This window comes from Thermus antranikianii DSM 12462, from assembly GCF_000423905.1.
Taxonomy (GTDB): domain Bacteria; phylum Deinococcota; class Deinococci; order Deinococcales; family Thermaceae; genus Thermus; species Thermus antranikianii.
The window spans coordinates 54,356-162,095 of record NZ_AUIW01000003.1; the positions used below are offsets into that span (position 1 = coordinate 54,356).

Annotated in this window: 116 protein-coding genes and 3 tRNA genes (3 of these 119 running past the window's edge); 61 read left to right on the forward strand and 58 right to left on the reverse strand. The window is 64.5% G+C overall.

Annotated features, from left to right (window positions below; genetic code table 11):
* Nucleotides 1-570, reverse strand: partial view of a transglycosylase SLT domain-containing protein gene (locus tag G584_RS0103620; protein WP_028493391.1) — the 5' portion only. It extends 1,071 nt beyond the left edge of the window; only the first 570 of its 1,641 coding nucleotides appear in the window; its start codon is at nt 568-570; the stop codon falls past the left edge of the window.
* A gap of 138 nt (nt 571-708) precedes the next feature.
* Here G584_RS0103620 and dnaB point away from each other — a divergent pair, with 138 nt between their 5' ends.
* Nucleotides 709-2,043 carry a replicative DNA helicase gene (dnaB, locus tag G584_RS0103625; protein WP_028493392.1) on the forward strand — a complete coding sequence of 445 codons (1,335 nt, stop codon included), beginning with the start codon at nt 709-711 and terminating at the stop codon, nt 2,041-2,043.
* On the opposite strand, the gene G584_RS0103630 is transcribed toward dnaB, so the two are convergent.
* Entirely contained in the window at nt 2,040-2,597 is a 558-nt protein-coding gene (locus G584_RS0103630; protein WP_028493393.1) for a protoglobin domain-containing protein, read from the reverse strand. The two genes, dnaB and G584_RS0103630, sit on opposite strands and share 4 nt — an antisense overlap.
* Before the next feature lie 132 nt (nt 2,598-2,729).
* Nucleotides 2,730-7,208 (reverse strand): glutamate synthase-related protein, encoded by a 4,479-nt coding sequence (locus G584_RS0103635; protein ID WP_028493394.1) that lies wholly within the window; start codon nt 7,206-7,208, stop codon nt 2,730-2,732.
* Nucleotides 7,209-7,369: 161 nt separating this feature from the next.
* Here G584_RS0103635 and G584_RS0103640 point away from each other — a divergent pair, with 161 nt between their 5' ends.
* The 3 genes from G584_RS0103640 to G584_RS0103650 are packed head-to-tail and all read left to right on the forward strand — an operon-like array spanning nt 7,370 to nt 10,029.
* Entirely contained in the window at nt 7,370-8,080 is a 711-nt protein-coding gene (locus G584_RS0103640) for a (Fe-S)-binding protein (protein ID WP_028493395.1), read from the forward strand.
* Nucleotides 8,070-9,455 (forward strand): LutB/LldF family L-lactate oxidation iron-sulfur protein, encoded by a 1,386-nt coding sequence (locus tag G584_RS0103645; protein ID WP_028493396.1) that lies wholly within the window; start codon nt 8,070-8,072, stop codon nt 9,453-9,455. The genes G584_RS0103640 and G584_RS0103645 overlap by 11 nt, the downstream gene beginning before the upstream one ends.
* Nucleotides 9,456-9,459: 4 nt before the next feature.
* The gene (locus tag G584_RS0103650) at nt 9,460-10,029 is read left to right on the forward strand and encodes a LutC/YkgG family protein (protein ID WP_028493397.1); all 570 of its coding nucleotides are present in this window, start codon (nt 9,460-9,462) and stop codon (nt 10,027-10,029) included.
* Here G584_RS0103650 and lepB read toward each other — a convergent pair.
* Nucleotides 10,014-10,820 (reverse strand): signal peptidase I, encoded by an 807-nt coding sequence (gene lepB / locus G584_RS0103655; RefSeq protein ID WP_028493398.1) that lies wholly within the window; start codon nt 10,818-10,820, stop codon nt 10,014-10,016. The genes G584_RS0103650 and lepB overlap by 16 nt on opposite strands.
* Complete coding sequence (locus G584_RS0103660; RefSeq protein ID WP_028493399.1) at nt 10,817-11,572, reverse strand: patatin-like phospholipase family protein; 756 nt, start codon at nt 11,570-11,572, stop codon at nt 10,817-10,819. The genes lepB and G584_RS0103660 overlap by 4 nt, the downstream gene beginning before the upstream one ends.
* A gap of 50 nt (nt 11,573-11,622) precedes the next feature.
* Between G584_RS0103660 and G584_RS0103665 the strand changes: the two genes are divergently transcribed.
* Together G584_RS0103665 and G584_RS0103670 are read left to right on the forward strand one after the other, a co-directional pair.
* A complete protein-coding gene (locus G584_RS0103665) occupies nt 11,623-12,399 on the forward strand; it encodes a serine/threonine-protein kinase (RefSeq protein WP_028493400.1) in 777 nt (258 codons plus the stop codon).
* 1 nt (nt 12,400) lies between these two features.
* Complete coding sequence (locus G584_RS0103670; protein WP_028493401.1) at nt 12,401-13,465, forward strand: hypothetical protein; 1,065 nt, start codon at nt 12,401-12,403, stop codon at nt 13,463-13,465.
* A gap of 25 nt (nt 13,466-13,490) precedes the next feature.
* Here the strand turns inward: G584_RS0103670 and G584_RS0103675 are convergent, their stop codons facing one another.
* Nucleotides 13,491-14,588: an N-acetylmuramoyl-L-alanine amidase gene (locus tag G584_RS0103675; protein WP_028493402.1), complete on the reverse strand. Its 1,098-nt coding sequence runs from the start codon at nt 14,586-14,588 to the stop codon at nt 13,491-13,493.
* A 48-nt stretch (nt 14,589-14,636) separates the two neighbouring features.
* Between G584_RS0103675 and G584_RS0103680 the strand changes: the two genes are divergently transcribed.
* Both G584_RS0103680 and G584_RS0103685 read left to right on the forward strand, forming a co-directional pair.
* On the forward strand, nt 14,637-15,065 hold the full coding sequence (locus G584_RS0103680) for an OsmC family protein (RefSeq protein WP_028493403.1): 429 nt from the start codon (nt 14,637-14,639) through the stop codon (nt 15,063-15,065).
* 5 nt (nt 15,066-15,070) lie between these two features.
* Nucleotides 15,071-15,829 carry a type III pantothenate kinase gene (locus G584_RS0103685; protein WP_015717929.1) on the forward strand — a complete coding sequence of 253 codons (759 nt, stop codon included), beginning with the start codon at nt 15,071-15,073 and terminating at the stop codon, nt 15,827-15,829.
* Here G584_RS0103685 and G584_RS0103690 read toward each other — a convergent pair.
* Complete coding sequence (locus tag G584_RS0103690; protein ID WP_028493404.1) at nt 15,792-16,157, reverse strand: SRA domain-containing endonuclease; 366 nt, start codon at nt 16,155-16,157, stop codon at nt 15,792-15,794. The genes G584_RS0103685 and G584_RS0103690 overlap by 38 nt on opposite strands.
* 65 nt (nt 16,158-16,222) lie before the next feature.
* Here G584_RS0103690 and G584_RS0103695 point away from each other — a divergent pair.
* From G584_RS0103695 to G584_RS0103770, 15 genes are all read left to right on the forward strand, one after another.
* A tRNA-Asp gene (locus tag G584_RS0103695) sits at nt 16,223-16,299 on the forward strand.
* A 1-nt stretch (nt 16,300) separates the two neighbouring features.
* Nucleotides 16,301-16,376 (forward strand) — tRNA-Phe (locus G584_RS0103700).
* A 681-nt stretch (nt 16,377-17,057) separates the two neighbouring features.
* On the forward strand, nt 17,058-18,464 hold the full coding sequence (locus G584_RS0103710; RefSeq protein ID WP_028493405.1) for an HD-GYP domain-containing protein: 1,407 nt from the start codon (nt 17,058-17,060) through the stop codon (nt 18,462-18,464).
* Nucleotides 18,465-18,514: 50 nt separating this feature from the next.
* Nucleotides 18,515-19,009, forward strand: coding sequence for a DUF5317 domain-containing protein (locus tag G584_RS0103715; RefSeq protein ID WP_028493406.1), 495 nt, complete (start codon nt 18,515-18,517; stop codon nt 19,007-19,009).
* A 69-nt stretch (nt 19,010-19,078) separates the two neighbouring features.
* A complete protein-coding gene (locus G584_RS0103720; RefSeq protein WP_028493407.1) occupies nt 19,079-20,083 on the forward strand; it encodes a homoisocitrate dehydrogenase in 1,005 nt (334 codons plus the stop codon).
* A gap of 191 nt (nt 20,084-20,274) precedes the next feature.
* A complete protein-coding gene (gene pilM, locus G584_RS0103725; RefSeq protein ID WP_028493408.1) occupies nt 20,275-21,408 on the forward strand; it encodes a type IV pilus assembly protein PilM in 1,134 nt (377 codons plus the stop codon).
* A complete protein-coding gene (locus G584_RS0103730) occupies nt 21,401-22,024 on the forward strand; it encodes a competence protein (RefSeq protein ID WP_028493409.1) in 624 nt (207 codons plus the stop codon). Before pilM ends, G584_RS0103730 begins: the two co-directional genes overlap by 8 nt.
* Nucleotides 22,014-22,640 carry a type IV pilus inner membrane component PilO gene (locus tag G584_RS0103735; protein ID WP_028493410.1) on the forward strand — a complete coding sequence of 209 codons (627 nt, stop codon included), beginning with the start codon at nt 22,014-22,016 and terminating at the stop codon, nt 22,638-22,640. Before G584_RS0103730 ends, G584_RS0103735 begins: the two co-directional genes overlap by 11 nt.
* Before the next feature lie 791 nt (nt 22,641-23,431).
* A complete protein-coding gene (locus G584_RS12915) occupies nt 23,432-23,608 on the forward strand; it encodes a hypothetical protein (RefSeq protein WP_245563304.1) in 177 nt (58 codons plus the stop codon).
* An 11-nt stretch (nt 23,609-23,619) separates the two neighbouring features.
* The gene (locus tag G584_RS0103745; RefSeq protein ID WP_418954023.1) at nt 23,620-25,884 is read left to right on the forward strand and encodes a secretin N-terminal domain-containing protein; all 2,265 of its coding nucleotides are present in this window, start codon (nt 23,620-23,622) and stop codon (nt 25,882-25,884) included.
* A gap of 102 nt (nt 25,885-25,986) precedes the next feature.
* Complete coding sequence (gene aroC / locus G584_RS0103750; RefSeq protein ID WP_028493413.1) at nt 25,987-27,138, forward strand: chorismate synthase; 1,152 nt, start codon at nt 25,987-25,989, stop codon at nt 27,136-27,138.
* Between the two features lie 17 nt (nt 27,139-27,155).
* Complete coding sequence (locus G584_RS0103755; RefSeq protein ID WP_028493414.1) at nt 27,156-27,710, forward strand: shikimate kinase; 555 nt, start codon at nt 27,156-27,158, stop codon at nt 27,708-27,710.
* Nucleotides 27,688-28,743, forward strand: a complete 1,056-nt coding sequence (locus G584_RS0103760; protein WP_028493415.1) for a 3-dehydroquinate synthase — start codon at nt 27,688-27,690, stop codon at nt 28,741-28,743. The genes G584_RS0103755 and G584_RS0103760 overlap by 23 nt, the downstream gene beginning before the upstream one ends.
* Before the next feature lie 11 nt (nt 28,744-28,754).
* Entirely contained in the window at nt 28,755-28,982 is a 228-nt protein-coding gene (locus G584_RS0103765) for a type II toxin-antitoxin system Phd/YefM family antitoxin (RefSeq protein ID WP_028493416.1), read from the forward strand.
* A complete protein-coding gene (locus G584_RS0103770) occupies nt 28,970-29,365 on the forward strand; it encodes a type II toxin-antitoxin system VapC family toxin (RefSeq protein ID WP_038050666.1) in 396 nt (131 codons plus the stop codon). The genes G584_RS0103765 and G584_RS0103770 overlap by 13 nt, the downstream gene beginning before the upstream one ends.
* Nucleotides 29,366-29,370: 5 nt before the next feature.
* Here G584_RS0103770 and rsmF read toward each other — a convergent pair whose 3' ends face one another.
* Nucleotides 29,371-30,738: a 16S rRNA (cytosine(1407)-C(5))-methyltransferase RsmF gene (rsmF, locus tag G584_RS0103775; RefSeq protein WP_028493418.1), complete on the reverse strand. Its 1,368-nt coding sequence runs from the start codon at nt 30,736-30,738 to the stop codon at nt 29,371-29,373.
* Nucleotides 30,739-30,795: 57 nt separating this feature from the next.
* Here rsmF and G584_RS13060 point away from each other — a divergent pair, with 57 nt between their 5' ends.
* Together G584_RS13060 and acpS are read left to right on the forward strand one after the other, a co-directional pair.
* Nucleotides 30,796-30,924, forward strand: coding sequence for a hypothetical protein (locus G584_RS13060; protein ID WP_272595913.1), 129 nt, complete (start codon nt 30,796-30,798; stop codon nt 30,922-30,924).
* Nucleotides 30,921-31,298, forward strand: coding sequence for a holo-ACP synthase (gene acpS / locus G584_RS0103785; RefSeq protein WP_028493419.1), 378 nt, complete (start codon nt 30,921-30,923; stop codon nt 31,296-31,298). The genes G584_RS13060 and acpS overlap by 4 nt, the downstream gene beginning before the upstream one ends.
* On the opposite strand, the gene G584_RS0103790 is transcribed toward acpS, so the two are convergent.
* On the reverse strand, nt 31,276-31,641 hold the full coding sequence (locus G584_RS0103790; RefSeq protein WP_028493420.1) for a DUF4870 domain-containing protein: 366 nt from the start codon (nt 31,639-31,641) through the stop codon (nt 31,276-31,278). The two genes, acpS and G584_RS0103790, sit on opposite strands and share 23 nt — an antisense overlap.
* A gap of 43 nt (nt 31,642-31,684) precedes the next feature.
* Nucleotides 31,685-32,257, reverse strand: coding sequence for a lysophospholipid acyltransferase family protein (locus G584_RS0103795; protein WP_028493421.1), 573 nt, complete (start codon nt 32,255-32,257; stop codon nt 31,685-31,687).
* Nucleotides 32,258-32,336: 79 nt separating this feature from the next.
* Between G584_RS0103795 and der the strand changes: the two genes are divergently transcribed.
* The gene (gene der / locus G584_RS0103800) at nt 32,337-33,635 is read left to right on the forward strand and encodes a ribosome biogenesis GTPase Der (RefSeq protein ID WP_028493422.1); all 1,299 of its coding nucleotides are present in this window, start codon (nt 32,337-32,339) and stop codon (nt 33,633-33,635) included.
* On the opposite strand, the gene G584_RS12825 is transcribed toward der, so the two are convergent.
* On the reverse strand, nt 33,632-34,168 hold the full coding sequence (locus G584_RS12825; protein WP_418954022.1) for a hypothetical protein: 537 nt from the start codon (nt 34,166-34,168) through the stop codon (nt 33,632-33,634). The genes der and G584_RS12825 overlap by 4 nt on opposite strands.
* Nucleotides 34,140-34,898: an SIR2 family NAD-dependent protein deacylase gene (locus G584_RS0103815; protein ID WP_028493423.1), complete on the reverse strand. Its 759-nt coding sequence runs from the start codon at nt 34,896-34,898 to the stop codon at nt 34,140-34,142. Before G584_RS0103815 ends, G584_RS12825 begins: the two co-directional genes overlap by 29 nt.
* Nucleotides 34,899-34,942: 44 nt before the next feature.
* On the opposite strand from G584_RS0103815, the gene G584_RS0103820 reads away from it, so the two are divergent.
* From G584_RS0103820 to G584_RS0103830, 3 genes are all read left to right on the forward strand, one after another.
* A complete protein-coding gene (locus G584_RS0103820) occupies nt 34,943-36,388 on the forward strand; it encodes a bifunctional ADP-dependent NAD(P)H-hydrate dehydratase/NAD(P)H-hydrate epimerase (RefSeq protein ID WP_028493424.1) in 1,446 nt (481 codons plus the stop codon).
* A gap of 135 nt (nt 36,389-36,523) precedes the next feature.
* A complete protein-coding gene (gene thrB / locus G584_RS0103825; RefSeq protein ID WP_028493425.1) occupies nt 36,524-37,402 on the forward strand; it encodes a homoserine kinase in 879 nt (292 codons plus the stop codon).
* A complete protein-coding gene (locus tag G584_RS0103830; protein ID WP_028493426.1) occupies nt 37,387-38,136 on the forward strand; it encodes a DUF4388 domain-containing protein in 750 nt (249 codons plus the stop codon). Before thrB ends, G584_RS0103830 begins: the two co-directional genes overlap by 16 nt.
* Nucleotides 38,137-38,201: 65 nt before the next feature.
* Here G584_RS0103830 and G584_RS12445 read toward each other — a convergent pair whose 3' ends face one another.
* Genes G584_RS12445 through G584_RS0103840 form a run of 3 tightly spaced genes read right to left on the reverse strand, consistent with a single transcriptional unit; the run spans nt 38,202 to nt 39,024 of the window.
* Nucleotides 38,202-38,285, reverse strand: a complete 84-nt coding sequence (locus G584_RS12445; protein ID WP_008632889.1) for a 30S ribosomal protein THX — start codon at nt 38,283-38,285, stop codon at nt 38,202-38,204.
* A gap of 10 nt (nt 38,286-38,295) precedes the next feature.
* A complete protein-coding gene (gene rpsT / locus G584_RS0103835) occupies nt 38,296-38,589 on the reverse strand; it encodes a 30S ribosomal protein S20 (protein WP_028493427.1) in 294 nt (97 codons plus the stop codon).
* Nucleotides 38,590-38,646: 57 nt separating this feature from the next.
* On the reverse strand, nt 38,647-39,024 hold the full coding sequence (locus G584_RS0103840) for a hypothetical protein (protein WP_028493428.1): 378 nt from the start codon (nt 39,022-39,024) through the stop codon (nt 38,647-38,649).
* A gap of 22 nt (nt 39,025-39,046) precedes the next feature.
* Here G584_RS0103840 and tyrS point away from each other — a divergent pair, with 22 nt between their 5' ends.
* Complete coding sequence (gene tyrS, locus G584_RS0103845) at nt 39,047-40,351, forward strand: tyrosine--tRNA ligase (RefSeq protein WP_028493429.1); 1,305 nt, start codon at nt 39,047-39,049, stop codon at nt 40,349-40,351.
* Here the strand turns inward: tyrS and G584_RS0103850 are convergent.
* The 23 genes from G584_RS0103850 to G584_RS0103965 all read right to left on the reverse strand — a co-directional run bounded on the left by G584_RS0103850 (nt 40,348) and on the right by G584_RS0103965 (nt 58,304).
* On the reverse strand, nt 40,348-40,902 hold the full coding sequence (locus G584_RS0103850) for a QcrA and Rieske domain-containing protein (RefSeq protein WP_028493430.1): 555 nt from the start codon (nt 40,900-40,902) through the stop codon (nt 40,348-40,350). The genes tyrS and G584_RS0103850 overlap by 4 nt on opposite strands.
* Nucleotides 40,899-41,879 carry a c-type cytochrome gene (locus G584_RS0103855; protein ID WP_028493431.1) on the reverse strand — a complete coding sequence of 327 codons (981 nt, stop codon included), beginning with the start codon at nt 41,877-41,879 and terminating at the stop codon, nt 40,899-40,901. The genes G584_RS0103850 and G584_RS0103855 overlap by 4 nt, the downstream gene beginning before the upstream one ends.
* The gene (locus G584_RS0103860) at nt 41,876-42,307 is read right to left on the reverse strand and encodes a cytochrome c-type biogenesis protein (protein ID WP_028493432.1); all 432 of its coding nucleotides are present in this window, start codon (nt 42,305-42,307) and stop codon (nt 41,876-41,878) included. Before G584_RS0103860 ends, G584_RS0103855 begins: the two co-directional genes overlap by 4 nt.
* On the reverse strand, nt 42,304-42,837 hold the full coding sequence (locus tag G584_RS0103865) for a TlpA family protein disulfide reductase (protein WP_028493433.1): 534 nt from the start codon (nt 42,835-42,837) through the stop codon (nt 42,304-42,306). The genes G584_RS0103860 and G584_RS0103865 overlap by 4 nt, the downstream gene beginning before the upstream one ends.
* 20 nt (nt 42,838-42,857) lie before the next feature.
* Nucleotides 42,858-44,789 carry a heme lyase CcmF/NrfE family subunit gene (locus G584_RS0103870; RefSeq protein WP_028493434.1) on the reverse strand — a complete coding sequence of 644 codons (1,932 nt, stop codon included), beginning with the start codon at nt 44,787-44,789 and terminating at the stop codon, nt 42,858-42,860.
* The gene (ccmE, locus tag G584_RS0103875; protein ID WP_028493435.1) at nt 44,786-45,214 is read right to left on the reverse strand and encodes a cytochrome c maturation protein CcmE; all 429 of its coding nucleotides are present in this window, start codon (nt 45,212-45,214) and stop codon (nt 44,786-44,788) included. The genes G584_RS0103870 and ccmE overlap by 4 nt, the downstream gene beginning before the upstream one ends.
* Nucleotides 45,215-45,305: 91 nt before the next feature.
* Complete coding sequence (gene ccsA, locus G584_RS0103885) at nt 45,306-45,992, reverse strand: cytochrome c biogenesis protein CcsA (protein WP_028493436.1); 687 nt, start codon at nt 45,990-45,992, stop codon at nt 45,306-45,308.
* 71 nt (nt 45,993-46,063) lie between these two features.
* Nucleotides 46,064-46,786, reverse strand: coding sequence for a heme exporter protein CcmB (locus tag G584_RS0103890; RefSeq protein ID WP_051209160.1), 723 nt, complete (start codon nt 46,784-46,786; stop codon nt 46,064-46,066).
* On the reverse strand, nt 46,783-47,352 hold the full coding sequence (locus G584_RS0103895) for an ABC transporter ATP-binding protein (RefSeq protein ID WP_028493438.1): 570 nt from the start codon (nt 47,350-47,352) through the stop codon (nt 46,783-46,785). Before G584_RS0103895 ends, G584_RS0103890 begins: the two co-directional genes overlap by 4 nt.
* A gap of 50 nt (nt 47,353-47,402) precedes the next feature.
* Nucleotides 47,403-48,071 (reverse strand): cytochrome c biogenesis protein CcdA, encoded by a 669-nt coding sequence (ccdA, locus tag G584_RS0103900; protein ID WP_028493439.1) that lies wholly within the window; start codon nt 48,069-48,071, stop codon nt 47,403-47,405.
* A 9-nt stretch (nt 48,072-48,080) separates the two neighbouring features.
* Entirely contained in the window at nt 48,081-48,629 is a 549-nt protein-coding gene (locus G584_RS0103905) for a c-type cytochrome (protein ID WP_028493440.1), read from the reverse strand.
* A complete protein-coding gene (soxC, locus tag G584_RS0103910; RefSeq protein WP_028493441.1) occupies nt 48,622-49,905 on the reverse strand; it encodes a sulfite dehydrogenase in 1,284 nt (427 codons plus the stop codon). Before soxC ends, G584_RS0103905 begins: the two co-directional genes overlap by 8 nt.
* Nucleotides 49,906-49,970: 65 nt before the next feature.
* The gene (locus G584_RS0103915; RefSeq protein ID WP_028493442.1) at nt 49,971-51,260 is read right to left on the reverse strand and encodes an FAD-dependent oxidoreductase; all 1,290 of its coding nucleotides are present in this window, start codon (nt 51,258-51,260) and stop codon (nt 49,971-49,973) included.
* Nucleotides 51,261-51,287: 27 nt separating this feature from the next.
* Nucleotides 51,288-52,139: a translation initiation factor 2 gene (locus G584_RS0103920; protein ID WP_028493443.1), complete on the reverse strand. Its 852-nt coding sequence runs from the start codon at nt 52,137-52,139 to the stop codon at nt 51,288-51,290.
* Nucleotides 52,139-52,573, reverse strand: coding sequence for a rhodanese-like domain-containing protein (locus tag G584_RS0103925; RefSeq protein WP_028493444.1), 435 nt, complete (start codon nt 52,571-52,573; stop codon nt 52,139-52,141). Before G584_RS0103925 ends, G584_RS0103920 begins: the two co-directional genes overlap by 1 nt.
* Before the next feature lie 2 nt (nt 52,574-52,575).
* Nucleotides 52,576-53,379, reverse strand: a complete 804-nt coding sequence (soxA, locus tag G584_RS0103930; protein ID WP_028493445.1) for a sulfur oxidation c-type cytochrome SoxA — start codon at nt 53,377-53,379, stop codon at nt 52,576-52,578.
* Nucleotides 53,380-53,382: 3 nt separating this feature from the next.
* On the reverse strand, nt 53,383-53,946 hold the full coding sequence (gene soxX / locus G584_RS0103935) for a sulfur oxidation c-type cytochrome SoxX (protein ID WP_038050668.1): 564 nt from the start codon (nt 53,944-53,946) through the stop codon (nt 53,383-53,385).
* Complete coding sequence (soxB, locus tag G584_RS0103940) at nt 53,943-55,664, reverse strand: thiosulfohydrolase SoxB (RefSeq protein ID WP_028493447.1); 1,722 nt, start codon at nt 55,662-55,664, stop codon at nt 53,943-53,945. Before soxB ends, soxX (G584_RS0103935) begins: the two co-directional genes overlap by 4 nt.
* Nucleotides 55,661-56,239, reverse strand: coding sequence for a sulfur oxidation c-type cytochrome SoxX (soxX, locus tag G584_RS0103945; protein WP_028493448.1), 579 nt, complete (start codon nt 56,237-56,239; stop codon nt 55,661-55,663). Before soxX (G584_RS0103945) ends, soxB begins: the two co-directional genes overlap by 4 nt.
* A gap of 10 nt (nt 56,240-56,249) precedes the next feature.
* Nucleotides 56,250-57,032, reverse strand: coding sequence for a sulfur oxidation c-type cytochrome SoxA (gene soxA, locus G584_RS0103950; protein WP_051209162.1), 783 nt, complete (start codon nt 57,030-57,032; stop codon nt 56,250-56,252).
* A gap of 54 nt (nt 57,033-57,086) precedes the next feature.
* The gene (gene soxZ / locus G584_RS0103955) at nt 57,087-57,413 is read right to left on the reverse strand and encodes a thiosulfate oxidation carrier complex protein SoxZ (RefSeq protein ID WP_028493450.1); all 327 of its coding nucleotides are present in this window, start codon (nt 57,411-57,413) and stop codon (nt 57,087-57,089) included.
* A gap of 11 nt (nt 57,414-57,424) precedes the next feature.
* Complete coding sequence (soxY, locus tag G584_RS0103960; protein WP_028493451.1) at nt 57,425-57,877, reverse strand: thiosulfate oxidation carrier protein SoxY; 453 nt, start codon at nt 57,875-57,877, stop codon at nt 57,425-57,427.
* Nucleotides 57,870-58,304 (reverse strand): SoxW family protein, encoded by a 435-nt coding sequence (locus tag G584_RS0103965; protein WP_028493452.1) that lies wholly within the window; start codon nt 58,302-58,304, stop codon nt 57,870-57,872. Before G584_RS0103965 ends, soxY begins: the two co-directional genes overlap by 8 nt.
* A gap of 229 nt (nt 58,305-58,533) precedes the next feature.
* Between G584_RS0103965 and cycA the strand changes: the two genes are divergently transcribed.
* The 5 genes from cycA to G584_RS0103990 all read left to right on the forward strand — a co-directional run bounded on the left by cycA (nt 58,534) and on the right by G584_RS0103990 (nt 61,812).
* The gene (gene cycA / locus G584_RS0103970; protein WP_028493453.1) at nt 58,534-58,980 is read left to right on the forward strand and encodes a cytochrome C-552; all 447 of its coding nucleotides are present in this window, start codon (nt 58,534-58,536) and stop codon (nt 58,978-58,980) included.
* Nucleotides 58,981-59,034: 54 nt separating this feature from the next.
* The gene (locus G584_RS0103975) at nt 59,035-59,985 is read left to right on the forward strand and encodes an ABC transporter ATP-binding protein (protein WP_028493454.1); all 951 of its coding nucleotides are present in this window, start codon (nt 59,035-59,037) and stop codon (nt 59,983-59,985) included.
* Nucleotides 59,982-60,593, forward strand: coding sequence for a thiamine diphosphokinase (locus G584_RS0103980; protein WP_028493455.1), 612 nt, complete (start codon nt 59,982-59,984; stop codon nt 60,591-60,593). The genes G584_RS0103975 and G584_RS0103980 overlap by 4 nt, the downstream gene beginning before the upstream one ends.
* A gap of 70 nt (nt 60,594-60,663) precedes the next feature.
* A tRNA-Lys gene (locus G584_RS0103985) sits at nt 60,664-60,739 on the forward strand.
* Nucleotides 60,740-60,786: 47 nt separating this feature from the next.
* Entirely contained in the window at nt 60,787-61,812 is a 1,026-nt protein-coding gene (locus tag G584_RS0103990) for a DUF815 domain-containing protein (RefSeq protein WP_169378076.1), read from the forward strand.
* Here the strand turns inward: G584_RS0103990 and G584_RS0103995 are convergent.
* Nucleotides 61,809-63,458 (reverse strand): CTP synthase, encoded by a 1,650-nt coding sequence (locus G584_RS0103995; protein ID WP_028493457.1) that lies wholly within the window; start codon nt 63,456-63,458, stop codon nt 61,809-61,811. The genes G584_RS0103990 and G584_RS0103995 overlap by 4 nt on opposite strands.
* Nucleotides 63,459-63,594: 136 nt before the next feature.
* On the opposite strand from G584_RS0103995, the gene rplM reads away from it, so the two are divergent.
* Both rplM and rpsI read left to right on the forward strand, forming a co-directional pair.
* Nucleotides 63,595-64,026, forward strand: coding sequence for a 50S ribosomal protein L13 (rplM, locus tag G584_RS0104000; protein ID WP_015717986.1), 432 nt, complete (start codon nt 63,595-63,597; stop codon nt 64,024-64,026).
* Nucleotides 64,026-64,412, forward strand: coding sequence for a 30S ribosomal protein S9 (gene rpsI, locus G584_RS0104005; protein WP_028493458.1), 387 nt, complete (start codon nt 64,026-64,028; stop codon nt 64,410-64,412). Before rplM ends, rpsI begins: the two co-directional genes overlap by 1 nt.
* On the opposite strand, the gene G584_RS0104010 is transcribed toward rpsI, so the two are convergent.
* From G584_RS0104010 to G584_RS0104045, 8 genes are all read right to left on the reverse strand, one after another.
* Nucleotides 64,409-67,033, reverse strand: coding sequence for a UvrD-helicase domain-containing protein (locus G584_RS0104010; protein ID WP_028493459.1), 2,625 nt, complete (start codon nt 67,031-67,033; stop codon nt 64,409-64,411). The two genes, rpsI and G584_RS0104010, sit on opposite strands and share 4 nt — an antisense overlap.
* Nucleotides 67,030-69,228 carry a PD-(D/E)XK nuclease family protein gene (locus G584_RS0104015; protein WP_028493460.1) on the reverse strand — a complete coding sequence of 733 codons (2,199 nt, stop codon included), beginning with the start codon at nt 69,226-69,228 and terminating at the stop codon, nt 67,030-67,032. The genes G584_RS0104010 and G584_RS0104015 overlap by 4 nt, the downstream gene beginning before the upstream one ends.
* A gap of 139 nt (nt 69,229-69,367) precedes the next feature.
* A complete protein-coding gene (locus G584_RS12830) occupies nt 69,368-69,805 on the reverse strand; it encodes a hypothetical protein (RefSeq protein ID WP_028493461.1) in 438 nt (145 codons plus the stop codon).
* Between the two features lie 106 nt (nt 69,806-69,911).
* The gene (locus G584_RS0104025; RefSeq protein ID WP_028493462.1) at nt 69,912-70,484 is read right to left on the reverse strand and encodes a hypothetical protein; all 573 of its coding nucleotides are present in this window, start codon (nt 70,482-70,484) and stop codon (nt 69,912-69,914) included.
* 24 nt (nt 70,485-70,508) lie between these two features.
* Nucleotides 70,509-71,813: a sensor histidine kinase gene (locus G584_RS0104030; RefSeq protein ID WP_028493463.1), complete on the reverse strand. Its 1,305-nt coding sequence runs from the start codon at nt 71,811-71,813 to the stop codon at nt 70,509-70,511.
* Nucleotides 71,788-72,441, reverse strand: a complete 654-nt coding sequence (locus tag G584_RS0104035; protein WP_028493464.1) for a response regulator transcription factor — start codon at nt 72,439-72,441, stop codon at nt 71,788-71,790. The genes G584_RS0104030 and G584_RS0104035 overlap by 26 nt, the downstream gene beginning before the upstream one ends.
* Nucleotides 72,438-74,393, reverse strand: a complete 1,956-nt coding sequence (locus G584_RS0104040) for a protein kinase domain-containing protein (protein WP_028493465.1) — start codon at nt 74,391-74,393, stop codon at nt 72,438-72,440. The genes G584_RS0104035 and G584_RS0104040 overlap by 4 nt, the downstream gene beginning before the upstream one ends.
* Nucleotides 74,393-75,148, reverse strand: a complete 756-nt coding sequence (locus tag G584_RS0104045) for a PP2C family protein-serine/threonine phosphatase (protein WP_028493466.1) — start codon at nt 75,146-75,148, stop codon at nt 74,393-74,395. The genes G584_RS0104040 and G584_RS0104045 overlap by 1 nt, the downstream gene beginning before the upstream one ends.
* Before the next feature lie 23 nt (nt 75,149-75,171).
* Here G584_RS0104045 and G584_RS0104050 point away from each other — a divergent pair, with 23 nt between their 5' ends.
* Together G584_RS0104050 and G584_RS0104055 are read left to right on the forward strand one after the other, a co-directional pair.
* Complete coding sequence (locus tag G584_RS0104050) at nt 75,172-76,923, forward strand: hypothetical protein (protein ID WP_028493467.1); 1,752 nt, start codon at nt 75,172-75,174, stop codon at nt 76,921-76,923.
* Between the two features lie 45 nt (nt 76,924-76,968).
* Nucleotides 76,969-78,174: an MFS transporter gene (locus G584_RS0104055; RefSeq protein ID WP_028493468.1), complete on the forward strand. Its 1,206-nt coding sequence runs from the start codon at nt 76,969-76,971 to the stop codon at nt 78,172-78,174.
* A 1-nt stretch (nt 78,175) separates the two neighbouring features.
* Here G584_RS0104055 and hemB read toward each other — a convergent pair whose 3' ends face one another.
* Nucleotides 78,176-79,156: a porphobilinogen synthase gene (gene hemB / locus G584_RS0104060; RefSeq protein ID WP_028493469.1), complete on the reverse strand. Its 981-nt coding sequence runs from the start codon at nt 79,154-79,156 to the stop codon at nt 78,176-78,178.
* 30 nt (nt 79,157-79,186) lie between these two features.
* Here hemB and G584_RS0104065 point away from each other — a divergent pair, with 30 nt between their 5' ends.
* Genes G584_RS0104065 through G584_RS0104090 form a run of 6 tightly spaced genes read left to right on the forward strand, consistent with a single transcriptional unit; the run spans nt 79,187 to nt 81,461 of the window.
* A complete protein-coding gene (locus G584_RS0104065) occupies nt 79,187-79,504 on the forward strand; it encodes a YbaB/EbfC family nucleoid-associated protein (RefSeq protein WP_028493470.1) in 318 nt (105 codons plus the stop codon).
* 1 nt (nt 79,505) lies between these two features.
* On the forward strand, nt 79,506-80,090 hold the full coding sequence (gene recR, locus G584_RS0104070; RefSeq protein WP_028493471.1) for a recombination mediator RecR: 585 nt from the start codon (nt 79,506-79,508) through the stop codon (nt 80,088-80,090).
* Between the two features lie 16 nt (nt 80,091-80,106).
* Nucleotides 80,107-80,517 (forward strand): roadblock/LC7 domain-containing protein, encoded by a 411-nt coding sequence (locus G584_RS0104075; protein WP_028493472.1) that lies wholly within the window; start codon nt 80,107-80,109, stop codon nt 80,515-80,517.
* Nucleotides 80,505-80,834, forward strand: a complete 330-nt coding sequence (locus G584_RS0104080) for a roadblock/LC7 domain-containing protein (RefSeq protein ID WP_028493473.1) — start codon at nt 80,505-80,507, stop codon at nt 80,832-80,834. Before G584_RS0104075 ends, G584_RS0104080 begins: the two co-directional genes overlap by 13 nt.
* Nucleotides 80,835-80,847: 13 nt before the next feature.
* The gene (locus G584_RS0104085) at nt 80,848-81,198 is read left to right on the forward strand and encodes a roadblock/LC7 domain-containing protein (RefSeq protein ID WP_418954021.1); all 351 of its coding nucleotides are present in this window, start codon (nt 80,848-80,850) and stop codon (nt 81,196-81,198) included.
* Nucleotides 81,195-81,461 (forward strand): DUF3467 domain-containing protein, encoded by a 267-nt coding sequence (locus tag G584_RS0104090; RefSeq protein ID WP_015718004.1) that lies wholly within the window; start codon nt 81,195-81,197, stop codon nt 81,459-81,461. The genes G584_RS0104085 and G584_RS0104090 overlap by 4 nt, the downstream gene beginning before the upstream one ends.
* Before the next feature lie 135 nt (nt 81,462-81,596).
* Here the strand turns inward: G584_RS0104090 and G584_RS0104095 are convergent, their stop codons facing one another.
* Entirely contained in the window at nt 81,597-83,405 is a 1,809-nt protein-coding gene (locus G584_RS0104095; RefSeq protein WP_028493475.1) for a S9 family peptidase, read from the reverse strand.
* A 65-nt stretch (nt 83,406-83,470) separates the two neighbouring features.
* Here G584_RS0104095 and G584_RS0104100 point away from each other — a divergent pair, with 65 nt between their 5' ends.
* From G584_RS0104100 to G584_RS0104115, 4 genes are read left to right on the forward strand one after another with little or no spacing between them, the layout of a single operon-like run.
* Nucleotides 83,471-84,199: a Nif3-like dinuclear metal center hexameric protein gene (locus G584_RS0104100; protein WP_028493476.1), complete on the forward strand. Its 729-nt coding sequence runs from the start codon at nt 83,471-83,473 to the stop codon at nt 84,197-84,199.
* Nucleotides 84,196-84,795 carry a dTMP kinase gene (gene tmk / locus G584_RS0104105; RefSeq protein WP_028493477.1) on the forward strand — a complete coding sequence of 200 codons (600 nt, stop codon included), beginning with the start codon at nt 84,196-84,198 and terminating at the stop codon, nt 84,793-84,795. The genes G584_RS0104100 and tmk overlap by 4 nt, the downstream gene beginning before the upstream one ends.
* 7 nt (nt 84,796-84,802) lie before the next feature.
* Nucleotides 84,803-85,288 carry a DUF192 domain-containing protein gene (locus G584_RS0104110; protein WP_051209164.1) on the forward strand — a complete coding sequence of 162 codons (486 nt, stop codon included), beginning with the start codon at nt 84,803-84,805 and terminating at the stop codon, nt 85,286-85,288.
* Between the two features lies 1 nt (nt 85,289).
* A complete protein-coding gene (locus tag G584_RS0104115) occupies nt 85,290-85,739 on the forward strand; it encodes a DUF192 domain-containing protein (RefSeq protein ID WP_028493479.1) in 450 nt (149 codons plus the stop codon).
* Nucleotides 85,740-85,805: 66 nt separating this feature from the next.
* Here the strand turns inward: G584_RS0104115 and G584_RS0104120 are convergent, their stop codons facing one another.
* Complete coding sequence (locus G584_RS0104120) at nt 85,806-86,039, reverse strand: FmdB family zinc ribbon protein (protein WP_028493480.1); 234 nt, start codon at nt 86,037-86,039, stop codon at nt 85,806-85,808.
* Nucleotides 86,040-86,114: 75 nt separating this feature from the next.
* Between G584_RS0104120 and G584_RS0104125 the strand changes: the two genes are divergently transcribed.
* Nucleotides 86,115-86,636 (forward strand): 5-formyltetrahydrofolate cyclo-ligase, encoded by a 522-nt coding sequence (locus G584_RS0104125; RefSeq protein ID WP_245563306.1) that lies wholly within the window; start codon nt 86,115-86,117, stop codon nt 86,634-86,636.
* Nucleotides 86,637-86,673: 37 nt separating this feature from the next.
* Nucleotides 86,674-87,303, forward strand: coding sequence for an HAD family hydrolase (locus G584_RS0104130; protein WP_028493482.1), 630 nt, complete (start codon nt 86,674-86,676; stop codon nt 87,301-87,303).
* On the opposite strand, the gene G584_RS0104135 is transcribed toward G584_RS0104130, so the two are convergent.
* The 3 genes from G584_RS0104135 to G584_RS0104145 form a co-directional block, all read right to left on the reverse strand.
* Nucleotides 87,279-88,700 carry an S-layer homology domain-containing protein gene (locus G584_RS0104135; RefSeq protein ID WP_028493483.1) on the reverse strand — a complete coding sequence of 474 codons (1,422 nt, stop codon included), beginning with the start codon at nt 88,698-88,700 and terminating at the stop codon, nt 87,279-87,281. The two genes, G584_RS0104130 and G584_RS0104135, sit on opposite strands and share 25 nt — an antisense overlap.
* 75 nt (nt 88,701-88,775) lie before the next feature.
* Nucleotides 88,776-89,303: a type I phosphoribosyltransferase gene (locus tag G584_RS0104140; RefSeq protein ID WP_015718014.1), complete on the reverse strand. Its 528-nt coding sequence runs from the start codon at nt 89,301-89,303 to the stop codon at nt 88,776-88,778.
* 8 nt (nt 89,304-89,311) lie between these two features.
* Complete coding sequence (locus tag G584_RS0104145) at nt 89,312-89,848, reverse strand: phosphoribosyltransferase family protein (RefSeq protein WP_028493484.1); 537 nt, start codon at nt 89,846-89,848, stop codon at nt 89,312-89,314.
* A 22-nt stretch (nt 89,849-89,870) separates the two neighbouring features.
* On the opposite strand from G584_RS0104145, the gene G584_RS0104150 reads away from it, so the two are divergent.
* Nucleotides 89,871-90,299 (forward strand): bifunctional nuclease family protein, encoded by a 429-nt coding sequence (locus tag G584_RS0104150; protein ID WP_015718016.1) that lies wholly within the window; start codon nt 89,871-89,873, stop codon nt 90,297-90,299.
* A complete protein-coding gene (locus G584_RS0104155; RefSeq protein ID WP_028493485.1) occupies nt 90,299-91,066 on the forward strand; it encodes a metallophosphoesterase in 768 nt (255 codons plus the stop codon). Before G584_RS0104150 ends, G584_RS0104155 begins: the two co-directional genes overlap by 1 nt.
* Here G584_RS0104155 and G584_RS0104160 read toward each other — a convergent pair.
* Nucleotides 91,047-91,370 carry a histidine triad nucleotide-binding protein gene (locus G584_RS0104160; RefSeq protein ID WP_028493486.1) on the reverse strand — a complete coding sequence of 108 codons (324 nt, stop codon included), beginning with the start codon at nt 91,368-91,370 and terminating at the stop codon, nt 91,047-91,049. The genes G584_RS0104155 and G584_RS0104160 overlap by 20 nt on opposite strands.
* A gap of 10 nt (nt 91,371-91,380) precedes the next feature.
* Nucleotides 91,381-92,688, reverse strand: coding sequence for a MiaB/RimO family radical SAM methylthiotransferase (locus tag G584_RS0104165; RefSeq protein ID WP_028493487.1), 1,308 nt, complete (start codon nt 92,686-92,688; stop codon nt 91,381-91,383).
* 150 nt (nt 92,689-92,838) lie between these two features.
* Here G584_RS0104165 and G584_RS0104170 point away from each other — a divergent pair, with 150 nt between their 5' ends.
* The 5 genes from G584_RS0104170 (at nt 92,839) to G584_RS0104190 (ending at nt 100,835) form a co-directional block, all read left to right on the forward strand.
* Complete coding sequence (locus G584_RS0104170) at nt 92,839-98,316, forward strand: intein-containing adenosylcobalamin-dependent ribonucleoside-diphosphate reductase (protein ID WP_028493488.1); 5,478 nt, start codon at nt 92,839-92,841, stop codon at nt 98,314-98,316.
* A gap of 61 nt (nt 98,317-98,377) precedes the next feature.
* Nucleotides 98,378-98,929: a Uma2 family endonuclease gene (locus tag G584_RS0104175; RefSeq protein WP_028493489.1), complete on the forward strand. Its 552-nt coding sequence runs from the start codon at nt 98,378-98,380 to the stop codon at nt 98,927-98,929.
* Nucleotides 98,929-99,540 carry a phosphoribosylanthranilate isomerase gene (locus tag G584_RS0104180; RefSeq protein WP_028493490.1) on the forward strand — a complete coding sequence of 204 codons (612 nt, stop codon included), beginning with the start codon at nt 98,929-98,931 and terminating at the stop codon, nt 99,538-99,540. Before G584_RS0104175 ends, G584_RS0104180 begins: the two co-directional genes overlap by 1 nt.
* A 7-nt stretch (nt 99,541-99,547) precedes the next feature.
* A complete protein-coding gene (locus tag G584_RS0104185; protein WP_028493491.1) occupies nt 99,548-100,342 on the forward strand; it encodes an inositol monophosphatase family protein in 795 nt (264 codons plus the stop codon).
* A gap of 13 nt (nt 100,343-100,355) precedes the next feature.
* The gene (locus G584_RS0104190; RefSeq protein WP_028493492.1) at nt 100,356-100,835 is read left to right on the forward strand and encodes a flavin reductase family protein; all 480 of its coding nucleotides are present in this window, start codon (nt 100,356-100,358) and stop codon (nt 100,833-100,835) included.
* Here the strand turns inward: G584_RS0104190 and G584_RS0104195 are convergent.
* The gene (locus G584_RS0104195) at nt 100,832-101,218 is read right to left on the reverse strand and encodes a M67 family metallopeptidase (RefSeq protein ID WP_019550842.1); all 387 of its coding nucleotides are present in this window, start codon (nt 101,216-101,218) and stop codon (nt 100,832-100,834) included. The genes G584_RS0104190 and G584_RS0104195 overlap by 4 nt on opposite strands.
* 47 nt (nt 101,219-101,265) lie before the next feature.
* Here G584_RS0104195 and G584_RS0104200 point away from each other — a divergent pair, with 47 nt between their 5' ends.
* From G584_RS0104200 to ppsA, 3 genes are read left to right on the forward strand one after another with little or no spacing between them, the layout of a single operon-like run.
* On the forward strand, nt 101,266-103,266 hold the full coding sequence (locus G584_RS0104200; protein ID WP_028493493.1) for an elongation factor G: 2,001 nt from the start codon (nt 101,266-101,268) through the stop codon (nt 103,264-103,266).
* A 12-nt stretch (nt 103,267-103,278) separates the two neighbouring features.
* Nucleotides 103,279-104,187 (forward strand): AAA family ATPase, encoded by a 909-nt coding sequence (locus tag G584_RS0104205; RefSeq protein ID WP_028493494.1) that lies wholly within the window; start codon nt 103,279-103,281, stop codon nt 104,185-104,187.
* A gap of 14 nt (nt 104,188-104,201) precedes the next feature.
* On the forward strand, nt 104,202-106,598 hold the full coding sequence (gene ppsA / locus G584_RS0104210) for a phosphoenolpyruvate synthase (protein WP_028493495.1): 2,397 nt from the start codon (nt 104,202-104,204) through the stop codon (nt 106,596-106,598).
* A 64-nt stretch (nt 106,599-106,662) separates the two neighbouring features.
* Here the strand turns inward: ppsA and G584_RS11930 are convergent, their stop codons facing one another.
* Nucleotides 106,663-107,740 carry the 3' portion of an RNA-guided endonuclease InsQ/TnpB family protein gene (locus G584_RS11930; RefSeq protein ID WP_245563309.1) on the reverse strand. It continues 53 nt past the right edge of the window, so only the last 1,078 of its 1,131 coding nucleotides appear in the window; its start codon lies off the right edge, out of view; it ends in the stop codon at nt 106,663-106,665.
* A protein-coding gene (locus G584_RS12920; protein WP_245563308.1) for a helix-turn-helix domain-containing protein crosses the window boundary here: on the reverse strand, nt 107,681-107,740 show its end. The gene runs 195 nt beyond the window's last position; 60 of the gene's 255 nt are visible here — the last part of the coding sequence; its start codon lies beyond the right edge, outside the window; the stop codon is at nt 107,681-107,683. Before G584_RS12920 ends, G584_RS11930 begins: the two co-directional genes overlap by 113 nt.

Genomic DNA, 107,740 nt, shown 5'->3' on the forward strand with positions numbered 1-107,740 from the left:
CAGGCCCAGGTACCCCCTGGGGTCCCGCCTGGCCCACTCCCGGTAAAAGGGCAAAGCCTCCCCATAGCGCCCTAGCCGGAAAAACGCCTGGGCGCGGAGATCGGGACGCACCCCCAGGGGAAGAACCCGCAAAAGAGCCTCGTAGGCCCGCCCCTGGAAGAGGGCTTCCCAAAGCCTCTCCCCTTCCCCCAGGGAAAGGAGGGCGGCCACCGCTTCCTCCTCGGGCAAAAGCTTTTGCCAAGCGGAAAAGGCCCGGGGGTCCTGGGCTTTCTGAAGGAGGAAAGCGGCCTTGCGCCAGGCGGCTTTCGCTTCCCAGCCCGGCTCAAAGGCCCGCACCTCCTCCAAGAAGAGGGCGTAGCGCCAGGCGTACTCCGCCCGCTCCGCCAAGGGCACCTCCTCCCGGTCCACAAGCAGCCAGCCCGAAAGCATCCGGGCATACCCTTCCCCTCCCAAGGCCACCTGGCGCACCTCCTCTGTCACGCCCCTTTCCAGGCTGGCAAAGGGCTCAGGTAAAGCCTGGCTCCGGCAAGAGGTAAGGGCAATCCAGGAAAGGACGAGAAGCCACCGCACATCCCCACCCTAAGGGAAAAAGGTGAGAAACCCGAAGGTGACCCCACGGCCGAGGCCTTGAGAAGGCATGGCTTCCCTCGGCAATAGCCCCCTGGCAAAACCCGGGGGAGTGGGCGTAGCCTGGTAAGGCCTATGGGTATGGAAGGCCGTATTCCCCCCCACAACCTCGAAGCGGAACAGAGCGTCCTGGGGGCCATTCTCCTGGATTCGGACGTGCTGGACGAGCTGGAAAGCCTCCTCCCCTCTCCTGAAGCCTTTTACGCGGAAGCCCACCGCAAGATCTACGCCGCCATGCAGGCCCTTAGGTCCCAGGGGAAGCCCGTGGACCTGGTGACCCTGGCGGAGGAGCTATCCCGCCGGGGGGAGCTGGAAGCCCTGGGAGGGGTCAGCTACCTGGTCCAGCTTTCCGAAGCTACCCCCACCGCCGCCTACGCGGAGCACTACGCCCGCATCGTGGCAGAGAAATGGACCCTAAGAAAGCTCATTCAGGCGGCAGGCGAGGCCATGCGCCTGGCCTACGAGGAGGCGGGAAGCCTGGACGAGATCCTGGACACCGCGGGCAAGAAGATCCTCGAGGTGGCCCTCACCCAGACGGAGACCGAGGCCCGCTCCATACGGGAGCTGGTCCACGAGACCTTTGAGCACATCGAGGCCCTCTTCCAGAACAAGGGGGAGGTTTCCGGAGTACGCACCGGCTTCAAGGAACTGGACCAGCTCATCGGTACCCTGGCCCCGGGCTCCTTAAACATCATCGCTGCCCGTCCTGCCATGGGGAAGACCGCCTTTGCCCTCACCATTGCCCAGCACGCCGCCTTAAAGGAGGGCATTGGGGTGGGCATCTACTCCCTGGAAATGCCCGCCTCCCAGCTCACCCTACGCCTCATGTGCTCGGAAGCCCGCATCGACATGAACCGGGTGCGCCTGGGCCAACTCACGGACCGCGACTTCTCCCGCCTGGTGGACGTGGCGGGAAGGCTTTCCGAGGCCCCCATCTACATCGACGATACCCCAGACCTCACCCTGATGGAGCTCAGGGCCCGGGCCAGGCGGCTTAGAAGCCAGCACAACGTAGGCCTTCTCATCATCGATTACCTCCAGCTCATGTCCGGCCCTGGGGCCGGCAGGCAGGGGGAAAACCGGCAACAGGAGATCGCCGCCATCTCCCGCGGGCTTAAGGCCTTGGCCCGGGAGCTCAACGTGCCCGTGATCGCCTTAAGCCAGCTTTCCCGGGCGGTGGAAGCCAGGCCCAACAAGCGCCCCATGCTTTCGGACTTAAGGGAATCGGGCAGCATCGAGCAGGACGCCGACCTCGTGATGTTCATCTACCGGGACGAGTACTATAACCCCCATTCCGAGAAGGCGGGGATCGCCGAGATCATCGTGGGCAAACAGCGGAACGGCCCAACAGGCACGGTGGAACTCCAGTTCCACGCCGCCCACGTGCGCTTCAACGACCTGGCCCGGGAGCCCTAGGAGTGGCCCGCCTGCAGAAGGGCAGCCGCCCCTTGGGCCAAGGCCTCCTTCAGGTCCCGGTGGCCCAGGGAGAGGCCCAAGGCAAGGGCCTCGAGGTAGCTTTCCTCAATAAGGGCAATCTCTATAGCAATGATCTTCTCAAAAGCCTCCACCGCACTGTAAACCTCTGGGCCACGGAGGGCGGTGCGCAGGTGCTCGAGGGAGAGTTCTTGCACGATGCCCATGGCAGGGATCATGGCCCGGGGGCCGATGCCCAGCCTGGCGTGCACCAATCCAATGCGCCTGCGCCCTTCCGCATAGGCCCGGTCGTAGGTGCCTCCGAAAAGCTCGGCATACCAGCGGGCAAAGGTGCCATAAAGCCGCTCCACCCTTCCGGGCACGGCATAGAGGATCTCCGCCAACTCCTTATCCCGCCCCAGGTAGTCGTAAAAAGCCAGGGCTACCTCGGGAGCCAAAGGGACCATGGTGGTTCCAAGCTCCCTTAGCAAATCCGCATGGGCCTCGGTAAATCCGGTGCGGCGCTTAAGGAGGTCCAAAAGGTCCCCGGGGTCCACGGGACAAATGTACCTCCCCGGGCCGCCCTTCGTCTAGGGCAAAGGCTTCTACCCCCTGGACCTCGAGGCCATGGGAAAGGCCAGGGGTCCTTCAACAAACCGCCCTGCGAGCCCCGAGCCCACCTCTCAGCCCTACTCCGTGCTCACCCCCTGCTCCACCTGCTGGCTCACGGGCTCCACCATGCGGAAGTGCTGGGCGGGATCCTCCAAAAGCTTCTCCAGGCGGGCCGCCTTCTCCTCCCGCTTGGCCTCCTTGAGGACCCGGATGTAGGCGGAAAGGAGCTCCCGCACATCCTCTATCCCCCTCAAGTCCAAGGGCTTCACCGCCACCTTCGCCCCCTTGGCTAGGCGACGCTTTATGGCCTCTTCCGTAAGGCCCATCTCCGGCCAGTGGCGGAGGTAGACCCGCCCCCCAGTCATGCCCGAGCAGATCCAAGGCCCGGGATCCCCCAAGACCAAGGCCCGCCCCCGGGTCATGTACTCAAAGGCGAACCCCTTGGCCTGGGCCCGGGCAGCCAGATTGCCAAGCTCATCCCTCAGGGGCCTTTCCGGCTCCCCACCCAGGATGACATCCGCCCCGGAAAGCCGGATGCAGAAGCGACTATCCGCCACCCCCTCCACGATGAGGAGGCCCCCAATGGCCCCGTAGGCAAAGCTCTTGCCCACGGAGCCATCCACATAGGCCCCGTAGGGATTGCGGCCCTTGAGGATGGCCACCGTGCCCCCAAAGGCGCTCTTGGCCACCCCGTCCTGGGCACCTCCTTCCACCACCACCTTCATGCCCTCGAGGTTAAAGGCCGCCAGGCCATTCCCAGCCACGCTTCCCGCGTCAAACCGGAGCTCCACCTCGGCGTCAAAGCCCTTGCCATAAAGGCGCCTTCTCGCGATCTCCCCCGCCAGGTGGGCCCCCAGGGCGCGGTCGGTGGAGTTCACCGGCCCCTCCTGGAAGACCAGCTTGCGGCTTCCTTCCCCATAAGCCCCCATCACCACCTCGGTGATGGTGCGGGTGAGCTGGTTCAAGGGTTTCCTGAGCACATGGGCCGAGGTGTCCTTAAGCCACTCGGGCTCCTCCACGGGCAGGAAGAAGTAGGAAAGATCGAGCTCCTCCAGGTGGTCCCGCTGGTAGAGGAGGTCCACCCGTCCCCTGAGTTCCCTAAGGGAGCGGGCCCCCAAGGCAGCTACCAGCTCGCGCAGGGCCTCCCCCTTGGCCTCAAAGAAACGGGTGAGCTGCTCCACCGCCCGGTCCAGGTCCTGGGGCACGAAGCGCTTTAGCCCATGGGCCAAAGCCTCCTCCACCGTCTCGATCTGGGTGGTGATGCCCACATGGCAGGTATCCAGCTGGCATCCCCGGCAGATGGTGCAGCCGATGGCCACCATGGCCATGGTGGCCATGCCCACCCGGTCCGCTCCCAAAAGGACCATGCGGAGCACATCGTAGGCGGTCTTAAGGCCGCCATCCGCCCAGATCTCCACCCGGTCGCGAAGCCCGGCCCGCACCAAAGCCCGGTGGGCCCGCCGCACGCCGATCTCCACGGGAAGCCCCGCATACTTGAGGGCATGGAGCCTGGCCGCCCCCGTCCCCCCCTCAAACCCCGAGAGGGTGATGACATCCGCCCCCGCCTTGGCGATCCCCACGGCGATGGTGCCGATCCCGGGAATCACCGGCACCTTTACGGAAACCAGGGCCTTGGGGTTCACCGTCTTCAGCTCTTCGATGAGCTGGGCCAGGTCCTCGATGGAGTAGAGGTCGTGGTTGTTGGAGGGGCTGATGAGATCCACCCCGGGCACGGCGTTGCGGGCGGCGGCCACCTTGGGGGAAACCTTCTTCCCCGGCAGGTGCCCCCCCTCCCCCGGCTTGGCCCCCTGGCCGATCTTGATCTCGATGACGCTGGCGGAGTTCAGCATGTAGGCGTGGACGCCAAACCGGCCCGAGGCCACCTGCTGGCCGCGCCAGTGGGTGTACTTGCCCAGCATGTCGGGGATCTCCCCACCCTCCCCGTTGATGCAGAGCATGTTGAGGCGCTTGGCCGCCTCCGCATAGGCGCGGAAGGAGGCCTCCCCTTGGGAACCGAAGCTCATGGCGCTGATCACGAAGGGCAGGGAATGGCCTCCCACGGAGAGGTCCACCTCCTCGGGAGAGACCTCGCTCCTCTCGGGGAAGCGCACCTCTAGAAGCTGCCTGGCCGCCACCGGGCTTTCCCGTTCCAGGGAGCGGACCTTTTCCTGGAAGTGGCTATAAGGGGCCTGGCCGCTTGCCACCTCCTGGGCCGCCTTGTAGATCCTGGGATTGAAGCGGAAGTCCTTGGCGGGCATGACCTTCTCTGCCCGGAAGAAGCCCTCCCGCTCCAAAAGGGTGCGCTCCAGCTCCAAAAAGCCGTACCCCCCGGTCTCCGAACCCAGGAAGTTCCGGGTGCCGAAGTACTCGGCAAGCTCCGGCTTAAGCCCGATGGCGCTGAAGATCTTCCCGTAGCCCCGAAGCTCGTGGATACCCATGGTGGAGATGACCTTCTCCAGGCCCTTGCGCAGGGCCTCGAGGACGTTGGCCACCCCCTTCCTCCCCTCCAGGGCCCGGGCCTTCTCCTCAAGAAGCCAGGGGGCCACCGCCTCCGCCCCTAGGCCCAGGAGGAAGGCCACGTCGTGAAGGTTCCTCACCCCTCCGGAGTGCACCAGGATGGAGGTGCGCCGCCTCAGGGCGATCCCCTCGGCATCCCGCTTCATGAGGGCCCGGTTCACCGCCGCCACCGCCAGGCCGATATCGATCCAGATCCCACCCTGGAAGGCCTCCCGGTCGGAGAGGATGAGGACCTCGGCCCCTTCCTCCACCGCCTTAACCGCCTCCTCCTCTAGACGCTTAAGCCCAAGAAGAAGCCCCTCCTCCACACTGAACTGGGGCACAAGGGTGGCGGTCTTGAAGCGGGATTTCACCTCAGCCAGGGTCAGGGTGCCGAAGCCTTCCGCCAGGCCCTGGTCCTCCTCCAAGACGATGGGCAAAAGAAGCTCCTCCACCCTTCCCCCACCCCGTCCATCGGGAAGGGGGCGCCGGCCCAGGAGGGTGCGGGTGGAGAAGTGTTCGATCTCCCGCTCCCGGTCGATGGCCGGGTTGGTCACCACCGCCACGGTCTCCTTGAAGAACTCGGAAAGGTTGGGCTTCTCCGGGTTCAAGGCGGCCAGGGGGCCGTCGTAGCCCAAGGAGCCGATGGGTTCGTTGCCGGTCTTGACCAGGGCCTCGAGGTAAGCTCCATCCCAGCGGTCCCAGCCGAAGGCCCTCTCCAAGCCCAACGGGGGCGGGGCCGGCTTCTCCTCCACCTGGGGCTCGCTCCCCCCGGCCACGGGGGGCGGAGCCTGGCGGATGGGCCCCGAAAGGTGGACCCGGTACCCCGCCACCGGGGTGCGGGCGGCGATCCGCTCCAGCACGAGGCGCTGGTGGCGGTCAAAGGGAAGGACCCGGGGGCCCTCCGGGGTCAGGCGCAGGTAAACCTTTTCCCCGGGAGCCAGGGGCTTGGGTTCGCCCACAAACTCCTCGGCGTTGAAAACCCCCCTTTCAGAGGAGAAGACGATCTCGTAAGGCGTTTCGAACTGCCAGAGGGGCCTCAAGCCCATGGCGTCGGTGGCGAAGACCGCCTCGTCCCGGTGGCGGCTCACGATGGCGGCAGGCCCCTGGGCCAGGGGGCCAAAGCGCTGGCGCAGGGCTAGGTAGAGGTCCTGAAGCTCGGGGGCCAAGCCCTTCACCTCCCCGAGGACAGGGGGGAAGACCAGGTCCATGGCCTCGGGCAGGGAAAGCCCGTAGCGGTAGATGAGCCCCTCCAGCATGCGGTTCAGGTCCTGGGAGTCCGAGCCCCCGGTGCGGGGGATGCCCAGGTAATCCATCTCCCGCCTGAGGCGCTCGATGGTGTTGATCTCCCCGTTGTGGCCCAAAAGGCCAAAGGGCTGGACCTGCTCGAAGGTGGAGAGGGTGTTGGTGGAGTAGCGGTTGTGCCCAAGGGCAATGGTGCTCTTGAACTCGGGACGGGAAAGCTCGGGGTAGTAACGCTTCAAAAGCTCCGCCGCCCCCCGCACCTTGTAGACCACGCTGTAGGTGGAAAGGGAAACCACATGGACGGGGAAGCTGGCCTCGAGCCTCAGGCCCAGCTCCCACAAGGGACCGTCCCCATCGGGGCTGAGCCCCGCCACCTGAAGGAAGATCGGCTCCGTGCGCCGGCCCACGGGGCCCAGGACCTCGCTCACCACCTCCCCCCGGCGGAAGAGGACCGGGCGCACCCCAAGAGGCTGGCCCTCCCGCCTCAGTAACTCGTAGAACTCCTCGAGGCGCCCCGCCTCGCTTTTGGGCAGGAAAAAGTGCCCCACGAAGAAGCGGGGGTTAAAGGCCAACTCCGGCTCGAGCCCCGCCTCCTCCAGGAAGCGGGCCCATAGCTCCCGGGGGATATCGGTCTGGATGCCTGTCCCATCCCCTTCCCCCCGGATGGCCCCTGCCCGGTGGGCCATGCGGTAAAGGCTCTCCAAGGTCCTCCGCACGATCCGGTGGGAGGGCTTGCCGCTTTTCTCCGCCATGGCGATGATGCCGCAGGCATCCTGGCCTAGGGGGATATCCGGGTAGGCTTCCTTCCAGGTCATCTTGGGGCTCCTTCTTTACGCTTGGGATTTGGTGTAGGCAAAGGTATGCACGTCGTTCTTGGGATTATACACCCCCCTGGGGGTAGGGTCAAGGCGTTTGTTCCAACCCCCGCGAGCGGTCAAGCCCCCTTGGTCTGGCCAAGCCGTTAGTATAGGGGCAAATGCGGGTAGCCCTCTTCATCACTTGTCTGGCCGATCAGTTCTACGCGGAAGCGGGGGTGGCCACGGTACGCCTCCTAAGGGCCTTAGGGGTGGAGGTGGACTTCCCCAAGGAGCAGACCTGCTGCGGCCAGCCTGCCTTCAACGCCGGCCACTGGAAGGAAGCCCGGTCCCTGGCCCAGCGGACCCTAGGCATCTTCCAGGATGCCGAGTACGTGGTCCTGCCCTCGGGAAGCTGCGCCAGCATGGTGAAAAACCACTACCTCGAGCTTCTTCCCGGGGACGGGGAGGCCCTTGGGCTTTCGGAGAAGACCTACGAGCTATCCCAGTTCCTGGTGCGGGTGCTGGGCGTGACCGAGCTGGGGAAAGGGCTTAAGGGGAAAAAGATAGCCTACCACCACGGCTGCCACGCCTTGAGGGAGCTTGGGGTCAAGGAGGAACCCCTTCTGCTCCTGAAAAACAGCGGGGCGGAGATCCTCCCCTGGGAGGCGGCGGAGGAGTGCTGCGGCTTTGGGGGGCTCTTTTCGGTGAAGCTTCCCGAAGTCTCCCTGGCTATGGCCGACCGCAAGATCTCCACCCTGCCCAAGGCGGATGCCCTCACCTCCACGGATGCCGGCTGCCTCCTCCACTTAACCGGACGCATGGGCAAACAGGGAAGGAACATGCGGGTGGTTCCCCTGGCCACCCTTCTATGGGAGGCGTATGCAGGTTAAGGCCAAGCTCTATCCCAAAGAAGCCGCCAGGCTCCTAAGGGAACACCCCGGGGTGCGGGAGGCGGTCACCGGAGCCACCCTGCACTTCGAGGAAGGCCGCAAGAGGGCTTACCAGGAGATCGACGCCGAGGCCTGGCGGGAAAGGGCCAAGAGGGTCAAGGACCACCTCCTCACCCACCTGGACCATTACCTGGAGCTGGCGGAAAAGAGGCTACAGGAAAAAGGCGTCCGGGTGCACTGGGCGGAGGATCCCGAGGAAGCCCACCGCATCCTGAGGGAGATTGTGGCCCGCCACGGGGTGAAGCGGGTGGTGAAGGCCAAGAGCATGCTCACGGAGGAGCTTGGGGTGAACCCCCTTCTCGAGTCCCTGGGGGTGGAGGTGTACGAAACCGACCTCGGGGAATACCTGATCCAGCTCCTGGGGGAACCTCCAAGCCACATCGTAGGCCCGGCCATCCACCTGGCCCTTCCCGACATCCAAAGGCTTTTCCACCAGCGCTTCGGTACCCCCCTGGACGCCTCCCCCGAGGCCCTGGCCGCCGTGGCCAGGAAGGTCTTGCGGGAAGCCTTCCTCACCGCCGACCTGGGCATCAGCGGGGCCAACTTCCTGGTGGCGGAAACCGGCACCCTGGCCCTCATGGAGAACGAAGGGAACATCCGCCTTTCCACAAGCCTCCCCAGGGTGCACGTGGCCTTCGTGGGGATCGAAAAGCTTCTCCCCCGCTTCGCCGACCTGGCCCTCTTCCTCCCCCTCACCGCCCGGGCCGCCACGGGGCAGCGGCTTTCCACCTACGTTTCCCTCATCCAGGGCCCGGCGAAGGAGGGAGAGGAGGGGCCTAAGGAGGTCCACGTGGTCCTGGTGGACCACGGCCGCACCAGCCTTCTCCACGACCCCGAGGCCTGGGAGGTCTTGCGGTGCCTCCGTTGCGGGGCCTGCCTGAACGCCTGTCCCGTCTACCGCCAGACCGGGGGGCACCCCTACGGCTACGTCTACTCGGGGCCCATCGGGGCGGTTCTGGACCCCGGGCTCCTGGGCCTCGAGGACACCTACCCCCTTCCCTACGCCTCCACCCTCTGCGGAGCCTGCTACGAAGCCTGCCCGGTGAAGATCCCCATCCCCAAGCTTCTCCTCACCTGGCGGCAGAGAGCGGTGGAGCGGGGCCTTGCCCCCACCTGGGAAAAAGGTGCCATGCAGGCCTTTTCCAAGGTGATGCAAAGCCCAAGCCTCTACCGGCTTTTCTCCAAGGCCCTAAGGGGCCTCCCCCTGCCCCAGGACCTCCTTCCCCTTCTTAAGGCCTGGACCGAGGGACGGGGTCCCTTACGGCCCAGCCCCAAGCCCTTCCACGAGCTTTGGCAGGAACTTAACAAGGAGTAAGGCCATGGACGCCAAATCCCGCATCCTAAGCCGCATACGGCATGCCCTTAAGGAAAGGCCCAAGGCCCTTCTCCCCGAACATCCCCACCCGGCCCTTTCCCAAGATCCCCTGGAGTTTTTCCTGAAACGCCTGGCAGAGAACGGGGCCGAAGGCCACCTCGTGGATAAGGAAGGGGCCAGGAAGCTTCTTGCCGACCTGGCCCAGGGACTTCCGGGGGCTGCGTACGGCAAGGGGGTTCCCGACGCCCTCCGCCTCCTGCCGGAGCTTCCTCCCGAAGAGGCCCCCTTAGGGGTTTCCCGGGCCCTCTTCGCCGTGGCGGAAACGGGTACCGTGGCCCTCTCCTCGGAGGATGGCAGGAAGGCCCAGCTCTTGCCCCCCGTTCACCTGGTCCTGGTGGAGGAAGAAAAGGTTTATCCTAGCCTCCTCGAGGCCTTTTTGGACCTGAAATCCCTTCCCAGCGCCATAGGCCTTCACTCCGGCCCCTCCAAAAGCGCCGACATCGGCCAGGTGATGGTCAGAGGGGTGCACGGCCCCGGCCGGTTGGTGGTGGCCGTGCTTCAGGGCACCTGGTAGGCGGGGGGTGGGGAAAGCCTCCTCAGGTTCAGGCGAATCCCCCCTTCCTCCCGCACGAAGATGGGCCACCACACGAAGCTGGCCCTGCCGGCGATGGCCTCCAAGGGTACCGGGCCAAAGGTGCGGGAGTCTTCAGAGCCCCCCAGGGTACGGTTATCCCCCATGACGAAGTAGTACCCCTTCTTGAGGCGAATCCTCCCCACTTCGCAGGCCTCGGTGAGGCGGCTTCGGGCCAGGACCTCCTGCGAAGGGGGCAGAAGCATCTCCCTAAGGGGTTTCAAATAGGCGGGAAGAAGCTCCACGGGGAAATCCCCTTGCTGGGTGAGGATTCGGGTCATGCGCCCGTCCTTGTAGCACACCCCGGGGAAAGAGTCGGGCCAGGGAGCGATGCGGTCGGTGATGTGTTTCTCGTCCAGGGGCTTGCCGTTGACGTACACCACCCCCCGCTCCACATAGACCTCGTCCCCGGGCACCGCCACGATGCGCTTGATGAAGAAGGCCCTGAAGCTAAAGCCCAGGACGGGAAAGCGGGCGGTGGCGTTAGGGGTGCCCTCCGGAGGTTTCAGGATAGCGATCTCCCCCCTTCGCCACTCCATTAGGCCAAAGCGCACCAACCAGGTTTCCCACTTGGGCACCAAAACCCGCTCCCCGTTTTGCAGGGTGGGAAACATGCTCTGCCCCACCACCCCCACGGTGGTGAAGACAAAGGTGGTGACCAAAAACGCCACCAGAAGGGCTTCTCCCACCTGACGGAACCACTCCTTGAAAAGATAGTCCCAAAACGCCTTCATACCCCTCCCACTCTACCCCCTATCGCTTGCCTCGCCGCCTTGCGCCCTGCTTCCACAATCTCCTCTAGCCGACGAAAATCCTCTATGCCCACTCCGGCCAGATGGGGCCGCACGTAGACCTCGGGAGCATACAGGGTAAGGCGGACCGAGGTGAGGTGGAGCTGCATGAGATCCACCGCCCGCCGGGCCAAGGCCAAAAGGCCCTTGGGGGCTCCCATCACCTCCCGCCCAGGCGTTACATCCACGGCCCAGACCTCCGTGGCTCCTAAAAAACGAGCAGCGTCCACCGGCAGGTTGTCCAAAACCCCCCCATCAAAGAGGAGCTGCCCCTCCCGCTCCACCGGGGCAAGAAGCCCAGGATAAGCGGCGGAGGCCAGGACGGCGCTTGGCAGGTCCCCCTGGGTGAGAAAGAGAAGCCTCCCCGAAACCACGTCCACGGCGGTGACCGCCAGGGGTTTCTTCAGTCCGTCAAAGCTCTTGGGCAGGTGTTCCGCTAGGAAGTCCAGAAGCTTTCGCCGGGAAAAGATCCCCTCCCGGGGGGAGAAGCCCAAAAGGCCAAGCCAGGGGGTCCGGCGGGCTAGGGCCAGCATCTCCTCCGGGGTTTTGCCCGCGGCGAAAAGCGCTCCCACGATGGCCCCCATGCTGGTCCCCGCCACCACCTGGAAGTCCAAACCTGCTTCCAGGAAGACCTCGAGGGCCCCGATATGGGCAAGCCCCCTAGCCCCTCCACCGGAAAGCGCCAAACCGCGCACGCCAAAATCCTAACGGCTTCTTTAGTGAAAGAGGTGAAGGCTTGGATATAGTGGAGGCGGTGAGCCTGGCGGGGAAGGTCCTTTTGAACCGATACCGGGTGGTGCGCCCCTTAGGCCAAGGCGCCCTGGCCACCGTCTACCTGGCCTTCGACCGCTTCGGCACCCCTTACGCCCTCAAGGTCTTCCCCAGGGGGGCCGAAGCCAGGCGCAACCGGGAGTTCTGGGTGGGTAGGCAGCTTTCCCACCCCAACCTGAACCCCGTCCTGGAGAGCCTGGACCTCGAGGAAGGCCCCGCCCTTCTTCTGGCCTACGCCCCTGGGGAGGAGATGGGGCGCTGGATGGGGCGTCGCCCCGAGCGCCCTAGGGCCCTATATGTCTTCCGCCAACTCCTCATGGCCTTGGCCCACATGCACGGCAAGGGCCTGGTGCACCGGGACGTGAAGCCGGAGAACATCATCGTGGCGGGAACGGACGAAGCCAAGCTGGTGGACTTTGACCTCTCGGGGCCAGCCCTCGAGGCCTTCAAGAAACCCCTAAGGGTGGGTACCCTTCCCTACCTGGCCCCCGAACAGGTCCTGGGGCAAAGCCCGGGCCCCGAGGCGGATGTGTACGCCGCGGGCATCATCCTGTACTGGATCCTCTCCGGGGAACACCCCTTTGTGGGTGGGCCAGAAGAGGTCCTCCTCGGCCACCTCCAGGAGCCCATTCCCCCTGTCCCCGGCCTGGCCCCCCCACAACAGGCCTATCTGGAGCGCCTCCTGGCCAAATCCCCCAAGGAACGTTTCCCCTCGGCGAGGGAGGCCCTCGAGGGGTTTCCCTTCCCCTGAAATGGCTTCCTGCTGGATCCTCTCCACCCTTCTGGGCTCCGCCCTTTTCGCAGGACTGGGGGAGGTGGCGGTGGGGCGGCTCCTGGTGGAGGGGGGCCACCAAGCCCTCGTGGTGACGCAGGAGGGAGCCCACATTCTGGCAAAGACGGATTCCGCCCTCTATGGGCTCGCCCGTACACCCGAGGGGTTCCTGGCCGTGGGCCACCTGGGAAAGAGCCTCCTCCGGGTGGGGCTGGACCCCAACGGGAAGCCCCTTTGGGCCGAGGCTGGCGGCCAGGGGATCCTCTGGGGAACGGATGGCCGCTTCGCCTGGGGAGGGTATATGGGCCCTGGGGGCTGGGAAGCTTTGGTGCTAGACCTGCTTGAGGAAAGAGCCTTCCGCCTTCCCCTGCCCGGCCAGGGGTACGCCTATGGGGGCTTGTACCGGCAGGGCGTTCTTTTCCTGGTGGGCCGGGTGGAGGGAGCGGGAGGGTTTGACGGCTTCCTTCTGGGCCTCCCGGTGGCCCGCCCCGGGCAGCCCTGGGCCTACGGGTACCGTAGCGGCTGGCCGGAGAACGACTACCTCCGCTTCCTGGGAGAAAGGGGGGCGGTGGGCCGGCTGGAGGTAAGCGGGGATTCCGAGGGGCTCCTTTTGGACTGGCTGGGCCTTAGCCAGGGAAAGGCCCGGCTCCTTCGCCGCCCCGGCTTTGACTACCTCAGGGCCTGGCGCGGGGCCTTCCTGGTGGGGGAGGCGGAGGTGGACGGGGTTTTGGAGGGCCTCTGGATCAGCCCACAAGGAGCCCGGTACGCAGGGGGTCCCATGGCTTCCCTGCGCGCCCTGGATCCCCCTTTGGCCTACGGGTACTCCTACCGTTCCCTTTTCCAGGGAGAGGGTCTGGTCCTGAACTTGGAAGAGCAGGTGGGTAGACCCTTGGCTTACCGCCTCGAGGCGCTACGGCTTCCCTGGTTGCCCTTTAGGACTAGGCCCCGGGCCCTCTCCCTAACCTGGAAACCCGTGGCCTGGGATCCCGAACCCACCCTAAGGCTCAAAGCCTGCCCTCCTGGCCCCGACCCCAAGCCAGACTGAGCGTTCCCTTCCCCATCCTTAGCCCTCAGCGGGCATAGGCCCCGTTGGCCAAAAAGGTGAGGATGCCCGAAAAAAGCCCCTGGGCCACCTTCTCCCGGTAAGCGGGGTCAGCAAGCCGCCTTCCCTCCACCGGATGGTCCCCGAAGCCGATCTCCACCAGCACGGCGGGCACCTTGGCGTACCGCAACACGAAGAAGTCGCCGGGAAAGGTCCCCCGGAAGGGACTCCCCGTGGTCTGGGAAAGCTTCCTCCCCAGGGTTTCCGCCAAGCGCTGACTGTAGCGCTGGTTGGCCTGGGCCACGATGTCAAAAAGAATCCTCTCCGCCACGGTGCGGGCCTCCTGGGTCAGGCGCTGCCCCAGCTCCCCCCCGCCGTTTTCCCGGATCACCTGGGCTAAAACCCGGGCATCCTGGGCCTGGCCGAAGTAGAAAACCTCCACCCCCTGGGCGGTGCGGGTGGGGGTAGCGTTCACGTGGATGGAGATAAAAAGGTTCACCTGGGAGCTATCGGCCAAGGCCGCCCTTCGGGAGAGGTCCTCCCGCTTATCGGGGGAAAGGTGCATGTCGCGATCCCGAGTAAGGCGCACCTCTATCCCCTCCTTCTCCAGAAGGCGCTTAAGGCGCAGGGCCACGTCCAGGACCACTTCCTTTTCCACCACGTACCCCACCATCCCCGGGTCCATCCCCCCGTGGCCGGGGTCCAGGAGGACCACGGGCTTGGGAGGCTTGGGTGGACGGCTGCGGGGCGGGTCAGGAAGGGCCTTGGCCGGAGTGGAGGCCTCCTTTTTCAAGCTCAGGTCCACCACCAACCGCTCCGGGTCGGAATAGCGGCGCACCGTGGCCTCCACTGTCCCCTTCAAGCGCACCACCACCCGCACCCCTTCCCCCTCGGGTAGGGTCTGCACCGAGGCCACCTCGGAAGAGTTCACCACCTGATCCATGGGGGCTGCCTTAACCCCTTTCAGGATCAGGACCAGAAGGCCATTCTCCTGGGAAAGCGTGTGCTGGACCTCTTTAGAGGGCAGATCAAAGACCAAGCGGGTGAAACCCTGGTGCACCCCTATGCGGGGAAAGGCCAAAGCCAGGCTCCATAGCCAGACGCCAACCAGGAGGAATACCCGCATCTACGCCCATTCTAGCGGGAAAGGTTAAAGCCTGATAAAATCCGGCTCATGACGAAGAAGGTCGTGATCCACCATCTGGTAGGCCACCGCTTCCTGGGAATGAACGAACAAGGGGACAAGGTGATGATCGACGGGGACCAGCCCGCCACCGGCCCCCGTCCCATGGAGCTCCTCCTCATGGCCCTAGGGGCCTGCACCGCCTACGACGTGGTGGACATCATGAAGAAGAAAAAGCAACCCCTGGCCCGCTACCGGGTGGAGGTGGAGGGCATTCGGGCGGAAACCCACCCCAGGCGCTACACCCACATCACCGTGACCCACATCGCCTCAGGGCCCAACGTGACCCTGGAGGCCCTCGAGCGCGCCGCCCACCTTTCCCACACCAAGTACTGCTCCGTTTCCGCCAGCCTCAACGCCGAGATCACCGTCAAGGTGGTGCTGGAACCCTGGGAAGAAGGCCAAGAGGCCCAAGGTTAAGCGCCATGCTCCTGGCCATAGACATCGGCAACACCTCCACGGTCCTGGGGGTCTTCTCCGGGGAGGAGCTCGTCGCCCACTTCCGCATCCACACCGATCGGATGCGCATGGAAAGCGAGTACCGGGTCATCCTGAAAAACCTCTTCGCCCTCGAGGATCTCCCCCCTCCAAAAGCCGCCCTCCTCTCCAGCGTGGTGCCCCCCGTGGAGAGGGAGATGAAGGAGGCCATAGAGAAGCTCTTCGGCATCAAAGCCCAGGTGGTGGACGCCGGGGCCACAGGGCTCGAGGTGTGCATAGACAACCCCAAGGAGGCCGGCACCGACCGCCTGGTGAACGCCGTGGGCGCTTTGGGCTACGAAAGCCCCACGGGCCGCTACATCGTGGTGGACTTCGGCACCGCCACCACCTTTGACCTGGTGGAGGCCCCCAACCGCTACCTGGGTGGGGCCATCACCATCGGCCCTCAGACCGCCGCCGACGCCCTGGCGGCAAGGACCGCCAAACTCCCCCGCATAGACCTGGTCCCCCCCGCTCAGGTGGTGGGCAAGAACACGCTGGACGCCCTGCGCTCGGGCCTGGTCCTGGGCTATGCCGCCTTGGTGGAAGGCATGGTGCGCCGCTTCAAGGAGGAAGCCGGGGAAGCCCTAGTGATCGCCACCGGGGGCTTTGCGGAAACCCTAAGGGATCTCTGCCCTTCCTTTGACGTGGTGGACGAGGACCTAACCCTTAAAGGCCTTCTCCGCATCCACAAGGGGCAAGGGTAAACCAGTACACCCACCGCCCCTCCTCAGCAAGAAGGACATACCGGTGCCCTTCCACCCGGTAGCACCCCAGGTCCCGCCAGAGGCCGGGCCGCTCCCGGAGGAAAACCCTAAGCGGGGTGCCTTTTTTCTGGGCCAAAAGCAGGCGAAGATTCCCCCCAATGGGCTCCTGGTTCCCCCGCTTGCCCTCCCCCTGGTAGAGGATGCGGCCATCCGGCAAGAAAACGTTCCGGTACCCAGATTCCCCCCGGTCCACCAAGAGGCTACGCTTCCCTATGCCCTTCCGGGTCCTGTGGTAGGCGAAGACCTCGCTCCAGCTTAAACTTGACACCGCTCTTTCCCCCGGCTATCATCCTAAGTGCCCGGTCGGACGCCCCCGACCCGGCAACAACCCAAGGCCCCGTGGTGTAGTTGGTTAACACACCCGCCTGTCACGTGGGAGATCGCGGGTTCGAGTCCCGTCGGGGCCGCCAGGCCGAGGTAGCTCAGTTGGTAGAGCATGCGACTGAAAATCGCAGTGTCGGCGGTTCGATTCCGCCCCTCGGCACCAGGGAAAACACAAGCCGCCCTCTAAACGAGGGCGGCTTTGTCTTTTACCCCAGATTCCCATCTTTTTGCTACACTACCCCTGAAGGGGGTGGGAACCTGAAGCAAACCTTTTGGATTCCGGGTGGGTATTCAGGATAAAGATTTTCGGCGCTCAGAGCATTTATTTTCAGGTATTGCCGGTGAATTTACGGGGTGAATTCAAAAAGCAGCATTGGGCAAGCCGCGCCGGGCATCCGTGCCCCGCGGCTCCCTTTATTTTCTGACGGGCATTCCCCCAAGCCCGGAAGGTTCCTCCACGTCCCCCAAGGTGCTACCCAGCTGGCTCGAGATGTGCTAGGCTGGGTAGTATAAATCTGACTCACTCCCAAAAATCGTTAGGGTAATGACTGTTTTCACCGTTCTGATACCTATTCTTTCCCTCTTGACAGTATTGACGGACCCCCCTAAAGTGAAAGACAAGCAAACGGGGCCGACCCCCCGGAAGCGGAGGAAAAGGAGGGATGAAGATGAAGAAGCTGATCGCTCGCGTGTTGGTGCTTCTCAGCAGCTTGATCGCGCTCGGGCTTGCGGCTGGGGCTTCTGCGCGCTGGGAGTAGGTTCGGAGTAAAAGAAAAGGGGGCCAGTTAGGCTGGCCTCCTTTTCCCTTGCCCGTAGAAGGGGGATTTGCTACACTCAGGCCACCATGGCCCTTAAACGCCTGGAGCTTCCCCCGCCGCGGGTGCTCCTTTTGGTCCTCTTGGCCTTCCTGGGCTTCCTGGCCCTGGAGGGCTTTCTGCTTTGGGCCTACGGGGGCATGCCCCTCCGCTTGGGTCTCCTGGACCTGCTTTTCTGGGGCGCGCTCATGCTTTGGAGCGTGTCCGTTCGCGTCCCGCTCCCCTTAAGCGCCAGCATGAGCCAGTTTTTTGTCTTTGCCCTGGCTCTAGTAGCCTTAACACCCCCTTGGGTATCACCTCTTTTAAGTTTCGTGCTTCAGTGGCGCCGAAAAGCTTGGTACAAGGAAATCTTCAACAGCTCCCAGAACGGCCTAGCCTCCGCTTTGGCGGCCCTGGCCTGGCAGTTTTTTCAGCAGAACCCCGTTTACATGGGTTCCTGGAATCTTTCCGCAGGGGTGGGTATCGCCGCGGCCTCCCTGGCCTTTTTTCTCGCCAACACCACCCTGGTGACCACCGCCATTTCCCTCGCCAACAAGATTACCTGGCGTGAGGCGTGGCGAAAAAACTTCAGCTGGCTCGCCCTGAGCTACCTCCTCCTCTCCCCCCTCGCCCTCCTCCTAGCCCGGGCCTACGAGACGCCCCTTCTCGCAGGGTGGGGCGGGTGGACGGTGCTCTTCTTCCTCATCCCCCTCTACTACAGCCGCTTCTACTGGGACGAGAAGGTGCGCCTGGAGCAGGCCTTTGACACCACCCTGGAGCTTCTCATGAACGCCCTGGAGGCCAAGGACCCCATGACCCGCCTGCACTCGGAGCGCGTGGCGGACATCGCCCGCGACCTGGCCAGGAAGGTGAAGGGAGGGGACGAGGCCTACGCCCAGGCCGTCTACCGGGCCTCGAGGCTCCACGACATCGGCAAGATCGCCATCCCCGAGCACCTTCTCCTCAAGTCGGGAACCTTGACCCCGGAGGAGTACGGCCTCATCCAAAGCCACACCACCCGGGGCGCCGAGCTCCTCTCCCCGGCCCGGAAGGTGGCCTTTGACCCGCTCGTCTACAACGTCATCCTCTACCACCACGAGCGCTGGGACGGCCGGGGCTACCCAAAGCGGCTCGCCGGGCACGAGATCCCCGAGGAGGCCCGCATCGTGGGCCTGGCCGACGCCTACGAGGCCATGACCGCAGGCCGCCCCTACCGTAAGGCCAAGACCCCCGAGGAAGCCCTAAGGGAGGTCCAGGAGCTCTCCGGCCACCAGTTTGACCCTAAGCTGGTGGAGGCCTTCACCGAACTTTGGGAGCAGAACCCCATCTGGCGCGACCGCCAGGCCTACCTGGAAGCAAAGGAGGGATCGGTATCACACTCTACCTCTACGCCGCGCTCTTCGGATTCGGCCTCGCCCTCGCCCTCGGAGCCCGGCTCAAGGACCTCGGAGGGATAGAGCTAAGAGCGGCCTGGGCCTTCCTCCTGGCCGCCCTCCTGGAGGGGGGGCTGGCCTACGGCACGTATCGGGGGCTTTTCCGGCCCGAGTGGGCAGGCCCTCTAGCCAAGGTGTTGGTCCTCCTCCTGGTGGGGTACGGGCTTTACCGGAACCGGCACCTGAAAAGCCTTTACCTGGTCCTTCTGGGCCTTTTCCTCAACACTTTAGTCATCTTCGCCAACGGGGGCCACATGCCCGTGAGCCTGGAAACCCTGAGGAGGGCAGGCATAGAGGGCTGGGAGGAACTTTTAAGGAACAAGGGCGATGCCGTGCATACCCTCCTAGACGAATCCACCCGCCTTCCCTTCCTGGGGGATGTCATCCCCCTTCCCCCCTTGCGCAAGGCGGCGAGCCTGGGGGACCTCTTCATCCTGGCGGGAATCGCCGGGGTGGTGGTGGAAGGAGCCTTGAGGGCAGGGGGAAGGCGGCTTCCCAGGCGCCAGGCAGCCCTTAGGGTGCTGGCCTTTCTCCTGCTGGTTTTCCTTCTCCTTGCCCTTCGCGCTTGAACCCGACCCCCTATTGGACCGGTGTAGTGTATATTCCCAAGGGGGCTCACCCCCAGGTCCGGAGGCAATATGGCGTATCGCATCTGCTTGATCGAGGGCGACGGTATCGGCCACGAGGTGATCCCTGCGGCCAGGAGGGTCCTGGAGGCCACCGGGCTTTCCCTGGAGTTCGTGGAGGCCGAAGCGGGCTGGGAAACCTTTGAGCGAAGAGGGGTTTCCGTGCCCGAGGAAACCGTGGAGAAAATCCTTTCCTGCCAAGCCACCCTCTTCGGAGCTGCCACCAGCCCCACAAGGAAGGTACCGGGTTTCTTCGGGGCCATCCGCTACCTCAGGCGCAGGCTGGACCTCTACGCCAACGTGCGCCCTGCCAAAAGCCGCCCCGTGCCGGGAAGCCGGAGCGGAGTGGACCTCATCATCGTGCGGGAGAACACCGAGGGGCTTTATGTGGAGCAGGAGCGGCGCTACCTGGATGTGGCCATCGCCGATGCGGTGATCTCCAAAAAAGCCAGCGAACGTATCGCTCGTGTGGCCTTGAAGATCGCGGAAAGCCGCCCTCGCAAAACCCTGCACATCGCCCACAAGGCCAACGTGCTCCCCGTGACCCAGGGGCTTTTCCTGGATACGGTGCGGGAGGTGGCCAAGGATTATCCCCTAGTGAACGTGCAGGATATCATCGTGGACAACTGCGCCATGCAGCTTGTCATGCGCCCCGAGCGCTTCGACGTAATCGTCACCACCAACCTCCTGGGGGACATCCTCTCCGACCTCACCGCTGGCTTGGTGGGGGGCCTAGGCCTTGCACCTTCCGCCAACATCGGGGACACCACGGCGGTCTTTGAGCCCGTGCACGGTTCTGCCCCCGATATCGCCGGCAAGGGCATAGCCAATCCCACCGCCACCATCCTCTCCGCGGCCATGATGCTGGAGTACCTGGGGGAAAAGGAAATCGCCAAGAGGGTGGAAAGGGCCGTGGATCTGGTCCTGGAAAAAGGCCCCCGCACCCCGGATCTGGGAGGAACCGCCACTACGGAAACCTTTACCAAGGCAGTGGTGGAAACCCTAAAGGCCCTTTAAGGCTTTCGCCTGAGCGCCCCTCGAGGGGAGGTCCTCGAGGGGTGTAAGTCTTCCTTAAGGTACGTGCGGCTAAAATCAACGAGGGAATGCTAGCGAGCTCTTCTTCCCTATTCCAGGTAGGAGCGTGTATACTGCAAGCAGGTTCGCTTATGGCTTATAGTAGCTGCACCGCCCCGTGTTAAGGAGGCAACGTGCTTTCGGGTTTTAGCAAGCTATTCAAACCCCGCGTGGAGGCGCTGGGCCTGGAGATCGGCGCCGCCAACCTAAAACTGGTGGAACTCTCCGGAAACCCTCCCACCCTCAGGGCCTTGGCCACCCGGCCCACTCCCCCGGGAATGCTGGTGGAAGGGGTGATCGCCGAACCCCAGGCCCTGGCCCAGGAACTCAAGGAACTCCTTGCCGAAGCCCGGACCAAAAAGCGCTACGTGGTCACCGCCGTACCCAATCCCAGCGTTATCCTGCGCACCCTTCAGGTGCCCAAGATGCCCCCCAAGGAGATGGAGGAGGCGGTTCGCTGGGAAGCAGAGCGGTATATCCCCTTCCCCATTGACGAGGTGGTCCTGGACTTCGCTCCCTTGGATCCGTTGGCCGAGGCCGCCGAAGGGGAACAGGTGGAGGTGATGGTGGGAGCAGCCCGGCAAGAAGCGGTGGCCTCCCTCCTAGAAGCCCTGCGGGGGGCAGGCCTGACCCCCATCATCCTGGATGTGAAACCCTTTGCCGGGCTTTATCCCCTGGAGGCCCAGCTCAGTAGCGACCCGGAGGGGGTTTCCGTGGCCGTGGAAATCGGGGCGGAAAGCACCAGCCTGGTCCTCCTTAAGGGAAACCGCCCCTTGGCGGTGCGGATCCTCGCCCTCTCTGGCAAGGACTTCACCGAAGCCATTGGGAAAAGCTTTGGCCTGGACTTCCTCACCGCCGAGGAGGTGAAGCGCACCTACGGCCTCGCCACCATCCCCACCGAGGACGAGGAGCTCCTTCTGGATTTTGACGCCGAGAGGGAGCGGTACAGTCCCGCCAAAATCTACGACGCCATCCGGCCTGTCCTGGTGGAACTCACCCAGGAAATCCGCAGGAGCCTGGAGTTTTTCCGGGTACAACTGGGGGACGTACAGCCAGAGGTAGGGTACCTTTATGGCGGGGGAAGCCGGCTTAGGGGCCTGTCCACCCTGCTTACCGATACCCTGGGGGTCAACTTCACCGTCCCCGATCCCTGGCAGGGCATTCAGGTGGATCCCAAACGCTTTGACCTGGAAAAGATCAAGGAGATGGGACCGGAGTTCCTGGTGCCCGTGGGCTTGGCCTTACGGGGGGTGATGCCCCTTGATTAGGCTTAACCTTCTCCCCAAAAACCTGCGCCGCCGCATCGAACCGGGTTGGTGGCGTCTGGCGGCAGGGGCCTTCGCCCTGCTGACCCTTTCCCTTCTGGGCTTTCTCCATTACACCGCCTACACCGAACTTACCCTGGCCAAGCAGGAAAGGGATGCCTTGAAAGCAGAGGTAGAGGCCCTAAAACCCTTTATCGCTGAACAAAACCGCCTCCAGCAGGAGAGGAAGGCCCTCGAGGCCCTCCTTGCCATCCGGGAAGGCCTCAAGAAGAACTTCGTCCCCTGGTCTGAGTACCTGGCAGCCTTTATCCGGCAAATCCCTCAGCAAGGCGGACGCTTCCCCGTGGCCCTGCGCTCCGTGGGTACCCGGGCCATTCCCGAGGAAGAGGCCAACCGGATGGCTCAAGCTGGGGCCTACGACGGCAAAAAGGTGCGTGTGGAGTTTACCGTGCAGGGGGAAGCCCTGAACCAAAACGCCCTGGTAAGCTTCGTGCGGGCTTTTGAAGCCTCTCCCCGATTCGGCATAGAGTTCCAGGGGGCCTCCCTGGACCAGAACCGGGGGCTTTACACCTTCAGCGCCCGGGTAGGCCTGGTGGGGGGTGGGGAAAGTGCTCGCTAGACTGGGACAGCGGGAGTGGGCCCTGATCGCCATCGCCCTCACCTTGGTGGTGGCCCTCCTCTGGTACTTTTTCCTCATCGTCCCCATGCGTCAGGAAACGGAAAGCGTGCGCCAGGAGATTAACGCCCTTGTCCCCGAGCGGGATAAAGGAAGGCAAGCCCAGCGCGCCCTTCCAGAACTCCGGGCCACCATCGCTGAGCTGCAAGCCGAGCGTCAGGCCTTTCTGAGGGCGCTTCCCAAGGAGGAACGGCTTTCCCAGGTTCTGAACGAGATCCTGACCGAGGCCATAAGGAGCGGGGTCACGGTGCGCTCCTTCACCCGCTCCCCCACCTCGGCTCCAGTACCGGAGGTGCGGGCGGTGAACCTGGCCCTTTCCCTCGAGGCGCCCTTCCCCGAAACCTACGCCTATCTGAAGCGCCTGGAAGGGCTTTCCCGCTTCAGCTCCCTTTCCGGGCTCAACCTCAGCGTCCAGGGTCAGGACTTAAATCCCCTCCTCTCCACCAGCTTGACGCTGACCCTCTACATGCTGGCCAAAGATCTTAGCCAGTCCGAAGGAAATCCCCAGACGCAAGGAACTCCTCCCTCGCAGACAACAGGTCAAGGAGGTGGTCGGTGAAAGCCCTTCTAGCGCGCCTAGCTACGGCTTGGCGCAACCTACCCCAGTCCACCAAGCTCCTCCTGGCGGGCCTTCTCCTGGTGAGCGCCGTGGCGCTTTGGTATGTGGGCCTCTACCTGCCGGCCCAGGTATCCACGGAAGTTCAAACCACCCCCAGCCAGCCCCAGGTCCCCAGCCAAGAAGCGGAAGCCCCCAAGGCCATAGAAGCCCCGCCCATTCCGCCCCTCGCCGAAACCCCTCCACAGGCCCCACCGGTAAAGCCGAGACCCGTGGCTTCGCCTTCCCAGGAAGCCCCCAAAGCAGGTGAACCTGTCTTGACCACAGCCTTGCCCATCCCCAAAACCCAACAAGAGGCCCCCCTTCCAAACCCCTTTGTGCCCCTGGTGGTGGAAGCCCCACCTTCTCCCCCCGTGCCCTCCGCTTCTCCGGCACCTAGGCCCACACCCGTGCCCACAGGGGCACCTGTCCGGGTAAGCCCGGGAACACCTTTACCCATCCCTAGGGTCCAGACCTCACCCCGGCCCCTCCCTGGAAGCCAAGGAGCCTTGCCTGCCCCCAAGGTGCTGGCCCCTGCTTTCCGAGTAGAAACCCCTAAAGCCCAGGTGGAAACCCAGCCCGTCCTCATCCCACCCGCTGGCCTCGTGGAGGCTCCTTTACCCAGTGTGCCCCAAACCTCAGCCCCAGGGGGGAAGACCGAACCTGCGCCCTCGCCTGTCACTTCTCCCAAAACCCCCCTGCAAGCCCTGGTGGAGGAAAAAGGCATCAAGCTAGCGGGGACGCTATTAGGCCCGGTGAGCGTGGCTATCCTAGAAACCAAGGAAGGGTACCTGGTGTTACCCGTGGGTAGCCTTCTTCCAGGTAGCGAGGCAGTGCTTCGCCGCATAGAAAGCGACCGGGTGGTGTTGGCCTTGAAGGATGAAAGCTTGGAGATTGCCTTAGAAAACACGCAAGCAGGAGGTGGCCAGTGAGAACGGCGCTTATGAAACTTGTGATCCCCGGCCTGTTGGCCCTCGGCATGGGGGCCCTAGCGGGAAGCCTTCCCCAGGAACCCCGCTTTGACGCCAAGGTGGACCTGAAGATTTCCGAAAACCAGGTGCGGGCCGGGTTCACCCTGCCCCTGGATGTGGTCCTGGAAGCCCTGGCCCGGAGCGTGGGCCTCCAACCCCTCATCTACCGGGCCTACGATGCCTCCGGCGACCCGGCCAAGGCCCAGCCCCCCTTACCCAACATCAAGTTGGACTTTCAGGGCAAACCCTTCCGGGAGGTCTGGGACCTCCTCTTCGCCACCTACGGTACCCAGTTCAACCTGGACTACCTCCTACTGCCTCCCGACGTAGTGGTGGTGGCCCCCACCCAGGTGATCACGGCCTTGGTGGACGCCCCAAGCCGCACCGGGGCCATGGAGCGGAAACCCTACCTGGTGGCCATCCCTGAGATCGCCTACCGGCGCACGGAAACCGACGCCCAGGGTCAAGTTCGCACCGTGGTGAACATAGATGGGGCCAAGGGCTGGGTGCAAAACGATCTCCTGCCCTTCCTTTCCCGGGAAGCCAGCGGGCTTAGCGTGAACTGGATTGTGGTAGAGGAAGGGGGCAGGCTCAGGGCCCTACTCTCTGTCCTGGCCACCCCAGAACAGCACATTCGCTTCTCGGACATTCTCCAGCGGGCTGGGATTGACTTCCGCCCCTTACCTGCCCTCACCTTACCTAAACCGAGGGTTGAACGGACGTATGTGGTTGCCCATGCCACCTTCCCCGAGATTCTGGCTTTTTTGCAAGGCCGGGTGCCGGGCGCACAAATCAGCGTGGTCCCTACAGATCCCAAACGGGCCCTCATCACCGCCACCGAGGAGGACCACGCCCGCATCGCCGAACTCCTGAAGGTGGCCGACGTACCCAAGCCCACCCCCGTGGTGCGCCGGGTCTACACCTTGCAGAACCTCACTTTCCAGGAAGCCCAGGAAAGGCTTAAGCCCGTCCTGGAACGAGAGCTGAAAGGAGCCCGCTTGGAAGGCGTCCCGGGTAATCCCAAAGCCCTTCTTCTGGAAGCTACCGAAGCTGACCAGGCTTTCTTCGCCGAGATCCTCAAGGCCGCTGATGTACCCCCCCAGGTGGCCCCGCCCACCCAGGAGGCCACGGTGCGGAGGCTCTACCCCTTGCGCTTCGCCGATGCCGAAAAGGTGGCCTCCTTCCTGGCCAGGGAAGTGCCGGGAATCGTGGTGCAGACGGTGCCTGGACAACCGGTCCTCTCCGTACGGGGGACGGAGAAACAACTTTCTGAAGTGGAGAACCTGCTGGCTCAGATCGACCGGGCTCCCGAGCAAGGACCGCCCATCCTCCAGCGTTCCTACCAGCTCTCCAACGCCAAGGCCGCCGACCTGGCCAAGGTGCTCCAGGAGGCCTTGCAAGCCCGGCAGGCCCAGGCTCCCCAGGGCCAGGCCCGGCCTCAAGGCCCCACACGCCAGGCCACGGTGGTGGCGGACGAGCGCACCAACACCCTGATCGTCACGGGTACGCAGGAGGATCTAGCCCTGGTGGAAGGCCTTATTCCCAAGCTGGACCAGGCGGTGCCCCAGGTGAACCTAAGGGTGCGCATCCAGGAGGTGCAGTCCAACTTCAGCCGAAACCTGGGCCTCAAGTGGAACACCATTGCCGGGGGAAATGTAGCGGCCAGCATCCTGGACACGGGGCTTTCCCTTATCTTTGACAGCACCCGGAGCCTGGCCGCCCTGAACATCATCGCCACCCTCGAGGCCCTCCAGCGCCAGGGCCTTTCCCGAGCCCTTAGGGATGTGAACCAAACCGTGCTCAACAACCAAACCGCCCGCCTGCAGTCCGGGGAAACCTTCCTCATCCGCCGGGTGGTGGGAGACCGGGTGGAGCGGGTACCCTTCGACATCGGCATCATCGTGGAGGTGACCCCCCAGATCACCGCCGACGGGCAGATCCTCCTCAACATCAAGGCGGAGGTTTCCGGGAACGTCCAGCGCAACCCCGTGGACGGGGACGTGGACCGCTTCACCAAGCAGGTGGTAACCACCACCCTGCGGGTGCGGGATGGGCAGACCGTGGTCCTCGGGGGTCTCACCTCCCAGGAAAACAACCAGGTGCAGCAGGGGGTTCCCCTCCTCATGGACATCCCCCTGATCGGGGAACTCTTCAAACAACGCACCCAGGAAACCACCGACCGGGAGCTTCTGGTGGTCATCACCGCCGACATCGTAAAAGAAACCGCAAGCCGCTAAGCCCCTTTGCCCTTCCCAGCCAGGGGAGGCAAGCCCGCAAGCTGGGCTTTGCTGGTCCCCTGGCTTGGGTCTATCCCAGGTCGCTTGCCCTACAATAGGCCCATGAGGTTCCTGACCGCAGGCGAGTCCCATGGCCCTGAGCTTCTCGCCATCATTGAGGGCCTGCCCGCCGGCATCCCCCTCACCGAGGAGGACATCAACCCCTGGTTGGAACGGCGTCAGAAGGGCTATGGCCGGGGAAGGCGCATGGTTATAGAGACCGACCGGGTGGAGTTCCGCGCCGGCGTCAGGGCAGGGCGTACCACGGGAGCCCCGGTGGCCCTGGCCATCAAGAACGCCGACTACCGGAACTGGGTGGAGATCATGGACCCCGCTCCGGGGAACGAACCCCGAAAGAAGGCCCTCACCGCCGCCCGCCCTGGCCACGCCGACCTTTCTGGGGGCATCAAGTACGGCCACAAGGACCTAAGGGACGTGCTGGAAAGGGCCAGCGCCCGGGAGACCGCCATGCGGGTGGCGGTGGGAGCGGTGGCCTTGAAGTTCTTGAGCCTTCTTGGAGTTGAGGGAACAGGGTACGTGCCGGGTATGGCGGGGGTGTGGGCCCAGGTTCCCTTCTCCTGGGACCTGGTACCCCGCATAGAGGAAAGCCCCTTGCGCATGACCGATCCCGAGGCCGAGGCCGAGGTTATCCGCCGCATAGACCAGGCCAAGGCGGAAGGGGACACGCTAGGCGGGGTGATCGAGGCCCGCTTCCGCGGCCTGGTGCCGGGCCTGGGAAGCCACGTGCACTGGGACCGCAAGCTGGATGGCCGTCTAGCCCAGATGGCCCTTTCCATTCCCGCGGTGAAGGGGATGGAAATCGGCCCCGCCTTTGAAAACGCCATGAAGCGGGGCTCGGAGGTTCACGACCCCATCTACTGGAGCCCGGAGAAGGGGTTCTACCGCACCACCAACCGGGCGGGGGGCCTCGAGGGAGGCATGACCACGGGGGAGGAGCTGGTCCTAAGGGCCGCCCTGAAACCCATCGCCACCCTGATGAAACCCCTCCCCACCGTGGACGTGGTGACCCACCAGCCCGCGGATGCCGCCAGGGAGCGCTCCGACGTCACCGCCGTGCCCGCCGCCAGCGTGATCCTCTGCGCCCTATCCGCCATCGTCCTTGCCCAGGCTTACCTGGAGAAGTTCGGCGGGGACACCATGGAGGAGATACAGGAACGGGTGGAGCGGTACAAGGCTCGGGTCCTAACCTACTAAAGGCGTAGGATGGCTCCATGACCCGCCTGGAGATTCCCCGCCCCGCCACCTTCATCAGCCTCACCGGTTTCATGGGGGTGGGGAAAAGCCGCATCGGTAGGGAGCTGGCCCGCACCCTCATGCTCCACTTCATCGACCTGGACCGCTACATAGAAAGGCGCACGGGGTTATCCATCCCCGATATCTTCCGCCACCTGGGGGAGGAAGCCTTCCGGCAGATGGAGCGGGAGGCGGTGCAAGAGCTTCTCGGCAAGGAGTACCTGGTTCTCTCCTTGGGCGGGGGTACCTTCGTGGATCCGGAAAACCGCAGGAAGCTTCTGGCCAGGGGCCCGGTGGTGGCCCTCTGGGCCAGCCCGGAAACCATTCTGGAACGAGCCACCCGCAAGCCCGGGGAAAGGCCCCTTTTGCAGGTGGAAAATCCCCTGGAGAGGATAAGGACCCTCCTCGAGGCCCGCACCCCCATCTACCGGGAGGCCCACGTGCACGTTTCCACCGACAACCGGAAGGTGGAGGAGGTGGTGGAGGAGATCGTGGAGAAGCTTTGGAGCTATGCGAAGGCTCATCGTCCGTAAACCCGTTTCCTACCCCATACTGATTGGGGAAGGCGTGCTCGAGGAGGTCCGGACCCCCGAAGGTCCTTCGGCCCTTCTTTACGACCGGCGGGTGGAAGGCTTTGCCCTGAAGCTGGCAGAACGCCTCGGGGTCCAACACCAGCTAGGTCTGGAAGGGGGCGAGGGAGCCAAGACCCTGGCCGTCTACGGCCAAGTCCTCTCCTTCCTGGCGGAGAAGGGCCTACCCCGGAACACCACCTTGCTGGTGGTGGGGGGAGGGACCCTCACCGACCTGGGGGGGTTTGTGGCCGCCACCTACCTCCGGGGAATCCCCTACCTCTCCTTCCCCACCACCACCCTAAGCGTGGTGGACGCCAGCGTGGGGGGTAAGACCGGCATCAACCTCCCTGAGGGGAAAAACCTGGTGGGAGCCTTCCACTTTCCCCAAGGAGTGTATGCGGAGCTCGAGGCCCTCAAAACCCTCCCCCCCTTCACCTTCAAAGAGGGTCTGGTGGAAGCCTTCAAGCACGGGATCATCTCCGGGGAGGAAGGGCTTTTAGAGGTGGAGGACCTCACGCCGGAAAGCCCCCGCCTCGAGGCCTATCTGGCCCAGGCGGTGGCGGTGAAGGTGAGGATCACCGAGCAGGACCCCACGGAAAAGGGGGAAAGGAGGCTATTAAACCTGGGCCACACCCTGGGGCACGCCCTGGAGGCCTACACCCACCACGCCCTGCCCCACGGAGCAGCGGTGGCCTACGGCCTCCTCTACGCTGCCCTTCTCGGCAAACTCCTGGGAGGGGAGGACCTCACCCCCCTGGTCCTCCGCCTCCTGAGGTGGCTTTCTCCCCCTCCCCTCCCCCGGGTTTCCTGGGAGGACCTCCTTCCCTACCTCCTCAGGGACAAAAAGAAGGTTTCCCAAAGCCTCCACTGGGTGGTGCCCCTGGACCTGGGAAACCTCACGGTGAAGCCCCTTCCGGAAGCAACCCTAAGGGAGGCCTTCGGCCTTTGGCGGGAGGTCCTCGAGGGGCTTGCTTCTTTTGACCAGAAATGTTAGTCTAAATCATCATGCGCAGGGTAAGTGTACATGAGGCTAAGGCCAAGCTCTCCGAACTCCTCGAGGCGGCACGCCGGGGGGAAGAGATCGTCATCACCCGTTACGGCCGCCCCTTGGCCCGCCTGAGCCCCTGGGAGGAAGGGGTACGACTAGGCACCTTGCGGCGTCTGGGCCCTGTGGATTGGGAAGCCTTCCACGCCCCCTTGCCAGAGGAGGAGCTCACGGCATGGGAGGGCTGAGGCTCCTCCTGGACACCCACACCCTCCTCTACGCTTTGATAGAACCAGAGCGCCTTTCCCCTCACGCCAGGAGCCTGCTGGAAGACCCGCAGAACACCCGCCTGGTAAGCGCGGCTTCCCTATGGGAAATAGCCATCAAATCCCGGCTAGGCCGGTTTCCCCAGGGCGAGGCCGTACTATCCGCCTATCCCGGTTGGCTGGAACCCCTGAAAGCCCAGGAGCTCCCCATAAAGGGCCCTCACGCCCTCCTAGCCCCTTCCCTACCCGGAAACCACCGGGACCCCTTTGACCGCATGCTGGTAGCCCAAAGCCTCTTGGAAAGGGCACTCCTTGTATCCCATGACGAAGCCCTGAAGAGCCTGGGGGCTGCCATCGTATGGTGAGAAGCCTAAAGCCCCACCCCCACAGGCCGGAGTACCCCGGCCTTGGCCTTGCCGAAATCCAAGGGAAACTCCCCTACCTCCGTCCTTAGGACCAGAAGGGCTAGCGGAAGGTCCTCCCCTTCCCACGCCACGCCCGCCCCCGTGGCCAGGGCCAAGGCCCGGGGGTCTTCCGGGGGGAAGGCCACCCGGGGAAGACGGGGCCAGGGAAGGGTAGCCCCGAAGGCCAGGGCGAGGGCCTTGGCCGGGCGGAAGCGTCCCTTCTGCACCAGACCCAGGTAAAGCCCGGGGGCTGGGGCCTTAAGGCCAGCCAGGGAGGGAAGCTCCTCCGGAACCAGGTAAAGGTGGCCTGAGCGCTCCCAGATGGGGCCTTCCAGGTCCAAGCCCGCTTCCCCCAGAAAGTTCGCAAGGGCCTTCCGGGCCTCCTGGCTCAAGGGGGGAATGCGTTCCTTTGGTGGCGTGCCCCAGCTACCCCCCTCCTTGCGGAAGCGGGCCAGGAAGTGCCCCTCCCCCTCGAGGCGGTGAGGCCAGAGGCGGGCGGTCTTCCTGAGCTCGGGGTTTCCGTCCCCCCACTCCGGCACCCCAGGAGCAAACAGGGGATGGTAGCGGGCATCCTCCAGGTGGAACTCCGGATGCTCCCTTAGGAAGTGGGCCACCACCCCCTCGTTCTCCTCCGGGGCGAAGGTACAGGTGGAGTAGACCAAAACCCCTCCCGGCCCCAAAAGCCTTGCCGCCTGGGAGAGAAGCCCCTTTTGCACCTCGGAAGCCCGCCTGGGGGCCCCAGGACCCCAGTGGCGGATGGCCTCGGGGTCCTTGCGGAACATTCCCTCCCCGGAGCAGGGAGCGTCCAGGAGAACCCGGTGAAAGTACGGGCCAAAGGCCTCCGCAAGGGATCGGGGCGGGGCCTGCACCACGGCAAGCCTACTCCCCCAGCGCTCCACGTTTTCCAAAAGGCCCCGGATCCTCTTACCGTCCACCTCGTTGGCTAAAAGAAGGCCCCTTCCCCCCATGCGGGCCAGGAGGTGGGTGGTCTTCCCCCCGGGGGCCGCCGCCAGGTCCAAAACCCGCTCTCCAGGTTGAGGCTCCAATAGCACCCCCACCGCCTGGGCGCTTGGCTCCTGGATGTAGTAAAGCCCGGCGTAGAAGAAGGGGTGGGGCCCCGGCCGGGCCTCCTTTGGGTAGTAGAACCCTTCCGGGCACCACGGGATGGGCCTCAAGGGCCAGGGGGCGATCCTTGCAAAGTCTTCCGGCGTTATCTTCAGGGTGTTCACCCTAAGGCCATAGCTCCTTTCCCCTTCCGTAAGGGACCTGAGGAAAAGGGAAAACTCCTCCCCCAAAAGCTCCGCCATGCGGGAGAGGAAGGCCTTGGGCAACACCCGAGTACCCTAGCACGAAAAACCCCCTGGCTCAAGGAGCCGGGTTAAAATGGCCCTATGGCTCCTGTGGTGGAAAGGCTTGCCCCAGGGGCTTACCGGGCCCTCAAAGAAAAGAAGCGCCTGGGGTACCGGGAAGGCCAGCTCCTGGCCATGGCGGGGGAAAGCCCAGAACCTTACCTCCCATGATTCAAGCCATCGGTACCGACTTGGTGGAAATCGACCGGGTGCGAAAGCTCCTCAAAAAGCACGGGGGAAAAGCCCTAAAAAGGCTTTTCACCGAGGAGGAGCTAACCTACGCCCTCCGCCACCAGGACCCTGCCCCAAGCCTTGCCGCCCGGATCGCCGCCAAGGAAGCCTTTCAGAAGTGCTGGCCCGAAAGCCTTTCCTGGAAGGAAGTCTGGGTGGGGATGGAGGGGAGGAAACCGGTCTTGCGCTTTGCCCCAAAGGTGAGGGCCCGCCTCGAGGCGGAAGGCCTTTTCGCCCACCTCTCCTTAAGCCACGAGAAAGGCCACGCCCTGGCGGTGGTGGTCCTGGAAGCTAGGGCACCAGGCGCAGGATAAGGACATAGGCATAGGTCCCTCCCCTGCCGGCTGCCAGGGCTCCCTGGATCATGTTCCAAAGGACCAGGACCACCAGGGCAAACGCCAGGGGAACCGCTACCACCAACCCCACCACGGTCACCGCCAGCAGAAGGAGGGCCAAGCCATAGAGGGTGTAGCTGATCTGGCCGTTTAGGGACTCCTTGGCGTGGGCCTGGACGAAGGCGCTTTTCGGACCCCAAAGCAGGATGGCCAAGGGCAGAAGGATCTGGCCTATAAGGATGAAGTACCCCACCAGGGGAGCCAGGTGAACCACCGCCGCCCAGGTCCGGTCTGCATCCGTCAAAGGGGTGGGTTGTTCCATAAAGCAAGTTTATCAAGAAGATGGGCCAGAGGCTAGCTTCTGCCTAGGCCACCTCCTCCACTTCCTCGCGGATGCGGATGGGGCCTTGCCTCTCGGGTCTTAGACCCACCTTGTCCTGGTAAAAGGCCCGGATGACCTCAAAATCCTGCTTGAGGTTTCCGGAAGGCCAGAGGTAGCCCCCGATCCCCACCTCCTTCTTCCGGAAGTCCACGTAGCCCAGGGCCACGGGCACCCCGGCCTTCAGGGCCACGTAGTAAAAGCCGCTCCGCCAGTAAGGTGCCTTCCCCCGGGTGCCCTCCGGGGTGATGAGGATGGCCATCTCCTCCTCCCGCCGGAAAACCTCTGCCACGCTGTCCACCAGGTTGTTCCGGCGGGAGCGGTCCACGGGGATACCCCCAAGCAACCTTAAGAGCCAGCCCAAGGGGGGCCGGAAAAGCTCCTTCTTCCCCAACCACCGGGCCCGAATCCCCAACGCCCATAGGGCCAGGAGGCCCACCGGGAAATCCCAGTTGGAGGTGTGGGGGGCACCGATCAGGACGTACTTCCGGCCGGGAGGAGGCGGCATATGGTACCGCCACCCGAGGCTTCGCAAAACCAGGCCTGCCAGTTTCTGCATACCCCGAAAGTATACCCCCTGTGGTAGACTGGTCAAAGGCGGGGTGGGGGCTTCCCCACCCCAGTTTGCTGGGGTGAGGATGCATAAGGTAGTCATCGTAGGCCGACCCAACGTGGGCAAGTCCAGCCTCTTCAACCGCCTCCTGGGCAAAAGGAGTGCGGTGGTGGCCGATGTTCCCGGGGTTACCCGCGACCTCAAGGAGGGGGTGGTGGAAAGCGAGAAGGGCCGCTTCCTCCTGGTGGACACCGGGGGGCTTTGGTCGGGGGACCGCTGGGAAAAGAAGATCCAGGAGAAAGTGGACCAGGCGTTGGAGGACGCCGAAGTGGTCCTCTTTGCCGTGGACGGCCGCTCAGAGCTCACCCAGGCGGACTATGAGGTGGCGGAATACCTGCGGAAGAAGGGGAAGCCCGTGATCCTGGTGGCCACTAAGGTGGACGACCCCAAGCACGAGCACTACCTGGGCCCCCTCTACGCCCTGGGCTTCGGCGATCCCATCCCCACCTCCAGCGAACACGCAAGAGGCCTAGGCGAACTCCTCGAGGCCATTTGGGAAAAGCTTCCCGTTCGGCACATCGAGTCGGAACCCGAGGTGGCGGGTATCAGGCTCGCCATTGTAGGCCGGCCCAATGCCGGAAAGAGCAGTCTCCTGAACGCCATCCTGGGGGAGGAGCGGGTCATTGTGTCGGAGGAGCCCGGCACCACCCGGGACGCCATCGACGTGCGCTTCACCTTCCGCGGCCAGCCCTTCATCCTGGTGGACACCGCCGGCATCCGCAAGCGCCCGGAAACCCTGGTGGAGGAGCTGGCCATTCGGCGGAGCCTTAAGGCTATAGAGGAAGCCGACGTGGTTCTTCTGGTCATAGACCCGTTCCAGGTAGGTGACCGAGAGCTCAAGCTGGCGAACCACGCCATGGAAAAGGGCAAGCCCGTGCTCCTGGTCATCACCAAGTGGGACCTGGTGAGGAAGGAGGAAGCCCCCAAGGTGCGCCGGGAGCTCAAGGAAAAGCTTGCGCATCTGGAGCATCTTCCCCGGGTGTACACCTCGGCTTTTACCAAGCAGAACCTGGATAAGATCTTCAGCGAGGCGGTGCGCCTATTTGAGCTCAACCACACCCGCATCCCCACCGCCGAGCTCAACCGCTGGGTTTCCGTCTGGACGACGAAGGTGCAGCTTCCCAACTTCAAGGGCAAACCCCTGAAGATCTTCTACGCCACCCAGCCCGAGGTGGCCCCGCCCACCTTCGTCTTCTTCGTAAACTACCCGGAGTTCGTGACCCGCGCCTTTGAAAACTACCTAAAAAACCGTATCGGCGAGGACTTGGGACTTAAGGAAGTACCCTTCCGCCTGGTCTTCCGCGGGCGTCGGGAAGAAAGCTAGGGACGGCTCTCCCGACGCGCGGAAGCCAGGAGGCCCGCGTCCTCCATAAACTCCAGTACCACCCCCAAAAAGCGCCTTCCATCCAGAAGAAGCATGAGAAAGGCCCAGATTAATGCCTCCCAAAAAGCCTCCGGTGCCAGCTTCTGGGCGTAGTAGAAAGGGGCGAAGGTGGCCGGTACTTGCAGGAGCATGGAAAGGCTTTTCTTGGGATAGCGAAGGAGGAGGACCAGACTCCCCACCGCCCAACTCCAGGCGAAACCTTCCGGCACCAGCCCCGCCCCCACCAGATAGGCCAGGCCCGCCCAAGCGAGCCCAGCATCCAAGGGATAATCCCAGGCCGCCAGGGGTGAAGGCCGCCTCGAGGCGCGAGCCAGCCAACCGTCCAGAACATCCAGGGTCCAGCCCAGAAGCAAAAGGCGCACCACCCCGGCCAAGGCCTCGGGTCCCTCCCCCACCCGGAGGAGAACCAGGGCCACCACTCCACCCCGGGCCAAGGTGGCCAGATCAGCCAGAAGCCGAAGGAAGGGCTCCACTTTCCCCATATCCCAGCGCCTGTAAACCCTCCACCGCCCCCATGCGCAAGGAGAGGTGGGCCAAGGGAGTAAGGGGGGTGGGTTCGGGGTTGACCTCAATCAGATAAGCCCCGCCTGTGAAGGCAATGCGTCCCAAGGAAGCCGCAGGCTCCACCTCAGCACTGGTGCCCACCACCAGGGCAACATCCGCCTCGGCAAAGGCTTTTTCCGCCTTCTCCCACGCTCCCTCGGGCAAAAGCTCCCCAAACCAGACCACATCGGGCCGGGCCCTATGTCCACACAGGGGGCAGAAGGGTGGAGGGGTGAAGGGGTCGGGGAGCAAGAACCGATGCCCGCACGCCTCACAGCGGGCCCGCAGGATGTTGCCGTGGAGCTCCACCAGGTTCCGGCTTCCCGCCAAGGCGTGGAGGCCATCCACGTTCTGGGTCACCAGGAGGAACGCCCCCCCTCGCCCAAGCACCTCCTCTTCCAGCCGCACCAGGGCCAGGTGGGCGGGGTTGGGCTTGGCTTCCCGCACCCTGGCGATACGCCAGGCATACCATTCCCAGACTTTTTCCGGGTTCCTGGCATACGCCTCCGGGGTGGCGTAGTCCAGGGGGTTGAACTCCTTCCAAAGCCCCTCGGCATCGCGGAAGGTGGGAATTCCCGAGGGCTTGGAAATGCCCGCCCCCGTCAGGACCGCCACCCGCCTGGCTTCCTTCAGCCTTGACCGGGCTTCCCCTAATCCCATAACCCCATGCTACCAGGAGTATTCTGGGGTTCATGACCACCTCCCTGCGGCTCTTCACCCCCGAGGCCATGCGGGAAGCCGATCAGAAGGCGGTGGAAATGGGCTACCCCTCCCTTCTCCTGATGGAGTGGGCGGGGATGAAGGCAGCACGGGTCTACCAGGAGCTTTTCGGCCACCGCCCCGCCGTGGTTCTCGCCGGCAAGGGGAATAACGGCGGGGACGGATTGGTCTTGGCCCGGCACCTCCACCTGGCCGGGGTGCCGGTACGGGTCTTTGCCGCCGAAGGCCAGGGCGGGGATGCCCTTTTGGCCCGAAGGGCCCTCGAGGCCCACGGCCTGGAGATCCGCCCCCTCGAGGAAGCCATCTGGAACCGGGAGGAAGTGCTGGTGGATGCCCTCTTCGGCACCGGGTTGAAAGGCCCCTTAGAGAGTTTCCATGCGGGTTTGGTGGAACGGATGAACGCCTCCGGGCTTCCCATTTTGGCCCTGGACCTGCCCTCGGGGCTTCCCTTTACCCCCCATGCGCAGGCCACAGCCACCGTGGCCTTCGCCGCCTTCAAAACACCCCATCTCCTTCATCGGGAAGCCTGCGGGAGGCTCTTCCTGGCGGACATCGGCCTGCCCAAAGTTCTCTTGGAACGGGAGGATCTTCCCGAGATCGCCACGCCGGAAGGGCTTCTCCCCCTCCTGCCCAAGCGGCCCCTCACGGCCCACAAGGGAAGCGTGGGCCGGGTGGGGGTCTTGGGAGGCTATCGGGGGGAGGGGCTTCGCTACGCCGGGGCCCCGGTGCTTTCCGCCCTGGGAGCCTACCGCATGGGGGCGGGGTTGGTGCACCTGGTGGCTCCCGAAGGCTCTCCCTTGGAGCCCCTCGAGGCAGTCTTCCACCCCGTCCAAGTTCCTGCCTTGCCGTCCATGCGGGTAGAAGCCTTGGCGGTGGGGATGGGAGGAGGGCCTTGGGGCCGGGAATGGGCCCTAAAAGCCCTGGAAGCCCGGCTGCCCACGGTACTGGACGCCGACGCCCTCCACCTGGAGGTCCTCGAGGCCTACCGCAAGGCGGGTGTACCCACCGTCCTCACTCCCCATGCGGGAGAAGCAGGAAGGCTTTTGGGGATGTCCCCAGAAGAGGTTGCCAAGGATCCCCTGCGGGCCGCCCAGACCCTGGCGGAACGCACGGGGCTCACCGTGGTCCTCAAAGGGAACCCCACCGTGGTGGCCCAGGGAAGCCGCCTTTCCGTGAACCCCACCGGCAACCCCGCCCTGGCCACCGGAGGAACGGGGGATGTGCTCTCCGGGGTCATCGCTGCCCTTTTGGCGGCGGGCCTTTCCCCCTTTGACGCCGCCCGGCTCGGGGTCTACCTCCACGGTCTGGCAGGGGACCTTTTGGCCCAGGAAAGAGACGTGGGCCTCCTGGCCCGGGAGGTAGCGGAGGCCCTGCCCAAGGCGCGGAGGGCACTTTCCGAAAGCTCCATCCCCCCGTGGCGCACGGTCTAACCCCAAAAGATCCCGCATCCTTCCCTACTCCCCGAGAGGGCGGGCCCTGAAGGTCATGGGAACAGGCAAACCCATCCCCCTTCCCGCCCGACCCAGCAGAAACCCGCTGGTATGCTGATGTGAGGTTTGGCGCTTATGAAATCCTTTCCGCGCCTCTACGTCCCTGCCACCCTGGCCAACCTGGGCTCGGGGTTTGACGCCCTAGGGGTGGCCTTGGACCTCTACCTGGAGGTGGAGGCCGAGCCTGCCCGGGAGGACACCTTTCTCTACCAAGGGGAGGGCCAGGTGGAGGGCAAGGACAACCTGATCCACCAGGGTTACCGGGCAGGGATGCGGGCTTTAGGCCTGCATCCTGAACCCCTCCTCATTCGGGCCTTCAACCCCATCCCCCTGGCTCGAGGTCTGGGAAGCTCCTCCGCCGCCTTGGTGGCTGGGGTGGCCTTGGCAAACCAGTACTCCGGGGGAAAGCTGGGACGGGAGGGGGTTTTCCGGCTAGCCGCCAGCTTGGAAGGCCATCCAGACAATGTGGCTCCGGCGGTTTACGGGGGGTTCGTGGCCGCCTTGGCCGATCCCCCCCTGGCCATCCCTCTCCCCAGGCCCCAGGGGGTCTACTTTGTCCTGGCCATACCCCCCTATGAAGTGCCCACCCCCTTGGCCCGGGCGGCCTTGCCCGAGACGGTTCCCTTAAAGGACGCGGTGTTCAACCTGGCCCGCAGTGCCCTTTGGCCTGCCGCCCTCTACTCAGGAAGGCTCGAGGCCCTACGGGAAGCCTGCCGGGATCGCCTCCACCAGCCCCACCGCGCCCACTTGATGCCGGGGATGCTGGAGGCCATAGAAGCTGCCCTGGAGGCTGGAGCCCTGGCTGCCTTTGTGGGGGGAGCGGGTCCCACCGTGGCCGCCTTGGCCCGGGAGGATGAGCTGGAGGAGGTAGCAAAGGCCTTGGAGGGCTACCGGGGCGAGGGGCGTACCCTAATCTTGGGTATAGGGGAGGGATACTTCTGGAAGGAAACCTGAACGCCATCCCTCTTGTGGAACTTTTGGAGCTGATCCACAGCCACCGGCGCTCCGGAGTCCTGGAGCTCTCCGTAGGTTACCTTCCCCTCTCCCTGCGCTTCGCCGGGGGGGAGGTGGTGGGAGCAGCCATTCTGGACTGGGAAGGCCTCGAGGCCCTCTTCAGTTTCCCCCTGCACCCCCAGGAAGGGGTTTTCCGCTTCGGGGTAACCCCGCCCACCGCGGACAAACCCCTCATGCCCTTCTCCGCCCTCTTAGGGGAGTGGGCCCGGGTCAACGACGAGTGGGACCGGTTTCGCACCCTGGTGGACTCGCCCAGCCGGGTCCTCGAGGCCATCCAGCCCAAGCCTCCCTACGAGGTCTTCCAGGGGGGGAAAAGCGTGCGGGCAGCTGCCAAGGCCTGGCAGGTCCCCCTCCTCATCGCCATGGAAAGGGCCTACATGGGGGTAAGGGAAGGGGACCTTTACCCCCTTCGCCGCTATGCCTGGTACGCCCTAAGGATCAAATACCAGGGGAGGAAGGGCAAGACGGGCAAGACCCTGGAGGAGTTCGGACAGCTCCAGGCCCTCCTGGACGGCACCCGCAACCTAGGGGAGGTGATCGCCTCGGGGGTACCCATCGGCCTGGTGCGCCGCTACCTGGTACAGGCCCTGGCCTCAGGGGAACTCGCCCCCCCGGGCCGGGGATGGCTCCTGAGGGACCTCACCTGGGAGATGGAAAAAGAGGAGAGCACCTAGAGGAAACCCTCTAGGCCCCCGGCCCCAAAGGATCCCATCCCCTGGCTTCGCCCAAGGGGGTGGTCCTACTTCTTCTTGCGCGGACGGTACTTGCCGTAAGTGCCCCGCCAGATCTTGCCCCTACGGGTGCGACGGTCGCCCTTACCCATGCCCTCCCTCCTAGGCGCTCACTGAGGAAAGGTACTTCTGCACCTTGCGCATAAGGCGCGACTTCTTACGGGCAGCGGCGTTCTTGTGGAGGGTGGACCCCTTGGCCGCTTTATCGATGAGGCTCTGCGCCATGCGCATGATCTTCAAGGCTTCCTCGGCCTTGCCCTCCTGGGCCAGAAGCACGGCCTTCTTGCTCAAGGTCTTGATGGCCGACTTCTTAGCCTTGTTGCGAAGCCTGCGCTTCAAAGACTGCCGGTGCCGCTTCAGAGCGGAAAGGTTCCTCTTGGGCTTTTTCTGCGCCATCGTTCTCCCCTTGTGCCCCTTAGGGGCAGACCAGGCCTAAGTGTAGCATACCCCGCCTCAAGGGGCAAACTTGGTGGTGACCCAGTCGTAGCGCACCCGGCCCTTGGCTCCTTGAAGCTGGAAGCGGAGGAGGTACTCCCCAGGGCTTGCGGGAAACCGCACCTCCTCCTGGAAACTCCCCGAGTAGGTCCTCTCCCCCACCACGCGCCCCTCTCGGAGAAGGGCCATGGAAAGCCGCCCCTCCTCGAGGTCCCCGGACACCTTGACCTTCACCGCATCGTAAAGGCCACTCACCCGGATGGGGTACTGGGCCTCCCCGGTGTACTTCCAGTAGAAAACCGGCAGGAAGGGAGGGTAGCCCACGGCCAGACCATACCGCTCCGCATACCAGTAAAGGCCAAGGGCCAGGAGGGCCAAAAGGAGCAGGGTCCGCATTGCCTTAAGTATACTTGGGCTCATGGCAGGCACCGACACGAAGCCTTCTCCGGAAGAAGCCTTGGCCCTCCTCAAGCGGGGGGCCGAGGAGATCATCCCCGAGGAGGAGCTCCTGGAAAAGTTAAAGGAAGGCCGTCCGCTGGTGGTCAAGCTGGGAGCCGACCCCACCCGGCCCGATCTGCACCTGGGGCATGCGGTGGTCCTGAGGAAGATGCGCCAGTTCCAGGAGCTTGGGCACAAGGTGGTGCTCATCATCGGAGACTTCACGGGCATGATCGGGGATCCCTCCGGGCGGAGCAAGACCCGGCCCCCCCTGACCCTCGAGGAAACCCGGGAAAACGCCAGGACCTACGTGGAGCAGGTGGGAAAGATCCTCAGGCAGGAGCCCCACCTCTTTGAGCTCCGCTACAACTCCGAGTGGCTGGAAGGCCTCACCTTCAAGGAGGTGGTGCGCCTCACCTCCCTCATGACCGTGGCCCAGATGCTGGAAAGGGAGGACTTCAAGAAGCGCTACGAGGAGGGCATCCCCATCTCCTTGCACGAGTTCCTCTACCCCTTCGCCCAGGCCTACGACTCCGTGGCCATCCGCGCGGACATCGAGATGGGGGGCACGGATCAGAAGTTCAACCTCCTGGTAGGCCGGGAGGTGCAACGGGCCTACGACCAGCCTCCCCAGGTGGCCTTCCTCATGCCCCTTTTGGTGGGCCTGGACGGGCGGGAGAAGATGAGCAAGAGCCTGGACAACTACATCGGGGTGGCGGAGCCCCCCGAGGTGATGTTCAAGAAGCTCATGTGGGTGCCTGACGCCCTTCTGGAAAGCTACTTCCGCCTCCTTACCGACCTGGAGGAGGCCGAAATCCAAACCCTTCTAAAGGCGGGTCCCGTCCCCGCTCACCGGGTCTTGGCCCGCCTCCTCACCGCCGCTTACGCCCTTCCCACCATCCCCGCCCGCATCGACCGGGCCTTTTACGAAAGCCTGGGCTACAGCTTTGAAGCCCTGGGCAAGGACAAGGAAGCCGGGCCGGAAGCCGTACGCCGGGCGGAGGCCCGCTACGATCAGGTGGCCAAGGGAGGCATACCCGAGAACATCCCCGAGGTGGCCATCCCCGCTTCCGAGCTCAAAGAGGGGCGCATCTGGGTGGCGAGGCTTTTCACCCTGGCGGGCCTCACCCCTTCCAACGCCGAGGCCCGGAGGCTCATCCAGAACCGGGGCCTCAGGCTGGATGGGGAACTTATAGAGGATGCAGGCCTCGAGGTGGACCTCTCCCGCCCCCGCATACTCCAGCGGGGAAAGGACCGCTTCGTGCGGGTGCGGCTTGCGGACTAAGAACCCTCCATGGGCCTCAAGGGCACCTCGTGCCCGGTGGCGTAGAGGGTATCCCCTTCCGCCTCGAGGTGCAGCCGGGGAAGGGGGTAGCGGGGGGGCCCATATACCGCCTTCCCACCAAGGAGGGGATCAAAAGCCCCAAAGTGGCACGGGCAGCCCAAAAAGGGCCTCTCGTAGCGGAAATTGTAGAGGATGGAAGCCGCCTCGGGATCGGGCACATAGTTCACGGTGCAACCCTGGTGGGTGCAGATGCGGCTTAAGGCCAGGTAGTGTTCCTCCCCCAGGGAAAGCCCCCCCAAAACCGGCTCGGGCAGGCGGAGGAGAAAGGCCTTCAAGGGCCCTAAGGGCAAGGGGTACTCAAAGGGCTTCACCTGCCACACGGCAAGCTCCCCCCGCCGGGCCACCGCCACCTTCGGCCCCTCCTTCCAGGTGGGCTCTCCTACCCCGGGCCTTGGGCGGAAGCGGAGGTTATAGGTGCGCACCCCAAGCCAGAGGAAAAACCCCCCGGCCACCGCCACCGGGATGTAGAAGACAAGGTCCCGCCGCCTCATAGGCTGGATAGGTAGTCCAGAAGGGCCTCTAGCTCCCCCTCGCTTAAGGGCACCGCCGGCATCTGGCCCCGGCCCTTGAGCACGATCTCCCTCACCGCCTCCGGGGCTTTCAGGATGGGGTTCCCCTTCAGCCTGGGCCCCACCCCCCCCTCGGCCTCGGCTCCGTGGCAGGCGGCACAGCGGGCCTGGTAGACCGTTTTCCCGTCCGTTCCCCCCTGGGCCTGGGCGCGGGCCATGGCGATGAGGCCCTCCACCCTCTCCCTGGCCTCTCCGCCCACCTCCAGGTACCTTTCCCAGGCGGCGATGGCTTCTTGCATCTGGCCCTTTTGGAAGTAAAGGTTACCCAGGAAAAGCCAACCCTCAGCGGCCTTAGGGTCGGCGTGCTGGGCGATTTCCAAGAACATCTGGGCCTCCTCCAGCCGCCCTCCCATGAAGAGAAGGATCCCCACCCGGCGCACGGCCTCGATGTTGGTGGGATCCTTCTTAAGCACCTCCAGGTAGGCCTCCGCCGCCTGGTCGAAGGCCTGGAGCTCATAGGCCCGCCTTCCCCAGGCCAGGAGGTCCGCCACCTCCCCGGTGCGCTTGGCCTTGTCCTGAAGCGCCTTAAGCTCCCGGGCTTCAGCCCGGGCGGTCACCGTGGTCTCCCCGGGAAGCCTGGGCAGGGTGTAGCGCCAAAGCCCCACCCCCAGCAGGACCACCACCCCCAGGGCCAGGGCCACGGGCCAGGGGTTAAAGGGACGAGGCTTGGGAGGGCGCCAACCGTCCAAGGCCCGTTCCAGCTCCACCATCCGGGCCATGGCCAGCCTCTTCTCCTCCCCCTCCAGGCTCTTCACCTCCTCCTTCAGGACCTCGAGCTCCTTGAGAAGCTCCTCCCGCCGGGGAGGCTCAGGGAAGGGCTCCTTGGGCCCTAAGAGGGGCCTCAGGGCCAGGAGGAGCCCCAAGAGGAATAGGGCCAGGAAGATAAGGGTGGCCATCATGCGGGAGGCTCCTTAAGCCGGCGCTCCGCCTCCTCCAGAAGCTCAGGAGGCAGGGGTTTCTTGGGCCGGAAGTAGGTGAAGAGCCCCAGGCCCAAAAGGGCCAGACCCAAAACCGGCAACACCCAGACCCAAAGGGTCACCCCCCGCCTGGGAGGCTCGTAGAGGATCCACTCCCCGTACCGGTCCACGAAGAAGGCCTTGATTTCCTCCTCGGTCTTCCCCTCTTGAAGCATCTCGGCGATGAGGCGACGCATCTCCGCCGCCACCCCGGAGTTGCTCTCCGCTGCCGACTCTCCCTGGCACACGGGACAACGAAGCTCCCGGGCAATGGCGAAGACCTCCGGGGGAAGGTCAGGAGGCGGAGAAGCAGGGTTTTCCTGAGCCCAAACCCCCAGGGCCAAAAAGAGCACCAGCACCCAAGCCCTCACGGCAACACCTCCTTCAGGTACTTCTCCAAGCCAGCCTGGTCGATAGCCCCGGCGTGGCGAACCACCACCCGGCCCTCCCGGTCGATGACAAAGGTCTCCGGGACCCCGTACATCCCGTAATCCACCCCCACCCGGCCCCTGGGGTCAAAGACCTGGGGAAAGGTAAGGTCAAACCGCTCTATGAAGCGCAACGCATCCCCCTCCTTGTCCTGGGTGTTGATGCCCACAAAAAGCACCTGGTCCTTATATCGGCGCCAGGTGGCCTCGAGGACCGGGGCTTCCTCGTAACAGGGAAGGCACCAGCTGGCCCAAAAATTGAGCACGATGGGCTTCCTACCGAGATGGTCGGAAAGCTTGAAGGTTTCCCCCCACTCCTTTCGGTAAGGGGGAAGCACCGGCAGGGTGAAGTCCGGGGCCGGACGGCGCTCCTTGGCCAGCACCGAGGGAAGCTCCTTGGGGTTTCGCTGCATTCCCCAGTAGAAAAGCCCCCCCAGGGCCAAAACCACAAGGAGCCATAGCCAGCTCCTCAAGCTGTTCCCTGCGGGAAACCTCACGCTGGGCTCACCCCCTTAACCTCCTCCCGCCCCGCCGCTGGCCAAAGGATGTACAGGGTTCCCAGGGCCAAAAGCCCCCCCGCCACCCACATCCAGAAGACCAGGGGGGTAACGATGAGGCGAACGGAGGCCCACTCCCCCTTCTCCCGGTCAAAGTCCATGAGGAGGAAGTAGTAGTCGTTGCCCGGGGTGTAGACCACCTTGGGGGCCGGTAAGGGGGAGTTCATCTGCGGGTAAAAGTGAAGCCTTGGCCGCACCTCCCCGAAGCGGTCCGTGCGCAAGGAAGCCTCCACGGCAAACCGCCTCCCCTCGTCCAAGGCCCGCACCCCCAGGAACTCCATGCGCACTCCGCCCACCTCCCAGGCCTGCCCCCGGTATAGGGTCTTCTCGCTTTCCAGGCGGTAGGTCTGGCTGAAGGCGATGCCGAGGCCCATGAGGGCCACGGCGAAGTGGACCAACAGGCTTCCCACCCGCCTGCGGTTTTCCAAAAACCCCCAGGGGGAAAGCCCCGCCCTAAGGCGGGCCAGCACCCCCTCCCGCACCAGGAGGAGGATGGCGGTGGTGTTGTAGAGGAAAAGCCCCACCGCCAGGGAAGCCCCAAAGGCATAACCCCGAAGAAGCCCAAGCAGGGTACCCAGGAAGAGGACAGCCAGGAGCATGTAGAGGTTTCGGAAAACCTCCGCCCTAGGCCTCCGCCAGGGCAAAAGGGGCCCTACCCCCATGAGGAGGAGAATCCCCACCCCAATGGGAGCGGAAACCTGGTTGAAGAAAGGAGCCCCCACGCTCACCTTAGCCCCGGTGAAGGCCTCCACCAAAAGGGGGTAGAAGGTGCCGAGCACCACCACCAAAGCCCATCCGGCGAAGAAAAAAGCCCCGAGGAGAAGGGCCCCTTCCCGGGAAAGGGGCCGGAAAACCGCGGTGTCCCGCACCTCCCGGCTGACCCGGGAAAGGAGGCCGAGCCCCAAGCCAGTAACCAGGAGGAAGAAGCCCAGGAAGGCAGGCCCCACCGGCCCCTCGGCGAAGGCGTGCACCGACTGGATGATTCCGCTTCGGGTGAGGAAGGTCCCCAGCACCGTGGCGGCAAAGGCCAGGGTGACAAAGGCGAAGTTCCAAGCCTTAAAGGCCCCCCGGGTCTCCTGGACGATGGCGGTGTGCAAAAAAGCGGTGGACAGAAGCCAGGGAATAAAGCTGGCGTTTTCCACCGGGTCCCAGGCCCAGTACCCACCCCAGCCCAGGACCTCGTAGCTCCACCACATCCCCGCCACCTTCCCGGCGGTGAGGAAACCCCAGGCGATCAGGGTCCACCACCGGGTCTCCCCCACCCAGGTCTGGTAACGGCGCACCACCATGGCCGCCACCGCATAGGCGAAGGGCACGCTCAAGCCCACGAAGCCCAGGTACATGAGGACCGGGTGGACGGCCATCATCCAGTGGTTCTGCAAGAGGGGGTTGGGTCCAGCGCCATCCGAAGGGGGATTGGGCAGCGTTTCAAAGGGGCTGGCGATGGTGGCCATCACCCCGAAGAAGAAGACCTGAACCCCAAAGAGGACCGCCAGGACCAGGGCGGCCCGCCAGGGGTCCAGGGGTTTACGGCTGGCCAAAAGGGTGTAGAGGGTCTGCAGCAGGCCCCAAAGGAGGATGCTCCCCTCGAGGGCCGCCCAGGGAGTCACCAGGGTAACCCAGAGGGGGTCATGGGTGGAGTGGTTGCGGGCCACGTAGGCCAGGCTGAAGTCGTGGGTGAGAAGGGCCCATTCCAAGGCCAAGAAGGCCGTCAAGGCTGCCAGAAAGGTGGGAAGGACCAAAGCCCTGGCCCCCTTTAGGAAGCGCCCGTCCCCCTGGTGGTAGGCAAGAAGGGAAAGAGCCAGGCCCAAAAGGCTAAAGGCCAAGGCCAGGCTGACACCCAGGTTGCCAAGCAGAGCAGGGGTCATTTGGCCTCCTCAATGAGCTTGCGCACTTCCTCCGGAGTCCAACCCTCCTTGGGAGCCTGGTAGGTTTCCGAGTGCTTCACCAGAAGATTAGTACCGCGGAAGACCCCTTCCTGGAAGCGGCCCTCCACCACCACCCCCTGCCCCTCCTTGAACATGCCCGGGGGTGTGCCCTTGTGCACCACGGGCACCTCCGCCACCCCATCGGTGAGGACAAAGCGAAGCTCCAGCTTATCCTTGTCGTAGTGCACCGTGCCCTGCTTGACCAAGCCCCCCAGGCGCACAGGACGGTTCTGGTAGCGCCCCTGGTCCTGTAGGTACTCGGAGGGGGTGAGGAAGTAGACCAGGTTCTGCCCCAGGCCGCCGAAGATGAGGTAGGCCAAGGCCCCCAGGATGACCCCGAGTCCGATCAGGTACTTGGCCCTCATTTCGCCCTCCGGTAGCGCCAGAAGAGATAGGCCAGGTAGCCGAAGACCGTGAGGTAGGTGAGGGCGTAGACCCAGGTGACGAAGACCTCGCTCACGCCTCCTCCTTCCTGGCCTCCAAAGCGGCCAACAGGGACCGGAAGCGCACGAAGCCCAGGTAGAGGAGGGTGAAGACGAGGAGGTTGAAGAGGAGGGCCTGGAGCATGGCAGGGTCCATGTGGATCTTCCCCGTGGTGAGGTCGATGGATTGGGTTTGGTGGAGGCTCCGCCACCACTTCACCGACATGTAGCTGATGGGCACGTTGATGAAGCCAAGAATGCCCACCGCCGCCGCCGCCTTCCGCCTAAGCTCCGGGTCCTCTATGGCTCCCCTAAGAAGGAAGTACCCCACGTAAACGGCGAAGAGGATGGCGGTGGTGGTGAGCCTGGGCTCCCAGGTCCAGTAGACCCCCCAGGTGGGCCGGGCCCAGAGCATCCCCGTCACCAGGGCGAGCCCCATGAAAACCAGGCCGATCTCGGCACTGGAGCTGGCCACCCGGTCGTGGCGGGGATCCCGGCGGAAGAGATAGAGGAGGGAGTAGAGGAAGGTGACGAAGAAAGCCAGATAACCAAGCCAAGCCCCCGGCACGTGCAGGTACATGATGCGGACCAGATACCCCTGGTTCACGTCGGGGGGAGCGGAAAGGGCCAGGTAGAGCCCCACCGGGAGGAGCAGAAGCCCTAACCCCAGAAAAACCCAGGTGAGGGCGTCCGGGCGGTTGGGTTGCGCAACCTTCAGCATGCTTGTACCTCCATGACCCCTAGCATAGCCAAGGGAAGGGTTAAAAATCTGTGGCCTCCATATCGCCAAACCTAACCTTCCATAACCACCGGGAAAAGGAGGGCGCTGGCGGTGAGGTAGACCACATCAAAGACCAAAAGAAGCTGCCACCAATCGGAGATCTCCGCCACGGGAAGGCCCTCCGCCAGGCCCGTGGTGGCCCGCACCGAGGCCAGGACCACGGGGACCACCAAGGAGAAGAGGAGCAGGGGCAAAAGCACCTCCCGTCCCCGGAGCCGGGCCAGAAGACCGGCGTAAAAGGTAGCCACGCTGGCATACCCCAAGACCCCGAGGACCAGGGTCAGGAAGAGGGGAAAAAGGCGCTCTAAGGGCAGGTAGAAGAGGCCCGCCGCCATCAAAAGGGCTAGAGCGGCCAGGGGCAGGAGAAGGAGCATCTGGAAAAGAAGCTTGCCGAAGTAGATCCACTCCTTGCCCCCAGGAGCCAGGAGGAGGTCGTCCAAGGTGCCCTCCTCCACCTCGAGGGCAAAGGCCCGGGTGGAGAGCAGGGTGCTCCCGAAGGCCAAGGCCACCCAAAGCACCCCGGGGGCAGCTCGGCGCAAAGGCTCCTCCTCCGGCCCCAAGGCCAAGGCCATGATGAAGAGCATCACTGCGAAAAAGGCCAGGATGGAAAGAAGCCCCGCGCGGTCACGCACCTCGAGGCGAAGATCCCTTAGAGCCAACAACACCACCCGGCGCACCGCCCCTACCCTACCCTGCCCGGAAACCTCGGGCCACCCTTCCACGGGAAGCTTCATGCCACCCCCAGCTCCAGGGTGCGGTCCGCCACCCGCTCGGCCAGGGTGCGGTCGTGGGTGGCCAGCACCACCCCTGCCTTCTTCCGGGCCTCGGCCAAGGTGGCAAGAAGGAGATCCCTTCCCCCTTTATCCAAGGCGGTCTCGGGCTCGTCCAACAGCCAGATGTCGGGGAAAAGAAGGGTAAGCCGGGCCAAGGCGAGCCTCTTCTTCATGCCGCTGGAAAAGGCGTAAAGGGGAAGGTCCCCGGGCAGGCCAAAGCGATCCAGGGCCTCTTCAGGTTCTTTGCCCTGGCGATGGAAGGCCAGGTCGTAAAGGAGGTGCTCCCGGGCGGTAAGGTGGCGGTGGAAGGCCGGAGGGTTGGGCAGGAAAAGGGCCCTGCCTGCCCGTTCCACCTGCCCCCGGGTGGGCTTAAGAAGCCCGGCCATGAGGCGCAAGAGGGTGGTCTTCCCCGAGCCGTTGGGCCCCAAGAGGGCCACCACTTCCCCCCGCTCCAGAGTAAAGGAAAGGTCCCGGACCACCCAGTCCCGGCCGAAGCGCTTGCCAACCCCCTCTAGGCGAAGCAGCATGCCTATACCAGTTTAGGGTTAGCCTCGAGGGGCAAACGTCCCGCCCCCTGCTAGAGGTACCTCTGCAACCACTCGGGGGTGATCCGCAGGAAGAAGGCGTTCAGGGCGGTGTAGGTGCCCGTAAGGAGCAGGATCCCCACTGCCAGGAGCACCACCCCCGCCAAAAGCTCCACCCGGTGGGAAAGCCGCCCGGCCCGCCTCAGCCACCCCTTAAGCCGATCGGTGAAAAGGGCCACCAGCAAAAAGGGCACCGCCAGGCCCAGGATATAGGCCAAAAGAAGCTCCACCCCACCCCCCACCGCCGTCAGGGTGAGGATGGCCCCCAGGATGGGCCCGATGCAGGGGGTCCAGCCCAAGCCCAGGCTGGCCCCCAGGAGCAGGGCCCCCAGGGGGCGCCCCGTCTCCCCCTCGTAGCGGAGGTTCACCCCCCATCTGGGCCTCAGGCCCAACATGTACAGGCCGAAGAAGATCAGGATAACCCCCCCCACCCGGGCCAGGGTCTGACGGTGCTCAAACAGAAGCCCGCCCACCAGGGTAAAGGGCAAACCCAGAAGGAAAAAGACCACCCCGAAGCCGAGCACAAAGAAAAGGGCGTTGAAAAGGGGGCGTCCCCGCTCTCCCCCCAGGTAGAAGAGGTAGGTGGGCACCAGGGGAAGGACGCAAGGGGAGAGGAAGGAGAGCACCCCCGCCAGAAAGGCCGCCGCCAAGGAAACGCTCATGCCTCCATCCTAGGGCAAGGTGAGCCAAGGAAAACGGCGCTTGGTCTCAGGGTCCAGATCCAAAAGCTCCCGAGCGGGCATCCTCACCTGGGGCAGGGTCTTCTGGTTGATGGGCTCGTGGGCCTCTATGATCCCGTTCATGTAGAGAAGGAAGGCCACCAAGTGGTAAACCTCTTCGTTGGTAAGGGTACCAGGCGCCCCAAAGGGCATGGCCCGCCGGATGTAGTCGTAAAGGGTGGTGGCGTACTGCCAGTAGTTGCCGATGGCAAACTCCACAGGCTCGGTGGCAGGGGTGATGGGAAAGGGCTCGGCCACCAACCGGTTGAAGGGGTACCCCTCCCCCCGGGCCCCGTGGCAGGAGGCGCACTTCTCCGCATAGATCCGCTCCCCTTCCTCCACCCTCCCCTCCCCCGGGGGAAGCCCCCGGCCGTCTGGAAGGACCACCGGCCTTAGGTCGTACTGGGCCGCCAGTTCCTCGGAGATAGGGGTACCCAGGTTGTACCGGGCTCCCACCGCCAGGCCCAAAAGGGCCAAAAGAACCAGGATGCGCTTAACCATCGAACACCTCCCCGCCACATCCACCCGCAGGCCCGAAGGCCTGCTGGCCCAAGGGCCTATCCCCGTTCACCACCCGGCCGTCGGGCAGGATGCGCCAGGCCTGAATGGCGTTGTAGTGGTAACGGTTGTTCCTGCCCCACTTCTTGAAGAACTCCTCCCGGGTAGGCTGGGTGTTCCCTTTCTCGTCCCAGGCCCGGCTCCAGAGGACCACCTCCTTCCCATCCCAGTGCCAGGGCATCTTGAAGCGCACGAAGGCGTAGCGCTCCACCGGGGGTTCCAGGGTGGCCTGGCGCCAGGTCTTCCCCTCGTCGAAGGAGATCTCCACCTTGGTGATCCGCCCGTACCCGCTCCAGGCCAGGCCGCGGATCTCATGGAAGCCCGGCTTGATCTGCTGCAGGCCCGAGGGGTAGGTGATGATGGACTCTGGGTCCATAACCCAGGTGAAGGCCAGCACCCGGCCATCGGCCATCACGTCGGTGTACTCGCTGGTTTCATCCTTGGCCATGGCGGGAAGGTCCGTGACCAGGATGCGCCTAAGCCACTTCACCTGGATGCTTCCCTCCCAGCCCGGCACCACCAGGCGCACGGGATAACCCTGCTCGGGGCGCAAGGCCTCGCCGTTTTGGGCGTAGGCCACCAGCACGTCCTCCATAGCCTTCTCCAGAGGCAAGGAACGGGTGTAGGCCACGGCGTCCATCCCCTCAGGGATGAGCCACCTGGCCCCCGGTTTCACCCCCGCCTCCTTGAGGAGCAAGGCCAAGGGAACCCCCGTCCAGCTGGCGTTGGAGGCCAGGCCCCGGCTACGCGTGGCGGTGAGGTTGGGGTCCGGGGGATTGCGGTAGCCATTTTGCCCGTTGCCAGCGCACTCAATGAAGTACGTGCGGGTCACGGAGGGGAAGCGCTTTAGGTCCTCCAAGGTGAAAACCAAGGGCCTTTCCACCATCCCGTGGATCACCAGGCGGTACTTGGCTGGATCCACCTGGGGCACCCCTCCGTGATGCCGCTCAAAATGGAGGCCATTGGGGGTGATAACCCCCTCCAGCTTCTCCAGGGGGGCGAAGTCGGCTCCGGAGTGGCGGGTACGCAGGTTGGGGGAGATGTAGCGCACCACTCCCTCCTCAAAGGGGCTCCTTTGGCCATACTCGGAGAGGGGGGCCCCCAGGGTCTTCATGGGGGCAAAGGTTTCCTCATCCCAAGGAGGCATCTGCGCTTTGGCTTTTAACAGACCCAAAACACCCCCTGCACCCAAAAGCCGGAAGAACTTCCTTCGGTCCATATACCCTCCCATCGTATCTTTTGCCAGCAAGAAAAACCCCACCCCTTTAGGGGCGGGGTAGGTCCTTAAGCTGGGCCGAACATGTCGTTCCAAATTCCCATAGCCCAGCCGATGGCGGCGGTGCCGTTGGCCGCCGAGCGCTGGTTGTCCACGGAACCCTGGGACTTGATCTGCTTGGCCGCCTCGTCCCAGGAGTAGTTGGCCGCCACCCAGATGGCCTCCTCCTTGTCCACGAAGGAGTAGCAGATGTTGTGGGGAAGCTCGGGGGGAATCTCCGCCAAAGGCTTGCCTTTAAGCCGTTCTGTCAGGTGCCGGGCCACGATGGTGCCGGAAACGTAGGCCACCATGCCGCTTTTGGGGTAAGGGGTGTTCCCGGTGATATCCCCCACCAGGTAGACACGGTCGTCCTTCTCCGAGAGGAAGTAGGGGATCTTCACGTTGGCCCACCGCTCCCCCAAGCCTGCGATGCGCACCAGCTCCCCCGCCTTCATGGGAGGAATGATGTTGGCCAAGGTGAAGGGCACATCCCCGAGCTCCGTCCTAACCACCTTCTTCTCGTAGTCCAAGCCGGTGATCCGGGTGTTAGGAACGTACTCCAGGTAGTCCTTGTAAAGCTCGTTGTAGGCGGCCAGGAAGCCCGGGGCCTTGGAAATGGGTTGGGGGTTGGCGTCCAAAACGATGACTTTCCCCTTAACCCCCTTGGTCTTGAGCCGCCAGGCCAGCATGGCCGCCCGCTCGTAGGGCCCAGGGGGGCAGCGGTAGGGAGGGTTGGGGATGTACATGACGAGCTCCCCACCCGTCTCATCGAACTGGTCCAGCATCCGCCTTAAGGCGACGTGCTCAAAGGGCTTGAAGCCCACAGGCATGAGGTGCTTCACCTCGGCGTAGCCCGGGATGGCCTCGTACATGTAGTCAATGCCCGGGGCTAGGACCAAGAAGTCGTAAGCCAGGTATCCACCGGTGGTCCGCACCAACCGCCGCTCCCGGTTGATGTCCAAAACCCTCTCCTGGACAAAGATCACCCCGTCCTTGACCACGTTGGTGTAGTCAAAGACCAGCCACTCCAGGGGCTTGACCCCGGCCAGGAAGAGGTTGGACATGGGGCAGGACATGAAGAGGGGCTTCTGCTCGATGAGCACCACCTCCACATCCACCCCGGACTGAACCAGCTTCCGGGCCGCCGTGGTGCCACCCCAGCCACCCCCGATCACCACCACCCGCGGCTTGCGGGTGCGGGGAAGAAGGGTGGCCGGGCGGCTGTAGAACTCCCGGGCGAAGGCTGGCCTCGAAATCGCCCCAGCAGCAGCCAAGGCCGCCCCCGTCTTGAGGACCTGACGCCGACTAACCTTGCCCATACTCCCTCCCTCTTCTTGACCAGCCTCTTATCGGCCAGGGCGGTAAGGAGTCCCGCCCGTGGCTTCCAGGATCTGGCTCATGACCTGGCGGGCTTCCTGGAGCATGGCCACCGCCGGGGTGCCCATCACCCCGGGCATGATGGTCATGAGCATGGGCTCGATGGCGCCCACCAGGACGTCATTGCCCATCTGCAGGGCGAAGAAGCGGCAAGGAGCGGCGAAGCCTCCCGCGGGCTGGGTGAGGAACATGATCCGGGCCCATTCGCTCTTGCAGGGCATGATCACGGTCACCGGGCCCACCTTCACGTTGGGCAGGAGGTTGAGCCCGTTGGAGGTGAGTTCCGCTTCCACCATAAGCACCACATCCTCCACTTTGGCGGAAGGCACGCGGTACATGAGGGCAGGCATCATGCCGCTAGAGGGATCGGGCATCATGGCGGGAGGCAGACGCTTCACGATGCCAAGCCGTCCCAAGGCCGCCTCGAGGCGCCACACCAGCCGCTCCACCTCACCCCCGTACACCTGGAGCATGGAGAAGAGGAGGCGCCCATCAAAGGCGCCCACCCTAAAGCTATTCCCCTGGCCGGTGATGAAGACCGTGGGAGGAAGGACGATGGCGGCCATGGGGTTTTTGGAAACCGCCTCGATGCTTCCCTTATCCGGCTTCAGCACCACCAGGCGGTACTCGGGGAAGCCCGGACCCGTCACCTGGCGCACCTGCTCCCCCAGGTTCAGAACCCGGTCCGCCTCGAGGCCCACCGACCTCAAGGCAGCAAGGGTCTTGGCCTCCACCTCTTCCAGGGAGCCCTTAACCTCCACCAGCAGCGACTGCGCCAAACCCAACCCCAAAAGGGCCACCAAAGCCAAAAGTTTCCTCATTACGAACCCCCTTCCACTTCCAGGCCAGTGTCCAGCCAGCCCTTGAACCCATGGGCAATGTTCTTAGCGTTCTTGTACCCAAGCGCTTGCAGGTAAGCGGTCACCACCATGGAAATGCTGCCCGAGTTGCAGTAGACCAGAATCAAGGTTTCCTTGTCCTTGGGAAGCTCCGCCAGGCGATCGGGTACCTGCCCAACGTAGATGTGCACCGAACCAGGAATGTAGCCCCTCTTCCGCTCCTCCTCCGTGCGCACGTCCAGGATAAAGGGATCAAAGAGAAGGAGGTCCCTGGCCTCGGTGGGATAAACCAGGTAGCTGGCGGGGGGCACGCGCTTGAGGAACTCCCCAAAGGCCTTCACCCAGTCCCCTCCGCCTCCCTGGGCCCGGGCCAGGGGAAGGAGGGGAAGAACAGTAAGGAGGTCGCGGCGGCGCATGGCTAGCGGGTGAAGAAGGGCAACTCCTCAAAGGAGTGCCCGGCCTTGGTGGCCTCGGCCAGCATGTACACCGTCAAGGCGATGTGGACATCGGAGTAGAACTCAGGCTTGGGGATGGCGATGGATTCGTAGCAGAAGTTGATGCGGTCCTCCATGGTGTAGAGCCGGTCCTCCTCAAACCGGTAGGCAGGCCACTCGTTGCCCAGACCCTGCTTGGGGCTCCGCACCGGGGAAAGCCGCACCCTCTGGCCGGCATACTGGTCGTGGCAGACGGCGCAGCTCATGTCCCGGGCCCCGGCACGGGTGTACCAAAGCTCCCGCCCCAGGTTGTACATGGCCAGCTCCGCCGGGTGCTTGGGCACCACCTGGATCTTGGCCTTGGAGGAGAAGGAAGCGATGTAGGCGGTGATCGCCCTAACCTCGTCCCGCTTGATTTCCGCCGGCTTATACCCCTGCACGGTCTGCATGCAGGTGTACACCCGGGTTTCCAGGTCCTCCACCCGCTTGCTGTCGGGGAAGTACCTGGGAAGGATGGCGTAGACTCCCTCCAAGACCCCCTTCCCCTTGCCGAAATCGCATTCCTCGAGGGTCTTGCCGCTCGGCCCCTTGCGGAAGAAAAGCTCCTTCCCCTCCTCCACAAAAAGATCCCCCGGGAGCACGCCAAAGGTCTCCAGGTACATCTGCCGCTGGCGCATGGCCTCCTCAAAGGGATCCAAGGGCTTTTGCTGCTGGGTGTACGCTCCCACGCCCAACAGGATCCCCACGGCCAGCACACCCAGGAAGATCAAGCGATTCCCTCTCTTCACGGCTCACCTCCGGTTGATGGGGGACTCGGGGTCCAGAAGGAAGGCCACCAGGTCGGCGGTTTCCTCCGGGGTAAAGAGGCCGTGCACCCCGCCCCGGTACATCAGGGAGCAAGGCACGAAGGCCCAGGCGTTGAAGATCTTCTCGTAGGTGTACCGCACCACCGCCTCCGAGGTGCCCCGCTGCCCATAGTTGGTCAGGCTCGGCCCCATGGTGCCGTGGGCCACCTCGCTGGCCACCCCGGCGTGGCAGGCGTAGCAGTTACCCCGCTTGGGATCGGTGAAGACCTTCTCCCCGTTTTTCCAGTCCCCCATGAGCTTGCCGTTCGCCGGGTACTTGATGAGGGCCTTCTGCTCTGCCAGGAAGGTCGGAATGAGGTCGGGGGGAAGCTTGTCCCGGTACTGGGAGCAAAGGACCTGCCCCTTGTCCTGGGAGAGCATCACCTTGGCGAACTCGTGGCCGCCCGCATGCAAAGCCGCCTCAAAGCGGGCCCTAAAGGGACTCACCTGGGTGAGACCAAGCCCCAAGAGCAGGGCCGAGGCCAGCAGTATCGCCGCTTTTTTGGTCATGAACCCACCTCCGGCACACGGTAATTGCGTCCCAAGACGCGCACGTTGGGCTTGGGCAAAACCCTTACGCGCCCAGCGGCTTTGAGGTACTCCTCGAGGACCTGGTAGATGGGCCTGGGCTCGTACCCTGCTTTGGCCTCCCCCACCCGCTGGAGCCTTCCCCCATAGGAGGCCGCCAGGTACCGGCGATTGGGATCCAGGGGCTTGCCGCCCACCTCCACCTCCCGGATGCGCTTGCCAACAGGGGCATCGGGGTCCAGCACGTAGCGGAGGCCGAAAACCCGGCTCACATCCCCGCCCTGCTGGTAGAAGGGATCGGGGGTAAAGACGTTGCTGGCGATGTCCTCCAGGGTGTTCCGGATCTGCTCCCCCCGTAGCCAGAAGAGGTAAAGGTCGGGGTAGGTAAAGCCCAGGTAGGCGTAGAGGTGGTCCCGGGTGATGGCCTGCCCGGGAAGGATGGTGGTGCCCCAGCGCACCGCTGGGCTGAAGACCAGGTCCACCTCGGGATAAAGGGCCTTCACCGCCTGCCCCACCAGCTCATCCCAGGTGGAGTAAAGGGTATCCCGCTTGTAAAGCAGGGACTCGGAAACCGCCAGGGGCTCGAGAAGGTGCTGACGGTGGGGAGCCAGGGTCTTTTCCAGGAAGGCCTCCACGTCGGGAGCTCCCGGGAGATGGCGGGCCAAAACCGGCAGAATCCTAAGCCGCAGGTTGGCGATGCCCCCCTTGGTGAGCTTCAGGTCCACCCGCATGAGCGCCTTACCGGCCGCGCTTCCCGCCACGATCCAGGTCTTGCCCACCCGCCAAGGGGAAGGGGTGAGGTCGTGGGTGTGTCCGGAGAGAATGAGGTCAATGCCCTTCACCCGCTCCGCCAAGGCCGCGTCCAGCTGGAGGCCATTGTGGGAGAGAAGCACCACAGCATCCGCCCCCTCGGCCCGGGCCTGGTCCACGGCCTCCTGCAAGCGGCGCACATCCAGGGCAAAGGAAAGGCCTTCCGTGAACTCCTCGGGGTGGGAAACCTTCACGTAGGGATAGGTGGCCCCCACGATGGCCAGGGCGTAGCGGCCCATCTGATGGATCCGGTAGGCAGGATAAAGGGGGTCGCCGAAAAGCTCATCCACCACGTTGTAGGAGAGGTGCTCGCCCTTAAGCTTCTTGAAGAGCGCCTCGGCCCGCTCCCGCCCCAGGGTCCACTCCCAGTGGGAGACCATGTGGTCCACCCCGACGAGGTTCTGCCAGTCCACGATGGCCTCTCCCTGGGTGAGGAGGGAAAGGCCGGAGTTGGTCCAGGTGTCCCCGCCGTCCAACACCAGGACCCTTCCCCCCTCGGCCTCCACCTGGGCCTTTTGCTTGCGGATGAGGGCGGCAAGGGCGCTCAGGCCCCCGATGGGACCGAAGGCCTTGGCCAGCTCCACGAAGTCCAGATAGCTGAGCAGGTAGGCCAAGGGGGTCTTCCGCTCCACCCCGTAGTAGCGCAGAATGGCCTCCCCGGTAAGGTAGCCGGGCCTCCCCATAAGGGGCTTAGGGGGGATAAGGTTGGGGGGCTCCATGAAGTAGTGGGGAAAGGCCTGGCCGTGGAGGTCAGAGAAGTAGAGAAGGGTGACGTCGCCGTAAGGGGGAAGCTCATAGAGGCGGGAAGGATTCTCCAGAACCTGGGCCAAAGCCTTGGGCCCAAGCCCTCCCAGGGCGGAAAGCCAAAAAAGAAGCTCCCTTCGGTTCATTTAGACCCCACCGCCGGCTTGGTGTTGAAGTCGCTTTCCGGATCCAGCAAGTAGGCCACCACGTCCGCGATCTCCTCGGGGGTCAAAAGCCCCTGGGCCCCGAAGCGGTACATGACCGTGCAGGGGAAGTAAGCCCAAGAGTTGTAGATGACCTCGTAGGTGTAGCGCTGGACCGCCTCGGACTGGCCTCTCTTAAGACCGTACTTCTCCAGGCTGGGCCCCACGTCCCCGCCCAGGTGCACCGGGGAGCCAAAGTGGCAGGAGAAGCAGTTGGCCTTCTGCAGGTTGTTGAAGATGGCCCCACCTTTCTTCCAGTCCCCCATGAGCTTGCCGCTTTGCGGGTACTTGATGAGGGCCCGCTGCTCCTCGAGGAACTTGGGGAGAAGATCACCGGGCAGGCGGTTGCGGTGGATGGAGCAAAGGGCCTGGTCCGGACGCTGGTTGAGGAAGACATCTGCGTAGGTCTTGCCACCCGTCTTGATGGCCTCCAGCTCGGAAGGGCCAAAGTACGACTGGGCCAAGGCCACCACCAGGGGCGCGGCCAAAAGGATGGGGATAAGCTTCTTCGCCTTCATCACCGCCTCCTCACCGCACGAAAGCCGGCCACTCCTCCACGACAGCCCCGTTGTTGTTGTAGGCCATGAAGAGCTCCAGGGCCAGGATGGGTAGGGAGTAAAGGGCGGGCTGGGGATGGCCGATATTGCCGTAGCAGGCCCGGATGCGGTCCTGCATGGTCCAGATCTGGTCGTTGGAGTAACGGTAGGCAGGCCAGTGGGTCCAGGACTTATCCTTGCCCAAGACATCCGCGTAGGGCAGGACCCCCGCCCGCCGGCCCACGTAGGTCACGTGGCAGGTGGCGCACCCTATATCCCGGGCCCCACTCCGGGCGTAAAAGAGCTTCTCGCCAAGAGCATAAAGCTCCCTTTCCTGAGGAAAGAGGAGGCGCACCTGGATGGGCTTGCCCGTGGAGAAGCTGGCGATATAGAAGGCGATGGCCACCACCTCTTGCCGCTTGACCTGGTCGGGCCGGTAGCCCTGAACCCGGGTCATGCAGGTGACGATGCGGCTATCCAGGTCCTCCACCTTGTTAGTGTCCAGGAAGTAACGGGGTAACCTGGCCGCCGCCCCTTCCAAGACTCCCTTCCCCAGGCCGAAATCGCACTCGGCCATGGTCTTGCCGCTTGGCCCCTTGCGGTTGAAAAGTTCCTTGCCCTGCTCCACGATGAGTTCCGTGGGCAGGATCCCCGCGGTTTGCAAAAGGAGTTGCTTTTGCCGCTTGGCCTCCTCCCGCGGGTCCACCTCCCCCTGGGCCAAGGCCAGGCCCAGCAGGAAAACCACGCTCACCATCCACCAGGACCGTAGAAGCATACCCTTACCTCCACGCCATGCCCGGCGCCCGGGGTTACCCCCCGGGCGCCACCCTTAGGCCAGCTCCAGCTTTACCGTACCCTCGCCGGTATCCCCGTCGGTGTCCTTAAGCTTGACGGTAAAGGTCCCTGCCTTTTCCGCCTTGAACATGAAGCCGTAAAGGGGGTTGGCGCTGGTGGAGGGACCGGGCTTAGCCTCGGCCACCTTCTCCCCCTCGAAGTAGACCTCCACCTGGTTGATGTACTTGGCGGGGATGATCTTGCCCTCGGCATCCCGGCGGGTGCCGGGTTCGTTGGGATGCTGGGCAACTACCTGGAGCTTGAAGTTCTCGCCCGCCTTAGGCTTGGCCGGGGTCAAACGAACAATAGTACGAATGGCCATCTTCTACCTCCTTAACCGCAGCCGCCCACGGTCACGCGGGTGCTGGCCGAAGCCAAAAGGAACTTGCCGTCCACCGTTTCCACCACCGCCCGGATGGCGGTGGTCTCCGCCAAGCGCACCCGGGTGGCGTAGTAGGGCAGGGCCTTCATGGGCATAAAGGCCACCAGGTGCGGGGTAGGGTTCTTGTCAGCGAAGAGGTGGATGGCCTTCACCTGGCTCGAGGGCAGGTTCACCTCCACCTCGGCGGGAACATTGGCCCCGCTTTCGGCAATGGCCGGCATGGTGAGCTTGACGAGGTTAGAGGGGGTAAGGTCCTTAAACCCCCTGCCCAACACCGCCTGCAGGGCCTTCTCCAGGTTGGCCAGGTCCTCACCCTCTAAACCCTGCGCCCTTACGGGAAGCCCCGCCAAGGCAACGGCCCCGAGGGCTACGCCAGTGGTCCTTAGAAACGCTCGCCTATTCACACACACCTCCCTTGGCACAAATCTGGCGCAGCTCCGAAAGGAACTGCGCCCGGGGCCGGCTGCCAAAAAACCGGCCCACCTCTTCCCACGCCCCCTTGCGGAAGACGAGGAAGACAAAGGTTGGGGTACCCGGCACCCGATACCGCCGGGAAAGCTCCTGACCCTCCGGGGTCTCGATATCCACGGAGGCCACCACGAAACGGTCCTCCAGGAAGCGGCTTACCTGGGGATCGGACAAAACGAAGGTGTTCATCTGGTCGCAGTAGGGACAGTGAGGGGAGTGAAAGTACACCATCACCACCCGCCCGTGGGTCTGGGCCAGGTCCAGGGCCGTGCCATAGGGATACCACCGGCCGAAGTCCGGAGCTGCCCAGGCCGCGGCCAAGGCGAGTAGGACAAGGGACCAAAGTACCCGGTATGCGTACATGTTATACACCGCCTGGGTACACCCAAGGACATTTGTACCCTAGCACCCCTCCTGGGGAAATGTCAAGCTCCTTTGACAGGGAGCCCCCTTTTCATAAAAACCCGCTTATGGAATCTCCCACCTCTTACCCCCAGGGACTATACCCTTAAGAATGGCTAAAAGTTTGGCCTCGCCAAAGGCCTTGACAAGGAACCGGGGACAAAATACCCTGATACCCCGGAGGGTAAAGATGAAGCGGACCCTAACGGCTCTCCTCCTGATCGGCAGCCTGGCCTTGGCCCAGGCGGACGGCGCCAAGCTCTACGCCCAGTGCGCGGGATGCCACCAGGCCAACGGGCAAGGAATACCCGGGGCCTTCCCGCCCCTGGCCGGGCACCTGTCCGAGGTCCTGGCCAAGCAGGGGGGGCGCGAGTACCTGATTAAGGTGCTCCTCTGGGGCCTTCAGGGCCAGATCGAGGTAAAGGGCGTGAAGTATAACGGAGTCATGCCTGCCTTTGGCCAGCTCAAGGACGAGGAGATCGCCGCCCTCCTCAATCACATCGCCACCGCCTGGGGCGACGACAAGAAGGTCCAGGGCTTCAAGCCCTTCACCGCCGCCGAGGTCAAGGCCCTGCGGGAAAAGAAGCTCACCCCCCAGCAGGTACTGGAGGAACGCAAGAAGCTGGGTCTGAAGTAGGGCGGGCCGGCAAGGAACCCCGGGCATGCCCGGGGTTCCTTGTTTAATGGAGGGGTGCTGGAGCTTTCCCTGGAAAAGCGCTTTCCCGGTTTTCAACTGGCCCTAGACCTTGCTGTTCAGGAAGGAGAGGTCCTGGCCCTCCTAGGACCCTCGGGCAGCGGGAAGAGCACCCTGCTGAAGCTCGTCGCCGGCCTCCTTTCCCCCGACCGGGGTTTCGTGCGCTTCCGCGGGCAGGACCTCACCCCCCTGCCCCCGGAAAGGCGGGGGGTAGGGTTTCTTTTCCAGGACTACGCCCTCTTCCCTCACCTTACCGTGGCGGAAAACATCACCTTTGGCCTGGTGGAGGCCCGTTGGCCCAGGAAGGAGCGAGAGGCACGGGTGAAGGAACTCCTTGAACGCATGGAGCTCACCCCCCATGCCCAAAAGCGCCCCCAGGAGCTTTCCGGGGGAGAGCAGCAACGGGTAGCCCTGGCCCGGGCCCTGGCGCCAAGGCCAAGGCTTCTCCTCCTGGACGAGCCCCTGGGAGCCCTGGACTTGAGGCTACGGGAGGAGCTTCTCTTCTTTTTGCGCAGGACCCTTCGGGCGGAAGGGGTGACCACCCTGGTGGTCACCCACGACCAGGGGGAGGCCTTCCTCCTGGCCCACCGGGTAGCCCTCCTGCGGCAGGGAAGGCTCGTGCAGGTGGGAGTTCCGGAAGAGGTGTACGCAAGGCCCAAGGACCTCTGGACCGCCCGCTTCCTCGGGCACAAGAACCTCCTCTCCCCGGAGGAAAGCCAGGCCCTGGGCTTGCCTGCCAAGCCCCACCTTCTTTTGCCCAAAGCCCTTCGCCTGGGAGGGGAGCACCCAGGGGTGGTGGAGGAACGGCTTTTCTTCGGAAACAGGGTGGGGCTTTGGGTGCGGCTTGGGAAGGTGCGGCTTTACCTCGAGGCCCTGGAAGGCCCCCCGGAGGGAGCCCAGGTCCACCTCCACCTGGATCCTTCCCAGGCGGTACCCTTGGAGGGATGAGGCGCTTCGCCCTCCTCCTAGGCGGCCCCCTCCTGGTAACAAAGGCCTTGCGGGAACGCCTAAGGGACCTCCGCCTCCTGGCGGCGGACTCCGGTGGACGGCACGCCCTGGCCCTGGGGCTTCCCTTGGAGCTATGGCTTGGGGACTTCGACTCAAGCCCCCCCTGGCTCCAGCAAATCCTTCCCGCCCCCAAGGAGGTGCTTCCCCGGGATAAGGACCGGACGGACGGCGAAGCCCTGGTGCGAAAAGCCTTGGAGCTAGGAGCCGAAGAAGTCCTCCTCCTAGGGGGCATTGGGGGCCGCCTGGACCACACCCTAGCCCACCTGGAGCTGGCCTTTCTGCTGGCGGAAAAGGGGATAAGGGTAGAGCTCACCGACGGGCTTACCCGGGCCTTCCCCCTCCCTGTTGGATTCCACGTCTTCCCCTTGGAAAAGGGGAGTTCCTTCAGCCTCCTGCCCTTCCCCGAGGCCACCTTGGCCGTGGAAGGAGCCCGCTGGAACCTTCCCTCCACCCCCCTTAAGGCCACCACCCTCACCCTGGAAAACCAGGCCCTGGGGCCCATCCGGGTGCGGGTGGAAAGGGGACGGGCGGTGCTTTACCTGTTCTAGCCGCCTTGACAGAGCCTTGAGGGAAGGCTACACTGGCTTTTGGCGTCAAGGCCGACGCCGTGCACACCTTGGGCCGCTAGCTCAACTGGTAGAGCAACCGACTCTTAATCGGTGGGTTACAGGTTCGAGTCCTGTGCGGCCCACCACGGAACCCCGGGGCCTTCCCCGGGGGTTTTCCTTTAGCATGGGGCCCATGAGGCTTCCCAAGACCCCCCTGGACCTCCTGGACCTGGACCTGCCCCGGGGCGAACCCTGGGGCTATGCCTTCGCCCAAAGCCTCCTCAAAGCCCCCTGGGCCTGGCGGGCTTTAAGGCCCACCCCGGGGCTTCTCCAGCTGATACGGCAGGACCTCGAGGTCCTCTCCCTGGAACTGGAGGGGAGGCGGAAGGAGTACCCTTTAGCCGACCTGGGGGAACGTCCCCCCCACCCCGCTGAGGAAGGGGCCCTGGCTGCCCTCCTCGCCCGCGACCCCGAGGCCCTAGTCCGGGTGCTCCAAGCCCACGGGCCCTATCCCTTTGCCCTCTACCGGGCCTTCCGCTTCGCTGGCGAGGTGCGCCCCCTGGGAAGCTACCGCCTGCCCCGGGAGGACGAACTTCTGGGCTACGAAGAGCAGCTTAAGGCCCTCAGGACCAATGCCCTCCGTTTCCTCTCGGGAAAACCCGCCCTCCACACCCTCCTCTACGGGGCCCGGGGCACGGGCAAAAGCACCGCCGCCAAGAGCCTTTTGCACCTTAGAGAAGCCCGCATGGTGGAGGTGGAGCCCAAGGCCTTGGCCCACCTGGAAAACCTGCTGGAAAGGCTGGCCCTCCTTCCCCATCGCTTCTTCCTCTTCCTGGACGACCTCTCCCTGGATCCCAAAGAGGAAGCTTTCCACCACCTGAAGGCCCTCCTGGAAGGAAGCCTGGAGGGCCCTCCGGAAAACGTTCTCTTGCTGGCTACTTCCAACCGCCGCCACCTGGTGCGCCAAACCGGGGAAAACCCCTTACCCGGGACCGACCCCACCGCCTGGGATGAGCTTCAGGACACCCTGGCCCTCTCCGAGCGCTTCGGGCTGGTCCTCACCTTCCCGCCCTTTGACAAGACCCTTTACCTGAAGGCAGTGGCCCACCACCTGGGCCGCTCCTTGACCCCGGAGGAGGAAAGGGAGGCCCTGCGTTTTGCCCTGCAAAAAGGCTTCTCCGGGCGCGTGGCCCGGCAGTTCGCCCGAAGCCTGCTTTAAAGCCCCGCGTGCCTTAACGCCGCCTCCACGAAGCCCGCAAAGGGAGGGGAGGGGCGCATGGGCCGGCTTTTGAACTCGGGGTGGCTTTGCAAGCCCAGGAAGAAGGGGTGGTCCCTGAGCTCGATGGCCTCCACCAGCCCCGCCCCCCGGCCCCGCATCCCCGGGGTGGTGGCGGAGATCACCAGCCCAGCCCGCTCCAACTGGTCCACGTAGAGGGGATTCACCTCGTACCGGTGGCGGTGGCGCTCCAGCACCTCCTCCTTGCCGTAAAGGCGGTGGAGGAGGGTACCCGGGCGGATGCGCATGGGCCAGTCCCCAAGGCGCATGGTGCCTCCCAGGCCCTCCACCTCCAGCTGTTCGGGCATCAGGTCGATCACCGGGTGGGGGGTGTAGGGGTCAAACTCCGTGGAATTGGCCCCCTTGAGCCCGGCCACATGCCGGGCAAACTCGATCACCGCAATCTGCAACCCCAGGCAGATGCCCAGATAGGGGATTCCCTTTTCCCGGGCGTACTGGGCCGCCCGCACCTTACCCTCAATGCCCCTCACCCCAAACCCTCCTGGGACGAGGATACCGGAAACATCCCGGAAAGCCTCGTCCAAATCGGCTCCCTCGAGGCTCTCCGCATCCACCCACTTCACCTCCACCCGGGCCCCGTGCCGGATGCCCGCATGCTTCAAGGCCTCCAGAAGGGAGAGATAGGCGTCCGGCATCTTCACGTACTTGCCGGCGATGGCGATCCTCACGGTGCGCTCGGGGTGCTTCAAAACCCGAACCGCCTCCTGCCAGAAGGAAAGGTTGGGGAAGACGGCCTCGAGGCCCAGGGCCCTTTCCACCACCCGGCCCAGGCCCTGCTCCTCAAGAAGGAGGGGTATCTCGTAGATGTGCTCCACATTGGGGCTGCTGAACACATGCCCAGGGCGCACATTGGTGAACAGGGCCACCTTCCTGCGCACCTCCTCCGGCACCGGTTTCACCGAGCGGAGAACGATGGCATCGGGCTGGATGCCCACGCTCCTTAGGGTGGCCACGGAGTGCTGGGTGGGCTTGGTCTTGAACTCCTCGCTGGTTTCCAGGTAGGGGACCAGGGTGAGGTGGATGTAAAAGGTGTTCTCCTCCCCCTCGTCAAAGCGAAACTGGCGGATGGCCTCCAGGAAGGGAAGGCTCTCGATATCCCCCACCGTGCCCCCCACCTCCACCACCACCACCTCGGCCCCCTGCTCCTCCGCCACCTTGCGGATCCGGTCCTTGATCTCGTCGGTGATGTGGGGAATCACCTGCACCGTCTGGGAAAGGTACTCCCCCCGGCGCTCCTTCTGGATCACGGAAAGGTACACCTGGCCCGTGGTGAGGTTGTTGCCCCGGGAGAGGTCCAGGTCCAGGAAGCGCTCGTAGTGGCCGATGTCCAGGTCGGTTTCCGCCCCGTCGGCGGTGACAAAGACCTCCCCGTGCTCATAGGGACGCATGGTCCCCGCATCCACGTTCACGTAGGGGTCGATCTTGATGGCGGTAACCCTATACCCCCGGGCCCGAAAGAGGGCTCCCAGGGAAGAGGTGAGGATGCCCTTGCCCAGGCTGGACACCACACCCCCGGTGACAAACACGTACTTCCTCGGCCTTTGCGTGCTCTCGGAAACCCCGTTCACGGGACTTCAGCCTACCACATCTGGCAAAAGACCCCGGGGTTATGGTACAGTCTTCTTTGGCGTTCTTGCGGGGTCCCCCGATCCCCCGGCAAGAACATGGTGCCTGGCACACAGAGTTGAAGGAGGGCCCAAACGCATGCAGCCCAAGACGTACATACCCAAGGAGATCGAACCCCGGTGGGTTCTCATTGACGCCGAGGGCAAAACCTTAGGGCGGCTGGCCACGCAGATCGCCACCCTGCTACGCGGCAAGCACCGCCCCGACTGGACCCCCAACCTTCCCATGGGCGACTTCGTGGTGGTGATCAACGCCGACAAGATCCGCCTCACCGGCAAGAAGCTGAAGCAGAAGATCTATACCCGGTATAGCGGCTACCAGGGGGGCCTGAAGGAGATCCCCGCGGAAAAGATGCTGGCCACCCACCCGGAGAGGGTGCTGGAGCATGCAGTAAAGGGCATGCTCCCCAAAGGGCCTCTGGGGCGGAGGCTCTTCAAGCGCCTCAAGGTCTATGCCGGCCCCACCCATCCCCACCAGGCCCAGAAACCCGTTAAGCTGGAGGTCAAGTGATGGAGCAGTACTACGGCACCGGTAGGCGCAAGGAAGCGGTGGCCCGGGTCTTTTTAAGGCCCGGAAGCGGTAAGATCACCGTGAACGGCCAGGACTTCCAGGAGTACTTCCAGGGTTTGGTGCGGGCGGTGGCGGCCCTCGAGCCCCTGAGGGTTGTAGACGCCCTGGGGCGCTTTGACGCCTACATCACCGTGAAGGGGGGTGGCAAGAGCGGCCAAATCGACGCCATTAGGCTGGGGGTGGCCCGGGCCCTTCTCCAGTACAACCCCGACTACCGCGCCAAGCTGAAGCCCCTGGGCTTCCTCACCCGGGACGCGCGGGTGGTGGAGCGGAAGAAGTACGGCAAGCACAAGGCCCGCCGGGCACCCCAGTACTCCAAGCGCTAAAGAAGGCCCGGCTCCAGCCCCTGGGAGAGGATCCCGGGGGCTTTTTCCAACTCCCGAAGGGCCTCCTGAAGCTCTTTTGGCGAGAAAACGTGAACTTTTTTGTGCCTTAAATAGACCAAACGGGCTTCAGCCTCCACCCCCCAGGCCCGCCGCACCGCCTCCCAGTAAAGGGCTAACTGCAGGCGGTAATGCTCCGGGGCCACCCTCTGGTCGGTCTTGTAGTCCTCCAGGTACCAACATTCCCCCACCCGGTAGAGCCGGTCCAAAACCCCTTGCCAAACGGTACCCGCATGGGACAGGGCTAAGGGAAGCTCCACATGATCCTCGTCTCTAGCCTCCAAGCCCGGGAGGAGGCTTCCCAGCATCTCCCGGTAGGAGCCAAGAAGCCCCTTGACCTCCTCGAGAAGCCGGGCCTTTTCCTCCTCCTCAAACGGAAGGGCCACCTCCTGCAGGAGGAGAGCCTGCATCCTGGCCTCGTCCCCTGGATCTAGGTCGCGGGCGAGGGCGTAGTGGACCAGGGTTCCCAAGGCCCGCGCGAACCCGGGAAGCCCCTCGGCCTCCAGGGACTCGCCCAAGGGCAAGGGTTCCCCTTCCGCCTTGCGGTGGGCGCTCGGGGAATAAACCGGAGGAAAGGGCTTGGGGGGTAGGATCAAGGAGGCATAGGGAGCAGGCTGGGGAGAAGGCATGGGGGAAGGCGGAGGAAACCTCGGCACTCCCTTTCCGTCATGCACCCGCACCCGGGAATCCCCGGACTCGGGTCCCAAGCCCAGGGCCGCAAGGGCCTTAGCCCAAGGACCAGGATAGGAAGAAGCGCTCCCTGTAAGCACTAGGACGTCCCGGGCCCGGGATAGCGCCACGTAAAGGAGCCTTAGGGCCTCCTCCTTCTGAGCCCTTCTCAAAACTGGCCTTACCTGCTGATAGGCGGGTGTGCCCTTCAGGGCCACCTCCCCTCCAAGCCCCACCAGAAGGGCCTCCTCCTGCAAGCGCTCCTTCCGGGAAAGGTCAAAGACCCCCACCACCGGCCACTCTAACCCCTTGGCGGCATGCACGGTGAGGACATGCACTCCCTCCCCTCCTTCGGGCAGCTCAGCAGCCTCGGGATCCCTTGCCCTTACCTTCAGCCAGTCGAGTAGGGCCTCGAGGTCGGGGAAGCGCTCGGAAGCTGCCAGGAGGAGAAGGGTATCCAGGTTGGTGCGGGCCCTTTGGGAAAGCCGCATAAGGAAGGTCTCGTCCCTCACCAGGGCCTTTAGCGCTTCAAAGGGGTGTTTTCCCGCAAGGGCCTTAAGCCAGCCCAAGCGGCTTTGTACCTCCGGAGGCAGGTGGACAAGGGGATCCTCCTCCTTGAGAGCCTTCTCCATCCGTCCAAGATCCAAGCCCACGAAGGGGCCCCGCAGGAACGCCATAAGGGAGAAGCGCTCCTCCGGGGAAGGCGTACCCTCCAGGAGGCCAACCCTTAAGGCGTGGTAGATGTCCCGCACCTCCAGGCGGCTAAAGAAGCTCCGTCCCCGGCGGATACCGTAAGGTACCCCCAGGGCACGGAAAGCTCGCTCCAGGTAGGGAAGGCTGGTGCGGCTTCGCACCAAGACAGCCATGTCCGAGAAGGCATAGCCTTCCTCCTTGAGAGCCAAAAGCCTCTGGGCCAAAATCATGGCCTCCTGCAGGCGCTTTTCCTCGAGGCTTCCCTCCCCGACCACCCAATGCACTTCCACCCGGCCTTCTCCTTCCCGCCTGGGCCGCACCAAAACCCTTTCCGGCTCAGGAAAGAACCTCTCCACGAAGGCGTTTAAAAAGGCGGCAAGTCCTTGGGCGTGGCGGAAGGTTTCCCCAAGGGGACGCACCTCCTCAGCCCTTCTCAAGGCCTCGCGGAAAACCTCCACCTGGGCGTTGCGGAAAAGGTAGATGGACTGCTTGGGATCCCCCACGGCCACCACCCTAGCTCCCGCCTCCTCCAGGGCCCGGAAGAACCGCCCCTGCAAAGGGTTTACATCCTGGTACTCATCCACGAGGAGATGGGGAAAGCGCTCCACCACCCTCCTTACTGCCTGGGGATGTTCCAGAAGACGAAGGGCCAAGGCCTCGAGATCCCCTGGCCCCAGCATCTCCACGGTCCGCCTCCGGTAAGCCGCCAGTACCTCCTGGAAGAGGGCAAAGATTCCTTCCGCCCCTGAGAGGGGCTTGAGCTCGGCCGCCAGGGAGCGCTTCCTGTAAAGGGTCAAGAGCTGGTCCAAAAGCCCCTCCTTCTGCAAGGGGTCTATACCCTTCAGATAGAGGAGGCTCCGGGCTTCTTCCAAGAAGAGGGTTTCGGCCAAAAACTCGTCTAAGATGGAGAAATCCGGGTCCAAGGAGAGGAGAGGGGCAGTGTGGCGAAGGGCCGCGGCCATGAAGCCGTGAATGGTGGTAAAAAGAGCGCCGTGCGCCTCCCGCCTGGCCTCCTTCCCCTCTAGGCCCTCTAAGGCCCCCACCTCCTGAAGAATGCGCCCCCTGAGCTCCTCGGCGGCCTTACGGGTGAAGGTGACGGCGGCCATGCGCCTTAAGGGCACCCCTTGGCGCAGAAGGGTCAAAAGCTCCTGCACCAGGGTATGGGTCTTCCCCGTACCCGCCGAGGCCACGTAGAGCTTCACAGCTCCTCCTTTCGGCAAAGGTCCTCGAGACCGCAGGTATGGCAGTAGGGGCCGGGCTTCGGAGGAAACGCGCCTTGACGCCACAGCTGGTAGGCTTCCCTTGCTCGCTTTCGTACCTCCCCCACCGCCTTGGGAAGTTCCTTATCCGAACTTTGGCGGTATTGGAGGGAAGGCCTCCCCATCCAAGGCCAGATCCAAAGCCTGACCTCAGCGACATCCTTCCGGTTCACCAGGACCCCGAGGGCATACCACTCCGTCCAGCGCTTTTGAGGATCCAGGTCCGGCTCCCCATCCTGGGGGAGGAGGCGGTAGAGGTGGACCACGTTCCCCTCCCGACGAACCCCATCCAGGCGCAAGGGGGGCTTCCCAGGCAAGGAAAACCAGAAGCGCATACCCTCCCAGTGGGCGCGGTGGGCCTCAAGCCAAAGGCCCACCTCAGGATGGGCCAGAAGCCTTTCCAGTTCCGCGGGAAGAAGGTGCCAACCCAGGGCCCCATCCCGCACCTTAAGGCCAAAGCGTTCCACATAGGCACGAAAAGGGCATTCCCGGAAACGGCGGAGGACCTCCAGGTGGGGCGGGGGCTCCTGCCCCGAGGGTAAGGGTGGGGCAAAGGAATTATGGGGTAAGGCCTCGAGGCGGCTTGCAGGCGGCAAGGCCTCGGGCCTATCTCCCCTTTCCAAGGGCAGGTGGAGCCCAGAAGGGCCGGCCTCGGGGTAGAGGAGGAAGACCTCCTCCCCCCGGGTGGAAACCTCCTCCCGGAAGAGGGGATCAAGGCCCCTCAAGCGCCGGACCAGCCCCTTTAAAAGTCCCCTTTCCCTTAGCTCCTCCAGGAGAAAGTAATCCTCCCCTTCCTTCAGGCTATACCGCCCCGCCACCCACTCCAACACGTACGCCCTTCGGGCCCTCACCCCCATGGCCCGAAGGGGAGGAAGGAGGGAAACCCCCCGGTTGGGCTCCGGAGAAAGGCTCTCGTCCAGTAAGAGGCTTCGCCACCAGGCTAAAGGATTCCCTCTATCCGCCCTCAAGGCCAGCCGCAGGCGGGAAAGGAAGGGCTCCTTGAGAGAAACCCCCAGGTGTTCCAAAGCACCTTCCGCCCAGGCCAGGACATCGGGCCCTGGGGTGCGGAGCTCCTGGAAGGCCCGCCACTCCTCCCCAAGCCCCTCCCGCTCCGCTAGGGCCTCCAAGGCCTCCTCTCCCGCCAAACCTAGCCTTAGGGCCTTTCTGCCCAGACGAGAAAACCCCAGGACCAGGAGGTCCCGTCCCGTGGGGTAAGGGTTCAGGAGAGCCAAGACCCTTTCCCCCTCTTCGGTGTCGGCCAGGGCCCTTTCCCGACCATCGAAGAGGGGGAGGCCGTACTCGTCCTTTAGAAGGAGAAGCCCTCCAATACGCTCCTCGGGGGCCACCACCAGGACCTCCCAGGGGTCTAACCCCTCCCCACCCATCTCCCTGGGAACCAGGGCCCGCTTCAAGGCCCTTAAGAGGTAACGGCTTTCCTCCACAGGGTTGGCCAGGGCCAAGACCTGCTTCCGCACCGGCCTCGAGGAAAGAACCCGCCAGGGCTTCAAGTCTTCCGGGAGAAGTTCCAGGGTGAGAAGGACGGGTACCTCCTGGGCCAGGCGCTTAAGGAAGCGGAGGTCCAAAGGACCCACCTCCCGGAAGCCGTCCACCACCACCAGATCGGGCCTCGGGAAAAGGCGAAGGGGCACGCGGCCCGCCCGGTGGCGGAAGTCGTCATAGTCCAGGGCCTTTCCCTTCAGGCGCTCGTAGGCAAGGTAGACCCGCCTGAGCCTTCCTGCTTCCCCCTCCTTGGGTAGGGCAAAAGGGGAGAGGCCATAGCGCTTGAGTTCCGCTATCGCCCGGGCGAAAAGCCGGGCCTCCCCGGGGGCGACCCCTTCCCCGTAGAGGCTTCTAAGGGCCTCTCCCACCAGGGCCACCCTTCCCGCCCCGGGAAGCAAGGGCCCAAGCCGGCCCACCTCCGCCAGCACCCGGTAGTAAAGGGCCTGGAAGGACATGAACTCCAGGCCCAGCACCGCCTCTTCCCCCCCGAAAAGGCGGTACACGTAGGCCCTTTGGTGGGGCAAGCCCACCCAGTAGACCCTCCCCCGCCGATTCAGGACCTCCAAGGCCCATTCCCGGGCCAGGGTGGTCTTCCCTGAGGCAGGGGGGCCTAGGAGGGGATAGAGACCCGGCTTCATATGGGGGCATTTTAAAACCGCAAGGCCCAGGAGCCCGCCCTTTCGTACGAAACCACATCCCTTTAGTCCTCCAGGAAAAAGGCTTGCGGAAGGGATTTTCTGGGTCCTCCGAGCTGGCTTCCGCCAGGTTGGGGTGATATCAGGGGATGGCCTCCGGGGAAAGGGGCAGGGGGGTGAGATCCGAGCCCAGGCGCAACACCCCAACCACCCGCCCCCGGTGGAGGACAAAACAGCGGTACCCCTCCGGCAGGACCAGCACCCGCCGGGCCAGGGAGAGCTCCCGCAGGAAGAAGAAGGGGCGCATCCGCATGGGCTTTCCGCGGATGGGACCCATGTAGGGCATGGGCCTGCCCCCCTCGAGGGCCAAGAGAAGCAGGGGCCTCTCCCCCACCGCCTGGCCCAGGACCAGGACCAGGGTATCCCCTTCCCGGTAGAGGGCCTGGACCTCGAGGGTCCGCACCACCTTAAAGCATCGCGCCAGCACTTCCTCCGGCGAGGGACCAAAGCCCTTGGGGCCCTCCTCTCCCAGGGCCCAGCCCCCGAGGGCCAGGAGGAGGAAGATCCCAAGCCACCGCATCCTGCCCAGTCTGACAGATCCGGCCTTGGACCCTCTCTTGCCCATATCCGCCCCGGGATGGGGCTTACCAGGATCCCCACCCTGGCTTGGCCAGGGTGGGGTGGGGTTAGAAGCCCCGCTCGGCCGAGATCAGGGCCAAGGCCGCCCGGGCCAACAGGAAGGCCCGGCCAGGCTCCTTGGAAAGCCTATTCTTGGCCTCGGCCACCAGATCCTTCACCAGGCTATCCTGGGCCCGGTAGTAGGCGAGCTCCTTCTCCGCCCGGTCCACTGCCCCCGGGGCCCTCTGGGCAAAGCGGGCACTCGAGCCCGGTCGCCCCTTACCCCACGGGGCAAAGGCATGGGCCCTGGGTCCAAAGGGATGGTGCATCCCCATATGGGGGGCTGGCCTCGGCCCCCGGGCCTGTACCTGGGGTTCCCCTGAGGCCGCCCGGAAAAGAAAAAGGGCGGCCTGGGCCTCCCGCGCCGCCTTGAAGTACGCCTTGGCCTCGTAGCTCTTCTCCGCCCGGGCCTTCACCTCCTTGGCCCAGGCGAGAAGCTTTTCCTCCCCCGTGGCCCCTTGGGCCACCGCCTGGAGCCTGGCCAAGGCCGCCGAGGCTACCGCCGCCTGCCGGTAATCCGTGCCTTGGGCCAAGGAAAGGCCCGCCATCAGGAGAACCAAACCCATGAGCACCTGTTTCATTCCCTCTCACCTCCGCACTGGAGGCTATCCCCTCTGGCTAAAGGGCGCATCGGGCGAAACCTTAAGGGAAGCCAAAGGCAGGTAAAGCCCCACCGCCGCCCCGTCCTGGTTCTCCACCCTTGCCCTTCCCCCATGGGCCCGGGCCACCGCCGCCACCAAGGCGAGGCCCAGGCCCGTGCCCCTTCCCCCATGGGCAAAGGGCTCCAGGGCCCGGGGCAAGAGCTCCTCGGGGAAGCCAGGTCCGGAGTCCACAAGCCAAAGCCAAACCCCCTCCTTGTCCCGCTGGATCCTGGCCTTAAGGGGTAGCTTCCCGTGGCGGCGGGCGTTGTCCAACACGTTTTCCACCGCCAGGGCGAGAAGCTCAGGGTCCGCCAGAACCTGGCCTTCCCCTTCCACCTCCAGGCCCCATCCCCCCAAGAAAGCCCGCAGGTCCAGGGGGATGAGCCTGGGGGAGGTGGCCTCGAGGCGGGATAGCCTGAGGAGCCCGGAGAGCAAAGCCTCCATCCTCTCCGCCTCCCGTAAGGCCCCGGCGAGGGCCCTGGGTTCGGGCTTGCGCAGGAGCACCTCCAAGTACCCCTTCAAGGCAGCCAGGGGATTGCGAAGCTCGTGGGAGGCATGGCGGGCAAAACGGCGGGCCGACTCCTCCTTCTCGGAAAGCTCCCTAAGAAGCCCCTCCACCTGGGCCAGGCGGCTGTTCAAGGCCTCCACCAAGGGCCTTAGCTCCGCCAAACCAGGGTTGGGAAGGGGGCTTAGGTCCTCAGGCCGCCGGGCCTCCAAGAGCTTGGCCAGCTGCCCCAGGGGACGAAGAGCCCAAGCGAGCCCCAGGGCGGAGAGCAGAAAGATGGCCAAAAGCACCCCTCCACCCCAGGTGGCGTAGAGGAGGAGAAGCCTCCGCCCCAGGCCGGCGACCCCCTCCAAGGGGACCGCCAGGCCGAACCCTCCCTCCCCCCGGGGCAGGGCCACGTAGAGCACCCCCCGCCACACTCCCTGGTAGGCTCGTCCCTGAGCAAGGGCCTCGAGGAGACCGGGGGGAAGGTTGGGGGAGGGCACCTCGGTGAAGGCCACGCCCTCCTTCCCTATCACGAAGCCCGTGCCGCCCCCATAGACCTGGGCCAGGCGGAAAAGCTCGAGAAGAAGGGCCTCCTCTTCCCCAGGCCCCTCCTCCCCAAGGAGGTAAAGCCGGGTGTAAAGGGCCCGGCGCAGGTCCTCGCTGGCCGCTCCTTCCGCCTCCCTGGCAGAAAGGAAGGCCAGGGGCAGGGCCAGAAGCAAGAGGGCCAGGAAGAGAAGGGCAAAAAGCCTCCCCCTAAGGGAGGAAAAGGCGGTAGCCATAGCCGCGCACCGTCTGGATGGGGTTAGGCTCCCCCAGGACCTTCCTCAGGAGGGAGAGGTGCACCTCCAAGGTGGCGGGGTCCACCTCCTCCCCCCAGACCCTCAGCATCAAAGCCTCCTTGGAAAGCACCTCCTCCGGGGACTCCAGAAAAGCCTTCAGGAGGAGGAACGCCTTGGGGGGCAGGGAAAGCCTCCTCTCCCCCCGGAAGGCCTCCATGCGCCTGGGATAAAGCCTCAGGTCCTTGTAGGCCAAAACCTCCGGGGCCTCCTTCCCCCTATGGGCACGGCGCCAGAGGGCCTCGAGGCGGGCCAGGAGCTCGGAGAGGCTATAGGGCTTGACCAGGTAGTCGTCCGCCCCCTCCTTGAGGCCCTTCACCCGCCACTCCACCGCATCCAAGGCGGTGAGCATCAGCACGGGCACCTCCGAGCGAGCCCGGATATCCTTAAGCAGGGAAAAGCCATCCCTTTCAGGCAGGAGCACGTCCAAAATCACCACCTCCGCCCAGGGAAGGAGGCTTAGGGCCTCCTTTGGGCTCTCCGTGGCCTTGACCTCGTGCCCCTCGAGGGAAAGCCCCAGCTCCAAGGCCTCCCGAACCCCTGGGTCGTCCTCCACCAGAAGCACCCTCATGCCGGGTTCCGCCAAAGGGCAAGGCCCCGCACGGGGGCGTACACCTCCAAGGGCGGCAGGGCCTCCCCGGTCTTCAGGTCTATGCGATGGATGCGGCTCGCCCCGCGCCTGGCCGCATAGAGGATGCCCCCAAAGGGCAGGAGCTCCACCAGGCTCATGCGGTCCTCCCCCTCCAACAGGGGCAGGGTGTAGGAGGCGATAAGGGACCCGCCAAGATCCAGCACCCGCACCTTGGCCGCTTCCACATCGTAGAGGTAAAGCCTCTCCCCCTCCACCCCCACCCCACCGAGAAGCCTTAGCTCTTCGCTTCCCTTGGAGCGGCGGAAGGCGTAACGGGAGAGGTAGCGTCCATCCAAGGCCAGGCGCTGTACCTGGCGGTTGCCGTAGTCCAGGACGAAAAGGAACTCCGGCGTGGCTACCAAGGCCTTGGGATCCTGGAAGGTGCCCCGGCCCGGCCCCTGGCCACCAAAGCGCCCCTGGTACTGTCCCTTCAAATCGAGCCGGCTCACCGTGGCGGTCTCCGAGTCCAAGACGAAAAGGCTACCGTTGGCCACCGCCAGGGCCGCAGGAAAGAGGAACTCCCCGGGCTTCATGCCGTAAGGCCCGGTGGAAAGGAGGAGCTCCCCTTCCGGGGAAAAGCGGTGAAGGAGCTTGGCCCCGTGCTCAAAAACCGAGACCCAGATGCCTCCCTCCCCATCGGCGGCCACGGAGAGGGGAGGGGCTGGGAAATGGCCCGGACCGGAGCCAATGCCGGAAAGGAGCCGGGCAGCGGTACCGGAAAGGTCCAGAAGCCGCACCGTGCCCTTCTTGGCCTCCACCCCCAAGAGCAGGTAGAAGGGGTGGGGCAGGCCCCGCTCCTCCTCCCACGAGCCAGAAAGGCCCCGGATCACCTCGTCCAAGGAGGGGCGCTTGGCCGGGTCCTTTTCCAGCATCTTCAAGACCAGGTCGGAAAGAACCTGGGGAATCTGGGGATTGAGCTGCTTAGGAGGGGTGGGCACCTGGAAGATTTGCTGGTGAATCACCGTCTCATACCCCCCGGTGAAGGGGGGCTGGCCGGTGAGGGCCTCGTAGAGAACGATACCCAGAGAGTAGATGTCCGAGCGGTGGTCCAGCTTCTGGCCCTTGGCCTGTTCCGGGCTCATGTAGACCGGGGTGCCGATGCGGGCCCCAGTGATGGTGAGGCGGGTGAGCACCTTACCGGCGGCGATACCAAAATCCATGAGCCGCACCCCCCTGGGGTCCACTCCATCCTCCCTGAGGGCCCCCTTGAGCACCATGATGTTCCCCGGCTTGATATCCCGGTGGACGATGCCTTGGGCGTGGATATGCTTAAGGGCATCGGCCACCCGTGCGAGGATGGCCGCCGCCTGCCTCAGGGAAAGGCGCCTTTCCTCTATGAGCTTGTCCAGACCCTCCCCCTCCAGGTACTCCATGGCGATGAAGTGCACCCCATCCACCTGGCCATGGTCGTAAACCTTGACGATGTTGGGATGGTCCATCTTGGCCAGGACTTCCGCTTCCCGGTGGAAGCGGCGCACGAAGCGAGGGTCGCCCAGAAAGCGCTCCTGGGGAACCTTGAGGGCCACCAGGCGGCCGGTTTTCTTGTCCTTAGCCTTGTACACGGTGGCCATGCCCCCCACGCCCACCTTCTCCAGGATCTCGTACTGCTTTTCCAGAGCCCGGGCCTCCTCCGTGGTCTTGGAGGTGGAGGAGACCCGTCCCTGGGTACGGGAGCGCCTTGGGATCCTCCGCCGGGGACCCAGGTAGACCCGGGGTGAGGCCAGCAACCCCAGGCCCATAAGCAGCCAGGGGAAAACCACCTCCGCCCGGGCCCCCGTGGCCCAGGCGGCTCCCGAAAGGAGGAGCAGGAGGAACCATAGGGCCCAAGGGGAAAGGCGGGAAGCCAGGGCTGCGGTGAGGAGAACCAGGAGGAAGGCCAGAAGCCCCTGCATCACTCCACCCGTAAGGCCACGGCGGTGACGTTATCGTCCCCGCCCCGGCGCAAAGCCTCGGCCAGAAGGCCCTCGAGGCCCGCTTGCAGGTCCTTGCCCAAGACCCACTCCTCCTCGGGCACCAAGCCATAAAGCCCATCCGTGACCAAAAGCACCCCCTCCCCTGGGGCGAGGTGCACTTCCTTGAGGTCAAAGCGAGCTTCCGGCAGGCCCAAGGCCCGGGTGAGGACGTTGCGGTAGGGGTGATGCTCAGCCTCCGTGCGGGTCAGAACCCCTTCCCTCAAGCGCTCCGCCACCCAGGAGTGATCCTCGGTGAGCCGCTTAAGCCCCTTGGGGGTGAGGTGGTAGGCCCGGGAGTCCCCGATATGCCCCACCACCCCCTCCTTGAGCCAGTCCGCATAGAGGAAGGCGGTGAGGGTGGTGCCCATGCCCTTTTTCCCAAGCCTTTCCGCCTCCTTTTCCACCCGCCTGGCCGCCAGGGTGAAGGCCTTCTCCATCACCTTGGAGAGACCCACCGCTGGCCGGCCCCCCTTCAGGTGCTCCGCGTAGGCCCGCACCGCCTCGGAAAGGGCCTCTATGGCCACCTTGCTGGCCCACTCCCCTGCCTCCATACCTCCCATGCCGTCGGCTACCGCCAGGAGGAGGAGGTTGCCCTGGGGAACCTCGAGGCGCATCACCCGGTGGAAGTCCTCGTTGTTCTGGCGGCGGCCCACGTGGGAGACCGCAGCCACGCTGTACCGGGGAGCAAGGCGCATCGGACCCATTATAGGATGAATGGGTGGAGCACCTGGCCGACCTGGTGGACCTCTACGAGTATCGGGTGGAGGACCTGGCCGCAGGCCGCACCCCTAAAGGGGGGAAGAGGGCCCTTTTGCAACTGAGGGCCTTCCTCATCCAAACCCGCCTGCCAGGGCCCTTGGCCAAACGCTTCCGCCAGGCTGATGCTCGCTTCAAGGCCCTGCGGCAAAGCCTCAACCCTTCCCAGCCCGTGGAGCCCCCTTCCCTGGACCTCCCCACCCCGGCCCTGGAAAACCTGGAGGAACCCAGCCCTACCCCGGAGCTCTCCCCCTTACGGGCCATCGCCTTAAAGGTGTGGCGCCTCCTGGCAGAACGGGAGGCCAAGGCCCGGGCCAAAGACCTTCTGGCGGGAAGGCGGGAGGAACTCAGGCTCATCCACGCCTTCTTGCAGAACTACCTGGAGTACCGGGAAAAGGAAACCTTCAAGCGGGACTTCAACCTCTCCCGCTTCCATCCCACCCACCCCATCCCCTCCCTCTCCGACAGCCTCATAGACCTCGAGGACCCCAAGGTGGCCGAGGTCCTGGTGATGGAGTTTTTGGAAACCGCCCTGCACCTGCCCAAGGACCTCCCCCTGCCCCCTGAGGAAACCCGCACCTATATCCGCCGTTTCCTGAACCGCATCCTGGAGTGGGATGACGCCTACGGCCTTCCCCCTAAGCAGGACCTCATGCCCTTGAAAAAAGCCCTGGAGGAAGCCAAGCGTCTGGGGGCAAGCGCTCTGGAAATCGCCCGGTTGGAAGAACGCCTTAGGAAAGAGGCCCAAGAGGAAAGGCGGCGGGAACTCCTCTTGGAAGAGGAACGGCGCCGCTTCCGCGTGGCCCTGGAAAAGGTCATCGCCCTCCTGAACCTGCTTCCCATCCCGCAAGGGGAAACTCCCTGGCCCCGGGTTCCCGAGCCCGGCCAGGGGGAGGAAAGCCTCCTTACCGTGCCCCTGAGGCCAGGCCGGATTCCCTTGGGACCCCTCACCCTCACCCTAAGCCAGGTGGAAGGAACCTGGCACCTGGGATTGGGCGGGGAGGATTATGTGCTGGAGGACACCCTGGTGATCCCCTGGGAGGACCTCGAGGTCCTGGCGGTGCGGGAGGGGGATCTCCTCCACCTGAGGCTCGAGGCGCGAAGCGGGCTCAGGCTCTACGAGCTCCTGGCCGAGGGGCGGATGCTGGCCCTTCTCCTAAGCCCCAACCAGGACTACGTCTACCTGCGCCTCCTTAGGGCCCTTTCTGCCCGATTGAAGGGTGAGTTCAACCCCCAGGCCTTTGGCCCCGAGCTGGCGGAGAAGTACCGCCAGGCCCCGTGGGAGGCCCTGCAGGACTTCGCCCGCAAGGTTTTGGAGCTCGCCCTAAAGCGCCTGGGTGGGGCGGACCCCACCCCCCTCCTCAAGGAGGTGGGCCAGGCCTTGGGGCAGGAGCGGGAAGCCCTGGTTTTGGCGGAGGCCTTAAGGGAGTACCTGGGCCGCCGCCCCCCCACCCGGGAAACCTTGGGAGGGGAGGTCCACCTTCTTTCCATCGGGGCCGAACCCCTGGCCCTCAGGGTGGGGCAAACCGTTCTTTCCCTACGTCCCAGGAACGCTTCTTCCGGAGACCCCCAGGAGGAAGTCCTTTACGTGGGCCAGGCGGGAGAGGTACCCCAAAGGCTCAAGGACCTCCTGGTCTACCGCCTCCCTGAAGGAACCGTGATCCTGGCCCGGGAGGGAAGGCGGCTTGCTTACCTGGTGATGGAAAACCCTTGACTTAAAGCCATTCCTGGTATACTCCCGGGCAAGGGGGTAGTATGTATGAAAGTTTTGCGGCACAAAGCCTTTGCCCGGTTGATCCTCTCCTACCTGGTTTCCCAGGCGGGGAGCAAGGTGCACCGGGTAGCCCTCCTGGTGCTGGTCTATCTACTCACGGAAAACGCCCTTTGGGTTTCCTTGGTCCTGGGAGTCCAGCTTGTAGGCACTGTAGTTTTCTCCCCCCTCCTTTCCGCCTGGGCTGACACCCAGGACCGCAAGCGGCTCCTGGTGTGGTCCGACCTCCTTCGGGCTCCCCTGGTGGCCCTTATCCCCCTCCTTGGGGCCAAGAGCCTTCCCATCTTGCTTCTTCTGGTCTTCCTGATCGAACTCCTGCGGGACCTCCACGACCCCATCCAAAACGCCGTGGTCCCGGACCTGGTCCCCAAGGAAGAGGTGGACGAGGCCAACAGCCTGGTGCTTCTTGCCGACCGTCTTTCCGAGGTGCTTTTCGTGGGGGCGGCCGGGGTGCTGGTGGCGGCGGTGGGGCCTGCCTTTGCCTTCTATTTGGATGCCGCCACCTACCTGGCCTCAGGGCTTATCCTCCTGGGCCTTCCCTCCCTTAGGCCCCAGAGGCTTCCCAAGGCGGCCTTCTTCGCCCGGGTGAAGGAGGGAATCGGCCACCTCGCAGGCCATCCCGCCCTCCGCCGAGCGGTGGGCACCCTGTTCGTGGCCGCCGCCTTCGGCTCCGTGGAAACTGCCCTGGGGGTGGTGCTGGCCATCAAGTGGCTCAAGGTGGGCTCGGCGGGATTTGGCTTTATGGAAGCGGCCATGGCCTTAGGGGCCATTCTGGGAGGGCTTGCCATCCCCTATCTCCTAAGGCGCCTTCCCAGGGAGAGGCTCTTCCTGTTGGCGCTTTTTCTCTTCGGCCTCTTTGAAGCCTCCATCGGGGCCTTCCCCCTCTTCGCCTGGGTGCTCCTGGCCTTTTTCATAAGCGGCTTCCTCAACATGGCCTTCATCGTTCCCGCCCGCTCCATCCTGCAGCTCAACACCCCCCAGGAGATGCGGGGAAGGATCTTCGCCGCCTTCGGCGCGGTGATGAACGCCGCCGTCCTCCTGGGCACCCTGTGGGGCGGAGCCTTGGAGGGATGGATGGGGGCCCCCCGCGTCTTCCTGCTGGCGGGCACCATCGTGAGCCTGGCGGCAGGCTATACCCTCCTCACCGGGGGTATCCCCGCACCCCGGGAAGCCCGCCAGACCCAGGAAGCTTGACCTAGGCTTCCTTCAGCCAGCGGGCCACCTCCAGGGCGTAGTAGGTAAGGATCCCCTGGGCCCCGGCCCGCCTTAGGGCGTAAAGGCTTTCCAGAACCGCCCTCCTTTCGTCCAGCCAGCCCCTCTGGCTTGCCGCCTTCAGCATGGCGTACTCCCCGGATACCTGGTAGGCGAAAAGGGGCTTGGAAAACCGCCCCTTAAGGGCGGAGAGCACGTCCAGGTAGGGGAGGGCAGGCTTGACCATGAGCATGTCGGCCCCCTCGAGGTCATCCAGGCTGGCCTCCCGCAAGGCATCCCAGAGGCCGGCCTTCGGGTCCATCTGGTAGCCCGTACGGTCCCCGAACCGGGGGGCGCTCCCTGCCGCCTCCCGGAAGGGGCCGTAGAAGGCGGAGGCGTACTTCACCGCATAGGAAAGGATGGGCACGTGGGCAAACCCCCCCTGGTCTAAGGCCTCCCGGATGGCCCTAACCTGCCCGTCCATCATGGCGCTCGGGGCCACCACATCCGCCCCTGCCTGGGCCTGGGAAAGGGCGGTCTTGGCCAAAAGCTCCAGGGTGGCGTCGTTATCCACGTAAAACCCCAAGGGACCTTCCCGTACCACCCCGCAGTGGCCGTGGTCCGTGTACTCGCAAAGGCAGGTGTCGGCCATGACGAGAAGCTCGGGAAACTCCCGCTTCAGAAGGCGGATGGCCCGCTGGACGATGCCCTCCTCCGCATAGGCTCCATGCCCCAGGGGATCCTTCTTTTCCTCAGGCAACACGCCAAAGAGAATCACCCCGCCCAGGCCCGCCTTGAGCACCTCCTCCGCCAAGCGGGGAAGGTGGCCTAAGGGATGCCGGAAGACCCCGGGCATGGAGGAAACCTCCTCCGGCTCCCCCCCCTCCTTCACAAAAACCGGCAGGACCAGGTGCCTTGGGCTAAGCTCCACCTCCGCCACCAAGGGCCTTAGAAGGGGCGAACGCAGCCTCCTTGGGCGCTCCATACCTTCCACTATACTCAGGAAGGAGGGAGCATGAACCTGCAGAAGCTCTTGAAGGAAGCGCAGAAAGCCCAGAAGAAAGCCGCCGAGATCCAGGAACGGCTGGAAACCATGACCGTGGTGGGCACGGCCCAGGGCTTGGTGGAGGTGGAGGCCAACGGCCACGGCAGGATCCTGGCGGTCCGCTTAAAGCCCGAGGTGCTCAAGAACTTCCAAGAGGACCTCGAGGGCCTGGAAGATCTCCTTCTGGTGGCCATCCAGGACGCCCAGAGGAAAGCCCACGAGCTTTCGGAGAAGGAGATGGCCCGGGAGCTTGGCGGCGTAGGGCAGATGCTGGGCAAGCTCTTCTAGGATGCGGTATCCCGAAAGCCTCCTTAAGCTCACCCGCGCCCTCTCCCGCCTGCCTGGGATCGGCCCCAAGACCGCCCAGAAGCTCTCCCTTTACCTGGCCTTCCACCGGGAGGAAGCCGAAGAGCTGGAAAGGGCCTTGGCGGGCCTCGAGGCCCTGGGCGTCTGCCGGGTCTGCGGCAACCTGGCGGAGGGGGAGCTTTGCCCCATCTGCCAGGACGAAAGCCGGGACCGGTCGGTGATCGCCGTGGTGGAAACGGTCTCTGACCTGTACGCCCTGGAACGGAGCGGGGAGTTCCACGGGCTTTACCACGTGCTGGGTGGGGCCTTGAACCCTCTGGAAGGAGTGGGTCCAAAGGAGCTCAACCTGGAAAGCCTCTGGGCCAGGCTTCCTGGGGTGGAGGAGGTGGTCCTGGCCACCTCCATGACCGTGGAGGGGGAGGCCACCGCCCTCTTCCTGGCGGAGGAGCTCAAGCGCCGGGGGATCAGGGCCAGCCGCCTGGCCTACGGCCTCCCCGTGGGGGGAAGCCTGGAGTACGTGGACGAGGTAACCTTAGGCCGGGCCCTGGAGGGGAGGAAACCCCTTTAGGCCTTGGGGAAAGGGCATGGAGGAGCTTTTGCAACACCTCCTGGACCGGGTGGAAGGAGCCTTTGCCGCCGCCATCGGCACCCTGGATGGGCTCCTGGTGGAAGGAACCAGGCGCAGGCGGGTGGACCTCGAGGCGGCCGTGGCGGAACACGCCGCCCTTTTGCGCCAGGCCAAGGCCGCCTACGCCGGAAGCCTGGGTACCCCCCGGGTGCAGGAGCTTTTGGTGGGGGGCCACCCCGTGGTAGGCTACGTCCACGTGGTGCGCAGAACAGGCCCACTACCCCAGGGACCCGTGCCTCGAGGCAAGGGACACGAGGAGCTCTTCCTCCTTCTCCTCATGGGGCCGGAAGCCAACCTGGGCCAGGCACGCGTGCAGACAGCCAAGGCCGCGGAAAAGTTGGCGGAGGTGGCAGGATGGCTTACCTAGAGAGCCTGGCCCCCTTTGGCGTCAAGCGGGCGGTGCTCACGGGCCTGGACGGCCTGGTCATCGAGGCCCTGGGCCGGGGCAACCCCCCAGCAGAGGTCCTGGCGGCGGAGCTGGCCTCCTTGGTACGGCACATGACCCCCTTAGCGGAAGCCCTCTCCGGGGAGGTGCGCCGCTTCACCCTGGCCACGGAAAACCACGAGATCCTGGCCCTAAGGGTGGGGGAGTACGTCCTGGGGGCGGTCATCGAGCGGGGTACGGACCGGAAAGCCGTGGGCCAGGAGTTAACCCGCATCGCCCTTAAGGTGCAGAACCTCTGAGGGTTAAGGAGGCATGGTGGAGCAAGCCCTACAGGAACTCAAGGCCACCAAAGGGGTACGGGTGACGGCCCTCCTCAGCGAGGACGGGTTTGTGGTGGAGGAAGCCCGGGAAGCGGATGCCCCGGAGGCCAATCTCCTTTCTGCCCGGGCGGCCACGGTGCTGGGGACCGCCAAGGCCCTGGCCCAAACCCTGGGCCAGGAAGGGGTGGAGGAGGTCATGGTAGAGTACCCCGAGGGGGCCCTGCTACTGGTGCCCCTTCCCGGCTATCACCTGCTCCTTCTCTTGGACAGCGTGAAAAGCCTGGGACGGGTACGCCTAGCCTTGAAAAGGGCCATACCCAAGCTGGAGGAGGCGCTTAGATGAGCGAGCTAAAGCTGGACATCCAAATCGACAAGGACGTGGCCCTGGGCCGGTACACCAACCTAGCCCTCATCGCCCATACCAAGAACGAGTTCATCCTGGACTTCGCCTTGTTGCAACCCCAGGGCGGGGCCATGGTGGTCAGCCGGGTGATCACGAGCCCCCAGCACGCCAAGGCCCTTCTCCGGAGCCTGGCGGAAAACGTGGCCCGGTACGAGGAAACCTTCGGCCCCATTCCCGAGCCGGTGGCGGAAAGCCAGGCCTAAAGGGATGACCAGGGCCCCCGCCCTGGCTTCTGCCGGGGCGGGGTGATGTTGCGCCGGCACATCGTGCCCCAGAACATCGCACGGGTAAGGATCTTTCGGGGCTCCCACCCTGGCTTCCGCCAGGGCGAGGTGGCACTAGAGGTTTTCCCTCCACCAGTCCAAGTAGGCCTTGAGCCGGGCGAGCCTGCGGTCTGGCCTTCCGGAGCGGGAAAGCTCGTGCCCCTCCTCGGGGACGCGGAAGAAGCGGGCCTTCACCCCCAGGTGGAGGAGGGCGGTGTACCAGGTCTCCCCCTGGTCTATGGGGCAACGGTGGTCCTGCTCAGAATGGACCACCAGGGTGGGCGTCCGCACCTGGTGGACATAGCGCAAGGGGCTTTTCTCCCAAAGCACTTCTGCCCTCTCCCAGGGCCTAGCCATAAGCTCCATGAAGGTGAAGCGGGGACCGATGTCGCTGGCCCCAAAGAAGCTGAACCAGTTGGCGATGCTCCGGTCGGTGACCGCCGCTTTGAAGCGACCAGGGTGGCGGGCGGTGAGCCAGTTCACCATATAGCCCCCGTAGCTTCCCCCCGCCACCCCCACGCGGCCAGGATCCAGGGGGAAGCGGGCCAGAACGTGGTCCAAAAAGCCCAGGAGGTCCCGCTCGTCCCGCTCCCCCCATTCCCCCTGGAGCAGGGCGAAGTCCTGGCCGTAGCCGGTGGACCCCCTTGGATTGGCGAAGGCCACCGCATACCCCGCCTGGCGGAAGAGCTGGAGCTCCAGCATGGGTGCCCGCCCGAAGGCGGTGTGGGGCCCCCCGTGGATGTACAGGATGACCGGGTGGGGCCCCTGCCCTTCCGGAAGCAGGACCCACCCCGGCACCCGGTGCCCTTCCGGGCTCAGCCACTCGGTGTAGATGGGCTCGGCCAGGGGGAGGGAAACCCCCTCGTTGGGGTCGTAGACCCCCAGGGGACCCCAAAGCCGGGCCGGATGGGTAAAGTCCTCGGTGAGGAGGAAGAGACCCCGCTCCGTGTGGGCAAAGGAGAGGACGCTCCCCTCTACGGGCAGGGCCTCGGCTTCCCCCTCGAGGTCCACCCGGTAAAGCCTTCCCGTTCCCTCCTCCGTGCGCACGATATAGACCCCATTCCCGGCCCACCTGGGCCCTTGGGTATGGGCCCCATAGCGGAGATCGGAGTTGATGGAGTTGTGCAGGCTACCCTCAAAGAGAACCCGAACCTTCCCGCCATGCAGGTGGTAAAGCCGGGCTTCCGTGCCCCCTCCCTGTTCAAAGGCGTGGCCCAGGAAGAAAAGCCCTTCCGGGCTCCACTCCAGGGCAAAGATGGGGCCAAAGCCGCCGTAGACCTTTTGCAACCTGCCTTCCTTAAGCAGGTAGAGGGTATCCCGCCACTCCGCCTGCGCCCCCTTATCCTCGGCCATCACCAGGTAGAGCCCTTCGGGGGAAGGCACCATCTCTTTAGGGACGGGGTAGCGGTCCAGAAGAAGTTTCTGCTGACCCTCCTCGAGGGCATAAAGGGCCACATTCCCCTCGGGCAGGAGGCCCCGGCCGTCGAACTTGAAGGGCCACCCCTCGTACACGCGGGGGCTACCCGGCTTGGGAGCCTCCTTCAGGGCCAGGAAAACCACCTCCCCTTCAGGACCTAGGGCGTAGTCCAAGACCCCCGGGGTTTCCGTAAGCCTCTCCGCTTCTCCACCCCTTAGGTCCAGGCGGAAGAGCTCCTGGACTTCCCCTACCTTCCGCAGGAAGTAGACGTAAGGATGGGCATAGCGGGGCTTTTTGGCTTCCTCCTGGGTGAGAAAGCGCAAGGCGCCGTCAAAAAGGGCCAGCCTCGAGCGGTACCGGGGTGGATCCCCCTCCTGGATATCGGTCAGCAGGAGAAGGGGGAAGCCATCGGGGCCAGGGGTGAGGTCCGACAGGAAGCGGAGCTTGAAAAGGATTTCCGGTTCCATGCCTCCATAATACTGACCGGTCATTCGCCTGCCCCCAGGTCCGCCTTTCCGGTAAGCTGGGCGCCATGGACCGGGATGAGCTGGTGCGCTACTTGGACACGTACCTGCGCCTAAAGGACTTCCCCCAGGACCTCTCCTTAAACGGCCTGCAGGTGGAGGGAAAAAAGGAGGTGCGCAAGGTGGGGGCGGCGGTGGACGCCGCCGAGGCCATCTTCCAGAAGGCCCTCGAGGAGGGGGTGGACTTCCTCCTGGTCCACCACGGGCTTTTCTGGGGTAAACCCTTTCCCATCGTGGGCCACCACAAGCGCCGCCTGGAGCTCCTCTTCCAAGGGGGCATCAACCTCTACGCCGCCCACCTTCCCCTGGACGCCCACCCTGAGGTGGGCAACAACCACGAGCTGGCCCGGGCCCTAGGCCTGGTGGAGCTGGAGCCCTTCGACGTGGGGGTGAAAGGGCGCTTTCCCCTTCCCACTCCCTTGGTCCAGGTGGCGGACATGCTGGGCCAGCTCACCGGGATGCAGCCCTTGGTCCACCAAGGGGGCAAAGGCCTGGTGGAAACGGTGACCATCGTATCCGGCGGGGCGGCGAGCCTCATCGGCCAGGTGGACACGGACCTCTTCATCACCGGGGAACCCAAGCATAGCGTCTTCCACGAAACCTTCGAGCGGGGCCTAAACGTCATCTACGCCGGCCACTACGACACCGAGGTCTTCGGGGTCAAGGCCCTGGCCCAGCACCTGGAGGCCCGCTTCGGCCTGCCCTGGGTCTTCCTGGACCATCCCACGGGGCTATGAAGGGCTTCTTCCTCACCCTCGAGGGCCTGGACGGCTCGGGCAAAACCACCCAGGCCCGGCTCCTGGCCCAGTTCCTGGAGGAAAAGGGGATAAAAGTGCGCCTGACCCGGGAGCCCGGCGGGGGGCTTCCCGGGGTGCGGGACCTCCTTTTAAAGGGAGAAGCCCTTTCCCCGGAAGCCGAGTACCTCCTCTTCAGCGCCGACCGGGCGGAGCACGTGCGCAAGGTGATCCTTCCCGCCCTGGAGGAGGGCTTTTGGGTCATCTCCGACCGCTACCTGGACTCCAGCCTGGCCTACCAGGGTTATGGCCAAGGCCTTCCCCTTCCCTGGCTTAAGGAGGTGGCCAAGGAGGCCACCCTGGGCTTGAAACCCCACCTCACCTTCCTCCTGGACCTGCCCCCGGAGGAAGCCCTTAAGCGGGTATCGGCCCCGGACCGCCTGGAAAGGATGGGGCTACCCTTCTTCCAGCGGGTACGCCAAGGCTACCTAAAGCTGGCGGCAGCGGAGCCCGAGCGCTTCAGGGTGCTGGACGCTACCCGTCCTGTGGAGGAAGTCCAGGCCGCCATTCAAAGCGGCATCCTTCCCCTTCTGCCATAATGACCCTATGCGCTTTTTCCCTCCGGCCCGGCGGCGTGACCTCAGGATAGCCCTAGGCCTTGCCCTGGGGCTTTGGGCCTTAGGCCAGGGCCTTTCCTTTCCCAAAAGCACCCTCTTCGTGGAGCAAGGAGGCAAGCGCTACCTCCTGAGGGTGGAGGTGGCGGACACCCCCGAGCGCCAGGCCCAGGGCCTCATGTTCCGCAAAAGCCTGGGGGAGGATGAGGGCATGGTCTTCCTCTTTCCCACCCCCACGGCCGGGGGCTTCTGGATGAAAAACACCCTCATCCCCCTTTCCATCGCCTTCTTTGACCGTCAGGGGCAGATCCTCCGCATTCTGGATATGGAGCCCTGCCGCAAAGATCCCTGCCCCGTGTACTACCCGGGGGTGGTGTACCAAGGAGCCCTCGAGGTGAACCAAGGCTGGTTCCAAAGGCGGGGCCTCACCCCTGGGGCCAGGGTGGGGGGTGAGGCCCTGAAGCTCTGGCCCAAGTAAGGTGGAACGGAACCCCCTCTTCCCTCTGGTGGCCTTTGCCCTGCTGATCGCCCTTTCCGTCTTTTCCTTTATGGGCTACCTGCTCGCCGCCAGGAGGCTGCAAACCCCTCCTCCACCCCAAAAGGTGGTGGTGGAAACGGCCCATGGCCAAAGGGTGCTCCAGGCCCGTTTAGCCCGCACCCCGGAGGCCTGGAGCCGGGGCCTGGGGGTGCGGAAGGAGGAGCTCGAGGCCCTCCTTTACCTATTCCCCGAGGCCACCGACGCCTCCTTCAGCGCCCAGGGCTACCGCTTCCCCGTGGTGCTGGCCTTTCTGGACGCCCACGGCCGGGTGCTCAAGGTGGCTAGGCTCCAGCCTGGGGAAACCCACGCCCCGGGCCTCGCCTACCGGGGGGTACTGGAGGTACGGGAGGGGCTTTTAAACCTCTCCCCGGGGGACCGGGTGCGGTACTAGGCCCTCTCTCCGCAACCCCAAAGAAATAAAGACCCCGGGCCTGGCCCGGGGCGGGACCCTAAGGCTTCACTCCTTGTCCTTTTCCTTGGATTCCTCGCTTTCCGACTTGGAACTCGAGTCCTTCTTGGCGTAGTCCTTCACGTGCCAGCCCGAGCCCTTGAAGATGATAGCGGGAGGGGTGATGACCCGCTTCAAGGGCTCGCCGGTTTCCGGGTGCGCCTTGAGAGGCTCGTCGTGGAAGCCCTGTTCAAACTCGTAGTAGTTGCCTGTCTCCAGGCCCTTGTAGACGTAGACCGGCATACCTACCCTCCTGTCCGGCCATTTTGACACTCAGCCACCTTGAGTGTCAAGGGGGTGGAGTGGTACCCTCCCCCCGTGGACAAGCCCGCCTTGCGCCGGCACTGCCTTCGCCGCTGGCGAACCCTAGACCGAAAGCGCCTTTCCGAACAGGTGGTGGAGGCCCTGGTGCCCTGGCTTAAGGCCAGGGGCTTCCAGGCCATCCTCCTTTACCATCCCCTACCCCACGAGCTGGACCTCCTTTCCCTCACCCGGCTTTACCCCGCCCACTACTACCTGCCCAAGGTAGCCGACATAGGGCTTACGGTTCATCCCTTAGGCCCCTTGGCCCCCGGACCCTTCGGCCTCCTGGAACCCACCACCCAGGCGGTGGATCCCCAGGTTCTGGACCTGGTGGTGGTCCCCGGGTTGGCCTTTGATGAGGAGGGCTACCGCCTGGGGCACGGCAAGGGGTATTATGACCGCTTTCTGGCCACGGTCCGGGCCGAGAAGCTTGGGGTCATCCCCAAGGCCCTGCTGTTTCCCCGCCTTCCCCGGGATCCCTGGGACGTGCCGGTAAGCTCCTTGGCCACCGAGGAGGGGGTGCATCCGGTTAAATGACCCGTGGGTCAGGTCCGGGGGTGCTACACTTAGGCCCATGCGGGGAGCCCTTTTGGACCGGGACGGGGTTTTGCTCCTCGTGGACGAGGAAGCCCTTTATAAGAAGGCCCTAGAGCTTTCCATCCACGGGGCTGGCCTGGAAAAGACCCTGGCCGTTCTGGCCTGGGCGGTGCGGGAAGTCAACGAGGTGGTCCGCACCTTAAGGGTGCGCACCCTCGAGGAGGAAGCCACCTTTTGGAACACCCTGGTTCAAAAGGTGGCCGAGGAGCTTGGGCTTTCCGGCCCTGGGAAAACTTCCTTATCCAAGGAGCTCCACTCCTGGCGCTACTACCAATTCATGCGCAAAGCCCCTGGGGCGGAAGCCCTCCTTCGGAGCCTCAAAGAACAGGGGCTCAAAGTGGGCGTGCTCTCCAACACCTTGCCAAGCTTACGGGAAAGCCTGGCCTACCACGGTCTGGATGCCTACGTGGATGGCTTCTTCGCCTCCTGCGCTCTGGGGGTAGCCAAGCCTGACCCCACGGCGTTCCAGATGGCCCTCGAGGCCCTGGGCTTGGCTCCGGAGGAAACCCTCTACCTAGACGACGACCCGGAGAACGTGGAAGTAGCCCGCAGGCTGGGCCTGCGGGCTGAGGTGTATAGCCCCTACCAAAGGGTCGTGGGCAACTGAACCCGCACCAGCTTTCCGGCGGCTACCGTGAGGAGGCGGTCTGGAGCCTCAGCACCCAAACCCCAGGCTTCCGCAAGGGGGACCTCCGCCACCAGAACCTTAGCTACCGGTCGCACCGGCACGGGGCTCCGCTCCTCCAAGCCCCCTTCATCCCAGGCGCTGAAAGCAATGTCTTCCCCAGCATTCAAGTTAACCCGGTAGAGGCGGGCCTTCTGGCCAGAAGTCTCCAGAACCAGGAGGTTCTTGGCCTCCGGCCAGGCAATCCCCGCCACTTTAGCCCCTACCTCATCCAGAAGGTACACGTATTCCGCATAGAGGCCCACAGGGTTGGTGAGGAGGAGGACCAGTCGCACCGCCCGGCTAGGGCAGTCGCAAAGGGGCCTGGCGTTGGCAAGAAGCAGATAGTTCCCCGATGGATCCAAGGCCAGGTGGCCCTCTTTCATGTTCTTGAACACCGGTGGCAGGACGCCTTTGCCCCCAGGGGCACCTACGGGCACATACCGCTGCCGTCCATCCTCCAAGGCACCGGCTTCAAGAACCCACGGGGGAAGCACCGCCATGGCAGCGGAAGCAGCCCCAATCTCCTCCAACCCCCCGGGGGCTATTCGGTACACCTTCTCCTCCCCCAGCACCACGGTGCGGCCCAAGCTGGTACCCACCCAGCGGCCCGGCACCTCCATAACCTCCACCGGGGCAGGCCTCATCCCCGAAGCCCCACCCTCCCCAGCTGGCATGAGCCCGGCCGTGGAGTGCGGCGAGGAAGGAGCCGGCTGGGCCGCAGGCTGGGAGGAGGGCGAGGCCGGCTTGGTTAAACGGGAGCCCATCACACCATGCAAAGCCGCCAAGGCCCGGGCCAGCTGATAGCGGTTCACCTTTGCTTCCACACCAAACGAGCCATCGGGATTCGGATCCATTAGGCCCGTACCCAACACCTTCCGCACCGCAGATGCCGCCCAGTGGTTGGCCGGCACATCCCAGGGCAGAGGCGCCTCCTTGGCCAGGGAAAACCTGTCCAGGAGTTTGGCCAGCACCACCGCAAGCGCCCCCCGGGTCAGGGGCTCCGTTCCGCGGAAGGTACCGTCGGGATAACCCGTGATCAAACCCCAGGAAACCGCCAGAGCCAGGGGCTCCAAAGCCCAGTGCCCTTTAGGTACATCACGAAATTCCACCAACTGGGCTTCCACTCCCAAATCCTTCAGAACCCTCCCTAAGGCCGCGGCCAACTGATAGCGGTTCACAGGTTCTTGGCCACGAAAGGTACCGTCGGGATACCCCTGAAGCCAGCCAGCAGCCACCACCCGTTCCACCTGCTCCGCCAAAGGTCCTGGGGGAATATCGGAAAAGGCCGCCCAAGCCACGCCCATGAGGAAAAGAACCGTCGCCCCTACTCTCTTCATAAAGACCCCCCAACAGAACAGAAAATAAACAAGAGGCCTGGATCGTGTCCAGACCTCCCACGAATTCCAAGATCCCTATAGGACGGGAAGCTCAGCCACTGTCAGCACCTCCAAAGCAGGCGTACCCTGGCGGAAAGCGGCGATCCGTCCCACCACCCGTCCCCCCGCCCGGAGCACCATTCTCTCCATGGCCTTCATGGTTTCCCCGCTGGAAACCACATCGGATATCAGGGTCACCTTCTGGTTAAGAAGCTTTTCGGCGAAGCGCCGGTCCAGCCAGAGCACCTCCCCCACCCCCAGGGTCAGGGTCTGCACCTCCTGGATGATGGGATCCTCCATGTAGGGGCGGCGCCGCCTTCTTGCCACCACGTAGGGTAGGCCCATCTCCTCCGCAAGGACGTGGGTGAGGGGAATCGGGCTCGTTTCCGTGGTGAAAAGTACCTCGGTGCCCGCGGGCACCAAGGGCTTTAGGGCCTGGGCCGCCGCCCGCACCAGCTCGGGATCTCCCAAAAACTCCACCAGGGGGATGCGCCGCCCGGGCAAGGGCTCGATGAGGGGCACGTGGCGGGTGACGCCGCCGATGGTGATGGGATAGGTTTCCATAAAACCTCCTATTCCGGCTTAAAGAGGGGAAGGTGGCCTAGAGCGATGACATCCTGGCGGGGCGTGCCCTCGGTGAAGACCGCCAGCACCGCCACCACCTGACCCCCCACGCTCTCAATGAGCTCCCTGAGGCCCGAAAGGGTGGAACCCGTGGACACCACATCGTCCACGATGGCCACCTTGCGCCCCCGGATAAGGGGAATGTCCGCCCCATCCAGCACCAGAAGCTGGGGCTTACCCGTGGTGATGGAGAGCACCTGACGGCTCACGGGGTTGATCATGTAGGGCTTCTCCGTCTTCCGAGCCACCACATAGGGCTTCTTGGCAATCCGGGAAAGGGCATGGGCCAAGGGTACCGCCTTGACCTCAGGGGTGACCAGGGTTTCCACCTCAGGGGGAAGACGCTTGGCCAGTTCCTCGGCGGCGGCCTCGGTGAGCTCGGTGTCCCCCAGAAGGTTTAGAAGGGCCACGGCCACATCCGGCCCCACCCGAACGATAGGAAGCTCACGCCGAACCCCAGCGATCTCCACAGGGTAAGTCCTCACGCCGCTAGTCTATACTCAAGATATGCTGAACGCCAAGATCGAGACCCTGGGCGTGGACCCCCAGAACGGGAGCGTGGTGGTCCTGCTCAGGACGGAGAACGACAAGCTTCTCCCCATCGTCATCGGTCCCCTCGAGGCCCACCACATCGTGGTGGCCTTGCAAGGCGAAAAACCCCCGCGCCCCCTTACCCCCGACCTCCTCCTCTCCGTGATGGAAATGCTCCAGGGGAAACTCCTGCGTGTGGAGATCATCGACCTGCGGGACGGCACCTTCTATGCCCGGCTCATCCTGGAACACCGGGGGATAGAGCTGGAGGTGGACGCAAGGCCCTCCGACGCCATGGCCCTGGCCCTTAGGGCCGGGGCCCCCATCCTGGTGGCCGAGGAGGTGGTGGAAAAAGCGGGGGTGGAGGAAGCCAGCCTAAAGCCCCACGGAGCCGCTGAGGCCTAGTGCGCAGGCTCCTTTTCCTCCTTCTTTTCCTTGGACTGGCCTTTGGCCAGCGGGTGGCGGTCCTAGGGGATTGGGGGCAGGACACCCCGGGCCGGACCCAGGTGGCTAACCTGCTTCGGACCGAGCACGCCCGCAAGCCCCTGGCCGCCCTCTTCACCGCGGGGGACAACTTCTATCCCCGGGGGCTGGTGGTGGAGCGATACCTAAAGGAGCTTCCGCCCGTACCCCTCTACCCCGCCTTTGGCAACCACGATGCCCCAAGCCTTAAGGAGCAACTCCAGCGCTTCCGCCTGGAGAAGCCCTATTATGCGGTGCGCTTAGGAGCGGTGGAGGTCTTTGTCCTTTACACGGAAGGCGACCTGAGGGCCCAGCGGAGTTGGCTGGCCGGGGCCCTCAAGCATAGCCAAAGCCCCTGGCGGGTGGTGATCCTCCACCGCCCCCTTTACTCCTCAGGGCTCCACGGGGGAAGCCCGAGCCTAAGGAGCCTCCTCGAGCCCCTTCTACGCCAGCACCGGGTACCCTTGGTCCTGGCGGGCCACGACCACCACTACGAGCGCCTTCAGGTGGGCTTCACCACCCACCTGGTGGTGGGCGGAGGGGGGGCCAACCTCTACCCCACCAAGCCCCCTTCCCCCTACACCCAGGCTCTGGCGGTAGCCCACCATGCCCTTTTCCTGGAGGCGGAAGGGGAAACCCTGGTGGGTTACGCCCTGGACCCTAGCGGCCAGGTGCTGGACCGATTCACCCTCAAGAAGGACTCCCCATGATGTGCACGTGCACGTGGAAGACCTCCTGTCCTCCCTTCTCCCCCACGTGCACCTGGACCTTATACCCCTCGAGGCCCAGGACCCGGGCCACCCGGTTTGCGGTGCGGAAAAGGGCCCCGAGCTTCCTCTCTCCTTCCTCCGTGTCGGGGTAGTCGGAAAGCTTCGCTATGTGTTCCTTGGGCACCACCAGCACGTGCACCGGGGCCCTGGGCCTTATGTCGTGGAAGGCCACAAAGCCCTCATCCTCGTAGACTCTCCTGGAGGGAAGCTCCCCAGCGATGATGCGACAGAACACGCACTCCATGCGAAAAAGTCTACCTTATGGGGAGTTCCAAGGGAAGCGAGGCTTCCTGCTGCACCCTTTCCACCCGACCCAAAAGGGTGTATCCCTCCACCCCCTCCACCCGCGCCAAAACCGTATCCCCCGGCCGGGCAGAACCGGAAAGGCGGGCCTCGTAGTAGTCGGGGGTATGGCCGAGGGCAAGGCCCCCTTGGATCCTCTCCACCAAAACCTCCACCTGGCTTCCCAGCTTGGGTCTAATGCGCTCCTCCGCAAGACGCTGGGCCAGGGCGATAATCTCCTTGGTGCGCCGCTTGCGCACCTCCGGCGGCACCTGGGGCATGGAGGCCGCCCGGGTCTTGGGACGGGGGGTATAGGTGAAGGCGTGGACCCGGGTGGGCCTAAGCTCCTCCAGAAAAGCCAGGGTTTCCTGGTGCTCCTCCTCGGTTTCCGTGGGAAGCCCGGCGATGACATCCGTGGTGAGGGCAAAGCCGGGGATGAGCTCGTAGGCCCTCTGCACCAGGTTGCGGTAATAAGCCTTGTCGTAGCGGCGGCCCATGAGCCTTAGGAGGCGGTCCGAACCCGTCTGCAGGGAAAGGTGCAGGTGGGGCCTGATCCCCGGGGCATACCGGGCGATGACCCTAAGGAGATCCTCCCCCGTGTCCTCGGGTTCGATGGAGGAAAGCCGCACCTTGGCCCCCAGGTGGTAGAGGTCCTCCACCAGACCGGCAAGGCCCTTGGGGTGGCCCCGGTAACTTCCAAGCCGCACCCCCGTGAGCACGATCTCCTTTATGCCCATCCTCAGAAGGGCCTCCGCCTCCGCCAAAGCATCCCGGTAATCCCGGTGCCGTTCCTTGCCCCTTAGCCGGGGGATGATGCAGTAGGCGCAGCCCACCTGGCAGCCATCCTGCACCTTCAAAAAAGCCCGGACCCGGCTATTGAGAAGCCCCCTTTCCCCCGCCCCCCAGAACTCGTTGGGGGGGGTGGTGATGGGATCCGAGGGAAGGCCAAAATGCTCCAGGATCACCTTGGGAAGCTCCGCCTTGCGGGAGTTGGGCACCACGGCGTCGGCACCCAGCTCCCGCACCTCCTCTGGGGAAAGCTCGGCGTAGCACCCCGTGACCACGATGAAGGCCCTTGGATTGGCCCGCCTGGCCCGGCGGATCTCCTTGCGGGCATCGGCCTCGGCGGTGGTGGTCACGGCGCAGGTGTTGATGACCACCAGGTCGGCCCCTTCCTCAAGGGGGACCACCTCCGGTTCCAGGACCTTGAGGAAACCCAGAAGGGCCTCGGTTTCCACCTGGTTCACCTTGCACCCGAGGGTGCGGAAAGCCGCGCGCATCCTTTTCATTCTGGTAGCCTAAGGAAACCAAGTCAACAACCGAGGCAGAGTGTGATCCTCCCCACTTGCCGGGAAACCCTAAAGGTTGTAGTATTCCAAGCGTCTACCCCAAGATGTGGGGGAAACTCCCCGAAGGGGTCTGGAGGATTTATGGAACGGTATTTCTTTGACGATCACGCGCAAGCCATCGCCAGGCGCCAGTATTTCCAAGAAGGGGACGGGGATATCCTCGGTATGTTCCGCCGGGTGGCCCGGGAGATCGCCAAGGTGGAAAAACCCGAGGACCGGGCCTATTGGGAGGAAAAGTTCTATGACCTCATGGCCTCCAAGCGCTTCTCCCCCGGCGGGCGCATCCTGGCCGGGGCAGGCACCCCCCACGGCAACCTCCTGAACTGCTTCGTGCAGGGAGCCACCCAGTACCCACCGGAAAGCTTTGATGGGATCATGGAGGTGGCCAAGAAACTGGCCCTGGTCACCAAGGTGGGCGGGGGAAACGGGGTCAACCTGGACCCCTACCGCTCCAAGGGGAACCGCCAGCGCCGGGCGGTGCGGGGCGTGGCCTATCTCTCCGCCCGCCACCCCGATGCGGCCGATTTCATCCGGGGCCTCATGCGCCCCCCCACCAACCCGGAAGGGGAAAAGGTGGAGATCGCCCTGAAGAACTTTGTGCGGGCGATCTACGGGGAGGTTTCCCCCGAGCTCAGGGCCCTGGCGGAACGCTATGGGGTCCTGGTGGTCCAGGAACCCCCTCCCGGGGCCATCCAGGTACCCGACGACATGGGGGGCATTGTGGAAGCCGCCAAGGAGGCAACCGCCCTGGCCCTGAAGGGCCTCGAGCCCCACGTGGACTTCTCCCTCCTTCGGCCTGAGGGAGCCCCCATCCGGGGCTCCGGGGGTACCAGCTCCGGTCCGGTGAGCTTCCTTATGGAGATCTTCGACAACTTCCTGGAGTGGGCTGCCCTGGGAGGGGAGGAAGCCGGGCCCGTGGCCACCTTACGGTATGTGTACGCCCCGGTGCTCCGGGTGGTGAGGCAGGGGGGATGCCTACACCCCGACACTTTGGTACACACCGACCGGGGAACCCTCCGGCTTCGGGAAATCGTGGACCCCTTCCGTAAGGGTTGGCAACGCCACACCCTAAGCGTGGCCACGGACCAGGGATGGCGCTTTAGCCCCGAAGGATACAACAACGGGATTGCTCCCACACTACGGATCGTTCTGGAAAACGGCCTCGAGGTCCAGGGTACCCCCAACCACAAGCTCAAGGTCCTACGGGAGGACGGCAGCCGGGAGTGGGTAGAGTTGCAGCACCTAAAGCCGGGGGACTGGGTTATTTGGGTTCTGGACGAGCACACAGGTACCCCGGTTCAGTTGGCCCCTTTGGATGAGCCCCTTCACCCCAATGCCACCCCCATCCGCACGCCTCACCTGCTGACAGAGGAGCTGGCCTTTCTCCTGGGTTTCCTGTGGGGAGAAGGGTTTGTCAGCGGGGACCGCATAGGCCTTTCCGTACATGAGGACGAACCCATGCGGGAAGAGGCCAAACGGCTCTTCCGAGAACTCTTTGGCCTGGAGCTTCGGGAGGAAAGCAAATCCCGGGACAAGAGCGTGACCCTGGTGGTGCGGAGCGCTCCTCTTGTGGCTTGGCTCCGTAAAAACGGCCTCCTCAAAGGGAAAGCACGGGAGCTCGAGGTCCCTAGGGCCATTCGCCAAAGCCCTAGGCCTGTTCTGGGAGCCTTTCTGCGCGGGCTCTTTGAAGCAGACGGCTCCATAGCCGCCGGCTACCCCATGCTCACCACCGCTTCTCGGCGCTTAGCCCAGGACGTTATGGTCCTACTGGGCGGTCTGGGCATCCCTTCCAAGCTCATGCGTTACAACCCCTTGCCTGGACGCTTCTCCAAGGCCGAGCACTACCGGGTGCGGGTGGTGACCGCCAAGGGACTCGAGCGCTATCTGGAACGGGTGGGTATCCCCCAGGGATCCCGCTTCGAAGCCCTTTTAGCCACGAAACCCGACACGCGCAGGGAATCCAGCTGGCCCCTTCCTCATGTCAAAGGTTTGCTGGGATCTCTTCTTGAGGCTACGCAGGCTGGCAGAAAAGGGTACCCCTCGCCCCACACCGCCTTACGCAAAGACCTCCTTCGTTACATGCGGGGGGAAAGGCAGCTTACCGCCACGGGATACACCCTGGTCCTGGAGAAAGCCCACCACGCGGGCCTGTCTGCCCCAGAGTTTGAGTTCAAAGAGTACTACGTCCGGGTAGCCTCCGTTGAGGAAGGGGGCTCCATCCTTACCCTAGACCTATCCGTGGAGGACAACCACACCTACCTGGCAAACGGACTGGTCAGCCATAACACCCGCCGTGGGGCGGGGATGGCTACCCTTTCCATAGAGCACCCCGACCTCCTGGACTTCCTTACCGCCAAGGACCTGGACCGGGAAAAGGCCGAGGGGGATATCTCCACCTTCAACATCTCCGTCCTGGTCACCGAAGCCTTCATGAAGGCCCTCGAGGAGGACGCCCTCTGGCCCGTGACCCCCATTGAGGTGCCGGGAAAGTACTACCCCCATCCCCTAGGAAGCACCTACACGGGCCAGATCCCTGCCCTGCCGGAGCGGGAGGATGGGGCCAAACCCGTCCCCCTTTTCGGGGGCAAGGTTCCCGCCCGCTGGCTCTGGCACGAGATCGCCTGGCACGCCTGGGCCACCGGGGAGCCAGGGCTTATCTTCGTGGACCGCATCAACGAACTTTCCGCCCTCAAGGGCCTCGGGCCCAGGTACCAGATCCGCTCCACCAACCCCTGCTTTGTGGGTAGCACCCGTATCCCCACGGAGTACGGCCTGGTGCCCATTGAAGAACTGGCCCAGAAGGGAAGCTTCTTCCTGGTCACCGATAACCGGGCTCCCTTCGGGGGCTTGGGCAGACCTAGGCCGGGAATGGGCACCACGGTGCGCCGGGCCGCTAAGGCCTTCTTCACCGGAGTGAAGCCTGTGGTGCGCCTCACCACCCGGGAGGGCCTCGAGGTCACCCTTACCCCGGACCACAAGGTCCTAACCCCTGAGGGGTACCGGGAAGCAGGTAGCCTCAAGCCCGGGGACCGCATCCTGGTGCAAAGCGGGGAAGGCCTCTTCCCAAAGGAGGAACTCCTCCCTGCCGCTGTCCTAGCCGTGGCCCAAGCCCGGGTGGCTACCGCGGGAAGCCGAGGAAGCAGGGGACGCCAGGACGTGCAGGCCCAATACGCCAACCTTCCCACCCGGTGGAGCCGGGAGCTAGGGGTAGCCCTGGGATGGCTTTTGGGTGATGGTTACCTTCGGGAAGATGGGGTAGGCTTCTACTTCTCCCGGCAGGACTTTGAACATGTTTCCTGGCTCCCTACCCTTCTAAGGGATTGGTTCGGTGGGGGAAGCCTCCAAGAAACAGCCTCTTCCACCTATCACCTCCATTTCAACCGGATCCCCTCCGAGTTCTTCCAGGCCCTAGGGGTAAAACCCGCCAAGGCCACGGAGAAGCGGGTCCCCGAAAGCCTCTTCCGGGCACCCCGCGAGGCCGTGGTGGGGTTTCTCCAAGGCCTTTTCAGCGCCGATGGCTCGGTGCAGATCAACCCCCACAAAAAGGACGCCACCATCCGCTTGGCCTCCTCGAGCCTGGGTCTTTTAAAAGATGTTCAGCTCCTTCTCCTCAACCTGGGCATCTATGGGAAGATCTACAAGCGCCGCGAGGCTGGACTCAAGGCCTTGCCTAACAGCCAGCGAAAGCTCACGCTCTACCCGGTGGCTGCCCAGTACGAGCTCATTCTCGGGGCGGAAAACCTGGACTATTTTGCCGAGGTGGTGGGTTTCCTGCAAAAGGAGAAGCAGGAAAAACTCATGGCTTTCCTGAAGGATCGCCCACGGGGTAGCTACGCAAAACCCTTCTTGGCCACGGTGGACAGGGTGGAGCCCGCTGGGGAAGCCCCCGTGTACGACCTCACCGAGCCGGTCACCCACAGCCTCATCGCCGGAGGCCTGGTCTGCCACAACTGCGGGGAGATCCCCCTCACCGTGGGCGAGCCCTGCGATCTTGGGGCCTTGAACCTGGCCGCCTACGTGAAGGACGGGGAGTTCCAGATGGAGGAGTTCAGGAGGGATGTCCACACAGCCATCCGCTTCCTGGACAACGTTCTGGACGTGAACAGGTTCGCCCTCCCCGATAACGAGGAGGCGGCCAAGAAGCTCAGGAGGCTTGGCCTCGGGGTCATGGGCCTGGCGGACGCCCTCATCAAGATGGGCCTCCCCTACTCCTCCGAGGAGGCCAGGGAGAAGGTCTACGAGATCATGTCCGCCATGCGGGAGGAGGCCATCAAGGCCTCGGAGGCCCTCGCAAAGGAAAGGGGGGTCTTCCCCCTCTACGAGGCGCACCGGGAGTACTTTGAAGCTCTGGGGATCAGGCCCAGGCGCAACGTGGCCCTCCTCACCGTGGCCCCCACGGGCACCACCAGCATGCTCATGGGGGTTAGTAGCGGCATCGAGCCCGTCTTCAGCCCCTTCGTGTGGCGGAGGATCGGCGGGGAGTACAAGCCCCTCCTCCACCCCCTCTTCGTGGAGCTGATGGAGGCCTACCCACCCCATCCCGATTACGAGAAGGACGGAAAGTGGGACTGGGAGAAGATCATCGCCGCCATCCAGGAGGACGGGCACGGCTCGGTCAAGAACCTTCCCTTCGTCCCCGAGGCGATCCGCCGGGTCTTCGAGTGCGCCCACGACATCCATCCCCTGGACCACGTGCGCATGCAAGGAGCCGTACAGCGGGCCTTCGACGCCGAAGGGTACGCCGGAAACTCCCTCTCCAAGACCATCAACCTGCCCAACCACGCTACCGTGGAGGAGGTGGAGGCCGCTTATCTGGAGGCCTACCGCACGGGGTGCAAGGGCATCACCGTCTACCGGGATGGCTCCCGGGAGTTCCAGGTGCTCACGGTGAGGAAAGAGGAAAAGGCGGCGAAGGAGGAAGGTCCTTCGGCTACCCACCCTACCCCCCAGGCCCCCTCGCCAGCGCCTCAACCGGGCACCCCCATGTACGAGCGCCCAAGCAGGCTCATGGGCTTTACCGACATGGTCAAGCTCCTCTCCCCCGACGGGGGCAAACGGAGCTTCCTGGTCACGGTGAACATGCTGGGGGGAAGGCCTATAGAGGTCATCCTCACCTCGGGCAAGGCAGGGGACGAGGCCAACGCCGACTCCGAGGCCCTGGGCCGGGTGGTTTCCATCGCCCTCCAGTACGGGGTGCCCCCGGAGGCCATCGTGAGGACCCTCAGGGGCATCAACGGCGGTCTTTACGGCACCTACCAGGGCAGGCTGGTTTCCAGCAAGGCGGACCTGATCGCCGTGGCCCTGGAAACCATCCCTGAGGTCCTGAAGGGGGAGGCCACCGCTGCCCCCAAGGCAGCCCCTGGCCAGCCCCGTGGGGGCTACCTTGACGAGTTGACCGAGGTACCCGCTCTCTCTGGCGGTTCGCTCGGGGTATGGGGGCCCCAAGGCGGCCTGGCCCTGGCGGGAGCCACCAAGTGCCCCTCCTGCGGGGAGGTGGCCCTGGTGCGGGAGGAAGGATGCTACAAGTGCCAGGCCTGCGGCTACTCCAAGTGCGGTTAGACCTCAGGTAAGGGTGTCCAGGCCCCACCAGGGCGGCTGGTGGGGCCCTTAAACTAAGGGCATGGTCCAGCCCCGGCGCTTCACCCGCGAGGAGTACCACCGCCTCCTGGAAGCCGGCGTGATTCAGGAGGACGAACGGGTGGAGCTCATAGAAGGTACCGTGGTGGAGATGGGCCCCATAGGAAACCAGCATACGGCCGTGGTGAAAAGGCTCAACGCCCTCTTCCACCAAACCCTAGCCGGCCAGGCCCTGGTGGGAGTACAGGGCCCCATTCGGCTTTCCCCCCTCTCCGAACCCCAGCCCGACCTGGTTCTCCTAAGGCCCCGCCCCGACTTCTACGCCCAGGACCACCCCGGTCCGGAGGACATTGTTCTTCTAGTGGAGGTGGCCGAGGCTTCCCTAGGCTATGACCGCCAGGTAAAACTTCCCCTGTATGCCCAGGCAGGGATTCCTGAGGTGTGGCTGGTGAACCTCGGGGAAAGGAGGGTAGAGGTTTATCGGAATCCCCTGGGAGGGGGCTACCAGGAGATGCGGGAGCTAGGCCCTGAGGATACCCTATCCCCCATGGCCTTCCCCCAGGTTGCCCTGAAGGTAAGGGAGCTTCTGCCTTGATCCGCATCAAGATCTGCGGCATCACCCGGCTGGAGGACGCCCTTCTGGCGGAAGCCCTGGGAGCCTTCGCCGTGGGATTCGTCTTTGCGCCGGGCTCCAGAAGGCGGGTAGATCTCGAGGTGGCCCGGACCATCTCGGAGGCTTTGGGTCCCTTTGTGGTTCGGGTGGGGGTCTTCCAGAACCAAGGCCCCGAGGAGGTGCTGAGGCTTGCGGAACAGGCCAGGCTCCAGGTGGTCCAGCTCCATGGCCAGGAGCCCCCGGAGTGGGCGGAGGCCATCGGCAAGCACTTTCCCGTCATCAAGGCCTTTCCCCTAACCGGTCCTGCGGATCCCGGCTGGGCCCAGTACCCCGCAGGCGCCCTTCTGCTGGACGGCAAGGCTCCAGGAAGCGGCCAAACCTACCCCAGGGACTGGGCCAAGCCCCTTTTGCAAACGGGAAAGCGCATCATCCTGGCCGGTGGGATAACCCCCGAAAACCTGGAGGAGGTTCTGGCCCTGAGGCCCTACGCCATCGACCTGGCCAGCGGGGTGGAAAGGGCCCCGGGGATAAAGGACGAGACCAAGCTAAAAGCCCTTTTCGCTAAGGGAAGGGTCTGGAATCCCGGCGTATGATGGGGAAGTGATTGGCAGGAAGCATCCCTACTTCCCCTACCTCGAGGCCATGCTGGAAGCCGCCCACCTGGCCAAGGGCATCCACGCCTATTACCAGGCCAAGGGCTTCACCCACGGAACCAAGTCCGGCCCCACCGACCTGGTTACCCAGGCGGACCGGGAGTCGGAGGAAGCCATCAAGGAACTTCTCCTCTCCCGCTTCCCCGAGGCGGGCTTCTTGGGGGAAGAGGGGGGAAGCGAGGGGGACAAGGCCCTCCGCTTCATCGTGGACCCCTTGGACGGCACCGTGAACTACGCCCATGGCTTTCCCTTCTATGGGGTTTCCCTTGCCCTCGAGGTGGAAGGGAAGATCCAGGTGGGGGTGGTGCTGGACACCAGCCGGGACGAGGCCTTTTACGCGGTACGGGGGGAAGGCGCCTTCCTAAACGGCCGGCCCATCCGGGTCACGGAGCGGAAGGAGCTTTTGGGAAGCCTCCTCGCCACGGGGTTTCCCTACGATGTGGCCAAGGACCCGGAAAACCTCACCTACTTTCACCGGGCCCTGTCCAGGGGACTCCTGGTGCGCCGGCCGGGGGCGGCGGCCTTGGACCTGGTGTATGTGGCCGCCGGGAGGCTGGAGGGCTTCTGGGAGGTGAAGCTGAACCCCTGGGACGTGGCCGCAGGCTGGCTCATCGTGGAGGAGGCGGGGGGCAAGGTCACCGACCTGGAAGGAAGGCCCTACCGCCTTGGGCACCGCTACATCGTGGCCACCAACGGCCACATCCATGAGGCCCTCATCCAGACCCTCCTGGCCCAGGGCTAGAATGGAAACCGGTATGGACCTCGAGGTCAAGAAGAAAGTCCTGCGGAGCTTCACCTATGGCCTTTACATCCTGACGGCCAGGGACGGGGAGGACTACGCCGCCGGCACCGTGAACTGGGTGACCCAGGCCTCCTTCACCCCTCCCCTCGTCGCCCTGGGGGTTAAGCGGGATAGCCGCCTGCATGAGCTTATCCAGCGCACGGGCAGGCTGGCCCTCATGACCCTGGCCCAGGACCAGAAGCAGATCGCCCAGGACTTCTTCAAACCCACGGTGCGGGAAGGGAGCACCCTGAACGGCCATCCCTTTGAACCCTCCCCCACCTTTGGCCTTCCCCTCCTCACCGAGCTTCCCTACTGGCTCGAGGCCGAGGTGCGCCACATCTACGAGGGCGGGGACCACAGCGTGGTGGTGGCTGAGGTGGTGGAGGCCGGGGTGAGGCAGGAGGCCAAGCCCCTCATCATGTGGGACACGGGCTGGTTCTACGGGGGCTAGGGCAGCAAGGCCACGGGTACCTCCAGCCCTTCCGGTAGAAGGAAAGCCCTGACCCCATCGGTGCCGAAGATGACATAGGGCACCCGCCAGCGGGCCTCGCGGATATCGGTGGGGCTGGGGAAGGCAGGCCCCCGAGGATGGGAGTGGTAGATGGCCAGGAGGGCTAGACCCTCCCTTTCCATCTCCTTTAGGGCCCGAAGCAGGGCCAAGGGCTCGGCCAGATATCCCACCAGAGGCTCGGGATGGGCGTTGGGCAGGGGAATCACCCTCTCCACCTCCCGCCTCCCCGCCCAAAGCCCCACCCCTTCCCTGGGCGCCTCCTTTTGGAGGTGGGTGCGGGTTTCCTCCAAAAGCCTCCTGGGCACGTAGAGCACTTGGGACAATCCTCCCCTCCTTAGGCCTATACTATGGGCACCAAGAAGGAGGGAAGATGATCCCAGGAACCTCTCCCATCCGAACCGTGGCCCTGGTGGGCCATGCGGGAAGCGGCAAAACCACCTTGACCGAGGCCCTGCTTTTCCGAACCGGGGCCAAGGAACGCATGGGCCGGGTGGAGGACGGCACCACCACCACCGACTACACCCCCGAGGCCAAGCTCCACCGCACCACGGTGCGCACCGGGGTGGCCCCCCTGAAGTACAAGGACCACCGCATCTTCCTCCTGGACGCCCCCGGCTACGGGGATTTCGTGGGGGAGATCAGGGGGGCTTTGGAGGCCGCCGACGCCGTCTTGGTGGCCGTATCCGCGGAAAACGGGGTGCAGGTGGGCACGGAAAGGGCCTGGACCGTGGCCGAGCGGCTTGCTCTTCCCCGCATGGTGGTGGTCACCAAGCTGGACAAGGGCGGGGACTACTACGCCCTTCTGGAGGACCTCCGGGCCACCCTGGGGCACATCCTGCCCATCGACCTGCCCCTTTTCGAAGGCGGGCGCTGGGTTGGGCTCATAGACGTCTTCCACGGCAAGGCTTACCGGTACGAGAACGGGCAGGAGGTGGAGGTCCCCGTGCCCGAGGAGGAGCGGGAGCGGGCCGAGCGCTTCCGTCAGGAGGTCCTCGAGGCCATCGTGGAAACCGACGAAGCCCTTCTGGAAAAGTACCTGGAGGGGGAAGAGGTGACCGGGGAGGCCCTGGAAAAAGCCTTCCACGAGGCGGTGCGCCAGGGCCTCCTCTACCCGGTGGCCCTGGCCTCGGGCACGGAAGGCATCGGGGTCCTGCCCCTCTTGGACCTGATCCTGGAGGCCCTCCCTTCCCCGGAGGAACGCTTTGGGGAAGGTCCCGCCCTGGCCAAGGTCTTCAAGGTGCAGGTGGACCCCTTCATGGGCCAGGTGGCCTACGTGCGCCTTTACCGGGGCAGGCTGAAGCCAGGGGATACCCTCCAAAGCGAAGCGGGCGCCATCCGCCTACCCCACCTCTATGTGCCCATGGGCAAGGACCTCCTGGAGGTGGAGGAGGCGGAAGGAGGCTATATCCTGGGCCTTCCCAAGGCGGAAAACCTCCACCGGGGCATGGTGCTCTGGCAGGGGGAACGGCCGGAAAGCGAGGCGGTACCCTTCGCCCGCCTGCCCGAGCCCAACGTGCCCGTGGCCATCCGGCCCAAGGGCAGGACCGACGAGGCCAAGCTGGGGGAGGCCCTGAGGAAGCTTCTGGAGGAGGACCCAAGCCTCAAGCTGGAGCGCCAGGAGGAGACGGGAGAGTTCCTGCTTTGGGGACACGGGGAGCTTCACCTCACCACCGCCAAGGAGCGCCTGGCCGACTACGGGGTGGAGGTGGAGTTCTCCGTGCCCAAGGTCCCCTACCGGGAAACCATCCGCAAGGTGGCCGAGGGACAGGGCAAGTACAAGAAGCAGACCGGGGGGCACGGCCAGTACGGGGATGTGTGGCTGAGGCTGGAACCCGCCCCCGAGTACAGCTTTGAATGGCGCATCACCGGGGGGGTGATCCCCAGCAAGTACCAGGAGGCCATTGAGGAGGGGATCCTCGAGGCGGCCAAAAAGGGGGTCCTGGCGGGCTATCCGGTGATGGGCTTCAAGGCCATCGTCTATAACGGCTCCTACCACGAGGTGGACTCCTCGGACCTCGCCTTCCAGATCGCCGCCAGCATGGCCTTCAAGAAGGTGATGGAGCTGGCAAGCCCGGTTCTTCTGGAGCCCATCTACCAGATCAAGGTGATCGCCCCCCAGGAGCGGGTGGGGGATATCCTCTCCGACCTCCAGGCCAGGCGGGGACGCATCCTGGGCATGGAGCAGGAAGGGGCCCTGGCGGCGGTGCGGGCCGAGGTGCCCCTGGCGGAGGTTTTGGAGTACTACAAGGCCCTGCCCAGCCTCACCGGGGGGGCAGGGGCCTACACCCTGGAGTTCAGCCACTACGCGGAGGTACCCCCTCACCTAGCGCAGAAGATCGTGCAGGAGCGCAAGAGCGCTGAGGAAACCTAAGCCTTGGAGGCCATGGCGGAAACCCCCCTTCAAGCGCTTGCCCGGCTCCGGGAGGCCCTGCAGGAGGTCCTCTTCGGCCAGGAAGAGGCCATAGAGGCCCTTCTGGCCACCCTGCTGGCCCGGGGGCACGCCCTTTTGGAAGGCGTTCCGGGCCTGGGAAAGACCCTCCTGGCGGAAAGCTTCGCCAAGGGAAGCGGCCTGAGCTACAAGCGCATCCAGTTCACCCCCGACCTCCTGCCCCAGGACCTCACGGGAAGCGAGGTGTTTAGGGAGGGGCGGTTTGAGTTCGTGAAAGGCCCCCTCTTCGCCCAGGTGGTCCTGGCGGACGAGATCAACCGGGCCCCGCCCAAGGTGCAGTCGGCCCTCCTCGAGGCCATGCAGGAACGGGCGGTGACCGCAGGAGGGGTGCGCTACCCCCTGCCCGAGCCCTTCTTCGTGGTGGCCACGCAAAACCCTTTAGAGCTTGAGGGCACCTACCCTCTCCCAGAGGCCCAGCTGGACCGCTTCACCGCCAAAATCCCCTTCCGCCCCCCCAGGCGGGAGGTGTGGCTCAGGATCCTCACGGAGGAACCCCGGATTCCCGAACCCTTGGGGGTGGACTTCCCCAAGGCCCAGGAGGAGGTCCGGGGGATTAGGGTGGCCAGGGAGGCCCTCGAGGCCATCACCCACGTGGCCTTTCTCACCCAGGAGGACCGACGCCTACGGATGGGCCTCTCCCCCCGGGGGGCCAAGGCCTGGCTGGCCCTGGCCCGGGCCTTGGCTTACCTTAGGGCCAAGCCCCTGGTGGACTGGAAGGAGCTTAGGGACGCAGCCTTCCTGGCCCTTCCCCACCGGCTTTTCCTCACGGAGGAGGCCCTTTACGAAGGGGAAAGCGCCGAGGGAATCCTGAAGGAGCTTCTCAGGAAGGGGGGCATCCCCTAGGAAGGAGGCAGGGTATGCGCTGGATCCGGTTTTTTCACGAGGTGGGCCTGAAGGATGTGCCCTTGGTGGGGGGTAAGAACGCCTCCCTCGGGGAGATGATCCGGGAGCTAAGCCCCCTGGGGGTGAAGGTGCCCGGGGGGTTTGCCACCACCAGCGAGGCCTACTGGTATTTCCTCACGGCCAACGGCCTCAAGGAGGCCATCGCCCAGGAGCTCAAGGACCTGGACCCCGATGACCCCATCCTCCTGGCCCGGGCAAGCCGCCGCCTGAGAAACCTGATCCTGAAGGGGGAATACCCCGAGGACCTGGAGGAGGAGATCCGCCAGGCCTATCGAACGCTTTCCCAGGAAGCCGGGGAGGAAGCCCTCCCTGTAGCCGTGCGCAGCAGCGCCACCGCCGAGGACCTCCCCACCGCCAGCTTCGCCGGGCAACAGGAAAGCTACCTCTACGTGCAAGGGGAGGAGGACCTCCTCCTTCATGTGAAGCGGGCCATGGCCAGCCTCTTCACCGCCCGGGCCATCAGCTACCGGGCCCACATGGGGTTTGACCACCTCAAGGTGGCCCTCTCCGTGGGGGTGCAGCGCATGGTGCGGGCGGACACCGCCACAAGCGGGGTGATCTTCACCCTGGACCCCGACACCGGCCACCGGGGCTTCGTCTACATCACCGCCATCTACGGCCTGGGGGAGAACATCGTCCAAGGGCGGGTGGGACCCGACGCCTACTACGTGCACAAGGAGACCCTCAAAGCTGGCTACCGGGCCCTGGTCCACAAGAAGCTCGGCCCCAAGGAGCTTACCCTGGCCTTTGACCCCAGGGAGGGCCGGCTGAGAAACCGTCCCACCCCTCCTTACCTCCGGAACCAGTTCGCCCTTTCCGAGGATGAGGCCCTCCTCTTGGCCGATTGGTCCCTCAAGATTGAGGAGCATTACAGCGGGAAGCGGGGGGCTCCCACCCCTATGGACATCGAGTGGGCCAAGGACGGGCCCACGGGGGAGCTTTTCATCCTGCAGGCCCGTCCCGAGACCGTGCACTCCCAGAAGACACCGGTGCTTCGCATCCACCGCCTTTTGGAAAGGGGCGAGGTCCTGGCCGAAGGCCTGGCGGTGGGGGAAGCCATCGCCACGGGAAGGGCCCGGGTGCTTAAGGATCCCAAGGAGATGGATCGCTTCCAGGAGGGTGAGGTCCTGGTCACGGAAACCACCAACCCCGATTGGGAGCCCATCATGAAGCGGGCAGCGGCCATCGTCACCGAACGAGGTGGGCGCACCTCCCACGCCGCCATCGTGGCCCGGGAGCTGGGGGTACCGGCGGTGGTGGGGGCGGTGGGGGCCACCCGGCTCATTCCCGAGGGGGAAGAGGTCACGGTCTCCTGCGCTGAGGGGGAGGTGGGGCGCGTCTACCGCGGGGCCCTGGCCTTTGAGGTGGAGGAGGTGCGCCCGGAAACCCTCCCCAGGACCCGCACCCGGATCCTGGTCAACGTAGGTACCCCGGAGGAGGCCCTAAGGGTAAGCCTCCTGCCCACGGACGGGGTGGGGCTATTGCGCATGGAGTTCGTCTTCGCCAGCCACGTGCGCATCCACCCCCTGGCCCTAACCCGCTTCGAAACCCTGCCCGAGAAGGTGCGGCGCCAGGTGGAGGAGCTCACCGAGGCCTACCCCGACAAAAGGGCCTACTTCGTGGATACCCTGGCCCAGGGGATCGGCCTCATCGCCGCGGCCTTTTACCCTAGGCCCGTCCTCCTCCGCTTCTCCGACTTCAAGACCAACGAGTACGCCCGCCTCATCGGGGGGCACCTCTTTGAGCCCAAGGAGGAAAACCCCATGCTGGGCTGGCGGGGGGCGAGCCGCTACTACCACCCCGACTACAAGGAGGGCTTCCTCCTCGAGGTGGCGGCGGTCAAGAAGGTGCGGGAGGAGATGGGCCTCAAGAACCTCATGGTGATGGTGCCCTTCTGCCGCACCCCCGAGGAGGGGGCCAGGGTCCTGGAGGTGATGGCGGAGGGGGGCTTGAGACGGGGAGAGGAAGGCCTCGAGGTCTACGTGATGGCGGAGATCCCCTCCAATGTCCTCGAGGCTGAAGCCTTCGCCGAGCTCTTTGACGGGTTTTCCATCGGCTCCAACGACCTTACCCAGCTGGCTTTAGGTCTGGACCGGGATTCGGAACGGGTGGCCCGGCTCTTCGACGAAAGGCGGGAAACCGTCAAGGCCCTCTGCGCCATGCTCATAGAGAAGGCCCACGCCAAGGGGAAAAAGGTGGGCATCTGCGGCCAGGCCCCTTCCGACTACCCCGAGTTCGCCGCCTTTTTGGTGGCCAAGGGCATCGACTCCCTAAGCCTTAACCCTGACGCTCTCCTGCGCACGGTGAAGAAGGTGGCGGAAATCGAAGCCGCCCTGGACTCTGGTGCCTGAAGCCTAGGCCAGGGTACGCTGGGGCATGGTCCGCGAACCGTTCTGCGGTTCGTAGTCGTCTATTTCACCAAAATAGCCGACCAGTGCCCGCTTCCTGCTTCAACGACCGGGTGCTCGTAGACCGGCTGTTGCCAACCGTTCCGCCGCAGAGCCGATCTCCACAGGCGTCACTTCCCGGGGAACTCCCGGTAGGGCCGCTTAGGACGGCCAGCCCGTACTGCCTCAGGTTCAAGGCGGCATTCAGGTCCCGGTCTATCTCCAACCCACACCACGGACACCGGAAGGTCCTGAGGGAGAGGGGCATTCTGGGAGCCACCCATCCGCACCCTGAGCACCTCTTGGTGGAAGGAAAATGGGTTGGAGCAACGATGACCCTGGCCCCGTACCACCCCGCCTTGTACTCCAGCATCCGCCTGAAAGTCCCCCAGCCCACATCGGCCACGGGGCGGGATAGAGGCCCCCTTGCCAGACCCCTCACGTTCAGGTCTTCCACCACCATGACCGGCTTGGTTTTCGCCAGCCAGGTGGTGACCTGGTGCAGGAAGTCCCGGCGGATGTTCTGGACCCTCCGATGAAGCCGGGCAAGCCTCAGGGATGCCTTCTGCCAGTTTTTTGAGCCCCTCTGCTTGCGGAAAAGTTGCCTGGACCTGCGGCGAAGGAGGCGCAGGGATTTTGCCAAGGGTTTGGGTGCCTCTATCCTGGTCCCGTCGGAGAGGACCAGGAAGGCGGAGAGGCCCAGGTCTATGCCCATGGGTTCCCCTTCCCTTTGGGGAGGGTCAGGCCTTTCCACCTCGCAGGTGAGGCTCACATACCACCTGTCCGCCTCCCGGGAAATCGTAGCCGAGAGGATGCGGGCCTTGTTGGATTCCAGCAAGGCTAAGAGTTTGTCCGTCCACTCCTTGGTTCTTACCTTTCCGATGCGGGGGAGTTGCACATGCCTAGGGAAGACCCGAATGGAGCCCGTGAGGCGGGCGGTGTTGTCGTCCATGTGCTTTTTCCTCTTGAAGCGCGGGAAGCGGGCTCGTTTCTGCCTCCAGTTCCTCAGGGCCTTCTCCAGGTCCCGGAAGGCTTCTGTGGGGCCCCTACCCCAAATGAACCGCCTGGGGGGCGCACTTGGAGACCTGGGTCCACCAGGGAGCGTT

What these genes read in the sequence shown, in the direction of transcription:
- recR (WP_028493471.1), top strand. Translation starts at nt 79,506, where the DNA reads ATGCGGTATCCCGAAAGCCTCCTTAAGCTCACCCGCGCCCTCTCCCGC.
- G584_RS0103980 (WP_028493455.1), top strand. Translation starts at nt 59,982, where the DNA reads ATGAGGCGCTTCGCCCTCCTCCTAGGCGGCCCCCTCCTGGTAACAAAG.
- G584_RS0103855 (WP_028493431.1), bottom strand. Translation starts at nt 41,879, where the DNA reads ATGATGGCCACCCTTATCTTCCTGGCCCTATTCCTCTTGGGGCTCCTC.
- G584_RS0104160 (WP_028493486.1), bottom strand. Translation starts at nt 91,370, where the DNA reads ATGGAGTGCGTGTTCTGTCGCATCATCGCTGGGGAGCTTCCCTCCAGG.
- ppsA (WP_028493495.1), top strand. Translation starts at nt 104,202, where the DNA reads ATGCGCTGGATCCGGTTTTTTCACGAGGTGGGCCTGAAGGATGTGCCC.
- G584_RS0103635 (WP_028493394.1), bottom strand. Translation starts at nt 7,208, where the DNA reads ATGACCTGGAAGGAAGCCTACCCGGATATCCCCCTAGGCCAGGATGCC.
- G584_RS0103680 (WP_028493403.1), top strand. Translation starts at nt 14,637, where the DNA reads ATGACGAAGAAGGTCGTGATCCACCATCTGGTAGGCCACCGCTTCCTG.
- soxX (WP_028493448.1), bottom strand. Translation starts at nt 56,239, where the DNA reads ATGAAGGCGAAGAAGCTTATCCCCATCCTTTTGGCCGCGCCCCTGGTG.
- G584_RS0104090 (WP_015718004.1), top strand. Translation starts at nt 81,195, where the DNA reads ATGAGCGAGCTAAAGCTGGACATCCAAATCGACAAGGACGTGGCCCTG.
- soxX (WP_038050668.1), bottom strand. Translation starts at nt 53,946, where the DNA reads ATGACCAAAAAAGCGGCGATACTGCTGGCCTCGGCCCTGCTCTTGGGG.
- aroC (WP_028493413.1), top strand. Translation starts at nt 25,987, where the DNA reads ATGAGGTTCCTGACCGCAGGCGAGTCCCATGGCCCTGAGCTTCTCGCC.
- G584_RS0103920 (WP_028493443.1), bottom strand. Translation starts at nt 52,139, where the DNA reads ATGAGGAAACTTTTGGCTTTGGTGGCCCTTTTGGGGTTGGGTTTGGCG.
- G584_RS0103840 (WP_028493428.1), bottom strand. Translation starts at nt 39,024, where the DNA reads ATGCGGACCCTGCTCCTTTTGGCCCTCCTGGCCCTTGGCCTTTACTGG.
- acpS (WP_028493419.1), top strand. Translation starts at nt 30,921, where the DNA reads ATGATTCAAGCCATCGGTACCGACTTGGTGGAAATCGACCGGGTGCGA.
- G584_RS0103795 (WP_028493421.1), bottom strand. Translation starts at nt 32,257, where the DNA reads ATGCAGAAACTGGCAGGCCTGGTTTTGCGAAGCCTCGGGTGGCGGTAC.
- G584_RS0103765 (WP_028493416.1), top strand. Translation starts at nt 28,755, where the DNA reads ATGCGCAGGGTAAGTGTACATGAGGCTAAGGCCAAGCTCTCCGAACTC.
- G584_RS0103890 (WP_051209160.1), bottom strand. Translation starts at nt 46,786, where the DNA reads ATGAAGCTTCCCGTGGAAGGGTGGCCCGAGGTTTCCGGGCAGGGTAGG.
- G584_RS0103675 (WP_028493402.1), bottom strand. Translation starts at nt 14,588, where the DNA reads ATGCGGGTATTCCTCCTGGTTGGCGTCTGGCTATGGAGCCTGGCTTTG.
- G584_RS0104015 (WP_028493460.1), bottom strand. Translation starts at nt 69,228, where the DNA reads ATGAAGCCGGGTCTCTATCCCCTCCTAGGCCCCCCTGCCTCAGGGAAG.
- G584_RS0104080 (WP_028493473.1), top strand. Translation starts at nt 80,505, where the DNA reads ATGGCTTACCTAGAGAGCCTGGCCCCCTTTGGCGTCAAGCGGGCGGTG.
- G584_RS0104030 (WP_028493463.1), bottom strand. Translation starts at nt 71,813, where the DNA reads ATGGCTACCGCCTTTTCCTCCCTTAGGGGGAGGCTTTTTGCCCTTCTC.
- hemB (WP_028493469.1), bottom strand. Translation starts at nt 79,156, where the DNA reads ATGGAGCGCCCAAGGAGGCTGCGTTCGCCCCTTCTAAGGCCCTTGGTG.
- G584_RS0103710 (WP_028493405.1), top strand. Translation starts at nt 17,058, where the DNA reads ATGGCCCTTAAACGCCTGGAGCTTCCCCCGCCGCGGGTGCTCCTTTTG.
- dnaB (WP_028493392.1), top strand. Translation starts at nt 709, where the DNA reads ATGGAAGGCCGTATTCCCCCCCACAACCTCGAAGCGGAACAGAGCGTC.
- G584_RS0103650 (WP_028493397.1), top strand. Translation starts at nt 9,460, where the DNA reads ATGGACGCCAAATCCCGCATCCTAAGCCGCATACGGCATGCCCTTAAG.
- ccmE (WP_028493435.1), bottom strand. Translation starts at nt 45,214, where the DNA reads ATGAGGGCCAAGTACCTGATCGGACTCGGGGTCATCCTGGGGGCCTTG.
- G584_RS0104085 (WP_418954021.1), top strand. Translation starts at nt 80,848, where the DNA reads ATGGTGGAGCAAGCCCTACAGGAACTCAAGGCCACCAAAGGGGTACGG.
- G584_RS0104095 (WP_028493475.1), bottom strand. Translation starts at nt 83,405, where the DNA reads ATGGAACCGGAAATCCTTTTCAAGCTCCGCTTCCTGTCGGACCTCACC.
- G584_RS12445 (WP_008632889.1), bottom strand. Translation starts at nt 38,285, where the DNA reads ATGGGTAAGGGCGACCGTCGCACCCGTAGGGGCAAGATCTGGCGGGGC.
- thrB (WP_028493425.1), top strand. Translation starts at nt 36,524, where the DNA reads ATGAAATCCTTTCCGCGCCTCTACGTCCCTGCCACCCTGGCCAACCTG.
- G584_RS13060 (WP_272595913.1), top strand. Translation starts at nt 30,796, where the DNA reads ATGGCTCCTGTGGTGGAAAGGCTTGCCCCAGGGGCTTACCGGGCCCTC.
- tyrS (WP_028493429.1), top strand. Translation starts at nt 39,047, where the DNA reads ATGGCAGGCACCGACACGAAGCCTTCTCCGGAAGAAGCCTTGGCCCTC.
- cycA (WP_028493453.1), top strand. Translation starts at nt 58,534, where the DNA reads ATGAAGCGGACCCTAACGGCTCTCCTCCTGATCGGCAGCCTGGCCTTG.
- G584_RS0103965 (WP_028493452.1), bottom strand. Translation starts at nt 58,304, where the DNA reads ATGTACGCATACCGGGTACTTTGGTCCCTTGTCCTACTCGCCTTGGCC.
- G584_RS0104045 (WP_028493466.1), bottom strand. Translation starts at nt 75,148, where the DNA reads ATGCGCCTTGCTCCCCGGTACAGCGTGGCTGCGGTCTCCCACGTGGGC.
- G584_RS0103720 (WP_028493407.1), top strand. Translation starts at nt 19,079, where the DNA reads ATGGCGTATCGCATCTGCTTGATCGAGGGCGACGGTATCGGCCACGAG.
- G584_RS0103990 (WP_169378076.1), top strand. Translation starts at nt 60,787, where the DNA reads ATGAGGCTTCCCAAGACCCCCCTGGACCTCCTGGACCTGGACCTGCCC.
- G584_RS0103745 (WP_418954023.1), top strand. Translation starts at nt 23,620, where the DNA reads ATGAAACTTGTGATCCCCGGCCTGTTGGCCCTCGGCATGGGGGCCCTA.
- G584_RS0104065 (WP_028493470.1), top strand. Translation starts at nt 79,187, where the DNA reads ATGAACCTGCAGAAGCTCTTGAAGGAAGCGCAGAAAGCCCAGAAGAAA.
- der (WP_028493422.1), top strand. Translation starts at nt 32,337, where the DNA reads ATGCATAAGGTAGTCATCGTAGGCCGACCCAACGTGGGCAAGTCCAGC.
- G584_RS0103870 (WP_028493434.1), bottom strand. Translation starts at nt 44,789, where the DNA reads ATGACCCCTGCTCTGCTTGGCAACCTGGGTGTCAGCCTGGCCTTGGCC.
- G584_RS0103685 (WP_015717929.1), top strand. Translation starts at nt 15,071, where the DNA reads ATGCTCCTGGCCATAGACATCGGCAACACCTCCACGGTCCTGGGGGTC.
- G584_RS0104100 (WP_028493476.1), top strand. Translation starts at nt 83,471, where the DNA reads ATGGACCGGGATGAGCTGGTGCGCTACTTGGACACGTACCTGCGCCTA.
- G584_RS0104040 (WP_028493465.1), bottom strand. Translation starts at nt 74,393, where the DNA reads ATGCAGGGGCTTCTGGCCTTCCTCCTGGTTCTCCTCACCGCAGCCCTG.
- G584_RS0104200 (WP_028493493.1), top strand. Translation starts at nt 101,266, where the DNA reads ATGATCCCAGGAACCTCTCCCATCCGAACCGTGGCCCTGGTGGGCCAT.
- soxC (WP_028493441.1), bottom strand. Translation starts at nt 49,905, where the DNA reads ATGGACCGAAGGAAGTTCTTCCGGCTTTTGGGTGCAGGGGGTGTTTTG.
- G584_RS0103670 (WP_028493401.1), top strand. Translation starts at nt 12,401, where the DNA reads ATGGCTTCCTGCTGGATCCTCTCCACCCTTCTGGGCTCCGCCCTTTTC.
- G584_RS0103815 (WP_028493423.1), bottom strand. Translation starts at nt 34,898, where the DNA reads ATGGGATTAGGGGAAGCCCGGTCAAGGCTGAAGGAAGCCAGGCGGGTG.
- G584_RS0103790 (WP_028493420.1), bottom strand. Translation starts at nt 31,641, where the DNA reads ATGGAACAACCCACCCCTTTGACGGATGCAGACCGGACCTGGGCGGCG.
- ccdA (WP_028493439.1), bottom strand. Translation starts at nt 48,071, where the DNA reads ATGAGCGTTTCCTTGGCGGCGGCCTTTCTGGCGGGGGTGCTCTCCTTC.
- G584_RS0103760 (WP_028493415.1), top strand. Translation starts at nt 27,688, where the DNA reads ATGCGAAGGCTCATCGTCCGTAAACCCGTTTCCTACCCCATACTGATT.
- G584_RS0103645 (WP_028493396.1), top strand. Translation starts at nt 8,070, where the DNA reads ATGCAGGTTAAGGCCAAGCTCTATCCCAAAGAAGCCGCCAGGCTCCTA.
- G584_RS0104025 (WP_028493462.1), bottom strand. Translation starts at nt 70,484, where the DNA reads ATGAAACAGGTGCTCATGGGTTTGGTTCTCCTGATGGCGGGCCTTTCC.
- G584_RS0104035 (WP_028493464.1), bottom strand. Translation starts at nt 72,441, where the DNA reads ATGAGGGTGCTTCTGGTGGAGGACGACCCAGGGGTTCGGGAGGCCTTG.
- G584_RS0103895 (WP_028493438.1), bottom strand. Translation starts at nt 47,352, where the DNA reads ATGCTGCTTCGCCTAGAGGGGGTTGGCAAGCGCTTCGGCCGGGACTGG.
- rplM (WP_015717986.1), top strand. Translation starts at nt 63,595, where the DNA reads ATGCAGCCCAAGACGTACATACCCAAGGAGATCGAACCCCGGTGGGTT.
- tmk (WP_028493477.1), top strand. Translation starts at nt 84,196, where the DNA reads ATGAAGGGCTTCTTCCTCACCCTCGAGGGCCTGGACGGCTCGGGCAAA.
- soxZ (WP_028493450.1), bottom strand. Translation starts at nt 57,413, where the DNA reads ATGGCCATTCGTACTATTGTTCGTTTGACCCCGGCCAAGCCTAAGGCG.
- ccsA (WP_028493436.1), bottom strand. Translation starts at nt 45,992, where the DNA reads ATGCTGAAGGTTGCGCAACCCAACCGCCCGGACGCCCTCACCTGGGTT.
- G584_RS0103915 (WP_028493442.1), bottom strand. Translation starts at nt 51,260, where the DNA reads ATGGGCAAGGTTAGTCGGCGTCAGGTCCTCAAGACGGGGGCGGCCTTG.
- rpsT (WP_028493427.1), bottom strand. Translation starts at nt 38,589, where the DNA reads ATGGCGCAGAAAAAGCCCAAGAGGAACCTTTCCGCTCTGAAGCGGCAC.
- G584_RS0103770 (WP_038050666.1), top strand. Translation starts at nt 28,970, where the DNA reads ATGGGAGGGCTGAGGCTCCTCCTGGACACCCACACCCTCCTCTACGCT.
- G584_RS0104175 (WP_028493489.1), top strand. Translation starts at nt 98,378, where the DNA reads ATGGTCCAGCCCCGGCGCTTCACCCGCGAGGAGTACCACCGCCTCCTG.
- soxA (WP_051209162.1), bottom strand. Translation starts at nt 57,032, where the DNA reads ATGCTTCTACGGTCCTGGTGGATGGTGAGCGTGGTTTTCCTGCTGGGC.
- rpsI (WP_028493458.1), top strand. Translation starts at nt 64,026, where the DNA reads ATGGAGCAGTACTACGGCACCGGTAGGCGCAAGGAAGCGGTGGCCCGG.
- G584_RS0103905 (WP_028493440.1), bottom strand. Translation starts at nt 48,629, where the DNA reads ATGGTTAAGCGCATCCTGGTTCTTTTGGCCCTTTTGGGCCTGGCGGTG.
- soxB (WP_028493447.1), bottom strand. Translation starts at nt 55,664, where the DNA reads ATGAACCGAAGGGAGCTTCTTTTTTGGCTTTCCGCCCTGGGAGGGCTT.
- G584_RS0104075 (WP_028493472.1), top strand. Translation starts at nt 80,107, where the DNA reads ATGGAGGAGCTTTTGCAACACCTCCTGGACCGGGTGGAAGGAGCCTTT.
- G584_RS0103755 (WP_028493414.1), top strand. Translation starts at nt 27,156, where the DNA reads ATGACCCGCCTGGAGATTCCCCGCCCCGCCACCTTCATCAGCCTCACC.
- G584_RS0104190 (WP_028493492.1), top strand. Translation starts at nt 100,356, where the DNA reads ATGGACCTCGAGGTCAAGAAGAAAGTCCTGCGGAGCTTCACCTATGGC.
- G584_RS0104055 (WP_028493468.1), top strand. Translation starts at nt 76,969, where the DNA reads ATGAAAGTTTTGCGGCACAAAGCCTTTGCCCGGTTGATCCTCTCCTAC.
- G584_RS0104150 (WP_015718016.1), top strand. Translation starts at nt 89,871, where the DNA reads ATGCTGAACGCCAAGATCGAGACCCTGGGCGTGGACCCCCAGAACGGG.
- G584_RS0104130 (WP_028493482.1), top strand. Translation starts at nt 86,674, where the DNA reads ATGCGGGGAGCCCTTTTGGACCGGGACGGGGTTTTGCTCCTCGTGGAC.
- G584_RS12830 (WP_028493461.1), bottom strand. Translation starts at nt 69,805, where the DNA reads ATGCGGTGGCTTGGGATCTTCCTCCTCCTGGCCCTCGGGGGCTGGGCC.
- G584_RS0104140 (WP_015718014.1), bottom strand. Translation starts at nt 89,303, where the DNA reads ATGGAAACCTATCCCATCACCATCGGCGGCGTCACCCGCCACGTGCCC.
- G584_RS0104170 (WP_028493488.1), top strand. Translation starts at nt 92,839, where the DNA reads ATGGAACGGTATTTCTTTGACGATCACGCGCAAGCCATCGCCAGGCGC.
- G584_RS0103640 (WP_028493395.1), top strand. Translation starts at nt 7,370, where the DNA reads ATGCGGGTAGCCCTCTTCATCACTTGTCTGGCCGATCAGTTCTACGCG.
- G584_RS0104135 (WP_028493483.1), bottom strand. Translation starts at nt 88,700, where the DNA reads ATGAAGAGAGTAGGGGCGACGGTTCTTTTCCTCATGGGCGTGGCTTGG.
- lepB (WP_028493398.1), bottom strand. Translation starts at nt 10,820, where the DNA reads ATGAAGGCGTTTTGGGACTATCTTTTCAAGGAGTGGTTCCGTCAGGTG.
- G584_RS0103850 (WP_028493430.1), bottom strand. Translation starts at nt 40,902, where the DNA reads ATGAGGCGGCGGGACCTTGTCTTCTACATCCCGGTGGCGGTGGCCGGG.
- G584_RS0104205 (WP_028493494.1), top strand. Translation starts at nt 103,279, where the DNA reads ATGGCGGAAACCCCCCTTCAAGCGCTTGCCCGGCTCCGGGAGGCCCTG.
- G584_RS0104110 (WP_051209164.1), top strand. Translation starts at nt 84,803, where the DNA reads ATGCGCTTTTTCCCTCCGGCCCGGCGGCGTGACCTCAGGATAGCCCTA.
- G584_RS0103925 (WP_028493444.1), bottom strand. Translation starts at nt 52,573, where the DNA reads ATGCGCCGCCGCGACCTCCTTACTGTTCTTCCCCTCCTTCCCCTGGCC.
- G584_RS0104120 (WP_028493480.1), bottom strand. Translation starts at nt 86,039, where the DNA reads ATGCCGGTCTACGTCTACAAGGGCCTGGAGACAGGCAACTACTACGAG.
- G584_RS0104165 (WP_028493487.1), bottom strand. Translation starts at nt 92,688, where the DNA reads ATGCGCGCGGCTTTCCGCACCCTCGGGTGCAAGGTGAACCAGGTGGAA.